97 protein-coding genes, 8 tRNA genes and 2 pseudogenes (1 of these 107 only partly in view) are annotated in these 91,517 nt (G+C 59.0%); 36 read left to right on the top strand and 71 right to left on the bottom strand.

Annotated elements, in window-relative coordinates:
• A partial coding sequence (locus AC6CIA_RS21805; protein ID WP_498315023.1) for a hypothetical protein occupies positions 1-198 on the top strand: 198 nt, incomplete at its 5' end.
• Between the two features lie 52 nt (positions 199-250).
• On the opposite strand, the gene AC6CIA_RS21800 is transcribed toward AC6CIA_RS21805, so the two are convergent.
• The 20 genes from AC6CIA_RS21800 to AC6CIA_RS21705 form a co-directional block, all read right to left on the bottom strand.
• Entirely contained in the window at positions 251-1,447 is a 1,197-nt protein-coding gene (locus tag AC6CIA_RS21800; protein ID WP_498315022.1) for a phage major capsid protein, read from the bottom strand.
• Positions 1,448-1,517: 70 nt separating this feature from the next.
• Entirely contained in the window at positions 1,518-2,381 is an 864-nt protein-coding gene (locus AC6CIA_RS21795) for a head maturation protease, ClpP-related (RefSeq protein ID WP_498315020.1), read from the bottom strand.
• Positions 2,382-2,383: 2 nt separating this feature from the next.
• Positions 2,384-3,685, bottom strand: coding sequence for a phage portal protein (locus AC6CIA_RS21790; RefSeq protein ID WP_498315018.1), 1,302 nt, complete (start codon positions 3,683-3,685; stop codon positions 2,384-2,386).
• A gap of 150 nt (positions 3,686-3,835) precedes the next feature.
• Positions 3,836-5,524, bottom strand: a complete 1,689-nt coding sequence (locus AC6CIA_RS21785; protein WP_498315016.1) for a terminase large subunit — start codon at positions 5,522-5,524, stop codon at positions 3,836-3,838.
• Positions 5,525-6,013 carry a terminase small subunit gene (locus AC6CIA_RS21780; protein ID WP_498315014.1) on the bottom strand — a complete coding sequence of 163 codons (489 nt, stop codon included), beginning with the start codon at positions 6,011-6,013 and terminating at the stop codon, positions 5,525-5,527. It lies immediately after the preceding gene.
• A 153-nt stretch (positions 6,014-6,166) separates the two neighbouring features.
• Entirely contained in the window at positions 6,167-6,463 is a 297-nt protein-coding gene (locus AC6CIA_RS21775; RefSeq protein WP_498315030.1) for an HNH endonuclease, read from the bottom strand.
• Positions 6,464-6,659: 196 nt separating this feature from the next.
• Positions 6,660-6,977: a hypothetical protein gene (locus tag AC6CIA_RS21770; RefSeq protein ID WP_498315012.1), complete on the bottom strand. Its 318-nt coding sequence runs from the start codon at positions 6,975-6,977 to the stop codon at positions 6,660-6,662.
• A complete protein-coding gene (locus AC6CIA_RS21765; RefSeq protein ID WP_167418559.1) occupies positions 6,977-7,348 on the bottom strand; it encodes a chemotaxis protein in 372 nt (123 codons plus the stop codon). The genes AC6CIA_RS21770 and AC6CIA_RS21765 overlap by 1 nt, the downstream gene beginning before the upstream one ends.
• A 67-nt stretch (positions 7,349-7,415) precedes the next feature.
• Complete coding sequence (locus AC6CIA_RS21760; RefSeq protein ID WP_498315010.1) at positions 7,416-7,754, bottom strand: hypothetical protein; 339 nt, start codon at positions 7,752-7,754, stop codon at positions 7,416-7,418.
• Positions 7,751-7,951, bottom strand: a complete 201-nt coding sequence (locus AC6CIA_RS21755) for a hypothetical protein (RefSeq protein ID WP_498315009.1) — start codon at positions 7,949-7,951, stop codon at positions 7,751-7,753. Before AC6CIA_RS21755 ends, AC6CIA_RS21760 begins: the two co-directional genes overlap by 4 nt.
• A 139-nt stretch (positions 7,952-8,090) precedes the next feature.
• Positions 8,091-8,468: an antiterminator Q family protein gene (locus tag AC6CIA_RS21750; RefSeq protein WP_498315007.1), complete on the bottom strand. Its 378-nt coding sequence runs from the start codon at positions 8,466-8,468 to the stop codon at positions 8,091-8,093.
• 3 nt (positions 8,469-8,471) lie between these two features.
• Positions 8,472-8,786 (bottom strand): hypothetical protein, encoded by a 315-nt coding sequence (locus AC6CIA_RS21745; RefSeq protein WP_498315005.1) that lies wholly within the window; start codon positions 8,784-8,786, stop codon positions 8,472-8,474.
• On the bottom strand, positions 8,783-9,091 hold the full coding sequence (locus AC6CIA_RS21740; protein WP_498315003.1) for a hypothetical protein: 309 nt from the start codon (positions 9,089-9,091) through the stop codon (positions 8,783-8,785). Before AC6CIA_RS21740 ends, AC6CIA_RS21745 begins: the two co-directional genes overlap by 4 nt.
• Before the next feature lie 2 nt (positions 9,092-9,093).
• Positions 9,094-10,374, bottom strand: coding sequence for a tyrosine-type recombinase/integrase (locus tag AC6CIA_RS21735; protein WP_498315001.1), 1,281 nt, complete (start codon positions 10,372-10,374; stop codon positions 9,094-9,096).
• Positions 10,371-10,715: a Lar family restriction alleviation protein gene (locus AC6CIA_RS21730; RefSeq protein ID WP_498314999.1), complete on the bottom strand. Its 345-nt coding sequence runs from the start codon at positions 10,713-10,715 to the stop codon at positions 10,371-10,373. The genes AC6CIA_RS21735 and AC6CIA_RS21730 overlap by 4 nt, the downstream gene beginning before the upstream one ends.
• Positions 10,712-11,140, bottom strand: a complete 429-nt coding sequence (locus tag AC6CIA_RS21725; RefSeq protein ID WP_498314997.1) for a VRR-NUC domain-containing protein — start codon at positions 11,138-11,140, stop codon at positions 10,712-10,714. The genes AC6CIA_RS21730 and AC6CIA_RS21725 overlap by 4 nt, the downstream gene beginning before the upstream one ends.
• Positions 11,140-11,436, bottom strand: a complete 297-nt coding sequence (locus tag AC6CIA_RS21720) for a DUF1364 domain-containing protein (RefSeq protein ID WP_498314995.1) — start codon at positions 11,434-11,436, stop codon at positions 11,140-11,142. The genes AC6CIA_RS21725 and AC6CIA_RS21720 overlap by 1 nt, the downstream gene beginning before the upstream one ends.
• Complete coding sequence (locus AC6CIA_RS21715; RefSeq protein WP_498314993.1) at positions 11,433-12,116, bottom strand: replication protein P; 684 nt, start codon at positions 12,114-12,116, stop codon at positions 11,433-11,435. The genes AC6CIA_RS21720 and AC6CIA_RS21715 overlap by 4 nt, the downstream gene beginning before the upstream one ends.
• A complete protein-coding gene (locus AC6CIA_RS21710; protein WP_498314991.1) occupies positions 12,116-12,868 on the bottom strand; it encodes a DnaT-like ssDNA-binding domain-containing protein in 753 nt (250 codons plus the stop codon). Before AC6CIA_RS21710 ends, AC6CIA_RS21715 begins: the two co-directional genes overlap by 1 nt.
• Entirely contained in the window at positions 12,868-13,608 is a 741-nt protein-coding gene (locus AC6CIA_RS21705; RefSeq protein WP_498314989.1) for a phage antirepressor KilAC domain-containing protein, read from the bottom strand. The genes AC6CIA_RS21710 and AC6CIA_RS21705 overlap by 1 nt, the downstream gene beginning before the upstream one ends.
• A gap of 145 nt (positions 13,609-13,753) precedes the next feature.
• On the opposite strand from AC6CIA_RS21705, the gene AC6CIA_RS21700 reads away from it, so the two are divergent.
• A complete protein-coding gene (locus AC6CIA_RS21700) occupies positions 13,754-14,161 on the top strand; it encodes a hypothetical protein (protein WP_498314987.1) in 408 nt (135 codons plus the stop codon).
• A 157-nt stretch (positions 14,162-14,318) separates the two neighbouring features.
• Here the strand turns inward: AC6CIA_RS21700 and AC6CIA_RS21695 are convergent, their stop codons facing one another.
• Positions 14,319-14,576: a helix-turn-helix domain-containing protein gene (locus tag AC6CIA_RS21695; RefSeq protein ID WP_498314985.1), complete on the bottom strand. Its 258-nt coding sequence runs from the start codon at positions 14,574-14,576 to the stop codon at positions 14,319-14,321.
• Positions 14,577-14,614: 38 nt separating this feature from the next.
• On the opposite strand from AC6CIA_RS21695, the gene AC6CIA_RS21690 reads away from it, so the two are divergent.
• The 3 genes from AC6CIA_RS21690 (at position 14,615) to AC6CIA_RS21680 (ending at position 16,569) form a co-directional block, all read left to right on the top strand.
• Positions 14,615-15,520, top strand: a complete 906-nt coding sequence (locus AC6CIA_RS21690) for an XRE family transcriptional regulator (protein WP_498314983.1) — start codon at positions 14,615-14,617, stop codon at positions 15,518-15,520.
• Between the two features lie 67 nt (positions 15,521-15,587).
• Positions 15,588-15,953: a hypothetical protein gene (locus AC6CIA_RS21685; RefSeq protein ID WP_498314981.1), complete on the top strand. Its 366-nt coding sequence runs from the start codon at positions 15,588-15,590 to the stop codon at positions 15,951-15,953.
• Between the two features lie 202 nt (positions 15,954-16,155).
• A complete protein-coding gene (locus AC6CIA_RS21680; protein WP_498314979.1) occupies positions 16,156-16,569 on the top strand; it encodes a hypothetical protein in 414 nt (137 codons plus the stop codon).
• A 54-nt stretch (positions 16,570-16,623) separates the two neighbouring features.
• Here the strand turns inward: AC6CIA_RS21680 and AC6CIA_RS21675 are convergent, their stop codons facing one another.
• Complete coding sequence (locus AC6CIA_RS21675) at positions 16,624-16,935, bottom strand: DUF1654 domain-containing protein (protein ID WP_498314977.1); 312 nt, start codon at positions 16,933-16,935, stop codon at positions 16,624-16,626.
• Positions 16,936-17,817: 882 nt separating this feature from the next.
• On the opposite strand from AC6CIA_RS21675, the gene AC6CIA_RS21670 reads away from it, so the two are divergent.
• The 13 genes from AC6CIA_RS21670 (at position 17,818) to AC6CIA_RS21610 (ending at position 25,027) form a co-directional block, all read left to right on the top strand.
• The gene (locus AC6CIA_RS21670; protein WP_498314975.1) at positions 17,818-18,201 is read left to right on the top strand and encodes a LuxR C-terminal-related transcriptional regulator; all 384 of its coding nucleotides are present in this window, start codon (positions 17,818-17,820) and stop codon (positions 18,199-18,201) included.
• A 23-nt stretch (positions 18,202-18,224) separates the two neighbouring features.
• The gene (locus AC6CIA_RS21665; protein ID WP_498314973.1) at positions 18,225-18,386 is read left to right on the top strand and encodes a hypothetical protein; all 162 of its coding nucleotides are present in this window, start codon (positions 18,225-18,227) and stop codon (positions 18,384-18,386) included.
• A 63-nt stretch (positions 18,387-18,449) separates the two neighbouring features.
• On the top strand, positions 18,450-18,884 hold the full coding sequence (locus AC6CIA_RS21660) for a tellurite resistance TerB family protein (RefSeq protein ID WP_498314972.1): 435 nt from the start codon (positions 18,450-18,452) through the stop codon (positions 18,882-18,884).
• A complete protein-coding gene (locus AC6CIA_RS21655) occupies positions 18,884-19,054 on the top strand; it encodes a DUF3927 family protein (protein ID WP_163001869.1) in 171 nt (56 codons plus the stop codon). The genes AC6CIA_RS21660 and AC6CIA_RS21655 overlap by 1 nt, the downstream gene beginning before the upstream one ends.
• A 56-nt stretch (positions 19,055-19,110) precedes the next feature.
• Positions 19,111-19,416 carry a hypothetical protein gene (locus tag AC6CIA_RS21650; RefSeq protein ID WP_498314970.1) on the top strand — a complete coding sequence of 102 codons (306 nt, stop codon included), beginning with the start codon at positions 19,111-19,113 and terminating at the stop codon, positions 19,414-19,416.
• A 546-nt stretch (positions 19,417-19,962) separates the two neighbouring features.
• Entirely contained in the window at positions 19,963-20,325 is a 363-nt protein-coding gene (locus AC6CIA_RS21645; RefSeq protein WP_498314968.1) for a hypothetical protein, read from the top strand.
• A complete protein-coding gene (locus AC6CIA_RS21640; RefSeq protein ID WP_498314966.1) occupies positions 20,322-20,636 on the top strand; it encodes a hypothetical protein in 315 nt (104 codons plus the stop codon). Before AC6CIA_RS21645 ends, AC6CIA_RS21640 begins: the two co-directional genes overlap by 4 nt.
• An 81-nt stretch (positions 20,637-20,717) precedes the next feature.
• On the top strand, positions 20,718-20,966 hold the full coding sequence (locus tag AC6CIA_RS21635) for a hypothetical protein (protein ID WP_498314964.1): 249 nt from the start codon (positions 20,718-20,720) through the stop codon (positions 20,964-20,966).
• Between the two features lie 78 nt (positions 20,967-21,044).
• Positions 21,045-21,521: a hypothetical protein gene (locus AC6CIA_RS21630; protein ID WP_498314962.1), complete on the top strand. Its 477-nt coding sequence runs from the start codon at positions 21,045-21,047 to the stop codon at positions 21,519-21,521.
• Between the two features lie 120 nt (positions 21,522-21,641).
• Positions 21,642-22,235, top strand: coding sequence for a DUF1566 domain-containing protein (locus AC6CIA_RS21625; RefSeq protein WP_498314960.1), 594 nt, complete (start codon positions 21,642-21,644; stop codon positions 22,233-22,235).
• A 57-nt stretch (positions 22,236-22,292) separates the two neighbouring features.
• Positions 22,293-22,646, top strand: a complete 354-nt coding sequence (locus tag AC6CIA_RS21620) for a four helix bundle protein (RefSeq protein ID WP_280089568.1) — start codon at positions 22,293-22,295, stop codon at positions 22,644-22,646.
• Between the two features lie 212 nt (positions 22,647-22,858).
• Positions 22,859-24,016: an RNA-directed DNA polymerase gene (locus AC6CIA_RS21615; RefSeq protein ID WP_498314958.1), complete on the top strand. Its 1,158-nt coding sequence runs from the start codon at positions 22,859-22,861 to the stop codon at positions 24,014-24,016.
• Positions 24,017-24,034: 18 nt separating this feature from the next.
• Entirely contained in the window at positions 24,035-25,027 is a 993-nt protein-coding gene (locus AC6CIA_RS21610) for a phosphoadenosine phosphosulfate reductase domain-containing protein (RefSeq protein ID WP_498314956.1), read from the top strand.
• A gap of 11 nt (positions 25,028-25,038) precedes the next feature.
• Here AC6CIA_RS21610 and AC6CIA_RS21605 read toward each other — a convergent pair whose 3' ends face one another.
• Positions 25,039-25,287, bottom strand: a complete 249-nt coding sequence (locus AC6CIA_RS21605; RefSeq protein WP_498314954.1) for a hypothetical protein — start codon at positions 25,285-25,287, stop codon at positions 25,039-25,041.
• A gap of 83 nt (positions 25,288-25,370) precedes the next feature.
• Between AC6CIA_RS21605 and AC6CIA_RS21600 the strand changes: the two genes are divergently transcribed.
• On the top strand, positions 25,371-26,924 hold the full coding sequence (locus tag AC6CIA_RS21600) for a DNA cytosine methyltransferase (RefSeq protein WP_498314952.1): 1,554 nt from the start codon (positions 25,371-25,373) through the stop codon (positions 26,922-26,924).
• Here the strand turns inward: AC6CIA_RS21600 and AC6CIA_RS21595 are convergent.
• Positions 26,921-27,151: a hypothetical protein gene (locus AC6CIA_RS21595; RefSeq protein ID WP_498314950.1), complete on the bottom strand. Its 231-nt coding sequence runs from the start codon at positions 27,149-27,151 to the stop codon at positions 26,921-26,923. The two genes, AC6CIA_RS21600 and AC6CIA_RS21595, sit on opposite strands and share 4 nt — an antisense overlap.
• Positions 27,152-27,222: 71 nt before the next feature.
• Positions 27,223-27,882, bottom strand: coding sequence for a hypothetical protein (locus tag AC6CIA_RS21590; protein ID WP_498314948.1), 660 nt, complete (start codon positions 27,880-27,882; stop codon positions 27,223-27,225).
• A gap of 74 nt (positions 27,883-27,956) precedes the next feature.
• Between AC6CIA_RS21590 and AC6CIA_RS21585 the strand changes: the two genes are divergently transcribed.
• Genes AC6CIA_RS21585 through AC6CIA_RS21565 form a run of 5 tightly spaced genes read left to right on the top strand, consistent with a single transcriptional unit; the run spans position 27,957 to position 30,348 of the window.
• Positions 27,957-28,460, top strand: coding sequence for a DUF4406 domain-containing protein (locus tag AC6CIA_RS21585; protein ID WP_498314946.1), 504 nt, complete (start codon positions 27,957-27,959; stop codon positions 28,458-28,460).
• Positions 28,457-28,699 (top strand): hypothetical protein, encoded by a 243-nt coding sequence (locus AC6CIA_RS21580; RefSeq protein ID WP_498314944.1) that lies wholly within the window; start codon positions 28,457-28,459, stop codon positions 28,697-28,699. Before AC6CIA_RS21585 ends, AC6CIA_RS21580 begins: the two co-directional genes overlap by 4 nt.
• 55 nt (positions 28,700-28,754) lie before the next feature.
• On the top strand, positions 28,755-28,976 hold the full coding sequence (locus tag AC6CIA_RS21575) for a hypothetical protein (protein WP_498314942.1): 222 nt from the start codon (positions 28,755-28,757) through the stop codon (positions 28,974-28,976).
• Positions 28,977-28,978: 2 nt separating this feature from the next.
• On the top strand, positions 28,979-29,212 hold the full coding sequence (locus tag AC6CIA_RS21570; RefSeq protein ID WP_498314940.1) for a hypothetical protein: 234 nt from the start codon (positions 28,979-28,981) through the stop codon (positions 29,210-29,212).
• Positions 29,212-30,348: a tyrosine-type recombinase/integrase gene (locus AC6CIA_RS21565; RefSeq protein WP_498314938.1), complete on the top strand. Its 1,137-nt coding sequence runs from the start codon at positions 29,212-29,214 to the stop codon at positions 30,346-30,348. Before AC6CIA_RS21570 ends, AC6CIA_RS21565 begins: the two co-directional genes overlap by 1 nt.
• A 110-nt stretch (positions 30,349-30,458) precedes the next feature.
• Here the strand turns inward: AC6CIA_RS21565 and AC6CIA_RS21560 are convergent.
• A tRNA-Val gene (locus AC6CIA_RS21560) sits at positions 30,459-30,535 on the bottom strand.
• 184 nt (positions 30,536-30,719) lie between these two features.
• Between AC6CIA_RS21560 and AC6CIA_RS21555 the strand changes: the two genes are divergently transcribed.
• On the top strand, positions 30,720-32,003 hold the full coding sequence (locus AC6CIA_RS21555) for an NAD(P)/FAD-dependent oxidoreductase (protein WP_084377395.1): 1,284 nt from the start codon (positions 30,720-30,722) through the stop codon (positions 32,001-32,003).
• Positions 32,004-32,157: 154 nt separating this feature from the next.
• Here AC6CIA_RS21555 and AC6CIA_RS21550 read toward each other — a convergent pair.
• From AC6CIA_RS21550 to leuC, 19 genes are all read right to left on the bottom strand, one after another.
• Positions 32,158-32,234, bottom strand: a tRNA-Asp gene (locus AC6CIA_RS21550).
• Between the two features lie 105 nt (positions 32,235-32,339).
• A tRNA-Asp gene (locus AC6CIA_RS21545) sits at positions 32,340-32,416 on the bottom strand.
• Between the two features lie 54 nt (positions 32,417-32,470).
• Positions 32,471-32,546: transfer RNA gene (locus tag AC6CIA_RS21540), tRNA-Val, on the bottom strand.
• Positions 32,547-32,701: 155 nt separating this feature from the next.
• Positions 32,702-33,478 (bottom strand): SDR family oxidoreductase, encoded by a 777-nt coding sequence (locus AC6CIA_RS21535; protein ID WP_339532377.1) that lies wholly within the window; start codon positions 33,476-33,478, stop codon positions 32,702-32,704.
• Positions 33,475-34,686, bottom strand: a complete 1,212-nt coding sequence (locus AC6CIA_RS21530; RefSeq protein ID WP_339532376.1) for an O-succinylhomoserine sulfhydrylase — start codon at positions 34,684-34,686, stop codon at positions 33,475-33,477. The genes AC6CIA_RS21535 and AC6CIA_RS21530 overlap by 4 nt, the downstream gene beginning before the upstream one ends.
• Before the next feature lie 67 nt (positions 34,687-34,753).
• Positions 34,754-36,259 (bottom strand): amidophosphoribosyltransferase, encoded by a 1,506-nt coding sequence (gene purF / locus AC6CIA_RS21525; protein ID WP_339532375.1) that lies wholly within the window; start codon positions 36,257-36,259, stop codon positions 34,754-34,756.
• 41 nt (positions 36,260-36,300) lie between these two features.
• Positions 36,301-36,858 carry a CvpA family protein gene (locus AC6CIA_RS21520; protein ID WP_084377387.1) on the bottom strand — a complete coding sequence of 186 codons (558 nt, stop codon included), beginning with the start codon at positions 36,856-36,858 and terminating at the stop codon, positions 36,301-36,303.
• A gap of 195 nt (positions 36,859-37,053) precedes the next feature.
• Positions 37,054-37,704 (bottom strand): SPOR domain-containing protein, encoded by a 651-nt coding sequence (locus tag AC6CIA_RS21515; protein ID WP_339532374.1) that lies wholly within the window; start codon positions 37,702-37,704, stop codon positions 37,054-37,056.
• Entirely contained in the window at positions 37,688-38,995 is a 1,308-nt protein-coding gene (gene folC / locus AC6CIA_RS21510; protein WP_498314934.1) for a bifunctional tetrahydrofolate synthase/dihydrofolate synthase, read from the bottom strand. Before folC ends, AC6CIA_RS21515 begins: the two co-directional genes overlap by 17 nt.
• Positions 38,992-39,912 carry an acetyl-CoA carboxylase, carboxyltransferase subunit beta gene (accD, locus tag AC6CIA_RS21505; RefSeq protein WP_498314932.1) on the bottom strand — a complete coding sequence of 307 codons (921 nt, stop codon included), beginning with the start codon at positions 39,910-39,912 and terminating at the stop codon, positions 38,992-38,994. The genes folC and accD overlap by 4 nt, the downstream gene beginning before the upstream one ends.
• Before the next feature lie 246 nt (positions 39,913-40,158).
• Positions 40,159-40,791 (bottom strand): phosphoribosylanthranilate isomerase, encoded by a 633-nt coding sequence (locus tag AC6CIA_RS21500; RefSeq protein WP_498314930.1) that lies wholly within the window; start codon positions 40,789-40,791, stop codon positions 40,159-40,161.
• A gap of 63 nt (positions 40,792-40,854) precedes the next feature.
• A complete protein-coding gene (truA, locus tag AC6CIA_RS21495; RefSeq protein ID WP_498315028.1) occupies positions 40,855-41,679 on the bottom strand; it encodes a tRNA pseudouridine(38-40) synthase TruA in 825 nt (274 codons plus the stop codon).
• 169 nt (positions 41,680-41,848) lie between these two features.
• Entirely contained in the window at positions 41,849-44,389 is a 2,541-nt protein-coding gene (locus AC6CIA_RS21490) for a motility hub landmark protein FimV (protein WP_498314928.1), read from the bottom strand.
• 162 nt (positions 44,390-44,551) lie between these two features.
• Positions 44,552-45,562, bottom strand: a complete 1,011-nt coding sequence (locus tag AC6CIA_RS21485) for an aspartate-semialdehyde dehydrogenase (protein ID WP_498314926.1) — start codon at positions 45,560-45,562, stop codon at positions 44,552-44,554.
• A gap of 249 nt (positions 45,563-45,811) precedes the next feature.
• Positions 45,812-46,924, bottom strand: a complete 1,113-nt coding sequence (asd, locus tag AC6CIA_RS21480; protein WP_498314924.1) for an aspartate-semialdehyde dehydrogenase — start codon at positions 46,922-46,924, stop codon at positions 45,812-45,814.
• A gap of 64 nt (positions 46,925-46,988) precedes the next feature.
• Positions 46,989-48,071, bottom strand: coding sequence for a 3-isopropylmalate dehydrogenase (gene leuB / locus AC6CIA_RS21475; protein ID WP_339532367.1), 1,083 nt, complete (start codon positions 48,069-48,071; stop codon positions 46,989-46,991).
• A gap of 49 nt (positions 48,072-48,120) precedes the next feature.
• Positions 48,121-48,888: a class I SAM-dependent methyltransferase gene (locus AC6CIA_RS21470; RefSeq protein WP_498314922.1), complete on the bottom strand. Its 768-nt coding sequence runs from the start codon at positions 48,886-48,888 to the stop codon at positions 48,121-48,123.
• 307 nt (positions 48,889-49,195) lie between these two features.
• Positions 49,196-49,840, bottom strand: a complete 645-nt coding sequence (leuD, locus tag AC6CIA_RS21465) for a 3-isopropylmalate dehydratase small subunit (protein WP_498314920.1) — start codon at positions 49,838-49,840, stop codon at positions 49,196-49,198.
• Between the two features lie 10 nt (positions 49,841-49,850).
• A complete protein-coding gene (gene leuC / locus AC6CIA_RS21460; RefSeq protein ID WP_339532364.1) occupies positions 49,851-51,269 on the bottom strand; it encodes a 3-isopropylmalate dehydratase large subunit in 1,419 nt (472 codons plus the stop codon).
• Positions 51,270-51,415: 146 nt separating this feature from the next.
• Between leuC and AC6CIA_RS21455 the strand changes: the two genes are divergently transcribed.
• The gene (locus AC6CIA_RS21455) at positions 51,416-52,306 is read left to right on the top strand and encodes a LysR family transcriptional regulator (protein ID WP_339532363.1); all 891 of its coding nucleotides are present in this window, start codon (positions 51,416-51,418) and stop codon (positions 52,304-52,306) included.
• A gap of 62 nt (positions 52,307-52,368) precedes the next feature.
• Complete coding sequence (locus AC6CIA_RS21450; RefSeq protein WP_498314918.1) at positions 52,369-55,677, top strand: EAL domain-containing protein; 3,309 nt, start codon at positions 52,369-52,371, stop codon at positions 55,675-55,677.
• Between the two features lie 13 nt (positions 55,678-55,690).
• Here AC6CIA_RS21450 and AC6CIA_RS21445 read toward each other — a convergent pair whose 3' ends face one another.
• From AC6CIA_RS21445 to uvrB, 14 genes are all read right to left on the bottom strand, one after another.
• The gene (locus AC6CIA_RS21445) at positions 55,691-56,539 is read right to left on the bottom strand and encodes a hypothetical protein (protein ID WP_498314916.1); all 849 of its coding nucleotides are present in this window, start codon (positions 56,537-56,539) and stop codon (positions 55,691-55,693) included.
• Positions 56,540-56,552: 13 nt separating this feature from the next.
• Positions 56,553-57,539: a hypothetical protein gene (locus tag AC6CIA_RS21440; RefSeq protein WP_498314914.1), complete on the bottom strand. Its 987-nt coding sequence runs from the start codon at positions 57,537-57,539 to the stop codon at positions 56,553-56,555.
• Between the two features lie 179 nt (positions 57,540-57,718).
• Positions 57,719-58,663: a hypothetical protein gene (locus tag AC6CIA_RS21435; protein ID WP_498314912.1), complete on the bottom strand. Its 945-nt coding sequence runs from the start codon at positions 58,661-58,663 to the stop codon at positions 57,719-57,721.
• 401 nt (positions 58,664-59,064) lie between these two features.
• Positions 59,065-59,514 (bottom strand): Hsp20 family protein, encoded by a 450-nt coding sequence (locus AC6CIA_RS21430; RefSeq protein ID WP_339530334.1) that lies wholly within the window; start codon positions 59,512-59,514, stop codon positions 59,065-59,067.
• Positions 59,515-59,632: 118 nt separating this feature from the next.
• Positions 59,633-60,592 (bottom strand): tRNA dihydrouridine synthase, encoded by a 960-nt coding sequence (locus AC6CIA_RS21425; protein WP_498314910.1) that lies wholly within the window; start codon positions 60,590-60,592, stop codon positions 59,633-59,635.
• Positions 60,593-60,673: 81 nt separating this feature from the next.
• Positions 60,674-61,105: an acyl-CoA thioesterase gene (locus tag AC6CIA_RS21420; RefSeq protein ID WP_498314908.1), complete on the bottom strand. Its 432-nt coding sequence runs from the start codon at positions 61,103-61,105 to the stop codon at positions 60,674-60,676.
• A 55-nt stretch (positions 61,106-61,160) separates the two neighbouring features.
• A complete protein-coding gene (locus AC6CIA_RS21415) occupies positions 61,161-61,994 on the bottom strand; it encodes an alpha/beta hydrolase (RefSeq protein ID WP_498314906.1) in 834 nt (277 codons plus the stop codon).
• A gap of 28 nt (positions 61,995-62,022) precedes the next feature.
• The gene (locus AC6CIA_RS21410; RefSeq protein WP_498314904.1) at positions 62,023-62,562 is read right to left on the bottom strand and encodes a TetR/AcrR family transcriptional regulator; all 540 of its coding nucleotides are present in this window, start codon (positions 62,560-62,562) and stop codon (positions 62,023-62,025) included.
• Between the two features lie 195 nt (positions 62,563-62,757).
• Positions 62,758-62,833: transfer RNA gene (locus AC6CIA_RS21405), tRNA-Glu, on the bottom strand.
• 91 nt (positions 62,834-62,924) lie between these two features.
• Positions 62,925-63,000: transfer RNA gene (locus AC6CIA_RS21400), tRNA-Ala, on the bottom strand.
• Positions 63,001-63,050: 50 nt separating this feature from the next.
• Positions 63,051-63,126: transfer RNA gene (locus tag AC6CIA_RS21395), tRNA-Glu, on the bottom strand.
• Between the two features lie 89 nt (positions 63,127-63,215).
• Positions 63,216-63,291: transfer RNA gene (locus tag AC6CIA_RS21390), tRNA-Ala, on the bottom strand.
• Positions 63,292-63,438: 147 nt separating this feature from the next.
• Positions 63,439-64,920 carry a glutamate--tRNA ligase gene (gltX, locus tag AC6CIA_RS21385; RefSeq protein ID WP_498314902.1) on the bottom strand — a complete coding sequence of 494 codons (1,482 nt, stop codon included), beginning with the start codon at positions 64,918-64,920 and terminating at the stop codon, positions 63,439-63,441.
• Between the two features lie 193 nt (positions 64,921-65,113).
• Positions 65,114-67,129, bottom strand: a complete 2,016-nt coding sequence (gene uvrB, locus AC6CIA_RS21380) for an excinuclease ABC subunit UvrB (protein ID WP_498314900.1) — start codon at positions 67,127-67,129, stop codon at positions 65,114-65,116.
• Between the two features lie 348 nt (positions 67,130-67,477).
• Here uvrB and AC6CIA_RS21375 point away from each other — a divergent pair, with 348 nt between their 5' ends.
• The gene (locus AC6CIA_RS21375; RefSeq protein WP_498314898.1) at positions 67,478-68,674 is read left to right on the top strand and encodes an amino acid aminotransferase; all 1,197 of its coding nucleotides are present in this window, start codon (positions 67,478-67,480) and stop codon (positions 68,672-68,674) included.
• 123 nt (positions 68,675-68,797) lie between these two features.
• Complete coding sequence (locus AC6CIA_RS21370) at positions 68,798-69,007, top strand: hypothetical protein (RefSeq protein WP_339530349.1); 210 nt, start codon at positions 68,798-68,800, stop codon at positions 69,005-69,007.
• Between the two features lie 89 nt (positions 69,008-69,096).
• Here AC6CIA_RS21370 and ptrR read toward each other — a convergent pair whose 3' ends face one another.
• The gene (gene ptrR, locus AC6CIA_RS21365) at positions 69,097-69,969 is read right to left on the bottom strand and encodes a putrescine utilization regulator PtrR (protein WP_498314896.1); all 873 of its coding nucleotides are present in this window, start codon (positions 69,967-69,969) and stop codon (positions 69,097-69,099) included.
• 103 nt (positions 69,970-70,072) lie between these two features.
• On the opposite strand from ptrR, the gene AC6CIA_RS21360 reads away from it, so the two are divergent.
• Entirely contained in the window at positions 70,073-71,464 is a 1,392-nt protein-coding gene (locus AC6CIA_RS21360; protein ID WP_498314894.1) for an aldehyde dehydrogenase family protein, read from the top strand.
• A 117-nt stretch (positions 71,465-71,581) separates the two neighbouring features.
• On the opposite strand, the gene AC6CIA_RS21355 is transcribed toward AC6CIA_RS21360, so the two are convergent.
• The gene (locus AC6CIA_RS21355) at positions 71,582-73,282 is read right to left on the bottom strand and encodes an L-lactate permease (RefSeq protein ID WP_498314892.1); all 1,701 of its coding nucleotides are present in this window, start codon (positions 73,280-73,282) and stop codon (positions 71,582-71,584) included.
• An 18-nt stretch (positions 73,283-73,300) separates the two neighbouring features.
• Positions 73,301-73,574: pseudogene (locus tag AC6CIA_RS21350) on the bottom strand (FAD-linked oxidase C-terminal domain-containing protein); the annotation flags it as partial.
• A 249-nt stretch (positions 73,575-73,823) separates the two neighbouring features.
• On the opposite strand from AC6CIA_RS21350, the gene glcC reads away from it, so the two are divergent.
• Complete coding sequence (gene glcC, locus AC6CIA_RS21345; RefSeq protein ID WP_498314890.1) at positions 73,824-74,597, top strand: transcriptional regulator GlcC; 774 nt, start codon at positions 73,824-73,826, stop codon at positions 74,595-74,597.
• A gap of 6 nt (positions 74,598-74,603) precedes the next feature.
• Here the strand turns inward: glcC and AC6CIA_RS21340 are convergent, their stop codons facing one another.
• Positions 74,604-74,897, bottom strand: coding sequence for an ArsR/SmtB family transcription factor (locus AC6CIA_RS21340; RefSeq protein WP_339530361.1), 294 nt, complete (start codon positions 74,895-74,897; stop codon positions 74,604-74,606).
• 70 nt (positions 74,898-74,967) lie between these two features.
• On the opposite strand from AC6CIA_RS21340, the gene AC6CIA_RS21335 reads away from it, so the two are divergent.
• Positions 74,968-75,783, top strand: coding sequence for an alpha/beta fold hydrolase (locus AC6CIA_RS21335; protein WP_498314887.1), 816 nt, complete (start codon positions 74,968-74,970; stop codon positions 75,781-75,783).
• A gap of 43 nt (positions 75,784-75,826) precedes the next feature.
• On the opposite strand, the gene AC6CIA_RS21330 is transcribed toward AC6CIA_RS21335, so the two are convergent.
• A complete protein-coding gene (locus tag AC6CIA_RS21330; RefSeq protein WP_498314885.1) occupies positions 75,827-76,576 on the bottom strand; it encodes a substrate-binding periplasmic protein in 750 nt (249 codons plus the stop codon).
• 383 nt (positions 76,577-76,959) lie between these two features.
• Between AC6CIA_RS21330 and AC6CIA_RS21325 the strand changes: the two are divergent.
• From AC6CIA_RS21325 to AC6CIA_RS21315, 3 genes and pseudogenes are all read left to right on the top strand, one after another.
• Positions 76,960-77,232, top strand: a pseudogene (locus AC6CIA_RS21325) (PAS domain-containing protein); the annotation flags it as partial.
• A gap of 201 nt (positions 77,233-77,433) precedes the next feature.
• Positions 77,434-78,525 (top strand): methyl-accepting chemotaxis protein, encoded by a 1,092-nt coding sequence (locus AC6CIA_RS21320; protein WP_498315027.1) that lies wholly within the window; start codon positions 77,434-77,436, stop codon positions 78,523-78,525.
• 196 nt (positions 78,526-78,721) lie between these two features.
• On the top strand, positions 78,722-84,859 hold the full coding sequence (locus tag AC6CIA_RS21315; protein ID WP_498314883.1) for a M3 family metallopeptidase: 6,138 nt from the start codon (positions 78,722-78,724) through the stop codon (positions 84,857-84,859).
• A gap of 17 nt (positions 84,860-84,876) precedes the next feature.
• On the opposite strand, the gene AC6CIA_RS21310 is transcribed toward AC6CIA_RS21315, so the two are convergent.
• The 5 genes from AC6CIA_RS21310 to AC6CIA_RS21290 all read right to left on the bottom strand — a co-directional run bounded on the left by AC6CIA_RS21310 (position 84,877) and on the right by AC6CIA_RS21290 (position 89,410).
• Entirely contained in the window at positions 84,877-85,866 is a 990-nt protein-coding gene (locus tag AC6CIA_RS21310; protein ID WP_498314881.1) for an alpha/beta hydrolase, read from the bottom strand.
• The gene (tspO, locus tag AC6CIA_RS21305) at positions 85,866-86,306 is read right to left on the bottom strand and encodes a tryptophan-rich sensory protein TspO (protein WP_498314880.1); all 441 of its coding nucleotides are present in this window, start codon (positions 86,304-86,306) and stop codon (positions 85,866-85,868) included. Before tspO ends, AC6CIA_RS21310 begins: the two co-directional genes overlap by 1 nt.
• 135 nt (positions 86,307-86,441) lie before the next feature.
• Positions 86,442-86,675 carry a hypothetical protein gene (locus AC6CIA_RS21300; protein ID WP_498314878.1) on the bottom strand — a complete coding sequence of 78 codons (234 nt, stop codon included), beginning with the start codon at positions 86,673-86,675 and terminating at the stop codon, positions 86,442-86,444.
• A 461-nt stretch (positions 86,676-87,136) separates the two neighbouring features.
• Positions 87,137-87,316 (bottom strand): DUF2986 domain-containing protein, encoded by a 180-nt coding sequence (locus tag AC6CIA_RS21295; RefSeq protein WP_498314876.1) that lies wholly within the window; start codon positions 87,314-87,316, stop codon positions 87,137-87,139.
• A 36-nt stretch (positions 87,317-87,352) separates the two neighbouring features.
• Positions 87,353-89,410, bottom strand: a complete 2,058-nt coding sequence (locus tag AC6CIA_RS21290) for a methyl-accepting chemotaxis protein (RefSeq protein WP_498314874.1) — start codon at positions 89,408-89,410, stop codon at positions 87,353-87,355.
• A gap of 276 nt (positions 89,411-89,686) precedes the next feature.
• Here AC6CIA_RS21290 and AC6CIA_RS21285 point away from each other — a divergent pair, with 276 nt between their 5' ends.
• Positions 89,687-90,313, top strand: a complete 627-nt coding sequence (locus AC6CIA_RS21285) for a DUF6630 family protein (protein WP_498314872.1) — start codon at positions 89,687-89,689, stop codon at positions 90,311-90,313.
• Positions 90,314-90,343: 30 nt separating this feature from the next.
• Here AC6CIA_RS21285 and AC6CIA_RS21280 read toward each other — a convergent pair whose 3' ends face one another.
• Positions 90,344-90,850 carry a nuclear transport factor 2 family protein gene (locus AC6CIA_RS21280; RefSeq protein WP_339530378.1) on the bottom strand — a complete coding sequence of 169 codons (507 nt, stop codon included), beginning with the start codon at positions 90,848-90,850 and terminating at the stop codon, positions 90,344-90,346.
• 31 nt (positions 90,851-90,881) lie between these two features.
• On the bottom strand, positions 90,882-91,517 hold the 3' portion of the coding sequence (locus AC6CIA_RS21275; protein ID WP_498314870.1) for an aldo/keto reductase. The gene runs 435 nt beyond the window's last position; only the last 636 of its 1,071 coding nucleotides appear in the window; the start codon falls outside the window, past its right edge — the gene reads right to left on this strand; the stop codon is at positions 90,882-90,884.

Raw genomic sequence — 91,517 nt, 5'->3', positions numbered from 1 at the left:
CGTCAGCAGCGTCAGCAGCGTCAGCAGCGTCAGCAGCGTCAGCAGCGTCAGCAGCGTCAGCAGCAAAAGGCTGGGCGGCCGCCACCTGGCTGGCAACAACTTCTTGGTCAGCAGCCAGTTTATTTCCCGGCTCAGCTTGTTGCTGAGTTGCTGGAGGCAAAGCGGCAGTTACCTCGTTTTTTTTTGCTCGACTCATAACAATTCTCCAATCGGTTCAGGCCTTCCCTGAAAGACCTGAACCGGCAGTAAGTTAAGGAGCGGCAACCAGAGGGCCGGTCACGAAAGCCTCAGGACGATAGACCGCGAAGGCCAGGCGTTCTTCGGCACGGATGGTGACCATGTTGTTCTCGAAATCCTTGTCGTTTTCGGTCGAGACCAAAACCTCGATACCCATGCGATCAAAGATCTGAGCAGCCAAGCTGAAAGCGCCGGTGAGAAACTGCCCCTGGACAATTGCCTGAGTCTCAACCACTGGCAGATTCCACAGGCGTGGCGAGGTGCCTTCCTGAGGTTTGCCGATGATGTAGCGGTTTTCGCCATCTTTGAGCAGCTCAATTGCCGCCCAGTCAATTGGGTTGAGCACAATGCCCGTAGATGGGAACTCAGCCAGGGTGGCTTGCAGTAAAGCCAGGCGAATGCGGTCAATACGCTGCTCAGCATCGACGGTGATGCCTGCCGGCGTTACATATGCCTGGGCCTGAGGGATGATTCCATGCAGGTTATTGCCAGTACCGTTGCCGTAAAGCAGTTGAGCTTCTTCAGCCAGCAACAGACCGTAACGAGCGCGCGCATCGATGTAGCTTTGCAAGGCGGCGGCGTCATCAAGAATCTGCCGACTGCCTTTGAACAGGTGAGCAATAGTGCGCACGTTCGCATTTTCGAGACCAAAGGTCAGTTCGCTGTAAGGCTTGGCCAAGCCTTCGCCAACGATGGCAGCATTGTTGGTGAAGCCCGTCTCGCGAACGTATTCAACGGCGTTTGCACCAGTAGTGCCCGGCGCAACCAGGTCACGAATGGTGAGTCGACGCTGGGGAGCCAAAATCACACCAACCCGTTCAGCAGGAACAAGAGCCCCGCCGGACGCTGGTGCCGAAGTAATTGCTGCGCGCGGCACCTCGACACGTCGAGAGCCACGGAAGGAACTGCTTACGCCCTCCTCCTGCATTTTGGCAGCAACCATCTGGCCCGCGGACTGCTGAGTCTCTGGCTCGTGCGGCTTGCCTGCATTGACCAGTTTCTGCTCGGCATCCTGCATACGAGCCTGCAACTCACCTTGCTTGGTCAGCAGCTCATCAACCTTGGCACGGGTTTCGGCCTGCATCTCGCCGGAGGCTTTGATTTCCTTCTCGGTGCGCTCCGCGTAAGTCTTGATCTGATCGCCTACGGCTTTCAGATCGGTCTGGGTTTGCTTCTGAGAAGCTTCGATTTGGGACAGATCTACTGGCATGGTTTGTTTCCTTCAGAAATGAAAAAACCGCCACTTGGGCGGTTACTAATCGGGTTGCGTATTCAGTCGTCTAGCGAATGGGAATGAGATTTCGAAGTGCAGACGCCTGGGTTGCGGTTTCTTCAAACGCGGATACATCAAGGGCAGCGCGAGGCGTACCCGGCACGACAGCGCGAAGCGTATCGCCGCCAGCAGCGCTAGGCATGCCGGTCTTGATTTCGGAAATTAGTTTTCGCCGCTCGCTACGAGGCATGCCTGACTTGGCCAAAGCCGCATCCAGCTTGCGAGCAGCCTGCGCTTGAGCCTGGGACTCATCCGTTGTTTCTTTGACTTCTGCGGGTGAAATCAACCCAGTGGCAAAGCCCTTTTCCAGAGCAGTGGAGCCATTCAGGTAGGTCTCGGCATCGAGCATTTTCTCGATGTCCTTCTCATCCTGACCGCTCGTATCGGCATACACACCGATCATCGCTTGATCGAACTCCTCCATTGTGTCGGCAAGCTCGCGGATCGCGTGGCGGTTACCGGCGAAGTAAGTCCAGCAGTTGTGGATCATCAAGAAAGCACTCTTGGCGATTTCCCGCTTGGCACCAGCCATGGCGACCACCGAAGCGGCAGAAGCTGCAAGCCCCAGCACCTTGGTGGTGACCTCCTGAGAATGCTCCATCAGGCGGTTGTAGATCGCGACACCCTCAAACATATCGCCACCTGGCGAGTTGATGTAGACGGTGACCGGGTTGTCGCCAATGGCGCGAAGCGCCGCATCGACACGCTTAACTGTGTTGCCCTCCCCCCGCCAGTCTTCACCAATAATGCCGTAAATGGTGATGGTATCGGCGTCAGCCTCAAGAGCCGCTTGAATGCCTGGGTTCCACAGTTCAAGCGCCCGCGGCGTAATCTCACAACGCATGCTGTTCGCCTTGATGTCTTTCGGCATGTTTACTCCTCGCTCTGGCCGAGCCAGCTTTTTAAGGCGGCCTGCGCGGCCTGGCCATCGGTTTTATTGCCGAGTTGATCAATCGGCGCCAAGTTGGTCTGCACCGTGAGTACGGCGGCGTTTCCGCCGTGGCGAGGCAGGTTCTCTTTGACCCTGCATTCGTCTCGGGTCATTACGCCGTTTTGGGTCATCTTGCTGTACCACTCAGCCCTCCCTGCACTGTCAGCCTTCAGGAATGCCTCCAGCGCATACTCTGAGTAATAGGTGCGGCGCTCGACTGGTGTCAGCAGGCGCTTGTTGATGCATTGCTGAATTTGGTTGGTGACCGAACTGATGCTGAACGTGAGGAAGGCGATCATCTGCTGTTCAAGGCCGGTGCCCCAATTGCTACCCGAATCAGTCTTGCCAACCATCCAGGGCGGAACCCCAAACCAGCGACAGATTTCCTCAGTGCTGTAGGCCCTCGACTCCAGGAGCTGTGCATCCACAGGATTGATGCCGATCGTTTCTGGCGTGATGCCCTGCTCAAGTACGGGCGATCTACCAGCGTTTAGGGCGCCAGACACCTGCTTGACGTAGTCGCGAAACTCTTCGCGTTGCTCAGGCTTCAATGTTCGATCAATCTTGAAAGCTACTGCAGGAAGCAAACCGTTCTTAAAGGTGCCGTTGGCAGCATCATCAGCAGACATTGCAGAGCCGAACACATCAGCACCGTATCGAATTGCCGAAAGACCAACCCGGCCGTCAAGGCTAAATGCTGGAATGTGCAGCATATCGGCACGCTCTATTTTACGGCGCGGCCCTTTGCGCGGTGTATACCAATACTCAATTCTGCCTTCGCCATCCAGATCCAAATCGACCCGCGAGGGCAACAGGAAGTCCAGAGCTACTACTCGGCCACCAATTCGCAGAATCTCTGCAAAGGCATTCCCACGCAGCAGCATTGCCGAAACCATGGCCTGCCAAAACTGGAACGCCGTCATATCCTCGTTGGGACTGTTATGAATAACGTCATATATGGCGAAGTCGCGGGCGTCCTTTCTCCCGCCATCACCATCCCGCTGATACACCCCCAGAGGGAGACCAGCAACAGAGGTAGAGATAATACGAACGCACGCCCAAACAGCAGATAGGTGCATCGCGTTATCGACAGTTACTGTCTTGCCAGAACTGGACTGCCCCCCAAGGAACTGCCCCCAGAAGCCGCCATCCGTCAATTTGATCGTCTTGCCGATCCAGTCAGTGACCGAGGCGCTCGGCTTTCGCGCTGCGCTTCCAATGACTGAAGAAAGAGACTTAGCCATCTGTTAGCCCCTTGCGCACGAAACCCGCGATGAGAAGCAAGGACACCGATCCTGCCAGCAGTGACCAGCCTAAGCCGGCAAGAACGTAGACCCCCGCAACAGCCAGGGCGAACCCGCACAGTGCGGCGAAAACAAATACGTGCAATGGATTCATACGATTATCGGATTCCGAATGGCAGCCATGAAATCGTCATTGCCCCGGCCTTCAGGGTTCAGAGATATCAGGGTCACGGCGTTAAATAGAGCCATCAAGGGGTCGATCTTGGCCGACCCGCTGGCTTGCTTGGTGATCAGGATGGAGTTGGCCCTGGGCTCAACCTTTGCGTTACTCACGCACCAGGCCATCATTGCCTGGCCCCCGTGCTTCATACCGCCCTCGGCCAGCTTGCGTTCTGCGGTCTTGATCGCCCCGCCGAGCTTCCAGCCTTGGCTGATCGCAACGATCTTTTCTGGAGGAATCTCGCGCTCAATCATTGCGTCATAAATCGCGCCAATACCGACTGGGTCACAGCCCACCTTGTCGAGGAGGCCGGATGCCTCTACCTGCTCCACCAGGTCAGCCACGTCCGCTACGTCATCGCCTATTCGTTCCGATAACGTCAGGTTCCCGTCCTTCTCGAAGTCTTTAAAACGCGGCGCTTCTGCTTTTCTTCGCTCAAGCACTGACGGGTGGGCCCAGGCATGGGTCCAGACCAGCCAGTCGCGGGTTCGCTTGTCACGCCCCACGGCAGCAAACCCAAGAAGGTCATCAAGGCCGCCGCCATCAATCCCTACCGCTATTACCTCGGACATCTCGATAAGTTTGTCCAGGGTCAAAACAGGAATAGCAGCGGCCGCCCAAAAGTCAGCGCCTGCCCAGCGGTCTGAACGCAGCGCAAGACCAATCTCGACGTTCAAGTGCTTAGACATAAACCCAAGCACCTCAGCCTCTCCTGCTTCCTCCGCTTTGCCCATCTCCCGAATCAGAAATTTTTCGCTGACCGAATACCCCATGTTTGGGTTGGTAACGTAAAAGTTTTCCGGTAACCGATGGGTTTCGGCATCGAGCATCCGTTTCGGAAACTCGTAAATGATCGGAAGAAAGTTCGGATCAACAATAGTGCCGTCGCGAACTCCCCGGGCATACATCAGCTTTTCACGAAACACACCCGCCGGCGGCTGGTCCGACTGAGTCGTGAGATAAATCACGAACCCTTCTGGCCGAGAAGCCAATCCACCAGTCGCTTCTCGAAGCATGTTCGCTGCGTGCGGGTTCTTGCCGAACAGGTGCAATTCGTCGACCAGAACAACAGCGGCCTTCTTTCCGCCAACTGTGTTCTGGTCAGCAGCGACTACCTTCAAGGTCGCTCCCGATTCGCGGTGCGTGATCGTTCTAACATGGTCCTGAACATGCAGCAGCGCGCTCAACTCCTCGTCGTGCTTGACCATATCCCGGGCTGGGGCATACGCATTATTTGCCACCTCAATGGTGGGTGCCAAAATGATGAACTCTGCGGACTGCCGCCAATTACGGATCAATACGGTCAGCATGATTGCAGCGGCAATCGTGCTTTTAGCGTTCTTCTTGCTGATGAGCAGGAAGAACTCCTTTATTAGACGCTCCCCGGTATCCGCGTTGTATGCACCGAAAATGGCGCTTCCTAAATCATCAATCCATGGGGCACATGACTCACTGATCAGCGGGCTACCTGGAGCATCCACAATGCGAAGGTCGCCCATGACCTGCATGCACGCCCGGGCTTCGTCAGGAAACAGTGGCGCAAAAGGCACGAGCGACTGGCGATTTACAATCTTCGTTTCCCAATCTGGGCAACTGGTACTCCAGACGGGCTCGCTCATTTATTTCACCGATCTCAGTTGAGGTGGTGCGGCAGCACCAAACTTACCCTTGCTCGCCGATTTCGCGGCCTGGTCCTTTTCTTCCTTCTTGCCGCCCTCGCCTTTGCGCTGATGTACGAAAGGCATCAAGGCTTTAGCGGCATCAACTCTCAACTTCGGCTCAGTGCTGAAGTCGTTCATGGTGGCCAACAAGAAATCTTTCGGGTCGGAAAATGACAGCACCCTGGCGGCATCAAATGAGAACGCTTCGGCGCTCTCATCCAGATCAAGGGGTGCCTGCCTGGGCACCTGAGCGGGTGCCCCACCATTAACATTCTTGTTAACGGGGGCGTCTGCCAATGCAGCCATTACCATTGGATGCTTTGCCAGTCTCGATCCTGCGACCGAAGCGCTGGAAGCTGCGTATCCTGCGGCTATTGCCGCGTCACGATTGGACGCACCTCTCCTAACAGCCTCGACAAATGCGCGCTGTTTGGTTGTTAACGCCATTAACAAAAAACCTGTGAGGGGGAAAAAATCTCTACATGAGGTTGGGGGCGGTGTCCTGTGTGAAAGGCTCTACGGTTTTGACCCGCCCCATGGGGTACTGGCGTGCCACAACAGGTCAAACGACATTGATTCTCATTGGTGAGACTCAAGCAGTCAACCCGTGCGACCTGAGCCCTCTGCCGACTCAGAAGCAGTCTTCAACTTGTGGCAGGGGATGCAGAGGGCCTGGAGGTTCGCGTCATCATCTGAACCACCCTTTGCCCGGTTGACGATGTGATCAACCTCAAGTTCCTGCGTGATAAGGCCGCAGGCCTGGCATGTGTAGTTGTCACGCAGAAGAATCGCCGCACGGATACGCCGCCACGGGCGACCACCGCGACCAGATCCCCAGCCGGCAGCCGCTTCAGGTGCAACAGGCAAAGCGAAGGGCCTGCTTTCTGCCGCGCACATGCGCGGCTTAATGGTAGACAGCCTGCCCATCACTCCACCTCAATCGTGAACCCGTAGCGCACCAGCCAATCAATGAAGCCAGAATCGATCTCGTTCCTACCAGTGAACCAGTACCACACCACCGCACAGCTGATTAGTGGCATAACCCACCAACTGAGCCTGGTCTTCAGCGTTAAATTGATCTGAGCCATAGCCATTATTGAATCGCTCGGTTGAGAGCTTCATCCGCCTTGTCTGCAGCCTTGGCCGCGGTGGTTGCCGCCTTCGTTGCCTTGTCGGCAGCGGTGCCAGTCTTGCGAGTTAGCTCGTCCAACAGTCGGTCACGCTCAGTCATTGCCGTGTCGTAAGCTTTGCGAATGTCCTGCACCTGATTGCTCTGTTTCTCAGCAAGAGACCAGTAGGCAGCCTGGTAGCCGAGGACCGCACCACCGCCGACCAGCACGACCGCAATAGCCCAGACCTCGGCCCGCCTCCACCACCGACGGGCGATGAATTCCAGTGCACATCTTTCCATCAGGCGATACCTCCAAGCTTGGTGCGCAGGCGATGGATCTCTTCGCTCTGCAGCGTGACGCGCTCGGTAAGCTGGCCTACCTGGCTGGTGAGTGCTTCAATCTTGCCTTCCATTCGCCCTACCGCGGCGGCAAGGTCGTTTCGTTCTTTTGCGAACTGATCGGCGCGGGCCTCAGCTTCTTTGCGAGCGGCGCGCTCCTGATTCAGTAGCTCGTTGAGCCGGCGCAGAGTGCCGATATCGGCGTTGTCCATGGCCCGATCTGTTGCATCCTTCGAGAGGAACTTGCGGAGCCAGAGCAGACCGCCAAGCACGACGGTGGCGCTACCGCCCAGCCAGGTAGCTGTGCCCGGGCCGAGATCAGTAGGATCCATCCGATACTCCAGAAACGAAAAAGCCCCGCACGGTGGCGGGGCTTGATAAGAAATTTAATCTAGCGTGTTAAATAACCTCTTTTCCCTTAACAGGACCTGAAGGTTTACCAGGCTTAGCCGGAGACAACTGACCCGTTGCAGCCGACCGAGTCACAATCTTCCCAGAAGCAGATCGCTCGCGCATCGCGTCGATGTTAATCCAAACGCCTTTGTGCGTACGCGCCGCAGCTGCATTACTCTTCAGCCCTGAGGCCTGAACAGACGTAGCAAGGATCGCTGAAGCGGCGGCAGTGTCAACAGGAGAAAACCGCTGCGACTTCTTGGTAGTGGTACGTCCGCGCTTAATAGCAAACCCTATGAGGAGCGCGATACCTACAACCCATAGAGCCATGATGGTCAGAGTCATACTTCCTCCTCAAGCATTGCCACTACGTACGATACGATGATTACAAAAAGGCTAACAACCACCATTGCGGCGCCGGATCTGATCGTATCAACATCAATAGCTTCGCCGATAATCAGTGTCGTGAAGCCCGTAACCATAAAACCGGTGCCAATACACAACAATAGATTGGTAATCCACCGGATCGTTTTACCGTTCATCAACTTCCTTGATATCAATCGATCCAGTACTGGCGCCAATGTGCAAATCCAGTATAGCAAAAAGCCCAACTCCAGGGTCGGGCTTTGCTCGCGGAAAAACCGCAAAGTAACTGAAATCTATATATCATCCCCGGTCCTGTCAAGCAGCTTGGCGGCGAATATCCAAAGCCCCATCAATCCAGGCAATACCGGCCTTCCAGAGCCCTCGCGTCTTCTCTTCCCCGAACCCCATCTTCTTGCCCATTTTTTTACCAACCTCCTTGCCGACCTCCATCAGCGATGCATTCCGAGACGTGTAGTACTTCATCAGCACCTGGCCACATTCAGGGTAACGCTTGAGCAGACGCCCCATAAGTCCATCGATCAAGAGGGCGTCGTCATCGGTGATCATCGGCGACAGGATAGTGTTCTCGCGAGACGCGCAGCACGACACACCAGAGCCCAGGACGACCCAGCGGCCCCAATGTTCCAGCAGATCCTCGGCGGTACGTTCTTTAAAGCTCGGTGTGAAGGCCATAGCTCAATCCCCTGTGTAGTTGGTGCCGCCGGCGCCGCGGCGGTTGTTCTGTTCGTATTGTTCGTGAGCACCGCCGATAACGTGGCGAGCCCTGGCGATCTCAGTGAGCGCGTCTTTCAAGCGCGCATTCAGCACGGGCACCACATCGCTTAACGGTAGCGTCTGGAGCGTGTGACCGCAGACCCAGCCAGAGCCCAGGCAGTGATCGCACTCGAGGTAGTGGAAAAGCCCGAGTCGTTCGCCCTTCCCGAGACAGGCGTTGCATTCGACGATGAACTTAAGGTCGCGCCTCTGGAGCGATCCGCGTGACTTCTTCATTTGGCCTCCTGCAACTGAGCACGAAGCCCCGAGAGTTCGGCCTCAAGCCGGGCGCACCGCTCAACCATGCCCCCAAGTGCGCCTCGGCTGCGGTGAGCCTCTTCCATATGCCCGCGACTCATCGCCACCAGGGCCAGGAACGCATTGGGTGTTGCAGACTCATAGAATTCGATCAGCGCGCCTTGAGCCGAATACATCGAACACCTGTCGCCAATGATGTCCTCGATCTCGCAACCGCCCGCTTTCGCGACTTTGGCCAGCCGGACCAACTCGGGAAGCGGGGTAAAACGTACTTGATTCGACATTTTTAAACCTCGCCTATGGTTGATTCTTGAACGACCTTGCGGCCCTTGTGTTCCGTGGCTTCCAGCGGGTTACCGGAATCTCCGAATCTAACGCCCGTCAACCCGTGGATCAGGTCAAAACCCCGCTGATCTAGATGCGCGTGCCACTTCTCCAGAGCATCACGCTTGCGGCCCATCACGTCAGACTGGATGTACACCTTCACGTTGTGGCCCATGGCGTGGTTGATCAGCAGCTCACCGATCAGGTGGTCGATACCGATATCAGCCCAGCCAGTCCTGGCCACCTTGCGCAGGTCGTGGCTTGTCCACTCACCCTTGCCCAGGCGCGTGAACACGGCACTGGCTTGGCCTTCGCTCAGTGGCTTGCCGTTGCGAGCCGGGAACACATACTGGCCGTCGTAACCATTGACGTACTGCCAGTCACGGTAACGCTTCAGGATTTCGCACATCTGCTCGGTCAGCGGCAGGTGATGCTCGACGCCGGTCTTTGTGTGGTCGCCAGGGATAAACCACTCGCGCTCAGCCAGGCTGATGTGCGGCCACTGGGTCAACCGGCTCTCACCGATGCGAGTGCCATGGCACAGCATCAACAGGGCCAGCATGGCGTCACGCGGAGCCGAGACGAATACGTCGGCCAGCTGCTCGAGCAAGTCAGGAAGCTGGACCCCTCGCAGTCGAGACGGCTTGATCCCGACCTTGGCCTTGGAGAAGTCGCTGAATTTGATGCCGGCCATGGGGTTGGAGGCGATCAGGCCAAGCTTGAACGCCTGACGGAAGGCCAGGGCCAACAGCTGGAACACCAGGCGCACGTAATCGATGGACAAAGTCTCCTGCAGTGGCCACATCAACTGGCTGTCCAGTGTGGCCCTGTCGACTCCACTCAATGGCATGTCGCCCAGTCGCGGGATCAGGTGGCACTTGATAGCCGAGGCGCCGGTTTTCTTGCGCTTGCTCGACAGATTGCGATCGCGAGCCATGCGCTCGGCGTACCAGGACAGCAGCTCACCGACGGTGGCCCACTTCGACAGACTGGAACCCTCGCCCGCTTCCAGGCGCAGGCGAATGGCCGGGAGTGCCGCGACCACCTGCTTGGTGTTCAGGTCGGGGTAGCTGCCGATCAGGTTCCACTCGCGCTTTTGGACCAGGTACCAGGAAGCACGGTCGCGGGCCTTGGTAAAGCGCAGGTAAAGGCCGCGGTTGTCGGTGTCGCGTAGATCTCGCACAGAGCCGGCGGCCTGGCGCTTGATTTCGGCGTCGGTGATTTTTACGGCGGCGCTGCTCACTTCGATGCCCTCGGCCAAATGGTCAAACCACGCTCATCGCCGCTGTCATAGCAGGCACGCGCCTTTTTATGTCGGCTGTTCCAGCGCTCGATTGCGATCCGCATGACGTCAGCCACCTCGAGGTCGTAGATATCCTCGAACGTGCCGAGCGAGCATGTGTTGATGTTCGGCCCCTGAGCGCCGCAGTCATGGCACCAAACGTGCGCCTCGTATGCCTCGTCGAAGTCTTCGTTCTGCTTGCGCTCCTCGAACACCTCTTCCTGAGTAATCCAGTTGCGCGCAATGATGCATGGGGGCCCTTCACAGAACGGGCATGGGCTCATCTTGATTGGCTCGATCATGCTGCAGCCCTCGTTTGTGGTTGAAGCAGGTAGGCCCTGATCGCCTCAATGGCGTCGAAGTGCCCACGGCAGACAATGGCCAGGTAGCCCTGATCGGTCAGCGCCTGCAGGTATGCGTCTTGGGCCGGGGATACGGCAGCGTCAAAAGGCGGCTTGGCCTTGAATTCGATGTACAGGCCGAAGTACCCGCCGCGGGCCATCGGCAGCACCAAGTCGGGAACACCAGGCTTCACACCCTGCTCTTTCAGCTTGATCGCCACCAGCTTATGGCGGTGCCCACCGTTCGGAACGTGGTAGATCAGCTTCGCGGCGGCCGGATAGCGCAGACTCACCTCCCTTAACAGGGCAGACTGCTCCAGACCTTCCCGATCAATTGCCTTGGCGCGTTTCGACCCCTGACTGATCGGTTTCGTGGGAAATAGCATCAAAGCTTCACCCTCCCCTCACGAATCAAAATATCTTGAGTGCGCATGACACCCTCGGCGAGATACAGCCGGATCTCTTCTCGCGTGAGCTGCGCCGGCGCGCGAAGCCTCCCATCGGCGATGTCGTGGCAGTACCCGCACGCCCAGGCTGCTTGGAAATCATTAGGTTTCATTCCCATGCCGCAGGTACCGGCCAGTCGGTAATGTGCCAGGACGGTGGCGGAAGGCTCGCAGGAGCATCCGGGGAAGCGCACTTGGCAATCTCGGTCACGTGCGAAGTTGGTAAGCTTGCTCATCGGGCTCCCCCTGCAAGCTGGGCGCGCAGTTCAGCAATCGCGCCTCGCCCAATCTCGGGAGTGATTCGACCATCAGCCTTGGAGGGCAGCGCCTTGGGCATTGCCTGAAGCGGCAACCCATCAAGCAAGCGCCGAATAGTGATGGTGTAGTTCCGGTCAAACAGCTTGAGACTGAGCGCGGCATCAAGTTTGTTCAGGCTTTCGAAACCGCACTCTTTGGCTGTGTGCCACACTGCGTCATGGGACCATCTGCCCTGCCCCGCCATACCTGGATGCGCATTGCGCACCGCCTCCCGATGAGCGTCTTCCAGAGGCGGCAGACCAAGCATTTCCGGAGTAGGCTTGCACCACTCGATGAACTGGCCCGGGCTTGGGATGAAGTCGGAAACCTGCTTGCGAGCCCGGACCATGCCGAACTCAATTTGTCCCTGGGTGCGAATACCCTCGTCGAGGAAGGCCTGCATCCACTGAACCTTGGCAGCTCGGTAGGTCTCTTTGTCGGGCCAGGCTTGACGCCAAGCCGACCGGATTAATCGAAGCTCGGTGAAAAGGTCGTTGATGGCCACGGCCATCTGTTTGCGGCCTTCATCCTGAGGCGCTTGAATTTCGTCTGCAGGGATGAACTCCCCCGCCCTGGGATCGGCCCAGAGGCCCTGTGTCACTGTGGAGACTTGTTTCATTACGATTGCACCCCGTTCTGCCAGTCGATGTCGTCATCATCGAAATCCGATGCGGGGGCGGCCTTCTGGCGGATCGGCGTGACGTTGGAGGCGGCGCTGCGGGCCTTGTCGTTGTTCACCCACTTGACCAGCATACTCACCCACTCGGCCTGCGTGTTGACCTGGTGCTGGGGTTCGTAGTGACCAGTGAAGGCTACGCGAACTTCCTCGGTGAAGAGGTCCAGAGCCAGGCCGCGGTGAAACGCGTAAGTCGTCAGCAGCTTTTGGTCGGGTATCCAGTCGAGGGTCATCTCGCTGGGCATGCGAGGGTCGACCGGCTCAGGCGCAGAGAGAGGGTTTTTATCTTCTCTTCTCTTCTCTTCTCTAGCTAACGCATTAGTAACGCTGGCAGCGTTACTTTTACCGTTACTCGCCTTGTGGTTAGCGGCACGCTTTGCCCCTAGAGACCTGTTTTTAGCGGTCTTGCCATTGTGTCGATCAAAGTGCGGGAGGCTGATCACACCGTTGACCTCGATCATCCAGCCAACTGATTTCATGTGCTCGCAGAAATCAGTAACGCCGACGAGACGGTCGAGTAACTTTTTACTAACGCTCGGAGCGTTACCTTTTTCGGTTTGCTGATCGAACCAACCCCACACGCGCATCAGTTTTCCGATGACAGCATCCAGATCGATATCGGCCAGATCGGCAATCTGGCAGACCTCGGGCTTGTCCAGGGTGGTGAGTTCGAATTTGATCCAATCGCCAGCCATTACTTGACCTCCTGAAGAAGCTCGGCCAATCGAGCAAGGCCTTTTGGGGTTACGAGGGGTTGAAAAGCGGCACGGTCAGCGCCGGTTTCCTCATCTGGAGTAAGCGCTGTGACCTTGTGCACCAAATAGCCTCGGGTGATCTGGGGCTGGTATGCAGTCCAGCGCTTGGAACCGCCTCGTTGGAATATCCAGCGGCGTGCGCTCATCAACTGGAAGAGCTTCCCGGGCGGAACCTGGAGCTGTTTGGCTGCATCACTTATGCAAATGGCACCCCCGGCGGAGGCAAGACGCTTGATCGCGGCAACCTTCGGCGCCTGATCGAGGATCACCAGCCGGAGAGATTGGTTTTCCTTTGCCTGATCGGCTGCGGCTTGCAAGGCATCGGCATAGGTCGCGGGAATTAGGAACTGTTCAGCCCTCGCCTCCAGCTCCTGCCAGCGGTCAATGATCCTGGCGCGCAACTCGACGCTGTAGCCCGAGACCACCACCAGGGTGTCACGATGGGAAAGCAGAAACTCACGATAGACCTGGCCGTTCTGCGGGTGGACGTAGGGGGTGTCGTTTGAGGAAACGACACCCTTGGCGACCAGGCTACGCACTGTTTTAAGGACGTTGTCATGCGTGCTGCCGGTGAGTTCGGCGATCTCGCGGGAAGACATGGTGTGACATGACACCTTTGGAGAATCAGCAAAAGGTGTCACGACATGGCGGGTATTGCCTGGAACTGTGTTCATGTTCATAATGGCCCCACTGTGTTTTACAAGTTGTTGAAAGGACCGCCCTGCCAGGCGGTTTTTTTATGCCTGCGATTCAGGCGTTATGGGTGTCCGGCGCAGCCGTGGTAGCTTTTTGATTCCACACGAAAAGGCCTCGGAGGCCGGACAAATGAAAAAGAAGGAAATCAACTATCAATTGATGTTTGGAAAGGCGATAGACGACCAGGATGAGGTTGTGCGTGGCCTTCCAAGAACATGGGAAAGCTACGACTCTCGGGTGGTACGCCTGGCATTTGGCACATACAAACTTCAATGCTTTTGCGAGCGGTTGATCGTTCGCTACGAAAGTCCATGGATGGAGTTCAGCCCCCTTGAAGCAGGACGTCTGTACTTGCTCAACAAGCATCATTGGTCACCGCAGCATGTTCAGGAGTTGGGGCTTCCCGACCTTCTTCTGTTGCTTCATGAGGAACTGACAGAGATGAAGCTGAATCAGGAAGAGTGGAAACCTGTGCAAGAATGGGCTTCTCACATGAGCTGTTATCCCGCGCTCGCAAAATCAGCCCCCAATCCTTAACGACTGGCAGCACTCTTTCGACCGAAGGGTCCAGGAAAGAAACCCTGGGTCCTTTCGGTTTGAAGAAACGGGCTATCGCGTCAATCATCTCTATTCCCTTCCTATGTACTGTATGAATTAACAGCTACTCCAGAATCTCTAGCTGCCTTCCCCCGCTTCAGCAGAAAATGTTCCCATCGACTTCGGTCTTGTTCGGATTTGCTTCCGCCAACAGCCAGGACGCATCGAACGGCTTGCCTTTGGCGGCCGCCAGCGCAGAGATCCTTTCTGCGTATCGCGTCTCCCCGGTGTACTCGGTACGCGGCAGGCAGTCCGCAGTCAGCCACTTATAAACAGCGCGCGGAGACTTCCCGCACGCAAGGGCAACCACCGGAACGCCGCCGGCATCATCAATTGATTTCTTGAGCGGGCTCATGTGGCCTCCAAGTAAAATATGAACTTGCGGTACATGTTATGTCGGAACTGAAAGTACATGCAAGGGCATGCGATATTGAACCTATGGTTCAAATAGAAGAGTTACGTGCCGCTTTCGCCTCCCGCCTCAAAAAATCTGTTGCCGCAAAAGGCATCGATCAGTGGGGAGTAGGCGCACGGCTGTCGGAAATCGCTAAAGTCACTCCAAAAGCGGCGAGTAAATGGCTGAACGGCGAGGCGATGCCAGGCCCTGCCAAAATGAAAGCTATCGCTGAGGCGCTCGATGTGAGAATTGAGTGGTTGCAGCATGGGGCTGGCGATGAGCCGGGCCATTCCAGCTTACGTATAGCCAAAGACTCAGCTGGCGCAGATGCGCCATCCGCCGCCGATCTGGTGCGCGACATGCTTGAAAAACACGGAAAGGGTTTATCAAAAGAGGTGCGCCAACGCATTGCGTCCGCAGCAAATGAACCCGCGAGCAACGTGATCACCGTCGACTTCTCTCGCCCCGGCCAGGTCGGTGATGAGGTGTGGATCGCACACTACGACGTGCGCGCCGCGATGGGCGGCGGGCAGATCCCGCACGAATACCCGGAAATGCTTCAGGACATACGGGTCAGCCCGAAGCATCTGCGCGACCTCGGCCTCACGTTCAAAGAACACTTCCACCTGAAGATGATCACCGGGTGGGGCCAGTCTATGGCGCCGACGATCAAGGATCGTGACCCGCTGCTCGTGGACATCACGATCCGAGAGTTCACAGGCGACGGCATCTACCTCTTCTCCCACGACGACATGCTGTACGTGAAGCGCCTACAGAAGAAAGGTAAAGACCGCTTCAAGATGATCTCGGACAACAAGCACCATGATCCGGAAGACATACGAGTGGATGACACGCACATCCTGGCCCGAGTGCTTTACGTCTGGAACGGACAACCGGTATAGGTCTCGATTTCACCAAGTGATGACGAAGCAGGTAGGTTGAAAAACGGATTATGGAGGGAGCCTATAAATGAGTGGAAAGCCCGAGTCAAAGCCTAAACGCCTAACGATGTTTGCGGTAGATTCTGCGGACTTTGCAAGATTCCTTATAGCAAAAGGCGCGGACTTGGATGAACATTGCTCGGTTTGTCATGGGGAAGATTGGACTATCCTTTGTCCGGACGACGACGGACCAACGCTCCGCCTCGGCATGCCTGTGCGAAACAGGCCTGAAATGTTTTATCTCTCCACCTTTGGATATTTTTGTACCAACTGCGGTTATATGCGCACGCATCTGGCTTCAACCGTTCATGAATGGGTGGAAAAAAATCCAAGGCCTGACTCAGATTTGATCGACGACGATAACGATTCAGCTGGGGAATCCAGCGATGAGTAAGACGACGAACAAATTTGTAACAGCGAATGATATAAAATATCATTTCGAAACCTGCACCAATTTTTCGGGGATAAATCCAAAGTCGAGGCCCCTGACGGCAGACCATGTTGATGACAATAGACCTCGGACGAGTGATACTCGGCAAATGAATGACATAACGCGGGACGAGCTAAGGTCAACCCTATCCAGCATTGAAGACCGGATGGATAAGCGTATTGAGCGCATGGAAAGGGACGGCGAAAGGCGTTCAGAAGAGTATCGCAAAGAGCTTGCGTTGCGTGATGAGCAGCTGAAACGTGAATTCGATCTGAGACAAGAATCGTTTCGAAATGAACAGCTCGCTAGAGATGCAGCGTTGGCCGAAAAATTTTCAGGTTTTCTAGCAGCACAATCGGAACGCGATAAAGCGCTAGAAAAAGTGTCAGAATCGCGTTTTGACCGGATCGAAAAAGACGTAAGCTCCATCAAAGCAGACACGAAAAAAGTGGGTGAGGATGTCAATGGCATTAAGGTTACGATGGGTAAATATCTGGGCGGAGCGATTGTAATTGGAGCCATCGCTTCAGCATTGCTCGGAGTCGCTCTGAGGTACGTATTTACACTATCTGGCTCCTAGAGCCTTAATCACGTTGAATTGAAGCCCGCAAATATGCGGGCTTTTTCATACTTGTCAGAAAGGCGCCGCCTCTTCTTCTGGCTCAAACTCAACCTCTCCCCTTCCAGCCGCATCCACTTCTTGCTGTTCCCACCTCACCGTCACACTGCCATCGTCATTGAGCGTCAACTCAAGCTCGTCAGTTTCGGCGATCACACTCAATACCTCCTCCCACTCCCGATCCCCATCGGTATCCAGGCGATGAATCGTCACCCAGCGCTGCGCCTGCGCCACCGGGTGATTAATCATCGATGAGACGCGCAACCCTAGACGCATCATTCCGCTCATTTCTTCTCGTGCTACCTGTGTCGCCTGCTTATTAGCCATAAAATTACCTCCCACCTACATGCTGTATATCCGTACAGTTATGACCCGAGCATAGCGAACCGTAGGTTCAGCGTAAATGCCATTTCATCCTCCAGCCTCATCCCTCCAAAGCTGAACCACATAAAATTATGTACTTTTGGTACTTGACCAAATATGAACCTGTAGTTCATATTTACCCCATCGCAGCGACGCATAGCCACTGCGAACCGCTCTTTAACAGTTAAGGACCTTCGCAGATCGATCCCCGGCAACGGGCACAGCGCGAACAATAAATTCGATCTCCATGCCAGCTCTGGAACTGGATATCGCGGGAGAACCCGCCGACTCGACGCCGAGCGAATGTCAGCTGATCAGAAGCACAGGGTCAGCCACAGGAGCAGAGCCAAGAGGCGCACCAAGGTCGCCACCTACCAGATCCAAGATGAGGGTTTTCACTGGCAAGGCGTGGACGGGTGACACAACGGGTGCGAACTGGATTCAGTCCAGGTGGTAATCAAGGCGCACGATCAAAAGTAATCGCCCGGCCGGCAGTGGCGAGTAACACCGGCAGCAAGACCAGAGTCAAGAATTAGCGATCCCGATATCCTCGGCTGGGAACGCCGGACCTCATGCACCCTGCCCCACTCAACCAGGGCATTCAGAGCTGTAGCGTGCATGTTGTAAGGACCTGTGATCCACGGCGAAAAAATGCTGTTTGACGCTGTGAGTAGGAAGCTCGAAGCCCACTCCGAAGACGACCGGCCAGCCCTGCAATCAGCGGCGGGTAACTGGCCAACACCGATGACGCAACAACCTCGGTCTGACGCCAGTAGCGTGACCGGGGGTTTCACCGATAGGTCTTGGCAGCAGGGCCTAACGGGAAACCAACCGGGAGTCACAACGATGGACGCAACAATCATCAGCGGCGCATGGAAGGGTCATCTCGGCCGCGGCCTTGCGCCGCGAGAACTTCAGTATCTGATGTCCGCTGCCCAGGGCAAGACAGCAAAAGAGATTGCCAGACAGTACGACGTAGCGGCCTGCACCGTGGCCAAGCGACTTTCCTGCGCCATGTTCAAGCTGGGCGTGAGCCGCCAGACGGCAATGGTTGCCGAGGCAATGCGTCGGCAAATTATTTCCCCGATGTGCTTTGTCCTGGCCAGCCTGATCGCCATGCACGCAATGATCGGTGACGACGCGATGCGCCGTGATCGCCGTGTACTGGAGCGCCGTACCGCCCAAGTGCGGATGGTTCGCCGTGCCGAGCAGCCCGTGCTGCTTGCCTGATTCAACCACCAGAGGATCCATCCATGAAGCACTCAGCAGCAATAGCTCAACTCGAAATCCACGCTTCCAACTGCGAGAACAACGCAGTTATCCAGGAGCGCGAAGGCCAACACAAAAACGCCGCAGCAAATCGCATCAACGCCGCCGACTACCGGCAGGCAATCGCAGCACTCCAGGCGGAATAAGCATCACTGCTGCACCTTGGCGACAGGGTGCAGCGGGATGTAACCCAACCCAGAGGAATCACCATGTTAGGCAAATTGTTCGGCAAGAAATCCGGCCAGGCCCGCGCAGCAGTCGCCAAGCTGGCCAACCGCGACCTGATGGAAGCGGTGGTGTACGGCTCGATTTACGTTGCGGCCGCCGACGGCGACCTTGAAGACAGCGAGCTGTCGAAGATCGAAACCATCCTCAGCAACAACCCGGCGCTCCAGGGGTTCGGCGCTGAGCTGTCCAACACGATCGACCGCGCCAAGACCGACTTCAAGTCGGGCGCTCGCATCCTCCGCCAGAATGCCGAAAAAGAGCTGGGCGACCTGGCCCACTCGCCGGCCGAGGCGCTGACCGTCCTCAACGTCATGCTGACGGTGGCAGAGGCCGACGGCGAGATCGAGCCCGCCGAGATGACCGCACTGGAGCGTAGCGCCAAGCTGCTCGGCCTGAACCTCAAAGACCACCTGTAATGCCGGGGTTCACAGAGCTGGTGAAGCGTCTGCGTGCGCTTCTCATCGTCGCTCTGCTCATCGGCGTGGTGCTGATCGATTCAGTGTCTCGAATCATCAGCATGTGCGCCGACGGGTTCCTTGCGGTGCTGATCCTGCTTCTGATCTGGCCGCTGATCAAACAACGCTGAGCATCACTTCTGCCCATTCAATGAGTGGGCATCGGGATGACAATCGAGGATCAACCATGAACAAAGAAGAGATTTACGACAGCCAGATCAGCCCGCTCATTCAGCAGATCATCGCGATTTCTAGAGAGCATGGCATCGCGATGTTCGCGAGCTTCAACATCGCCCACGATGGGGAAGGCCCTGACGGCGAGGACTGCAGCAGTCTTACCTGTACATCTCACATCCCAGACGGCGACGAGGTGTTCGACCAGCGCTTCAGCAAGTGCGCCGTGATCGTCCAGCGTGGTGGACATCATGCGGTCGGAATGAGCATCACCACCGAACACTCCGACGGATCGAAGACCCTGACTGCGGTGATCTGAACAACCAGCGCCACGACAGCCTGTCGTTAACTGCCCGATCCTCTCTATGAGAGCGCATCGGAAGTCACACGGTACCGCGAAAGCGCCAGCCGGCATCCGGGAGAAAGGGGCAGATTCAGCTTGTAGAGTGATCCGCCGCGCGAGTAAGGCATTGACCCCGGCTATGTGTGACTTCCGATGCGGACGACCAATACCGCCATGCGGCCACCTGCATCCAAACCCAACCGGAGACTCAAATGCTCCTACTGTTCCTGATCGGCGCAGCGCTCAGCCATACGCGGCCAGAACCGCAATCTGAAAGCGGCCTGCCACCCGATCCCGTGCGCTTCCACCGCGAGCGGTGGCGAATATCCGTCGGGGTCTCAGCGTTCTGGCGCTGACGGTCCCGCCAAAAACTCAAACTACTGCATCCGTGAAAGGCCCGAACGTCCAACGGGCCTTTCTTTTGCGCGCCTTTATCCGTCAGCACCCTCCCCTTGGCCCACCGGCAACCACCAGGCGTTCCGGGTGCTGACGAATAAACGCAACCACAACCAAGGAGTCGGCATGAACTCAGCCATCCAACAAAGCCAAGCCGTTCTGCAGGCCCTGCGGGATCGTGTTTCGCTATCAACTTCGGAGATGTACCAGATGATCGGTCGCGAAGAACCAGTGAAGGCACCACGCTTCAACGTGGTGCCACTCGGCAAGAACTTGTTCGACGTGGTCGAGCGCTCAACTGGCGCTTCCCGCGGAGCCCGTACCGGGCACGACGGAGCTTGTCAGTACGCCGATCAGCTCGAGCGCAATGCCGACTTCTTCGGCGCCGCCAGAGCAACTTCGCGGCGCTTCGGATGGATGCTTGTTCGCTGGACCGCTGTTACGTCCGCCGCGCTGGTGTTGTTCGCCTACTTCGGTGCTCAGCCATGATCGGCGTACCAATGCCAAACCCGCGTGACGCGATCATCAGGGACTTGAACCAGCAGCTGGAGCAGTTCTTTGGCTCTGGCAAGACCGTCCAACAGATCGCGTCAGGCGTCAGTGCTGAGGCTCCTCACTTGGGCACCACGGCTCATCACGAAAAGCTGCGTGCCGAACGTGACCGACTGGCACCTGCCGTGCGCGAACAAGCCTTGGCGGGGAAGACTGCCGCCGAGGCAGCAAAGGCCACGGGCATGCATGTCAAGCGCGCCAAGTTGATCGCCCAGGAAAACAAATTCAAGTTCGCCGACGACCTATGAGGCGAGTCAGCAAGATCACTGCCTCACGGCGCAGACCAGCATGGCTGGCACTCCCGGCAAGCGGAATCGAAGGGGTGGGCTATGGCCAAGTCTCCAACCGAACGGAAGCGCGACCAGCGCGAGCGGGACAAGCTGAGCAAGTCGGAAAAGGAAGCAGCCCTCCTGTCACGCCAGATTGTCACGAAGCTCTATCACAACGATGACGCAGCACTAAAGCGGGTCATGTCCAGGACCAAGATCACCGAAGAGCAGGACCTGATTTCCCGATTCATTCGCGGCGCTGACCGCATGACCGACGAGCAACTGGCGGATCATATTCGAATTACGTGACATGACGCCGTGACACACAACCACCCTACTCGCTGCATCCGGCACCCCGGAGGGCGGCGCTTACCCCGGAGCAAGCCCATGACCAAGCAAGCAAAGCAAACCATCGCCGCTTCTGAACTCCCCGAGCGTGGCCAACCTCTGGCCGGCGGCGTATTCGTAACCCGCTACTGGCTCAACGGCGTAGAGCGCGCATTGATCCAGCTTCCTGACGAACTCAGCGGCCCCTGGGGCGAGTATGGCGTGAAGATCGAAGGCGCCGACAGCTACAGCGATGGCGAAGCGAACACCCGCGCCATGGCCGAGGCCGGCAGCCTGATCGCCATTAAGGCTCTGGAGCTGGGAGGCCACATCCCGTCTTGCCTTGAAGGGCAACTGGTGATGTCGGCCAAGGCTGATGGCCTGGTGGAGCTGCGCGAAGATCGCTATCACTGGTTGAGTACGCAGCGCTCCGCCTACCACGCCTACAGCATGGCCTTTGAAGGTGGCTGGCTCCTCTACTACGACGAGAGCTACGAGCGGCTCGCGCGCCCTGTCCGCAGCCTCCCTATTCAGTAATTCATTCCTTCAATCGTTTTTCGCAGGTGATTCCCGGGAGCGCCAGGACGGCGCTCAGACCAGAAGCTCGTCGGGAAGCGCCGGCTACCTGCACCCTTATCTCGCTCACAGGAGCATCCCATGCAAGCAAATCAACTGACCACCTACACCCGAGGCGATCTGGTTATCAGCAGCCCGGATGAAGCGGTGGTGCTGAAACTGGCGACACTGGCGATCGCCTCCGCACCGGCTTTTGCTCCAAGCGGCATCCCGGCCATCGGCGAATACTGGCCCGGCGAAGGCGGCGTGAACGGCGGCCTGTTCCCTGGCGGCGACAAGCCCTACTACCTCATCGTGCCGACGGGCGCAGATGCCGAGGCCAATCTTGAGTGGGGCGGCTACGGCCAGGAACTCGACGGTGCCAAATCCCCATGGGATGGCCAGGCAAACACCGCTTACCTGGCAAGCAGCAACCGGGAGCACGACCACCCTGCCGCCCAGTTCTGCGCCGCATTCGAGCGCGAAGGACACAAAGACTTCTATCTGATGGCCCGCCGTGAGGCGTCCTTCCTCGAAATCACCGTGCCCCAGGTGTTCACCCAGGCTTACCACTGGACCAGCTCGCAGCGCTCCGCCTACGGCGCCTACAGCATGGACTTTGAAGATGGCTGGCTCTTCTACTACGACGAGTACGACGAGCGGCTCGCGCGCCCTGTCCGCAGAAAGTTTATTTGATCATTCAATTCTTCATTCATGGGTGCGATAGCACCCTCGCTTTTCAGGAGGCCAGGGATGGCACTGCATACGGATTTGGAAATCCACAAGGTGGCCGAGGAGTTGCTCGGCCTTTCGCTTGACCTGGTGCGCAATATCCCGCGCGACCTGAAACAGGTTGTCGGGGCAAAGATCCGGGATGAATGCTTGCAGGTCCTGGTGCTGATCGGCCGGGCGAACATGACCCGGGAGAAGCTGCCTCACATCAACCTCCTGCTCGAAAGCATTTGGATGCTGAACTACCTGCTGCGCGCCCTCACCAATCGAGGGTTGATCAGCAAGGGGCAGCACGCCAAGGCAATGAAGATGACGGCCTCTGTAGGCCGACAGGCAAATGCCTGGAAGAAGTCCGCAACCGCGCCCGCTGCTTGAGGGTCAAGGCCCTCTTGACTGTGCGCCAAATCTGGTCGAGCCGCTGACCTATGGGTCACCGCCATGCGCACAACAGATACCGCCGGTCTAAAGCGTCCGCGTAGGTCTCGCGCAGTTTCCAAGCTGATCGGCTATGCCTTCGGTTTGGCGATGTAGATAGCTCGACAGGTCGCAGCGCTCCGCCAACAACGCCTACAACATGGACTTTGAAGATGGCTGGCTCAACAACAACGACAAGAACAACGAGCGGCTCGCGCGCCCTGTCCGCAGATTTAAGTGTTGCTCCCTTCCAGTTCGAGGATCTAGTCCTGGCTTACTACGACTGTCGACGCAACAAGCGGAATTCCGCGAGCGCCCGACTGTTCGAGAAGGACATGGAGATCAACTTGCTGGAGCTGTACGACGACCTGACTGCCGGCACTTACCGGCCAGGCCGATCTATCTGTTTCGTGGTCACCCGACCGAAAGCCCGGGAAGTATGGGCAGCAGCCTTTCGGGACCGCGTCGTCCACCACCTGCTTTACAACCATGTGGCACCGCGCTTCTACGCCAGCTTCATAGCGGACAGTTGTGCATGCATTCCAGGGCGCGGCACGCTGTACGCCGCTAAGCGCCTTGAGTCGAAGATCCGCAGCGCCTCGCAAAACTGGTCGAAGCCGATCTTTTACCTCAAGTGCGACCTGGCCAACTTCTTCGTCGCCATCGACAAGGCGGTATTGCGCAAGCAGCTGGAAGCCAGGATCACCGAACCCTGGTGGCTGGCTCTGGCAACGCAGATCCTCATGCATGACCCGCGCGAGAATTACGAAACCCGCAGCCCGGCGCACCTGTTCAACCGGGTGCCGCAGCACAAGCGCCTGGTCGCTCAACCCGCCCACCTCGGCCTGCCGATCGGCAACCTGTCGTCGCAGTTCTTCGCCAACGTCTACCTCGATGCCCTGGACCAGTTCGCCAAGCATACGCTGCGCGCCAAGCACTACATCCGGTACGTCGACGACTTCGTGTTCCTGCATGAGTCACCGCAGCAGTTGAACCAGTGGCTGGCCGAGGTCGAAGCGTTCCTGCCAAGACTCGGCGCCAAGCTGAACCCCACGAAGACCATCCTTCAGCCCGTGGATCGCGGCGTCGACTTCGTTGGCCACGTCATCAAGCCCTGGCGACGTACCACCCGCAAGCGATCCCTGGTCCAGGTGCTAAAGCGAACAGCTGCGGCGCCGGCCGAGGATCTACGCGAGACCGCCAACAGTTACTTCGGCCTGCTCAGCCAGGCCAGCCACAGCCATACGGACCGGGCAGCACTCGCCCGCGTCGTGCTGAAGCGCGGCCATGTAGTGAACGGCTCGCTGACCAAGACCTACCCGAAGAAATAGCCAAACTGGAAACCACTTATGACCACACACAACATCGTCAGTCTGAGCGGTGGAAAGGACAGCGTCGCCACCGGTTTGGTGGCTCAGGCATTGGAAGTGCCAAACTTGCAAGGCGTCTTCGCCGATACAGGCCACGAGCATGAACAGACCTACGAATATGTTCGCTACCTCGAAACGGTGTTCGAATTCCCGATTCGCCGAGTCAGGGCGGATTTCACGGAACAGATTGCGAGAAAACGCCGTTACGTCGAAGTAACCTGGCGCAAACAGGACGTTCCGGAAAGTATCGTACAAGCGGCGCTTGACGTGCTTTATCCGACCGGCATCCCGTTTCTTGACCTTTGCATCTGGAAAGGCCGGTTCCCAAGCACAAAAGTTCGTTTCTGTACCGAAGAGCTCAAGCGAAACCCGATCATCGAGCAAGTATTTTTCCCGCTGATGAGTCCAGAAAACATGGTTATTTCATGGCAGGGCGTGCGAGCGGACGAATCGATTGATCGTCGATTCCTACCGGAGTGTGACGAGGTCGGCGGCGGGCTATTCAACTATCGGCCCATCCTGAAATGGGATGTAGCGGCAGTTTTTGAAGCTCATCGCTATGCCGGGATCAAGCCGAACCCGCTATACCTGCAAGGCGCAGGTCGAGTGGGATGCATGCCGTGCGTCAACTGCGGCAAGGACGAACTCCGGGAGATAGGGGCGCGCTGGCCCAAAGAGGTGGCGCGGGTTCGAGAGTGGGAGCGCCTGGTTAGCTTGGCCAGCAAGCGCGGATCATCCACTTTCTTCACTGCCACCAACGACCCGACAGTCCACAAGCGCGACGACATCGACTTCAAGACTCACGGCATAGACCGAATGATCGAATGGGCCAACACAATGCGCGGAGGCCGGGAGTTCGACATGCTGAAGATGATCGATCGGGCAGACGCTCCGACAAAGTGCGCCAGCGCCTACGGACTGTGCGAAACCTACAAGAAAATCCCCATCTCGCTTCTCGATGACGCCACCTGACCCGCCCTCTCCTATTGCGCTGACGCCTTTTCAATAAGTCGAGTTGCGAGATTGATCCCGTGTCGTCTGGCATCGTCGAAGCTGTTGAATTTCGACACCTCTTGGAAAAACTGAACATCGTCCTCGGCGAACTTTATGTGGATTCGCACACCCCTCGGAACATCGTCGCTCGCATCTCCCCAAATGAAGTCCACCTTCGCCTCAGTACCGTTCGGGTGGATGTAATCGACTGGATATGGCCGGTCAACGGGCAAAGTCATGTCGCTCTCCTTGAGCCGGCCCAATGCCGGACCGACAGAAATACCCCACTTAAACAAATCACGCCAGCCGGCGAGGATCCCCTATGCCCGATATCACCTACGGCTCTGTGTGCTCCGGCATCGAGGCTGCAACACAAGCGTGGCACCCGCTAGGCATGCGCGCCGCCTGGTTCGCTGAGATTGAGCCGTTCCCCTCGGCGGTCCTTGCCCACCACTACTCCGATGTGCCGAACCACGGTGACATGACCAAGCTGGCCGCCCTAGTGCTGGCCGGTAAGATCCTGGCGCCGGATGTGCTGGTCGGTGGCACCCCCTGCCAAGACTTCAGCGTTGCCGGTATGCGAGCGGGTCTCGGTGGTGAGCGAGGGCAACTGACAATCAAATTCGTGGAGTTAGCAGATGCAATTGACCATGTTCGAACCGCAAGAGGAGAAGCTGAGTGCGTCCTTACCTGGGAGAACGTCCCCGGCGTCCTCAGCGACAAAGGGAACGCCTTCGGATGCTTTCTTGGCGCGCTTGCTGGGGAAGACTGCGAGCTGCAGCCTTCAGGGAAAAAATGGCAGGACGCTGGTTGTGTGTATGGACCCAAAAGAACAATCGCGTGGCGGGCCCTGGACGCCCAATATTTCGGCTTGGCCCAACGACGCCGTCGTGTGTTCGTTGTCGCAAGTGCTCGAGACGGGTTCGATCCCACCGAGGTACTTTTTGAGCGCGAAGGCGTGCGCCGGGATACTGCGCCGCGCCGAAGCGAGGGGCAAGACGTTGCCGGGACCATTGCGGGTGGCGCTCGAAAGAACGGCGGATATAGCGCCGACGACATCCCTCACGTAACAGCCGCTTTAACGACTAGCCCGTATGGTGACCATGAGTCGAGAGAATCCCTTCTGGTGTTCGGAGGGAACAATACCAGTGGCCCAATTGAGGTGGCTCCAGCACGTAATGCATGTGCCAGTGCCAGCGGAAGGATGGACTTCGAAAGCGAGGCATTCGTTGTCACCGGCACGCTCCAGGCCGGTGGCAAGGCGGCTGGCAGCGCAACCCAACAGGATGCCGAATCAGGCTTGCTTGTGGTTCACGGCACACAAGACCCTGGTGTCAGCGAAAGGCTTGCCTTTGCCCTGGGCCGGAACAACGGCCAGGAAAACGCGGTACTGGCCTTCTCCTGCAAGGACCACGGCCACGATGCTGGAACTATTTCTCCCACTCTGCGCGCCATGAATCACTCAGGCAGCCACGCCAACGCCGGCGGCCAGGTAGCTGTGTGCATCACTGGCGATATCACCCACACGCTGAAAGCCGAAGGATTCGACGGTAGTGAAGACGGCACAGGGCGCGGACAGCCGATAGTTGCATGTCGCGAAGTGGCACAAACGCTGACCTGCAATTACGGGAAGCAGGTCGACAACACTGATTCAGCCCTGGGGCCCAACGTAGTGTCCTCTGCCAGTTCAGTTCGCCGCCTCACACCGCGAGAGTGCGAACGCCTTCAGGGCTTCCCCGACGACTACACGCGCATCCCTTGGCGCGGAAGGGTTTGGGGTTTGTGCCCGGACGGCCCGCGCTACAAAGCAATCGGCAACAGCAAGGCCGTCACCGTGGTTCGCTGGATTGGCCGGCGCCTTCTGCTTCAGCTTTAGGCTCGATCAGCAATCAGCTTCGCCCCGACCTCGCGCCCAGCCAGCTGCGCCAGACCACGATCCACATAGGTCCGATCACCCGCAACAACTGGCACCACCACTTCGCCACCACGCTTTACCTCGACGTTGATACGCCAAGTCTCCCGGCCTTCCTCGTCCTTGTCGCACTCCATGTAGTTCCAGACCTGAAAACCTTCGATCTCATCGTAAATATCGTGCTTGGTCATGGTCCTGCCCGCTTGAAGGAAGGGGCCATCGTAGCACTCCAAATTCAATCACGATCTGGCAGGGGTAAATTCTATTTACCCTGCTTAGCTTTATTCCACTCCTGTTTAAGGATGTGCTGACACCATTCAACAACAGTCTGACATGACCTTTTAGCAGAGCCTCCAGCCTTGTCGCACTCGATTGCTGCCTCATCTACAGCTTTCAATAGCTCCTGGGAGTCAATCTCCTCAGGATTTAACAGCAGTTCAATTTTTGATTTTAGCCTAGCAACTTCCTTCATGGCCTGGATGTGCGAGTTCACCCAATCAAGATGCATCTGGTGGGCTAGTTCTGGTTCAGCGTTGAGTTTATACGTGTAGCTTGGCTTCGCAGATTCCCAATAAGTATTGAGCCGCTGCACATTGAGAGCCTCAGACACGAAACTAGAACAAGTATCACGGAGATCATTTATCCAGGCTTGCCGGCTCGACTTTAGCGAGTTTTTTTCAGCAACGGACTCCTGACTGATGATGGTTTTGTTTATCGAGCGGTCCTGATGCTCAAGTGTCTTGTTTAAATTCTCTGTTTGCTGTCGAGAATTTTCGTTAGAGGTGCGAACCGATAACCATGTCCCTAAGCCGAAAATAAAGATAGTTACAGCAAAGCCAATCAAGGTTGGGTAATCCACTCCTGACTCGATCACTAACTTCGGAAGGTGCGCCAAGTACACCACTGAGTTCTCGTAATTCATACCAACTCCTTCGGAAATAGACAAACGCTACCCCACTCGCAGGCAGAATGCCATTACTGACAAGGCCCTCCTATATGCCCACAGAAAACCGAAACCACCCAGACGACCACGAAGCCATCGAGCGCCTGAATCAGAACTATGTAGGCAAGATTGAACGCTTCTCGGATGAGCTGATGACTTTCCAAGACGCGGCCTATGCCATGGGCCTGGATCGCGGCAAGCAACTCGCCAGCAGGCAAGGCGTCACCCTGCAGGCCAGCCGCTCAAATCGCGTTTACGTGGCTGGACCGATGACGGGTATTGAGGACTTCAACTACCCAGCCTTCAATTCCGTAGCTGATCGACTGCGGGGCTTGGGCTACGAAGTCGAGAACCCTGCAGATCACGGCATCGTCGAGGGAGCCCAGTGGGCCGATTACATGGCCTACGACCTTACCCGCCTGGGCCTTTGCGGAATGATCGCCCTGCTTCCGGACTGGGAGCATTCAAAGGGCGCCCGCCTGGAAGTCCTGATCGCCGAACGCCTCGGCATGACGGTTGTGAATGCCCATGATCTGGTAACGAGGAACGTATCGTGAGAAACGTAAAAACGCGTGAAGGCTTTGAGTTCTGGGACAAGCTAAATGCTTTGCCGCGATACGCCTTCCTGCTTTCGCCATCCGGCAAGTCGATTCAGAAGTTCGAAGACCAAGCCATGGGAAACTGGATCGATGTGCACGAGGCGCAAAAGGTCGTTGACCAGGCGCAGGATGAGATCAACCAGTTCCGCGCCGAGCGTGACGCCCTGCAACAGCGCCTGCCCACGCTGAAACGGTAATCGCCAAAGCCACCCGCTAACCAACTTCAGCCGCCCGGCGCGGCAAGGAAAAACCATGTTCGCAACAAAACTCACCCTGCTAATGCTGGTGGTCGTGCTGTACGCGTCTGGCAGCCTCTGCTGGTTCTTCTGGATCGGCCCCGAGCTTCTCATGGATGGCGGCAGCAGCGATCTGCTCAAGGCGTTCGCCGGCACCTGCGCCTGGATGCTGGTCAGCTTTGGCTTGGCCATTCACATAATCAAGAAAGCGCGCCCCACGGCGGGCGGCGGGAGGTAGGTATGGCCAAAGTCCTGGCGCAAATTACGGTCAAGCTGCCGCGCCTCATGGAGGCCGGAGAGTATAGGAAACTGCGGTACGTCGGCGGAAAGCCGAGCCTACAGCAGTTGAAGAAATGGATCGAGGAAGGCGAAGTGATTGGAGAGGTAAAAGGCGGGATGCATTTCGTCGATGTGCAGGCCGCCGTCATGGGGTCAAACGACCCGCTGCTGGCCAAGATGCTGGAGATAGGCTGATGGCCGCACGTCCCCGCACGCTGCAAAACAGAAAGCTGCCGCCAAACCTTTACCCGAACGGGAAGTATTGGCGATATCGCAATCCGGTCACCGGCGTCATGACCAGCATCAACCGCCCACTGGAGGAAGCAATCAAGCTGGCGCGTGCTGCCAACCTCAAGTTCGCTGAACTGGTCGTTGATGACGGGTCGCTGCTGGCCGTTCTGACCGGAGACCGACTGCCCATGGTGAGTAACCTCCTGAAGCGCTTTGAAGAGGAATGGTTGCCGGACCGGTCATACGCCGCACGCACCCTTGAGGAAATCAAGTTCAAGCTCGAGCGGTACAGGCAGGATCTGGGCGACCGACTGATAGGCCAGCTGGACGTGCTGGCCATGGCCGAATACCTCGACAACTTCAGCAACAACGCCTACACGAAGCACCGCGGGCTGTGGGTGCAGATATTCGCCTTTGCAGTGGCCAAGGGCCTGGCCGAGCGCAACAACGCCGAACTCACCCTGGTGAAGAAGGAAGCGGAGAAGAGGCGGCAACGCCACACACTGGAGGGGTTGAATCTGATCATCAATGCCGCGACCACGCCGCCTTGGCTTAAGCGGGCGATCCGCCTGGCCCTGGCCAGCCTTCAGCGCCGGGAAGACATTGTCACATGGCTGAAGTCTGCTGCTGACATGGAGAAGAATACGCTCACCGTCTCGCCTGGAAAAACCCAGGGGTACGAAAACCCGGTGCACCTGAAGATAACCATGGGGGAAGCGCTGCGAGAGGTCGTCGGGGAGTGCCTGCGCTCGCCACTCGCATCGCCATACCTGATTCACTACAAACCGAAGGCCCGCCGGCGAGAGCAGATCGACGCCAAGGACCACTGGACATCGGTCACGCCGGATTACTTGACCAAAGAGTTCAGCAAAGCGAGGGACGCGGCGCACGCCTACGACCATGTGCCAGCCGGTGAGCGCCCCACTTTTCACGAGATCCGCGCATTAGGGTCATGGTTGTACGAGCAGCAAAATTTCCCACAGGAATACATCCAGGCACTCATGGGGCATGCGGACGAGAAAATGACGAAGCACTATCAGGAGGGGCACGACGAAAAGAAGATCGAGTACCTGGAGGTGGGCGCCGAATTGGCGTTCTGAGGTGGGAGTTTTGCAAAAGTTTTGCAAAAGTTTTGAAAATCGCAGAAAGCAAAAAGGGGTCACCGTTTCCGATGACCCCTTCTAGACCGCCCAGCAGAGCGGATTTTGTTTGGTAGGCGCGATTGGACTCGAACCAACGACCCCCACCATGTCAAGGTGGTGCTCTAACCAACTGAGCTACGTGCCTGCTGTGAGGCGGCATTCTACGGAATTCCAGAAGGCTGTCAACACCTTTTTTGCAGCTAAGCCTATGAATATGCGTATTTTTTATTTTCAACCCATGCACTCACGTATTGCCGGTGGCTGGCAGGGGATTTTCAAGTGCGGTAGGATCGACGCACTCGTAAAAAATATAAAACAGAGGTTCCAAGATGGCGAACACGCCCTACCCCCAATCGTATTACGCCGCGTCCGCCAATGCGGTTCCTCCGCGACCCGTTCTGCAAGGTGAAGTCGAAACCGATGTGTGTGTGATCGGTGCGGGCTATACCGGACTTTCCAGCGCATTGTTTTTGCTGGAGAACGGTTTTCGCGTGACGGTACTGGAGGCCGCCAAGGTGGGTTTTGGCGCCTCGGGCCGCAACGGCGGGCAGATCGTTAACAGCTACAGCCGTGATATCGATGTGATTGAACGCAGCGTCGGTCCCCAGCAGGCGCAGTTGCTGGGACAGATGGCATTTGAAGGCGGCAAGATCATTCGTGAGCGGGTGGCCAAATATCAAATTCAGTGCGACTTGAAGGACGGTGGCGTGTTCGCTGCGCTCAACAGCAAGCACATGGGTCACCTGGAGTCACAGAAGCGTTTGTGGGAGCGCTACGGTCACACCCAGCTTGAGTTGCTGGACGAACGCCGTATTCGCGAAGTAGTGGCGTGTGACAACTATGTCGGCGGTCTGCTGGACATGAGCGGCGGGCATATCCATCCACTCAACCTGGCACTGGGTGAAGCGGCGGCCGTGGAATCCCTCGGCGGCACGATCTATGAACAGTCGGCCGCCGTGCGCATCGAACGCGGCGCCAATCCGCTGGTGCATACGGCCGAGGGCAAGGTCAGGGCCAAGTTCATCATTGTCGCGGGCAATGCTTACCTGGGCAATCTGGTGCCCGAACTCGCAGCCAAGTCGATGCCTTGCGGTACACAGGTCATCACCACGGCGCCGCTGGGGGATGAGTTGGCCAAGACCTTGTTGCCGCAGGACTACTGTGTCGAGGACTGCAATTACCTGCTCGACTACTACCGCCTCACCAGCGACAAGCGCCTGATCTTCGGGGGTGGCGTGGTCTATGGCGCACGGGATCCGGCCAATATTGAAGCGATCATCCGACCGAAGATGCTCAAGGCCTTCCCGCAGTTGAAGGACGTGAAGATTGACTACGCCTGGACCGGTAATTTCCTGCTGACTTTGTCGCGCCTGCCGCAGGTCGGTCGCCTGGGGGACAACATTTATTACTCCCAGGGCTGCAGCGGTCATGGCGTGACGTACACCCACCTGGCGGGCAAAGTACTGGCGGAGGCGCTGAGAGGCCAAGCAGAGCGTTTTGATGCGTTTGCCGGCCTGCCGCACTATCCGTTCCCGGGCGGGCAACTGTTGCGTACGCCATTTGCAGCAATGGGAGCTTGGTATTACGGGCTGCGGGACAAGCTGGGATTCTGATCCATCTGCTGGAGCCGGGTGACCGGCTCCAATGGATAGGCAAATCGCACAAACAAAAAACCCCGGTCTTTCGACCAGGGTCTTTGCTATCGGATCAAAGAAGCCAGTGGCTTTCTTTGCGCTTCAAGGCGTTCAGTGGGCCTTGGAGCAGATATGGCGCAGCGGACGGGACTCGAACCCGCGACCCCCGGCGTGACAGGCCGGTATTCTAACCGACTGAACTACCGCTGCGTATCGCTTGACCGGCTGAGCATTCGCTCTCAACCGTCTTTAAACATCTGACTGATCAACCTTGGCTGTTCAATCTCAACCCCGACAAGTCAGGCCTGGAAAATATGGCGCAGCGGACGGGACTCGAACCCGCGACCCCCGGCGTGACAGGCCGGTATTCTAACCGACTGAACTACCGCTGCGCGTCGGTGCAACCTTAACGTTGCGTCTTGCCCTGAAGCAAAACTCTCAAGAAGTGGTGGGTGATGACGGGATCGAACCGCCGACCCTCTGCTTGTAAGGCAGATGCTCTCCCAGCTGAGCTAATCACCCTTTGCTTCGTTGAGGCCGCGAAATTTACGCAGGTAGCGGACCTAAGTCAATAGCAGGATTGGTTTTTTTTCAAAAACAGCGGTAAGTTGCAAGCTTCACGCTACAAGTCAAAAACCAACACAAATCAGCCTTCTCTTGAAGCTTGAAGCTTGCACTTACACATAAACCATTTTCTTGCTCATACCGCCATCGACGACAAATTCCTGTCCGGTGACAAACCCTGCGTGACGCGACAGCAACCACGCCACCATCGATGCCACGTCCTCGACGGTTCCCACCCTCCCCGCCGGATGCTGGGCGTGATCAGCCTCGGTCAGCGGCTCCGCGCGCCGGGCAGCGGGGTCACGGGCATCGATCCAGCCGGGGCTGACCGCATTGACCCGCACTTCTGGCCCCAGACTGATTGCCAGGGCATGCGTCAGTGCCAGCAGGCCTCCCTTGCTCGCGGCGTACGCTTCGGTATCCGGTTCCGACTGTCGCGCCCGGGTCGAGCCCAGGTTGACGATAGCGCCGCCATGGGCGCGCAAATAAGGCGCACAGTGCTTGGCCAACAACATCGGACCACTGAGATTTACCGCCAGCACGCGATTCCAGTAAGCCAGGTCCAGGCTTTCCAGGGTGATATTGCGCGGGTCAGCCACGGCCGCGTTGCACACCAGGGCATCCAGGCGACCGAACTGTCCAAGCACTTCGGCAACCCCAAGGGCGACCTGCTGCTCATCAGCCACGTCCATGGTGATAAACCAGGCATTCTCCCCCAGCACCTTGGAGACTTTAGCGCCGCGCTCGCGATCCAGATCCGTCAATACCACTTGCCAGCCGTCACTGATCAACCAGGCAGCGATGCCCAAGCCGATGCCGCGCGCCGCGCCGGTAACCAGCGCGACCCGGCCATTACTGGACCCGCCAGCCCCTTGAGACCACTCAATCACAAGGCGGCCAGCCCGCGGGCCAGGTCGGCCTGCAAGTCAGCCACATCCTCCAGCCCCACCGCGACGCGAATCAGGCTGTCACGGATACCGGCCGCTTCACGCTCTTGCGGCGCGAGACGACCGTGGGAAGTGGTACTCGGATGGGTAATGGTGGTTTTGCTGTCACCCAGGTTAGCGGTGATGGAGATCAAGCGCGTGGCATCGATGAAGCGCCAGGCGCCCTCTTTGCCGCCCTTGACCTCAAAACTCACCACCGCCCCAAAACCGCGCTGCTGGCGCTGGGCCAAAGCGTGTTGCGGATGACTTTTCAGGCCAGCGTAATGGACTTTCTCGATCCCGTCCTGCTGCTCCAGCCACTCGGCCAGCGCCTGGGCGTTGGCGCAATGTGCCTTCATCCGCAGGTTCAGGGTTTCCAGGCCCTTGAGAAAGATCCAGGCGTTGAACGGGCTCAGCGTCGGCCCGGCCGTGCGCAAGAAACCCACGATTTCCTTCATTTGCTCGCCCCGACCGGCAACCACGCCGCCCATGCAGCGCCCTTGGCCGTCGATGAACTTGGTCGCCGAATGCACCACGATATCGGCCCCCAGCTTCAGCGGCTGCTGCAATGCCGGTGTGCAGAAGCAATTATCGACCACCAGCATTGCGCCTTTGGCGTGCGCCACTTCCGCGAGGGCGGCAATGTCCACCAATTCCGCCAACGGGTTGGACGGCGACTCGACAAACAGCAACTTGGTATTGGCCTTGATAGCCGCGCCCCAGCCAGACAGGTCCGCCAGCGGCACGTAATCGACCTCGATACCAAAGCGCTTGAAGTACTTCTCGAACAGACTGATGGTCGAGCCAAACACGCTGCGCGACACCAACACATGGTCGCCAGCACTGCACAGGCTCATGACCACCGCCAGGATGGCTGCCATGCCGGTTGCCGTTGCGACGGCTTGCTCAGCCCCTTCCAGCGCGGCGATACGCTCTTCGAACGCGCGCACGGTCGGGTTGGTGTAGCGGGAGTAAACATTGCCCGGCACTTCGCCGGCAAAACGCGCCGCGGCATCCGCCGCCGTGCGGAACACATAGCTGGAAGTGAAAAACATCGGCTCACCGTGCTCGCCTTCCGGCGTACGGTGCTGGCCGGCGCGCACAGCCAGGGTGTCGAAAGCCACGCCATCGAGGTCGCTGTCCAAGCGACCGGCATCCCATTCCTGACTCATGCTGCCACTCCTTTAACTCGATTCTTTATTGAAGATGCAAAACCGGCCCCTCAGGGCCGGCGTCTACTCAGTTGTTATACAGATCGATGATCGCGCTGACCGCCTGGGTCTTGATCTTGGAAGAGTCGTTTCGCGCCTGCTCGATCTTGTCCAGGTAAGCTTCGTCGACGTCACCGGTCACGTATTTACCATCGAAGACGGCGCAATCGAACTGGTCAATCTTGATCTTGCCGCCACCGACCGCTTCGATCAAGTCGGGAAGGTCCTGGTAAATCAACCAGTCGGCACCGATCAGGTCAGCAACATCCTGGGTCGAACGATTATGGGCGATCAGTTCATGGGCGCTCGGCATGTCGATGCCGTAGACGTTCGGGTAGCGAACGGCAGGCGCCGCGGAACAGAAGTACACGTTCTTCGCGCCGGCTTCGCGGGCCATCTGGATGATCTGTTTGCAGGTGGTGCCGCGCACGATGGAATCGTCCACCAGCATCACGTTCTTGCCACGGAACTCCAGCTCAATGGCATTGAGCTTCTGGCGCACCGACTTCTTGCGAGCCGCCTGGCCCGGCATGATGAACGTCCGGCCAATGTAACGGTTCTTGACGAAACCCTCACGGAACTTGACGCCCAAGTGGTTAGCCAATTCCAGGGCGGCCGTACGGCTGGTATCCGGAATCGGGATCACCACGTCGATGTCGTGCTCGGGGCGTTCGCGCAGGATCTTCTCGGCCAGCTTCTCGCCCATGCGCAGACGCGCCTTGTACACCGAGACACCGTCGATGATCGAGTCCGGGCGCGCCAGGTAAACGTGTTCGAAGATGCACGGCGTGAGTTTCGGGCTGACCGCGCACTGACGCGTGTGAAGCTTGCCGTCCTCGGTGATATAAACCGCTTCGCCCGGCGCCAGATCACGGATCAGGGTGAAGCCCAGCACGTCCAGGGACACGCTTTCGGAGGCAATCATGTATTCGACGCCTTCGTCAGTGTGACGCTGGCCGAATACGATAGGACGAATGCCGTGGGGATCACGGAAACCGACAATGCCGTAACCGGTGATCATTGCCACGACCGCATAACCACCGACGCACCGATTGTGTACGTCGGTCACCGCGGCGAACACGTCTTCTTCGGTTGGCTGCAACTTGCCGCGCTGGGCCAGTTCGTGAGCAAACACGTTGAGCAGGACTTCCGAATCGGAACTGGTGTTGACGTGACGCAAGTCAGATTCGTAAATCTCCTTGGCCAATTGCTCAACGTTGGTCAGGTTGCCGTTGTGCGCCAACGTGATGCCATAAGGCGAGTTGACGTAAAACGGCTGGGCTTCGGCCGAGGTTGAGCTACCGGCAGTCGGGTAACGCACATGGCCAATGCCCATGTGCCCGACGAGGCGCTGCATGTGACGCTGATGAAACACGTCACGCACCAGACCATTGTCCTTGCGCAGGAATAACCGGCCGTCGTGGCTGGTCACAATACCGGCAGCGTCCTGGCCGCGGTGCTGGAGGACGGTTAGCGCGTCATACAGCGCCTGATTGACGTTCGACTTACCGACGATACCGACGATGCCACACATGCGACGCAACCCCTACTTAATGAATCTTGACTGAACACAGCTTACTGAGGCGTGTTGCCCGGCAAGAGGTGTTCCTTGAACGGAATATCAGCGGGTACGCTGACTCCGCTGGCCAGCCACTGACTGCTCCACCCCAATATGAGGTTTTTGGACCAGTCTGCAACCAATAGAAATTTTGGCACGAGACTCGACTCCTGCCACCATGCATCCTGCTGTACCGGGCCCAGGCTCAAAAGCCCGACCGCCACGACCACCAGCAGTGCGCCACGCGCCGCGCCGAAGACCATGCCGAGAAATCGATCGGTCCCGGAGAGGCCGGTGACACGTATCAATTCGCCGATAAGATAGTTGACCATTGCTCCCACCAGCAGCGTGGCGATGAACATAATGGCGCAGCCCGCAATGACGCGGGCCGAAGGTGTTTCGATATAGCCGGCAAGGTACACGGCCAGGGAGCCGCCAAACATCCAGGCTACGACTCCTGCAACGATCCAGGTCAGCAACGACAACGCTTCTTTTACGAAGCCGCGACTTAGACTGATCAAAGCGGAGATGGCGACGATTGCAACGATCGCCCAGTCAACCCAGGTAAATGGCACAGTGCAGCCTACGGACGGATAAGGCGGCGCATTTTAGCAGAGCGTCGGGCTATCGGTAAGCGGTGATTGTCGGCGCCCTGTAAATCAGTAGTTTGTGGCGAGCCAGGCGCATTTCAAGAGCCCAAAAACCAATGTGGGAGCAGGTTTCCCCACTCCCACATTCAAATCGTGTTGCCAACCGGAGCCAGCAATCGCTCAACCGCGCTCGGGCTGGAACCGGGTGACGAAACCCTTCAGGTTCTGCTGACGACTCAGCAAGTCACGCAGACGGTCTGCCTCGGCACGCTCGATCAGCGGGCCGACAAACACCCGGTTCTTGCCATCCACGGTGCGGATATAAGCGTTGTATCCCTGGCTGCGCAGGGTTTTCTGCAAGGCTTCGGCGCTGTCGCGATTGGCCAGGCTGGCGAGCTGCACGGACCAACTGATCGGCAGGCCATTGGGATCGATACGGCTCTGCCCGACATCCGGCTTGCCTGGCGCGGCAGGCTGCGGGGCTACAGGCTTGGGTGCCGGGACGGGCGCTGCCGGCTTGGCCGCCACCGCCGGGGCCGGCTCCACGACCGGAACACTCGGCTGCACCGGCATCGACGGTGCCTGTTGCTCGGCGATTTCTTCGTCGCTGGGCACGGGCTCCTGCGGTAACGCCTGAGGCTCAGGCACTATCACCGGCTCAACCTGAACCTGAGGCATCGTCGGCACCTGAGGCGCGGACGGTGCATCGACGACGACCTGGCGCTGCTCGTCCTGGCGGGAAAACAACATGGGCAGGAAGATCACTGCCAACGCCACCAGAACCAGGGCTCCAACCATTCGCTGCTTATATGCGCTATCCAGTAATGCCATGTGCAGCTTCCTCCGTGGAGCGCCGGGCCAACCATTCAAGCGCCTCGGCAACACAATAAAATGATCCGAACAACAGAATTTCGTCTTCGGCCGTTGCCACCGCACACTGCGCCTCCAGTGCCGCGATCACGCTTGCATGGGACGCTATCGTCGCGCCAAGGTTCTGCAACGCGACCTGCAACTCAGCCGCCGGACGCGTGCGCGGGGTATCCAGCGGTGCAACAGCCCACGCCTGGACACAGCCTAGCAACGGCGCAACCACGCCTTCCAGATCTTTGTCGGACAACAACCCGAACACCGCCAGACGCCGCCCTGCCGGCGATCGAGCCGACAAGCGGTGAGCCAGGTATCCAGCGGCATGAGGGTTGTGCCCGACATCCAGTAACAGATTCAGACGCTTACCCTGCCACTCGAACGAACGGTGATCAAGACGCCCGACGACCCGCGTACGCTGCAAGGTATCGGCAATCTGCTGCGAATTCCACGGCAAATCCAGCAGCAGATAGGCTTGCAGGGCAAGCGCGGCATTTTCCATCGGCAGGTCCAGCAGCGGCAGTTCGCGCAATTCGACCAACTGCCCCCGCGCATCGTGACCGCGCCATGACCAATGTGCTTTCTGCAGTTCCAGGGAAAAGTCACGCCCGCGCAGGAAAAACGCACAATCCAGCTCACGGACTTTATCCAGCAGCGTCTGGGGCGGGTCCAGATCACCGCACAGCGCGGGCTTGCCCTGACGGAAGATCCCGGCCTTCTCGTAGGCCACGGACTCTCGGGTATCACCCAGGTAGTCAGTGTGATCGACGCCGATACTGGTCACCAGCGCCAGGTCGGCGTCCACCACATTGACGGTGTCCAGGCGCCCACCGAGGCCGACTTCCAGCACCACGGCATCCAGTTGCGCGCGCTCAAACAGCCAGAACGCCGCCAAAGTGCCCATTTCGAAATAGGTCAGGGAAATTTCGCCACGCCCGGCGTCAAGTGCCGCGAAGGCTTCACACAACTGCTCATCAGTGGCTTCGACACCATTGAGTTGCACACGCTCGTTGTAGCGCAGCAAGTGCGGCGAGCTATAAACGCCAACCTTCAACCCCTGAGCCTGCAACAACGCCGCGACAAAGGCACAGGTAGAACCTTTGCCATTGGTGCCGGTGACCGTGATCACCCGCGGCGCGGGCTTGCCCAACCCAAGGCGGGCCGCTACCTGTTGCGAGCGCTCCAGGCCCATGTCGATGGCTGACGGATGCAACTGCTCAAGGTAGGCGAGCCATTCGCCCAGGGTGCGTTGGGTCATAGGTTTGCAGGGGCCGGAGGCACCACGATAGGCTCGACCGTCGGCGCGACGTATTCAGGCGTCGGCAGCCCCATCATTTGCGCCAGCAGGTTACCCAGGCGCGGACGCAGCTCGGAACGGGCGATAATCATGTCGATCGCACCGTGCTCCAGCAGGAATTCGCTGCGCTGGAAGCCTTCCGGCAGTTTTTCGCGCACGGTTTGCTCGATCACGCGCGGGCCGGCAAAGCCGATCAGCGCCTTGGGTTCACCGACGATCACGTCACCCAGCATTGCCAGGCTGGCGGAAACACCACCGTAGACCGGGTCGGTCAGCACGGAGATGAAGGGGATGCCTTCTTCACGCAGGCGCGCCAACACCGCGGAGGTCTTGGCCATTTGCATCAGCGAGATCAGCGCTTCCTGCATCCGCGCGCCACCGGAAGCGGCGAAGCAGATCATTGGGCAGCGGTTTTCCAGGGCATGGTTGGCGGCACGCACGAAGCGCTCACCGACGATGGCACCCATGGAACCGCCCATGAAAGAAAACTCAAACGCCGACACCACCACGGGCATGCCCAGCAGCTTGCCACTGACGGAAATCAACGCGTCCTTCTCGCCGGTCTGCTTTTGCGCAGCGGTCAGTCGGTCCTTGTACTTCTTGCCGTCACGGAACTTGAGGCGATCCACCGGTTCCAGGTCAGCACCCAGCTCGGCACGGCCATCGGCATCGAGGAAGATGTCGATACGGGCACGGGCGCCGATACGCATGTGGTGGTTGCACTTGGGGCAAACGTCCAGGGTCTTTTCCAGTTCGGGACGGTACAACACCGCGTCGCAGGATGGACACTTGTGCCAAAGACCTTCAGGGACCGAGCTTTTCTTCACCTCGGAACGCATGATCGAGGGGATCAGTTTGTCTACTAACCAGTTGCTCATGCTTTCTTTCTCCAGTACCGGTGGCTTGAACACAGCCCCGCGTATGCCCTTGAGCTAAATTCATTGATGTGGCGATAACCGATCCGGGACGGGGTCAGACGTTCGACCAGCCATTTCCCGTATCAGCCCTCAGCCTTCCAGACAACCCGCCAGTGCGCGGCTGCCACTTCTATTGAGCGCCGCCCAAAGGCAACGCCGAGCTGTTTTACACAGTGGTAGTTACTGACGGCGGCAACCCGCCAGCCGTCACATCAAGCCACCGCTGCTGCGCACTGCCTGCATAAATGCTTGAATCCTGACGTGATCCTTGATGCCCTTGGACTGTTCCACCCCGCCGCTGACATCGACGGCGTAAGGACGAACCTGGGCAATCGCCTGCGCCACATTGTCGGCGGACAAGCCACCGGCGAGGATGATCGGTTTGTTCAACCCTTTGGGGATCAACGACCAATCGAACGCTTGGCCGGTGCCGCCCGGCACCCCTTCGACATAAGCGTCGAGCAGGATCCCGCTGGCCCCGGCGTATACCGCGCAACTGGCCGCGATATCGTCACCCGCCTTGACCCGCAGCGCCTTGATGTAAGGGCGGTGATAGCCTTCGCACTGCTCCGGGGTTTCGTCGCCATGGAACTGCAACAAATCCAGTGGCACGGCGTCGAGGGTTTCATTCAGCTCACAGGCGCTGGCGTTGACGAAAAGCCCAACGGTCGTCACGAACGGCGGCAAGCCGGCAATGATCGCCCGAGCTTGCTGCGCCGTTACCGCACGCGGGCTTTTGGCGTAGAACACAAAACCGATGGCATCGGCCCCCGCCTCGACCGCAGCCAATGCATCTTCCATGCGGGTAATCCCGCAAATCTTGCTGCGAACGGCTGACATGTCGTGGGAACCTCACGGGTTATCCGGGAAAGCCCCGGATGGTAACAAATGCTTTTCCGGGCGTCAGCCGTCAAGTTCGGTGAAACCGGTCAAGAAGTGTGGCCCGATAAAACGCTCCGGCAGCTCGAACTCATCGCGGTACTCCACCTCCACCAGGTACAGCCCGAACGGGTGGGCCGTGACGCCGCCGGTGCGACGGATGCGACTGTCCAGCACCTCCTTCGCCCAGTCAACCGGACGCTCGCCGGTGCCGATTGTCATCAGCACCCCGGCAATGTTGCGCACCATGTGATGCAGGAAGGCGCCCGCACGGATATCCAGGACAATCATCTTGCCGTGACGGGTCACTCGCAGGTGATGGACTTCCTTGATCGGCGACTTGGCCTGGCATTGACCGGCCCGAAACGCGCTAAAATCATGCACGCCCACCAGGTGCCGGGCCGCCGCCGCCATGCGCTCGACATCCAGCGGACGGTGGTTCCAGGTAATTTCTTGGTTCAAGTGCGCCGGACGGATCTGATCGTTGTAGATCACATAGCGGTAGCGCCGGGCAATCGCCTTGAAGCGCGCATGGAAGTGCGCCGGCATCACTTTGGCCCAACTGACGCTTATATCGTGGGGCAGATTGATATTGGCACCCATGACCCATGCCTTCATCGAACGCTCGGCTTGGGTATCAAAATGCACCACCTGCCCGCAGGCATGCACGCCAGCGTCGGTACGTCCGGCACACATCAGCGACACCGGCGAGTCTGCGACTTTCGACAGGGCCTTTTCCAGCGTTTCCTGGACGGTCGCCACGCCTGAGGCCTGACGCTGCCAGCCACGGTAGCGCGAGCCTTTGTATTCCACGCCCAAGGCGATTCTGAAAAAGCCGGCGGCCGCCATTTCGGCGGCCGCGTTATCTATATTTGCCAAGAACTGAGAGCCTGATGAGTTGCGCAAAGGCGGCCATTATAAGGCTGTCCGGCCTCAACGCCATGTCTCAGGCGGTTTTAGTTGGCGGCATCGACAAAAACGGCAGCCCGAAGGCTGCCGCAGTGTTCAACCCAGTCAATCAAGCCAGGCGGCTGAGCATTTCCTTGGCTTCGCTTTTCTGACCATCATCGCCTTCAGCCAGCACTTCGGAGAGGATGTCCCGCGCGCCGTCGGCATCCCCCATGTCGATATAGGCTTGGGCCAGGTCCAGCTTGGTGGCCACCTCATCGGTGCCGGAGAGGAAGTCGAATTCCGGCTCGTCATCGCCCGACGCCGCATCTTCAGCCGTGAAACTCGGCTCGAGCGAGGGCTGCTCAAGGCTTTGCGAGAGGCGCTCCAGCTCGGCGTTGACGTCATCCAGCTCCGACGTGAAAGCGTTCGGCTGGGCCGCGCCCGGCGCATCCATCTCATCGGCCAGAGACAAGTCGAAATCTTCCGGCAGATCGAGGTCATCCAGCGCAGCCGGCGTCAGCGTGGGCGGCTCCACCGGCGGCTGGTCCTTCATTTGATCTTCCAGGCCCGAAAGGAAGTCATCGTCTGACTGGGAGGACGGCGCATCCAGTGGCAGATCCAGGTCAAAGTCAGCCAACTCATCCCGCTCGGCCTTTGCCTCGGTCTGCTGCTGCAACACCGAATCGAAACTCAGGTCATCCACCGGCGAAGCCAGCGCTGCCGGGGAAGCGGCTTCAAGCTCGTCCAGGCTCAGGTCAACGTCCACGTCCGACGGAGCGGCCGTATGCGGTTGCGCTTCATCCTTGAGCAGGTCCTTGACGTACTGTGCATCCAGTGCGGCAGCGGCGACCGCGGCACTGACACCGGCAGCCAAGACCGCCATGGCCGGGAAACGACTTTTCAGCAGTTCGACCTGGACATGATTCTCGCCATTGGCGACCAATTGGCGCTCCTGGGTCACGAAGCCGTCTTTGTCGCCTTGCAGGCCGTAGACTTCCATCAGCTTGAGACGCAGGTCACTGCGCTTGGGCTCCAGGGTGATGGCTTCTTCCAGGATGGCGGCCGCCTGGTTCAGATGACCACGGTCCAGATGAGATTGCGCTTGGGCCAAGGCGTCGGTGGAACCGGCCTCGATGATCGGCTTGAACGCAGGTGCCATCACCGGTGCCACGACTGCAGCGGGCGGGACGGGAGCTGGAGCTGGAGCTGGAGCTGGAGCTGGAGCTGGAGCTGGAGCTGGAGCTGGAGCCAGCTTGACGCTGGCCGGCGGGACGTCAAGGCCTTCGAAACTGTCAGAGGACAGGTCTTGCTCGAGGTTCGAGGAAAACTCAGGCTCTTCGGCCAGCGCGCGCGCCATGCGCAGGTGCTTTTCTTCTTCCAGGCGCGCATTGCGATGACGGGCCCACAGCAACAGGAGCAGCAGCACCAGCAAGCCCGCAGCACCACCCACCACACCCAAGACAACCGGATTGGTCAGCAGGTCATTGAATTTGCCTTCGGTGGTAGCAGGCGCATCAGGCTCGAGCGGCGTCTCGGCGGGCGCCACGACCGGTGCAGGCGTCTCGGCGCCAGGTGCAGCGGCCACCTCGGCGGGCATCGCGGCCGGTTGTGTCGGAGCACCACCTTCAGCCTGCAACGTGGCCAACTGGTTGTTCTTGAGTTCGATCAGGCGTTGCAGCTTGTCCAACTGACTTTGCAGGTCAGCCATGCGACTTTTGAGTTCTTCGTTCTCACGCCGGGCCAAATCCAGGCTTTCCTGGGTCACCGCCAGCTGGCTGTTCAACGCCTTGGTGTCGCCCGCCGCGCCTTTGGCACCAGCCTTCGCGGCCTCGGCCGACACCAGGCTCAGGTTATCTTTTGCGGCGGTTTGCGAAGGTGCCGCGCCCGCCTGATCACGCTTGGTCGCGTCCAGCTGCTGACGCCCCGCAACCTGTTGCGCACCACCACGGCGCCCTTCGCGCCAGGCCGCGTTCTGCGCTCTCACCTCGGCAATCGCCTGAGGTTGCGCCAGGCTGGTGCTTTGCACCGGATCGGGCAGGCGCAAGACCTGGCCCGCCTTCATGCGGTTGATATTGCCGTCGAGAAAAGCGTTCGGGTTCAGCGCCTGGATGGCCAGCATCGTCTGCTGAATCGATCCGCCATTGCGGTGCTCGGCGGCGATTTCCCACAGCGTGTCGCGAGAATTCGTGGTGTATTCATCAGCCTTGCTCACCGCGGGCGCAGCGAGGCGCGCGGTCGGTGTGCTGGTGGCCTGCGGCTCCTGGTCAAACTTGGCGGGATCCAGCAAGACGCTGTAATCACGCATCAAGCGGCCGTTAGGCCATTGCACCTGCAACAGGAAACGCACATAGGAATCCGGCAGCGGCTTGCTGGAGGTGACACGCACCACGCTACGGCCGTTGGGATTGAGCACCGGCGTAAACGTCAGTTCATCGAGGAACGCCTGGCGATCGACACCGGCATCCACAAAAGCCTGGGTGGACGCCAGGCTGGGGACGATATCGGAGGCGGTCAGGCCACCTACATCCAGCAGTTCGATCTCCACCGACAGCGGCTGGTTCAGCTTCGACTTGAGGGTCATTTCCCCCAGCTGCAGCGCATGCGCCATACCGGAGGACAGCGCCGAGGCGGCCGCTATTGCTAACACCAGTTTGCGAACTTGAACCATAGCCTCATCCTTTGTCTGAACACTCCCCGGCTCGCGAGAAGGTTGATTACCGCTGCCATTCGGCATGGCGAGCCGATAAGTCACCGACGCGCAATTTTTCCTGCATGCTGCCAAGCATAGCGCTTGGCTAGAATCAATCTACAAATTGCTGCCAAGTATCTTTTACACAAGACCTTTTATCAACAACTGCGCCAGTTGTACGGCATTCAGTGCGGCACCTTTGCGTACGTTATCTGACGTCAGCCACAGATTTAGTTCCGCCAAGTCGTCAATCCCGGCGCGGACCCGGCCGACGTAGACCACATCCTGACCGACCGCATCGCCAACAGCCGTAGGGTAATCGCCCTCCTCCACCAGCTCGACGCCGGGTGCCGACTCCAGCACGCGGTTGACGGCGGCGAGGTCGAGATTCGCCCCCAACTGCAGTGACACACTCAAGCTATCGCCAAAAAACACCGGGGCTTGAACGCAAGTGGCCGAAATCTTCAGCAAAGGTAATCCAAGCACAGCGCGCAGCTCGTGAACCAGGCGCTTTTCCAGAGAGGTATGACCCTGAGTGTCCGGGGTGCCTACTTGGGCCAATAGGTTGAAGGCCATCTGCCGATCAAAGAACTTCGGCTCCAGCGGGCGGACATTTAGCAATTCGGCGGTTTGCCGAGCCAGTTCACTGACGGCTTCGCGCCCCTGGGCCGAGACCGCGAGACTTGCAGTGACGCTGAGCCGCTGAATCTCGAGCAGGTCGCGCAGCGGCGCCAACACCACCGCCAGGTAGGTGGCGGACGGGCTTGGACTGCTGAGCTGGAAAGGTTTTTTCAGGCCCTCGAGCACCTCGGGATTGGCTTCCGGGACTACATGGGGCGCCTGATCGGCCGGCAAAGCGCCCGACAAGTCGATCAACGAACAACCGGCGGCGGTGGCGCGCGGGGCAAAGCTCAGGGTCACCGCTGGACCGGCGGCGAAGAACGCCAACTGCACGTGGCTGAAATCAAACTCATCGACTTCCCGCACCCGCACATTCTTGCCGCGAAACGGCACCGACGCGCCCGCTGACTCACTGCTGGCCAGCAAATGCAGGTTACCCACCGGAAAATCCAGCTCTTCAAGAATCTGCACCAGGGTTTCGCCAACCGTGCCGGTGGCGCCGATCACGGCGATATCAAAAGTCTGGGTCATGGAGACGGCCTCGGGCATTGCGGGGGGAGCGGCACTTTACCGGGTGGCTGGGAGTGAGGCAATTGGCCTGGGTTTTGTAGCGCCGCTGATGGCCTCATCGGGAGCAAGCCCCCTCCCACATTCAACCGAGTTCCGACTTTGGAATGGAGGCAAATGTGGGAGGGGGCTTGCTCCCGATGAGGCCTTGACCAGCAACAAAAACCCCGCGCCTGTCACCAGAGCGCGGGGTTCTCTTATTGCCTCAAGCAATCAACGCTCGAGCAGAATCCGCAGCATGCGACGCAGCGGTTCAGCGGCGCCCCACAACAGTTGGTCGCCAACGGTGAAGGCGCCCAGGTACTGGGTGCCCATATTCAATTTGCGCAGACGGCCCACCGGCACATTCAGGGTGCCGGTAACCTTGGTCGGGCTCAGCTCCTGCATGCTGGTTTCGCGGTTGTTCGGCACCAACTTGACCCACGGGTTGTGCTGGCTGATCAGCCCTTCGATATCGGCGATCGGCACGTCTTTGTTGAGTTTGATGGTCAGCGCCTGGCTGTGGCAACGCATGGCGCCAATCCGCACGCAGATGCCATCCACCGGGATCGGGCTCTTGAAGCGACCGAGGATCTTGTTGGTTTCAGCCTGCGCCTTCCACTCTTCGCGGCTCTGGCCGTTCGGCAGTTCCTTGTCGATCCAGGGGATCAGGCTACCGGCCAAGGGCACGCCGAAGTTTTCGGTCGGGTAGGCTTCGCTGCGCATGGCTTCAGCCACACGGCGGTCGATATCGAGGATGGCGCTGGCGGGATCCGCCAGTTGATCGGCGACAGCCGCGTGGGTCGCGCCCATCTGCTTGATCAGTTCGCGCATGTTCTGCGCGCCCGCGCCCGAGGCCGCCTGATACGTCATCGCACTCATCCACTCCACCAGGCCGGCTTCGAACAGGCCGCCCAGGCCCATCAGCATCAGGCTGACGGTGCAGTTGCCGCCGACGTAGTTCTTGGTGCCGGCGTCGAGCTGCTGGTCGATGACCTTACGGTTCACCGGGTCGAGGATAATCACCGCATCGTCTTGCATGCGCAGGCTGGAAGCCGCGTCGATCCAGTAGCCCTGCCAACCGGCTTCGCGCAGTTTGGGGAAGACTTCGCTGGTGTAGTCGCCACCCTGGCAGGTCAGAATGACGTCGAGGGTCTTCAGCTCTTCAATGTTGTAGGCGTCCTTGAGCGGGGCAATATCCTTGCCCACGGACGGCCCTTGGCCACCCACATTGGACGTGGTGAAAAACACCGGCTCGATAAGATCGAAATCCTGCTCTTCCAGCATCCGCTGCATGAGCACGGAACCGACCATACCGCGCCAACCGATCAGACCTACACGTTTCATCGCAACTACACCTTGTTAAAAAGTGGGCCGTCTGGCAGCAACAACTGCCAGCGGGCCGGAGAGATTACAGATTCCGCAGCGCGGCGACTACTGCGTCGCCCATTTCCTGCGTACCTACCTTGGTGCAACCCGGCGACCAAATGTCCCCGGTGCGCAACCCTTGATCAAGCACCAGGCTCACGGCTTTCTCGATGGCATCCGCGGCGTCCGCCAGATTGAAGCTGTAACGCAGCATCATCGAGACCGACAAAATGGTCGCCAGCGGGTTGGCAATGCCCTGCCCCGCGATGTCCGGCGCCGAACCGTGACACGGCTCGTACATACCTTTGTTGTGGGTGTCCAGGGATGCCGACGGCAGCATGCCGATGGAACCCGTGAGCATCGACGCCTGGTCGGACAGGATGTCGCCGAACAGGTTATCGGTGACGATCACATCAAACTGCTTCGGCGCGCGCACCAGTTGCATGGCGGCGTTGTCGACGTACATGTGGCTCAATTCGACATCCGGGTAGTCCTGGGCCACTTGCTCGACGATTTCACGCCACAACTGGCTGGAGGCCAATACGTTGGCCTTGTCCACCGAGCAGACTTTCTTGCCACGCACACGCGCCATGTCGAAACCGACACGGGCGATGCGCCGGATTTCGCTTTCGCTGTACGGCAGCGTGTCGTAGGCCTGGCGCTCGCCATTTTCCAGTTCGCGCACACCACGTGGCGAGCCGAAGTAGATACCGCCGGTCAGCTCACGGACGATCAGGATATCCAGGCCCGCCACCACTTCCGGCTTGAGGCTCGAGGCGTCGGCCAACTGCGGGTAGAGGATCGCCGGGCGCAAGTTGCCGAACAGACCCAGTTGCGCACGGATTTTCAGCAGGCCGCGCTCAGGACGGATGTCACGCTCGATCTTGTCCCATTTCGGGCCGCCCACGGCGCCCAGCAGCACCGCGTCGGCCGCGCGGGCGCGTTCCAGGGTCTCGTCAGCCAAGGGCACGCCGTGCTTGTCGATGGCCGCGCCGCCGATCACATCGTGGCTCAACTCGAAACCCAGGCTGTATTTGTCATTGGCCAGTTCCAGGACCTTGACCGCTTCGGCCATGATTTCCGGACCAATGCCATCGCCTGGAAGAATCAGAATCTGCTTGCTCATGCTTTCCTCATTTCATCGGGCGACCCGCCCACAGGCAGGTCGGGAAAAATCACTGGCGTTCGGCCCACACCACCAGCACATCGCTGCTGAAGGAACCGTCGGCTTCAATCTCGAAATAATCGCGGACTTCCTGGCCCATCGCCTGCTGCAACGCAAGAATCGCGCTGCGCAGGACCTGCGGGGTACGCATGCGTTCGACCCAGGACGTGTATTCCAGGCGCAGGCGCTGGCGACTGCTGCTGCGCACGTGCAAGCCGGCTTCGTTGAGCTGGCGCATCCACTCGCCGGCGCAATAATCGCGCACATGGCTGGTGTCGCGCAGCACTTCGACCGCTTGCAGGTAAGTGTCCAACAGCGGGCTGCCCGGCGACAAGATGTCCACGAATGCCGCCACGCCGCCGGGCTTGAGCACCCGACGTACTTCACGCAGCGCCAGGCCCAGGTCACTCCAATGGTGCGCGGAGTAGCGGCTGAACACAAAGTCGAACTCGCCATCGGCGAACGGCAGGCGCTCGGCGGCGCCACGCACCGTGGTGATGTTACCCAGCCCACGCTCCACGGCGGCGGCAGTGACCACGTCGAGCATCTGCTGCGACAGATCGTAAGCCACCACCTCCTTGACCAGCGGCGCGACATTGAAGCTCACATGACCGGCGCCGCACCCCAGATCCAGCAGTCGCGCACTGCCCTGCCCGGCCAGTTCGGCCTGTAGCAGCGCGAATTCGCTACCTTGAGCGTGGACAGCGCTGCTCAGGTAGGCCGCAGCCTGTTCGCCGAATTGTTTTTGCACGACTTGGGTGTGGGCGGTGCTGGTCATGGAAAGCTCCTTATGGTGGTAATGCTGTTCAGTTAAGCAAGTGAAGCGCCTGATACCACTTGTGTGGCGAGGGGGCTTGTCCCCCGTTGGGCTGCGTAGCAACCCCAAAGGCCTTCCCGGTCGTCCAGTCAAACTGGGGGGGGCAGGTTTGAGGGCCGCTACGCAGCCCAACGGGGGACAAGCCCCCTCGCCACAGGAGGGTGTTCGGCACGCGACTTTCTTAACTGAACAGCATTCCCTTAGGGTGGTCCTTTTTTGTAGGAGCGAGGGGACGCCTCGCTCCTACAATGGATGGTGCATTCAGTCATCAAGCATCGCGAAACAACCACGGCTGGCTCGCCCGGTGCCTGGCTTCAAAAGCGGCAATCGCTTCGCCGTCCTGCAAGGTCAGGCCGATATCGTCGAGGCCATTGATCAGGCAATGCTTGCGGAAGGCGTCCACTTCAAAGTGATAGACCTTGCCATCCGGACGGGTCACGGTCTGCGCGGCGAGGTCGACGGTCAGCTGGTAGCCCACATTGGCTTCCACTTGCTGGAACAGTTCGTCCACTTGCGCATCGGTCAAAATGATCGGCAGCAGGCCGTTCTTGAAGCTGTTGTTGAAGAAAATGTCGGCATAGCTCGGCGCAATGATGCTGCGAAAGCCATATTCTTCCAGCGCCCAGGGGGCGTGTTCACGGCTTGAGCCGCAGCCGAAGTTTTCCCGCGCCAGCAGCACGCTGGCGCCCTGGTAACGCTCGGCGTTGAGCACGAATTCCTTGTTCAGCGGGCGCTTGGAGTTGTCCTGATAGGCGTAGCCCACGTCCAGGTACCGCCACTCGTCGAACAGGTTAGGGCCGAAACCGGTGCGCTTGATCGACTTGAGGAACTGCTTGGGAATGATCTGATCGGTGTCGACGTTGGCACGGTCCAACGGCGCTACAAGACCTGTGTGTTGGGTAAAAGCTCTCATCGGGTATTCCTCAGATCAATTCACGAACGTCGATGAAACGACCGTTGACGGCGGCGGCGGCGGCCATGGCCGGACTCACCAGGTGGGTACGCCCACCGGCGCCCTGGCGCCCTTCGAAGTTACGGTTGGAGGTGGACGCGCAGTGCTCGCCCGATTCCAAGCGGTCCGGGTTCATCGCAAGGCACATGGAGCAACCCGGCTCACGCCATTCGAAACCGGCCTCGAGGAAAATCTTGTCCAGCCCTTCGGCTTCGGCTTGCGCCTTCACCAACCCCGAACCCGGCACCACGATCGCCTGTTTGATGGTCGAAGCGACTTTGCGGCCCTTGGCGATCACCGCCGCGGCGCGCAGATCCTCGATCCGCGAATTGGTGCAGGAGCCGATGAACACGCGGTCCAACTGAATGTCGGTGATCGCCTGATTGGCCTTCAAGCCCATGTATTTCAAGGCGCGCTCGATGGAACCGCGCTTGACCAGATCAGCTTCCCGAGCCGGATCCGGGACGTTTTGATCAACCGCCAAGACCATTTCCGGCGAAGTGCCCCAGCTGACTTGTGGCTTGATCTGGGCGGCGTCGAGCTTGACCACGGTGTCAAACACCGCATCAGCGTCGGAGACCAGGTCTTTCCAGGCTTCGACCGCGGCATCCCAATCGGCGCCTTGCGGTGCGAAAGGGCGACCCTTGACGTACTCGACGGTCTTTTCGTCCGCGGCCACCATGCCCACACGGGCACCGGCTTCAATCGACATATTGCAGATGGTCATGCGGCCTTCGATGGACAGGTCGCGAATCGCACTGCCGGCGAACTCGATGGCGTGGCCGTTACCGCCGGCCGTGCCGATCTTGCCAATCACGGCGAGCACGATGTCTTTGGCCGTGACGCCAAACGGCAACTGGCCTTCGACGGACACCAGCATGTTTTTCATTTTCTTTGCCACCAGACACTGGGTGGCGAACACATGTTCGACCTCGGAGGTGCCGATGCCGTGGGCCAGAGCGCCAAAGGCGCCGTGGGTCGAGGTGTGCGAGTCACCACACACCACGGTCATGCCCGGCAACGTCGCGCCCTGCTCCGGACCGATGACGTGGACGATGCCCTGACGCACGTCGTTCATCTTGAATTCGGTGATGCCGTATTCGTCGCAATAGTCATCGAGCGTCTGCACTTGCAAACGTGACACCTGGTCGGCAATCGCTTCGATACCACCCTTGCGCTCCGGCGTGGTCGGCACGTTATGGTCAGGCGTGGCGATGATCGAGTCGACGCGCCAAGGCTTGCGCCCGGCCAGGCGCAGGCCTTCGAACGCTTGTGGCGAGGTCACTTCATGGATGATGTGACGGTCGATATAGATCAGCGACGACCCGTCATCGCGCCGTTTCACTTCATGGGAATCCCAAAGCTTGTCGTAAAGCGTCTTGCCGGCCATCAGTCGGTCCTCATCAGCGTCTTTCTATGCCCTGGGCATTGAGCAGTTCAATAACCCTTTGGCTTGTGAGGCTGATGCTATGGCGTTACATTAAATAACTCAAATTCATATTTTTTATGCTTTGGATAACCTACTGGAATACGACCATGGACCTGGCCAACCTCAACGCTTTTATTGCCATCGCCGAAACCGGCAGCTTCTCGGGCGCGGGTGAGCGATTGCACTTGACTCAACCTGCCATCAGCAAGCGCATTGCGGGTCTGGAACAGCAATTGAAAGTGCGCCTGTTCGACCGACTGGGTCGTGAGGTGGGCCTGACGGAAGCCGGGCGCGCCCTTCTGCCCCGCGCCTATCAGATTCTCAATGTGCTGGATGACACCCGCCGCGCCTTGACCAATCTGACCGGGGAAGTCAGCGGTCGCTTGACCCTGGCCACCAGCCACCACATCGGCCTGCATCGCCTGCCGCCAGTCCTGCGGACGTTCACCCGTGAATATCCGAACGTGGCCCTGGATATTCAGTTTCTGGATTCAGAAGTTGCCTATGAAGAAATCCTCCATGGCCGTGCAGAGGTAGCGGTCATTACCCTTGCCCCCGAGCCTCATACGCTGGTCCGGGCCACCGCGGTCTGGGATGACCCGCTGGATTTTGTCGTGGCGCCCGAACACAGCCTGGTCAGCAACGGGAAGGTCAGCCTGACAGATATTGCCCGACACCCGGCGGTATTCCCCGGGGGCAACACCTTTACCCACCATATCGTGCATCGGTTGTTCGAGGCCCAAGGCCTGACGCCCAACATCGCCATGAGCACCAATTACCTGGAAACCATCAAGATGATGGTTTCCATCGGCCTGGCCTGGAGCGTGCTGCCGCGCACCATGCTGGATGAACAGGTGACCAGTATCGCGTTACCGGGCATACAGCTCAGTCGCCAGCTAGGCTATATCGTGCACACCGAAAGGACGCTGTCGAACGCTGCGCGGGCCTTCATGAGCCTACTGGATGCACAGGTCGATCCGACAGGGCTGTCGGTATAAAGCCTCGCGTCCCTAGATCCTGAGCCCGCGCCGAACGCCCATTGAGCCAAGGCCCTTTGATAATGCGAAACCCCGTCGACCCCACGCCACCGCTGCCGCATATCCACGCTCTGGACCCGCAGGAGGCAGAGCAACGCTGGAAAAACGCTCCGCAACTGTTGGCAGCGCTCAATGCCGCACGGCTGGGCGCCTGGAGCTGGAACATCAATAGCGGGCAGATCAGTTGGTCACGGGGCACCCAGGCGTTGTTCGGCTTCGATCCCCGGCAGCCGCTGCCCAGGAACCTGGACTATCTCGACCTGTTGCCCGATGAGGACCGGAGCCGGGTCATCCGGGCGTTTCATGCGGTATTGGCGGGGGAACCCGTTGAACATGCCATGCATCACCGCATTCAATGGCCCGACGGCAGCCAGCACTGGCTGGAAATCAATGGCAGCCTGGTATCAGACAACAGTGGGCAACGCCACATGATCGGCGTGATCCGCGAGATCACCCATCAGCGCGAACGTGAACAGGCGCTCAGTTATTCGGAAAAGCGCTTCGCTACGCTGTTTCACCTGTGCCCGAACATGGTCCTGCTGACTCGCCAGGAAGATGGCCTGATCACTGAAGCCAACCAGTATTTTGAAAGTCTGTTCGGCTGGCCGGTGGCCGACGTGATTGGGCGTACCACGCTGGAACTGGGCCTTTGGGTGCATGCCGAACAACGCTTGCAGCTGGTCAAGGCCACGCAGCGCAAAGGCGAGCCGATCACCATGGAGGTGCAATTTCGCGCCAGTAACGGGCAAGTTCATGACGGCACACTCAGCGCACAAAAAGTCGAGCTGGACGGCCGTGACTATCTGATCAGTACCTTTCTCGACACCACTCAACGCAAAAACGCCGAACAAGCCCTCAAGGACAGCCAGGAACGCCTGGACCTGGCCCTCGATTCGGCGCAAATGGGCACCTGGGACTGGCACATCCCCAGCGGGATGCTGTACGGCTCGGCACGCGCGGCACAATTGCACGGCCTGCCGCCCCACCCCTTTCATGAGTCCTTCGATGCGTTTTTTGACGGCATGCCCAATGAGGAACGCGACAACATGCGCCATGCCTATCGCACCCTGCGCGAAGGCCCGGCCGGCAATTACCAATTGACCTATCGGGTGCAACTGGAGGATGGCAGCTCGCGCTACCTGGAAAGCCGGGCCCGTCTCTATCGGGATGAGAACGGCGCACCGCTGCGCATGGCCGGTACCTTGCTGGACATCACCGACCAAGTGGAACGCGAACAGCGCTTGAGTGCCTCCGAGGAAAAGTTTGCCAGCCTGTTCCTCGCCAGTCCCGACCCGATTTGTGTCACCAGCCTGGCGACCGGGCAGTTCATCGAAATCAATCCCAGCTTCACCCAGACCTTCGGCTGGACCGCCGCGGAACTTATCGACCACAGTGCCGAGGAAATCGGTCTGTGGGATGAGTCCACCCAGCGCCTGCAACGCGTTGAACAGGTGATCCGGGAGCAGGCGCTGAACAACGTTGCGCTTATCGTCCACCACAAGAACGGCCAAAGCCTGACCTGCGTGATTGCCAGTCGCCTGATCAAGGTCGGCAACCAGCCATGCATCGTTACTACCCTGCGGGACATCACCCAACAACAGCGCTCGGAAGCCGCGCTCAAAGCCAGCGAAGAGAAATTCGCCAAGGCATTTCATTCGAGTCCCGACGCCGTCTCTATCACCGAACGCGATACCGGGCGTTACCTGGAAGTCAATGATGGTTTCTGTCGATTGACCGGTTACCGCGCCGAAGAAGCCCTTGGCCTGACGCTCTACCAGATCGGCATCTGGGCGGACGAAAACCAGCGCACGGCGTTAATGACAGAGTTGCAAGCCAACGGACGCGTGCATCACCTGGATATGTTGTGGCACAACAAACACGGGGCATTGCTGGCGGTAGAGGTGTCGGTGGAGCCGATTACCCTCAATGAAACCCCTTGCCTGCTGCTGACCGCGCGAGACGTGAGCCTGCTGAAAAACGCCCAGGCGCAGATCCGCCACCTGGCCTACCACGACCCGCTGACCAACCTGCCCAATCGCGCATTACTGATGGACCGCCTGAGCCAGCAGATCGCCTTGCTCAAGCGCCATGACTTACGCGGCGCATTGTTGTTTCTCGACCTTGACCACTTCAAGCACATCAACGACTCACTCGGCCATCCAGTGGGCGACACCGTACTGAAAATTGTCACCGCACGCCTGGAAGCCAGCGTGCGCATGGAGGACACGGTTGCACGCCTGGGAGGTGATGAGTTCGTGATATTGCTAAGCGGCCTGGAAGGTACGCGGGCGGCCGTCAGCACCCAGGTCCAGGCGCTGGCCGAGACCCTGCGCGAATTGCTCTCCGAACCGATGTTTCTCGATGGCGAGCGTTTGCAGGTCACCCCCAGCATTGGCGTAGCGCTGATTCCCGATCACGGCTCCACCCCGGCGGACCTGCTCAAACGTGCAGATATTGCCTTGTATCGGGCCAAGGACTCGGGTCGTAACGCCATCCAGATGTTCCATAACAGCATGCAACGTACAGCCAGCGAACGGCAGCGCATGGAGACCGACTTGCGCCTGGCACTCGCACGTGGCGAGTTCAGCATGCACTACCAGCCGCAAGTGGATGCTCGCGGTAATCACATCATCGGCGCCGAGGCGCTGGTGCGCTGGCAACATCCACAGCTTGGGGCACAATCACCGAGCGAATTTATCAAGGTGCTCGAGGACAGCGGCTTGATCCTCGAGGTAGGCACCTGGATCCTCGACGAAGCGTGCGCAGCTTTTGCACAATTGATTGCCGAAGGCCTTGTCGACCCGTCGAGCTTCAGCCTGTGCGTCAATATCAGTCCCCGACAGTTTCACCAGAACGATTTTGTCGAACGCGTGGAACGCTGCCTGAACCATCATCGGTTGCCGTTCACCTTGCTGAAGCTGGAAATCACCGAAGGCATTGTGATCCAGAACCTGGACGACACCATCAGCAAAATGCGCCGCCTGAAAAAACTCGGCGTCAGTTTTGCCATGGATGACTTCGGCACAGGTTATTCGTCATTGACCTACCTTAAGCGCCTGCCGGTGGATGCACTGAAGATCGATCAGTCGTTTGTACGCGACGCGACGCATGACCCCAATGATGCCGAAATCATTCGCGCCATCCTGGCCATGGCCCGCAGCCTGAACCTTGAGGTGATTGCCGAAGGCGTCGAAACCCTCGAACAACTGGAGTTCCTGCAAAAGCTGGGTTGCTACCTGTATCAAGGCTATTTGCACAGCCGGCCGCTGCCACTGGAAACCTTCAGGTTAACGCTGCTGGAAACCGCCGCTCACCTGCGCCTGACCGAGTGAGCGCGGCGGCTGATCAAACCAGCTTGATTGCCTGATAGTGATGCAAGTCCGCAGGCGGCGCGTTCCATTTTATGCCGTAGCGCTCCTCGTGGCCGCCGATCACCGCTACCGAGTGTCCGTTGTACGCCAGGGTGCCCAGTGCGCCGTCCGCCAACTCTTGCCGGGTCGCGTGACGCATATACGCAAAAAGGCCCAGGCGCCTGAACCCCTCTCCCGGCAGCTCACCATCGTTCAGGCTATCGAGCGCCGCCTTGAAACTCTTCCCTGCGCCTTCATGATTTTCCAGTTGCGCGCGTTTGGCGCTCACCGCATAGAGGAAGTTGGCATCCTTGAGCATGCCCACGTCATGCCCCTTGAACCCCGAATGTCGGGCCGCAAGCCGCAACTCGGCATGGGACACCGCCAGCGCCTTGCCGTCGCGGGTGGTCACTGCATAACCTTGGTCGGTGGCGTGTATTTCACGGTAGATGCCGAGCGGGTTCTGGCCAAACCGCATCATCGCCGCCTTGATCGCCGAGACCGTCACGCAGTTGCCTTCTACCGATTGATAAAAACCGCTCCAGATATCGGCAGGCGCTTCGCCTATGGCTTTGCTTGAAGGATAAGCAGGACTTTTGTCCACCAGGGTCGGCAGCCTTTCCCGTAAGCGCGATAAACGCTCCAGCAGCGACGAAAGCTGGATCAGCAACGCGCTTATAGTGCGTGGCAATTCCGCCGGGGCAGGCAACGGTTTTGCCAGCAGCGACCGATTCAGGCGTGCACGGTCATCGACAAGGCGCGCACGCGCGTCGGCCGCCCTCTCCGCTTCCGGCACAGCGACGATGCCAGCGTGGGGCGCCTGATCGTATAAACGGATATTCATCAGCCTGGTCTCCTCAGTTCAATACATAGCCACGGAACCCGCCTGGTGCGACCGCTTCGCTCTTGCGCCCATGCCGATCGACGGCGCCTTCGGCAAGCACGGCCCCGCGCTGAATGCCTTGCTCAAAAACGCCAATCGCATCCTTTTCCAGCACTTGATCTGGCAGCGTCATCTGCATATGGCCGACCAAGCCCAAACCTTGCAGCATACGTTTCGGGAATTCCCCCCTCAGACTGGCTTGCAGGGCGGCGTCGAAACTTGCGAAAGGCGGGTTACCCAGGCTTCCGTCTTTTTTGCGCGCAATAAACGCGGCCGTGATGAAGTGGGCATCCTTGAGCATGCCTGCGTCATCGCCGGAAAAATTCGCTGAACTCGCCACTTGCTTGAGCTGATCGCGGCTGATGTGCACCTTGTAATCATCGCGCATCACCACGTCATAGCCGTCACCGCTGGGCGTGACCTCCCTGAATACGTCCATCGGGCTTTGGCCGAATCTAAGCATCGCGGCCTTGACGGAGGCAACATGCACGCTGACGTTGTAGGTCTGGCCGAACTCCCGCGGGGACTCATATAACCCGGACCATGGTTTAAGCGGTCGTTCGCCATTTCGCCTGACGGAAAAGTCCTCAAGGACTGAGGGCGGATCGAGTTCCCGCGGTGTCACCGGGTCTATTGGCACCTGGACCGAAGGGTTTATCTGCGGCATCACGGTGTAGGGCACGGTTTCATCACCGAGCAGTTTGGTAAGCCTGCCAATGACGTCTGTCAGCAGCGTGAACAAGGACATAAGCTTCATCATGAAATCCCCCCCATCCTGCCCGTCCACCGGGCGCGTCGGTGAAGATTTAACCCCTGCAGCGGGTGGCGCGGATGGCGCGCTGTTAACGACATTATTAACTACCTTGTTTAATACTACCGGCGGCTTGTCACACGTCTGCCGCACTTGCTCTTGGAGACAAAAATGTTCACGCGAGCCCGCGGGCCTTGAAGAAATAAGCATGCTAAAAACCTTTTAGTGAAACAACGAGATCGTTAGGTTGCGCGGCGAGGTCGCAAGGTGATTAAGGGCGTAGCGATTGTTTGACTAGAGCAGACACACGCCGTGCAATAAGTTGCAGGTGTTAAAACCTCGTCTGAGCCCATGGATAACTTTATATAAGCGGTGAGCGCTACGTGAGCTCACACAAGCCCGGTGATGGTTTCTGGCCAATAGGGTGTTCTGCCTCGGCGCCCCCATAACTCTTCGACGCCATCAATCACTGCCACAGAATGTCCGCGTCGCTCAATGGTGCCAACCATGCCATTAAGTAACGCCGATAACGGAACATTGCGAACATGTTCTCTCAGGCCGAGGCGCATTAATCCCTCTCGCGAATGTTCGCCATCGTTCAATGTGCGTATCGCCTGCTGGAAACTATGTGCCGCCGTGCGGTCGTTGTTCTCCAACTGCGCGCGCTTGGCACTTGCGGCAAACAGAAAGTGTGCATCCTCGAGCATTTCTCGATCATTGCCCAGGAAGGCAGATTTCCTGGCAGCGATGTTCAGCTCATCGTGACTCAACTGAAGTTTAAATCCATCACGCATCACTACATCGAATCCGGCCTGCGTTTCCTTCACCTCTTTGAATATATCGCGAGGTTTCTGGCCAAACCGCATCATCGCCGCCTTAATCGCAGAGACCGTCACGCAGTTACCATCGGTTCCCTGACGGAAACCACCCCATATATCGTCGGGCTTTTTGCCGGGGACGTACTCTGGCATGACTGGGGACGGCCGCACCGGCGTCACCACAGCCGGTGCAACCCTCGGTTCAGGCACTGACGGTACAAAACCAGGTTTGCCCGGCGAGTAGCGAGTCGGATTCGGAGAAAGTGTTTCCCTGAGTTTATTTATCATGCCATCGAACAAGCCGAGCATTTTTTTAATCGCATCCACCATACTTCGCAAACCTTCCATGTCCATAATCTGACGTTGAGGCGTGGCGGGAGGTTGTGGATGTAGAGGGTGAATAGCGCTGGGGTATTGCCAATGACGTGCACGTTCTGCATGTACCTGACTTGCTGCCTGCTTATCCTGTGCGAATGAGTGAATATCGACACCGTTACATTGACCCGATATGCGCATGGGCTTCTCCAGAGTGGTCAGCTTAAGAAAGCACTAAGCAACAAAAGCCTTATCACGATCAGATAAGTCCGAATCACTATCAGATCGTGCTTAGTACATGTCGTAAGTGGCCAACAGGGCTTACGCGTTCCAGCAGCACAAGTAACCATACACTGCAAAAGGTTAAAACGGCTTCAGTGCCCAGAGGCTTAATCTGTCCATCTGCAGGATTTATCCGACGCCCGTGACCTGCGCCACACCCCGCTCCACGCGGTGTGCCGGGGTGTTCGGCGCACCGCCGCCAGATGAGCAGGCGAGTTGCGCCGTGTAGTGTCCTGCCACACTTGAGCGGCTGAACGACGCGCACAAAAAAGGGCGCCCGTGGCGCCCTTCTTGACTGCGTGTCATTGAAAAATGGCTACTTAATGCTGCAAGGCAGGCTTCTGCGCCCCATTGATCGGGATACGCTTGGCTTTCGCCTCTTCCGGTACAACCCGCAGCAGGTCGATACTCAGCAGCCCGTTGCTCAGGTCCGCGGCCTTGATTTCAATGTGATCCGCCAAGCGGAACGACAATTTGAAAGCGCGCTGGGCAATGCCCTGATGCAGGTAGGTGACGCTCTCGGCCTTGGGATCGCGCTTGCCGCCACTGACGGTCAAGACACCCTTCTCCACTTGCAACTCCAGATCGTCTTCCTGCAAGCCAGCCGCCGCGATCACGATGCGGTATTGATCATCACCGTGCTTCTCGACGTTGTAGGGCGGGTAGCTGCTGCCTGGTTCGTTGCGCAGGGCCGTTTCAAACAGGTCGTTGAAACGGTCGAAACCCACGGAAGAGCGAAACAGCGGCGCCAGGGAAAATGCAGTACTCATGGTTCAAATCTCCTGAAATATCAGCAAGGTTTTTATCTCCACGACCCGAATTCGGCATCGTGTACTCCCTAGATAAGGATCGCCGATTGCATTTCAAGAGATCTTTTTGAAAAAAATTCTACGCCGCTGCAGGATGCGCCATGCCCAACAAACCACTGACTTGCTGCAGATCGGTTTCCCGGCGCAAGGCCGTAAACAGCTCCACCGCCTGCGGGTAATTGCGCGTCAGCATGGCCAGCCATTGCTTTAAACGTCCCGGCGCCTGCCGTTCAGTCAGTTGCGCCACCGATTGCGACCAGAACTCCCGCAGCATGGGCTGCATCTGCTCCCAGGTCATCTCGACGATCTCTTCGCCGGCACGCGCTGCAGCGATTTGCCGCGCGAGGTCCGGACGCGCGACCAGGCCGCGGCCGAGCATGATGTCCTCGGCGCCACTGATCTCCCGACAACGCCGCCAGTCCTCGACACTCCAGATATCCCCGTTGGCGAATACCGGCACCTTGACCACGTCTTGCACCCTCGGGATCCACTCCCAATGGGCGGGCGGCTTGTAGCCATCGGTCTTGGTCCGCGCATGCACGACGATGTGAGACGCACCGCCTTCGGCCAGGGCCGTGGCACATACCAGCGCGCCATCCGGGCTGTCGAAGCCCAGGCGCATCTTGGCCGTCACCGGGATGTGCGCAGGCACCGCCCGGCGCACATGTTCAACGATCCGGTTGAGCAGCTCCGGCTCCTTGAGCAGCACGGCGCCACCGCGGGACTTGTTGACCGTCTTGGCCGGGCAGCCGAAGTTCAGGTCGATCACCTCGGAGCCGAGTTCACAGGCCAATGCGGCGTTTTCCGCCAGGCATACAGGGTCGGAGCCGAGCAATTGCACGCGCAATGGCACACCGGCGGCGGTTTGCGCACCGTGCAGCAATTCAGGCGCGAGTTTGTGGAAATAGGCCGGCGTCAGCAGGCGGTCGTTGACCCGGATAAACTCGGTCACGCACCAATCGATACCGCCGACACGGGTCAGCACGTCCCGCAGGATGTTGTCGACCAACCCCTCCATGGGCGCCAAAGCAATTTGCATGGAAAACACTCAACGAAAAACAAAGCTACGAAAAACGCAGCGCAGTTTACTGGTTTCCCAGCGCAACGGTTAATCCATGTGTCAGGTGTGCAACGCCACGCCATAGCCATCGATGAACTCCGCCGGCATGCGCTTGGGTTTGCCGCTGGACAGTTCGATACAGACAAAGGTGGTTTGCGCGCGCAACAGGGTGCTGCCGTCGCGGGGACGCAACAGTTGGAAACGCCGGGTCATTTTCAAGCGTTGATCCCAGTCGACGATCCAGGTTGCCAGCTGCAACTCATCACCTTCATAACCCGCTGCCAGGTAATCGATCTCATGGCGCACTACGGCCATCGCTCGATCGAGGCGTCGGTACGCGGTGAGATCCAGCCCCAGACGCTGGGAGTGGCGCCAGGCACAACGCTCCAGCCAGGCAACGTACACCGCGTTATTGGCGTGGCCGAGGCCGTCGATATCTTCAGGCCCGACCAACAGATCAATGATAAACGGTGTTGCCAGATCCCAGCCCATGCCTTGCTCCCGGTCGATTAATGTCGGCAGCGGGCAGTGTAACCCAATGATCCTCTCAAGCGGTTTGGCGCTCGGACTGACGACAACCGGCCACTAACGCCAGCACACTTTCAATCACCTGCGGGTCAGCCAGCACTTTCTGGTGCCCGCCTTGCTCCAGGCGCAACAGGCGGCTGTCGAACCAGGCCTCGTGAATCGCCTGGGACGCCTTGACCGGCACAAAGCCATCGTCTGCGGCATGCACGATCAGTCCCGGCAGGTTCAGTTGATAATGCGCGACATCCAAGTGCTTGAGCGGCATGCCGAACGCGTGCTCGACCTGCTGGATAAACGCCGCCCGCGCCCGCGCCGGTAGCCCGACCATGCCGGCAAAACCACGGAGCACATCGAGAAACCTCGAAGGCGCGGCAATACTCACCAACGCATGGGTGCGCAAGCCCAATTGCACGGCCAGCAGCGCACTCGCGCCGCCCATCGAGTGACCGACTACCGCGTGCAACGGCGGTAACTCGGCCGCCGCCTCGAGCATCGCCCGGGCAAACAACAGCACGTGAGCTTCATGCCCTGGCGAGCGCCCATGGGCCGGCCCCTCAAGGGCAATCACTGAGTAACCGGCATCAACCAATGCCGTGATCAGGCTGGCGAACTGAGTGGGGCGCCCTTCCCAGCCGTGCATCATTAACACCGTCGGCCCTTGCCCCCAACGCAGAGCGGACAAACCGAAGCGCAACGTAATGCGCTCCGATTGCGCGAGCAGCGGCAGCTCCCAGTCACGCGGCGGCAAATCCCGAGGCGTCATGAAAACACGGCGCATCTTGCTGGCGATGGTCTGCGGCGCCAGCCTGCCGACGGTGCCGTTGACGCCACGAATCCACTTTAACGTGCCCATCATTCACTCCCCAGGCTCCAGAGCCTTCTCAGCGCACCGCCGACTTGGATGCACGCAATATGCGATCCGACAACTCTCCCGGTCCCAGGCCGCGAGCCAGGATCAGACCACCAATCATCAGCGCCATATCAGCCAGCGCCTTATCGGTTTCTTCTGGACGGGTCGCCAGCTGTGCGGCCATCAGCTCGATGTGCTCGCTCAATACTTCGCGAAAACCGTCCGGCAAACGCCCCATCTCGCCGACCGTTGCCGGCATCGGACAGGCTTGTTCAGTAGAGTCGCGGTGTTTGCGTGACAGATAGAACGCCGCCACCAAGGCTCGACGCTCTTCACCAGTGAGACTTGCATCCATCTCCTCAATAGCCGCTCGACGCCGTGCCAGCAGTTGCTGAAACGCCTCCAGCATCAAGGCATCCTTGCTTTCAAAATGCGCGTAGAAGCCGCCCACGGTCAGCCCCGCCGCCCCCATGACCTCGCCCACACTGGGCTCGGCGGGACCGCGCTGGATCAACGCGGCGCTGGCGGCCTGCAGAATGCGTTCTCGGGTTTGTGCCTTTTTATCGCTCATCACTGCCTCCGAATATTACGAATAAAATATTATACTCATAATAATGCTTGGCAAGTGCTGAACATGACCGTTGGTCAGGAGAAGCCATATGGGGAGGAGGAAGGAAAGGGCCAGGGAGAAACCCAAACGCCAGACAAACAAAAGGGCCATTCAATAATCGAATGACCCTTATAAATCCCGCAGAGCGGGTAATCGTGGCGTCCCCTAGGGGACTCGAACCCCTGTTACCGCCGTGAAAGGGCGGTGTCCTAGGCCACTAGACGAAGGGGACACAAACCTTCTGTACAACTTGATCAGGCTGGGCTTGAAACCTGGTCTGATCTATTCAAGGACGGTGTGGCCGCAACCTTGAACCTGTAAATTGGTGGAGCTAAACGGGATCGAACCGTTGACCTCTTGCATGCCATGCAAGCGCTCTCCCAGCTGAGCTATAGCCCCGGATTTTTCGCCTCGCGGCGCAGCAGACCTTGCGAGCTGCTTGTTGAAACTGGCGTCCCCTAGGGGACTCGAACCCCTGTTACCGCCGTGAAAGGGCGGTGTCCTAGGCCACTAGACGAAGGGGACAAAACCTTCTGTACAACCTGATCAGGCCGATCTGGGAAACTGGCCTGATCGATTCAAGGACGGTGTGGCCAGACCTTGAATCTGTAAATTGGTGGAGCTAAACGGGATCGAACCGTTGACCTCTTGCATGCCATGCAAGCGCTCTCCCAGCTGAGCTATAGCCCCTCGTCGGTGAGGACGGGGCGAATCTTAAGGGCGTATTGGAAGGCTGTCAAATTTTTTTTCAACAATTTTCAAAGTTTTTTGTCGGCATAACAATCACTTACCGATCAAACCCCGGAAAACCGGGGTTTGACCCTTACAGCAGCGGGCTCAGGCGATAGCGCCCAGCAGCTTTTCCCATTCCTTGTTTTCTTTCTTCGACACACCACCAAGCAAATCAAGGGCTTGGCGCAGACGGAAACGGGTCAGGTCCGGACCGAGAATTTCCATCGCATCGAGTACCGAGACCGAACTGGCTTGCCCGGTGATCGCGGCAAACATCAACGGCATGGCATCCCGCAGTTTCAACTCCAGAGACTCGACCACGGCCTGGATCGTCGCGGTAATGGCCTCCTTTTCCCACTGGCGCAGGCTTTCCAGCTTCCACAGAATCAACTGCATCAACTGGCGAACCTGATCACCCGAGAGCTTCTTGGATTCAAACAGCTTGGCATCGGGCGCCACGCCACCGGCAAAAAAGAAACCGGCCAACGGCGCGATCTGGCTAAAGGTTTCCACCCTGCCCTGCACATGCGGTGCAATCTTCATCATGTACTCGGGATTCAATGCCCACTGCTGTACCCGGCTGGCGAATGCTTCCACCGGCAGGTCACGCAACCATTGACCATTGAGCCACGAGAGTTTCTCGATGTCGAAAATCGGCCCACCAAGGGAGACGCGGGACAGGTCAAAATTGTCGACCATTTCCTGCAGCGAGAACTTCTCGCGTTCATCCGGCATCGACCAACCCATGCGGCCCAGGTAGTTGAGCATCGCTTCGGGCATAAAACCCATGCGCTCGTAGAACGTCACCGAAGTCGGGTTCTTGCGCTTCGACAACTTGCTCTTGTCCGGGTTACGCAGCAGTGGCATGTAGCACAACTGCGGTTGCTCCCAGCCGAAGTACTCGTAAAGCAGAATCAGTTTGGGCGCCGACGGCAGCCACTCTTCGCCACGCAGCACGTGGGTGATGCCCATCAGGTGGTCATCGACGACGTTAGCCAGGAAGTAGGTCGGCAGGCCGTCGGTCTTCATCAGCACCTGCATGTCCATGCGATCCCACGGGATCTCGACATCGCCACGCAGCATGTCCGGCACCACGCACACGCCCTCGCTCGGCACTTTCATGCGGATCACGTGGGGTTCGCCAGCCGCCAGGCGCCGGGCCACTTCTTCCTTGGACAGCAACAGTGCGCGGCCGTCGTAGCGCGGGGTTTCACCGCGGGCCTGTTGTTCGGCGCGCATCTGGTCGAGTTCTTCGGCGGTGCAGAAGCACGGGAAAGCGTGGCCCATATCGACCAGTTGCTGAGTGTACTTTTTGTAGATCTCGCTGCGCTCACTCTGGCGATACGGACCGTGTGGACCGCCGACATCCGGACCTTCGGCCCAGGTGATACCCAACCAGCGCAGGGCATCAAAAATCTGCTGCTCCGACTCGCGGGTCGAGCGCAGTTGGTCGGTGTCTTCGATCCGCAGGATGAATTCACCGCCGTGCTGCTTGGCAAAGCAGTAGTTGAACAAGGCGATGTAGGCAGTGCCGACGTGGGGATCCCCAGTGGGCGATGGCGCGATGCGCGTGCGGACGGTGGTCATGACGGGTCTCGAATGGGCAATAAAGCTGAAAATTGAAGCAAGGGCCGAATGGTAACAGCCCCGAGTTCCATATTGTAGGAGCGAGCTTGCTCGCGAAGAGCGCGAGGGCATCGCGTTTAACCAGAATGCCCACGTTATCGTTGAGGTTTTTCGCGAGTGGGCTCGCTCCTACAATGGGTAAGGAACAAAAGGGTCAAACAGTCAGCAAGCGCTCGCGCAACTTGCCAATCTCATCACGCATCTGCGCCGCCGCTTCAAACTCCAGGTCACGCGCCAACTGGTACATTTTTTCTTCCAGCTGACGGATACGCTTGGTGATTTCGCTCGGCGACCGCAGTTCGTTTTCGTACTTGGCGTTTTCCTCGGCGGCCTTGGCCATGCCCTTGCGCTTCTTGCTGCGCGAACCCGGCACGGTAGCGCCTTCCATAATGTCGGCGACGTCCTTGAACACGCCTTTGGGGGTGATACCGTTCTCCAGGTTGAAGGCGATCTGTTTGTCGCGGCGCCGCTGGGTCTCGCCGATTGCCCGCTCCATAGAACCGGTGATCCGGTCCGCATACAGAATCGCCCGCCCGTTGAGGTTACGCGCGGCCCGCCCGATGGTCTGGATCAGCGAGCGCTCGGACCGCAGGAAGCCTTCTTTATCCGCGTCGAGAATCGCCACCAGGGACACTTCCGGCATGTCCAGGCCTTCGCGCAGCAGGTTGATCCCCACCAGCACATCGAAAGTGCCAAGGCGCAGGTCACGGATGATTTCCACGCGCTCCACGGTATCGATGTCCGAGTGCAGATAGCGCACCCGCACGCCGTGATCCGCCAGGTAGTCGGTCAAGTCCTCGGACATGCGCTTGGTCAGCGTGGTCACCAGCACCCGCTCTTCCAGCGCCACGCGCTTGTTGATTTCCGACAGCAGGTCATCGACCTGGGTCAATGCCGGACGAATCTCGATTTCCGGGTCGACCAGTCCGGTCGGACGCACCAGTTGCTCAATCACCCGGCCGGCATGCTCGGCCTCGTAGTTGCCCGGCGTGGCCGAAACAAAGATGGTCTGCGGGCTGATGCTTTCCCATTCATCAAAACGCATCGGCCGGTTGTCCAGCGCCGACGGCAGGCGGAAGCCATACTCCACCAGGGTTTCCTTGCGCGAACGGTCGCCCTTATACATCGCGCCGACCTGCGGAACACTGACGTGGGATTCGTCGATCACCAGCAAAGCGTCCGCCGGCAGGTAGTCGTAGAGGGTCGGCGGCGGCGCGCCGGATTCACGGCCTGACAGGTAACGCGAGTAGTTTTCGATGCCGTTGCAGTAACCCAGCTCCAGAATCATCTCCAGGTCGAAGCGCGTACGCTGCTCCAGCCGCTGGGCCTCCACCAGCTTGTTGTTCGAGCGCAGGTACTCCAGGCGCTCGGCCAGTTCGGCCTTGATCCCTTCGATGGCGCCCAACAGGGTTTCACGCGGGGTCACGTAGTGGCTTTTCGGATAGAAGGTAAACCGCGGCAGTTTGCGAATCACTTCGCCAGTCAGCGGATCGAAGGCGGACAAGCTCTCGACCTCATCATCGAACAGCTCGATGCGGATCGCTTCCAGGTCCGACTCCGCCGGGTAGATATCGATCACATCGCCGCGCACGCGAAAGGTGGCGCGGGCGAAGTCCATGTCGTTGCGGGTGTATTGCAGGTCCGCCAGGCGGCGCAGCAAGGCACGCTGGTCGAGTTTGTCGCCGCGATCCACGTGCAGCACCATCTTCAAATAGGTTTCCGGGCTGCCCAGGCCGTAGATGCATGACACCGTGGTGACGATGATCGCATCCTTGCGCTCCAGCAACGCCTTGGTCGCCGACAAGCGCATCTGTTCAATATGGTCGTTGATCGAGGCGTCCTTCTCGATAAAGGTATCGGAAGACGGCACGTAGGCTTCCGGCTGGTAGTAGTCGTAGTAGGAAACGAAATACTCCACTGCGTTGTTCGGAAAGAACGCCTTGAACTCACCGTACAACTGCGCGGCCAGGGTCTTGTTCGGCGCCAGTACCAGCGTCGGGCGCTGGACCTGGGCGATCACGTTGGCGATGCTGAAGGTCTTGCCAGAACCGGTCACCCCGAGCAAGGTCTGGTGGGCCAGGCCGGCTTCGATGCCTTCGACCATCTGGCGGATGGCTTCCGGTTGATCGCCGGCGGGTTCGAAGCGGGTGACAAGCTGGAATTCCGACATAACGTACCTCTGAAGCCATCCCGGCGCGCTGAAACCGGCAGGGACGGAAAAGACAACATGCAACGAAGGCTGCGACAACGCCCGTTGCAGGAAAAAACCATGATAGCTGTAGAAGTGGAGGCGAACATCAGCGGTTTCAAGGCAATCGTCCTACATGCCAGTTACCATCAATGTTGCAATAAGACTAACGGTCGAAAAATAAACCGAAAAACTTGGCCGAAAAGCCATTTCGGCTGTCGCCGCGAGCGGTGATGGCCTCTATACTAGCTCCCCGTTTGTGCATCGCTCTAGTGCATTCGGCTGGAGCGTGACACGTCCCTCCTTTTCCCACTCAGAGCCGCCGCAAAAATGAGCCTGTTCTCCGCTGTCGAAATGGCACCACGCGATCCTATCCTGGGCCTCAACGAAGCATTCAACGCTGATACCCGAACCACCAAGGTCAACCTGGGCGTGGGCGTTTACTGCAATGAGGAGGGGAAGATTCCACTCTTGCGTGCCGTTGCCGAAGCGGAAGCCATTCGTGTAGCGCAACACGCCGCCCGTGGTTACTTGCCGATCGACGGTATCGCCGCCTACGACCTGGCCGTACAGAAACTGTTATTCGGCAACGACTCGCCACTGCTCAGCGCCGGTCGCGTTATCACCGCGCAAGCCGTCGGCGGCACGGGCGCGCTGAAAATCGGCGCCGACTTCCTCAAGCAACTGCTGCCCGACGCCGTCGTCGCCATCAGTGACCCAAGCTGGGAAAACCACCGCGCGCTGTTTGAAAACGCCGGTTTTCCGGTACACAACTACCGCTACTACGACGCCGCCACCCACGATGTGAACCGTGCCGGCCTGCTGGAAGACCTCAACGCCCTGCCACCCCAGTCGATCGTGGTCTTGCACGCCTGCTGCCACAACCCGACCGGCGTCGACCTTAGCCCGGCGGACTGGCAACAGGTGTTGGACGTGGTCAAGGCGAAAAACCACGTGCCGTTCCTCGACATGGCCTACCAGGGCTTTGGCGACGGCATCGACGAAGACGCCGCCGCGGTGCGGCTGTTCGCCGAATCGGGCCTGACGTTCTTCGTCTCCAGCTCGTTCTCCAAATCGTTCTCGCTGTATGGCGAGCGCGTCGGCGCACTGTCCATCGTCAGCGAATCGAAAGAAGAGAGCGCGCGCATCCTGTCCCAGGTCAAGCGCGTGATCCGCACCAACTACTCCAACCCGCCGACCCACGGCGCGGCGATTGTCGCCGCGGTGCTCAACAGCCCGGAACTGCGTGCCCAATGGGAAGCGGAACTGGGCGAAATGCGTTTGCGCATCCGTGGCATGCGCGAGCAGATGGTCGCCGAGTTGGCCCAGGCTGCGCCCGGCCACGACTTCAGTTTCGTCGGTCGCCAGCGCGGGATGTTCTCCTACTCGGGCCTGAGCGTTGAACAAGTCACCCGCCTGCGCAGCGAATTCGGTATCTATGCCCTGGACACCGGCCGCATCTGCGTGGCGGCATTGAACCAGGCAAATATCGGCGCCGTGACCAAGGCCATCGTTCAAGTGCTGTAAGCCTGCGGTTGATGTCAAAAAGGGGAAGCCATCGGCTTCCCCTTTTTAGTGCGCAGAAAACTCCTTTTTCCAGCACGCAGCCCCTAGACTGATGAGACGACCGCCCTTTGCGATGAGATCCCTATGAGAAACGACGACCTGAACCTGCGTGCCGACCGCGACGAACTGGAGCACTTCACTCCCCGTGCCCCACACGCCAAGCGCCAGAAAAGCCTGGTGCTGCAGGTGGCCCTCGGGGTATTTCTCGGCGGCCTGGCGCTGTGGCTGGTGCAACTGGGCGCCACCGCACTGATCGCCAGGCTGGCCATGGGCACCCTGCAGTTTGGCGGCTAGCCATTAAAATCCCTCATCTACCGCGCATCGCCGAGCAAGCGTAAGTCTCGTAGCCGCGTAGCAGCTATCGAGCCTTGGCGAGGCAGCTGCTACGACTGGGTCAAGGCACGTTCTTCCAGCAGACGCACAAAACTGTTCAGGCTCTGCGACACCGTCCCGCGCCGCCAGATCAGCCAGGTATGCAATACCCGGAAGCTGTCCGTCAGCGGCCATACACTCACCGCGGCAAATCCCGGCATGCTCTCCAACATGCTGCGTGGCATCAGCGCCAGTCCAGCCCCGGCGCTGACGCACGCGAGCATGCCGTGGTACGACTCAATCTCGAAGATCTTGCCCGGCACCGCGCCATCCTGTGAAAACCAGCGCTCGAAATGATGCCGGTACGAACAGTTTGACCGAAAGGTATAGATGCTCTCGCCATTCACATCCTGTCCCCGTGTGATTGGCGCGTGGTGCAGTGGCGCTATCACCACCATCTCCTCTTCAAACACCGCCACACCTTCCAGGGTCGCATGCAACACCGGTCCATCGACAAACGCCGCGGCAAGCCGTCCGGACAACACGCCCTCGATCATCGTCCCGGACGGCCCGGTGCTCAGGTCCAGCTCCACCTTGGCGTACTTCTGGTTATACGCAGCAAGCAGGGCCGGAATCCGCACCGCCGCGGTGCTTTCCAGCGAACCCAGGGCAAACGCGCCCTGGGGCTCCTCCCCCGCCACCGTCGCGCGGGCCTCTTGCACCAGATCGAGAATGCGCCGCGCATACCCAAGGAAATTCCACCCCGCCGGTGACAGCCGCAAACGGCTCTTCTCGCGAATGAACAACTGCACGCCCAGATCCTGCTCCAGCTGCTTGATGCGTGTCGTCAGGTTCGACGGTACCCGATGAATCAGCTGCGAGGCGGCGCTGATGCTGCCTTGCTCGGCAACAGCCTTGAAAATTTCCAGCTGCACAAGATCCAAGTCATTCTCCAATCGTGAACATATTGCTTAATATTATTCAGTTTCAGAAAAAGATACAGCCCCGTACCCTGCCCTCAACCCACTCATTCAGCAGGACGGTGTCATGCACGCTATTTCTCCCCAGACCCACGCCCTGTCGATCAATCCCGCCACAGGCGAAACCGTCGGCAGCTATCCCTACGAAACCGCATCGCAACTGGACGCAGCCCTCAGCCGTGCCACCGATGCCTTCCGCGCTTGGCGCCATACGCCGGTCGGACAACGCGCCGAGTTGATGCTGGCGCTGGCCGCGACCCTGCGCGATCAGGCGGAAACGATGGCGCAGATGATTACCCTGGAAATGGGCAAACCCATTGCCCAGGCCCGCGCCGAAATCGAAAAATGCGCGGGGCTCTGTGAATGGTATGCGGCCCACGGCCCGGCAATGCTCGCCCCGGAGCCGACCCTGGTGGACAACGGTGAGGCACATATCGAATATCGCCCGCTGGGCCCGATCCTCGCGGTGATGCCGTGGAATTTCCCGGTCTGGCAAGTGCTGCGCGGCGCCGTGCCAAGCCTGCTCAGCGGCAACACTTACGTGCTTAAACACGCGCCGAATGTGATGGGCAGCGCGTACCTGATGCAACAAGCCTTTCAGCGCGCGGGCTTCGCCGACGGCCTGTTCGAAGTGATCAACGTCACCCAGGACGGCGTGTCCAGCGCCATCGCCGACCCACGCATCGCTGCCGTCACCCTTACCGGCAGCGTGCGCGCCGGCATCGCCATCGGCTCCCAGGCCGGCGCGGCGCTGAAGAAGTGCGTGCTGGAACTGGGTGGCTCCGACCCGTTTATCGTGCTCAACGACGCCAACCTCGACGAAGCGGTCCAGGCCGCTGTGATCGGCCGCTTCCAGAACTCCGGACAGGTCTGCGCCGCCGCCAAGCGCCTGATTATCGAAGAAGGCGTGGTGCACGCCTTCACCGCCAGATTCGTCGAAGCCAGCCGCCAACTGGTGATGGGGGACCCGACCTCGATCGACACCTACATTGGCCCCATGGCCCGCTTCGACCTGCGCGACGAACTGCACGGCCAAGTCCAGGCCACCCTCGAAGAAGGCGCCAGCCTGCTGCTGGGCGGGCATAAAATCGAAGGTGCTGGCAACTACTACGCACCAACGGTACTGGCCAACGTCACCGACCAGATGACCTCGTTCAGACAGGAACTGTTCGGCCCCGTGGCCTCCATCATCACCGCCCGCGATGCCGAGCACGCCGTCGCCCTGGCCAACGACAGCGAGTTCGGACTGACCGCCAGTGTGTTCACCACCAACGCGGAGCAGGCACGCCACATCGCCAACCAACTGGAAACCGGCGGGATCTTTATCAATGCCTACAGCGTCTCCGACCCACGGGTGGCATTTGGGGGTGTGAAAAAGAGTGGTTTTGGCCGCGAGTTGTCGCACTTTGGCGTGCGGGAATTCTGTAATGCCCAGACGGTCTGGCTGAATCGCCGCTGAGTGCAAAACAGCCCGCTCCATATGCCGTTCAGTTAAGCCAGTGAAGCGCCTGATACCGCTGTTGTGGCGAGGGGCTGGCTGGCAACCCGCCGGTTGGCGGGCTGCCGGAAAGCTCATTCAGGGCTTCACTTGCAGGGGGTCGCTGATACCCAGGAGATAGAAGCTGATCATGCCGATGATACCGGCCAGGATGATGTAGTACAGCGTTGGCAGCAGGGTCTTGCGCAGGGTGATCCCTTCGCGCCCCAACAGGCCGACCGTCGCCGACGCCGCCACCACGTTGTGGATAGCGATCATGTTACCCGCCGCCGCGCCCACCGATTGCAACGCTACCATCAGTGCGCCAGAGAGGCCCAACAGTTGCGCGGTGTTGAACTGGAACTGTGCCAGCATCAGGTTGGACACGGTGTTGGAACCGGCAATGAACGCACCCAGCGCGCCCACCGCCGGGGCGAAGATCGGGTACACACTGCCGACACTGTCTGCGACCAGTCGCGCCATCGCTACCGGCATCGACACCAGGTCCGACGCGTTCACCCCTGAGTTGATCAGGATACGCACCATGGGAATAGTGAAAATCAACACGAACCCTGCGCCGAGCAACGTTTTGCTCGATTCGCTGAAGGCCGCTACCCACTCCCCGGCACGCATGCGGTGCAGGAAAAAGGTCATCAGCGAAACCACGCAGAGCAGGCCGCCTGGCAGATAAAGCAGCTCCAGGCTGGCGGATACACCCGTCTCACCCAGAATATCCTTCCAGCCGAAGCTCAGTGACAGCAGCCAGGCTTTCAGTGGCGCAATCGTGCGCGACAGCACCAACAGCAAGGCCAGCAGTACATAAGGCGCCCAAGCCATAGGCACGGAAATCGCCTGCTTGCCGGCCACTTCGTCGATTTTCATCTCGATCTTGCCCATCCACTCGGCTGGCCACTCGCTCGCCGGGGCAAAATCCCAGGTGGTCTTAGGTAGCAGGAAGCCGGCTTTGACCGCCGGAATTACAATGCTCAAGCCCACCAGGGCACCGATCATCGAGGGGAATTCCGGACCGAGGAACACCCCGGCGGCGGCGTAAGGAATGACAAAAGCGAGGCCGGTGAAGATCGCAAACGGCGCCATTTCCAGGCCTTCGCGCCAGGATTGGTTCTTGCCGAAAAAGCGCGTCATGATGCTGACCATGATCAGTGGCATGAGGATCCCACAGAGGGCATGGACGATCGCCACCCGCGAGACAACCAGCTGGAAGAATACCTCCCAGTTGCTTCCCACGGCCGCCAGTTGCGCGCCGAGCCCGCTCTGGTCAAGGCCGCCCGTGACCCCGACCACCATCGGCGTACCGACCGCACCAAAGGAAACCGGCGTCGACTGCACCAGCATGCCGAGGACGACGGCGGCCATGGCCGGGAAGCCCAGCGCGACCATCAGCGGAGCAACCACCGCGGCAGGTGTGCCAAAGCCGGAAGCGCCCTCGATGAAGCAGCCGAACAACCAGGCCACGATCAACGCCTGGACCCGGCGGTCAGGACTGATATTGGCGAAGCCGCGGCGAATAGAGCTGATGCCGCCGGAATGTTTAAGGGTGTTGAGCAGCAGAATGGCGCCAAAGACAATCCACAGGATCGCCGCCGTGAGGACGAGACCCTGCAGCGTGGAAGCCAGGACTCGATTGAACGTCATGTCCCAGGCCCCAAGGCCGATCAGTGCGGTAAGCACGAAGACGACCGGCATGGCGTATTTGGCTGGCCAGCGAAAGCCGATCAGCAACACACCCGCCAGTACCAGCGGCACAAATGCCAGGATGGACAGCAGTGTTTGACTCATGGTTTGGTTCCTTTTTTATTGTTGTCGCCCAGGGACTCGATTGGCATCAAACAGAATCAGTGGGTGCATGTTGCCGTCGCCGGCATGGAACACGTTGCCCACCCGCAGGCCGAACGCCTCGGACAGCTCACAACTCCCCCCTGAGTCCACCGGGCAGTTCGCGACGCGGGAGGGTGCCATCCCTCTACCGCGGAAAAGGCGTTCTTGCGCCCCGCCCAGAACTTGACCCGTTCAACCCATCGCGGGCCATGCGCACTTCAGTGGCACCGGCCTTGTCCAGCACCGCGCGGACGGCAGGCGTTCTCGCTGGAGATTATTTTTTGCGGCACCGGTAGCGAGCCGGTCCGCTTGTTGTGGGTTATGTGTAGAGCCTTGCGGGCCCGCCGTCTATTGCCTAACACACTGGTATGACCAGTTTGTGCGAATTGACATCCAGTCAATCGATGTCAGGTCCCTGCAAACACCGCACGGGTAGCTATATTGGAAGGTACGTGTTCGCCCAATTAAAACTGGTACTACCAGTTGTCCCGAGGCACTCAGCATGCTTGAAGAGAGAGCCGGCACCCGCCGCCAGGTCAGTGATGTCGTTGCCGAACGGATTGAGCGACTGATCGTCGATGGCGTGCTCAAGGTCGGCCAAGCGCTGCCTTCGGAGCGTCGCCTGTGCGAAAAACTGGGGATCTCCCGCTCGGCGCTGCGAGAAGGATTGAAGGTGCTGCGCGGGCGCGGCATCATCGACACCGCCCATGGCCGTGACTCGCGGGTTGCCACGCTGAACGGAGCCCGCGATGCCAGCCCGCTGATGCACCTGTTCAACTCGCAGCCGCGCACCCTGTTTGATCTGCTGGAAGTGCGCGCCCTGCTGGAAGCCGAGTCGGCGCGCCTGGCCGCCTTGCGCGGCACTGATGCGGACTTCGTCCTGCTGACGCGACGCTACGAAGAAATGCTCGCCGCCCACAGCCAGTCAGTGTCTATCGAGCCACGCGAGCATGCCCGCCTGGACCACGCCTTCCATCTGGCGGTTTGCGAGGCCTCGCACAATCCGGTGTTGCTGCACACTTTGCAGTCATTGACCGATTTGATGCTCAGCACCGTGTTCGCTTCGGTCAACAACCTCTACCACCGCCCCCTGCAGAAACGCCAGATCGACCGTCAGCACGCACGGCTCTATCACGCGGTCATCGAGCGCATGCCGGAGCAGGCCCAACGCGCTGCGCGAGAACACATTCACAGCATCCGCGACAACCTCAAGGAGATCGAACAGGAGGAGCAACGCCTGGTGCGTGCGACCATGCGCCTGGAGGGCTGGGCGTGAGCCACCCTAGGCGCCTGATGCAAGCTCGCGGGCCAGCCAGTTCAGGTACTCACTGATCGCGCCTTCATCACGTTTGCAATAGGACCATTTCAGGTGTTTTCGCACCTTGATGAAGCCTGCCTCGCGGATAATCGCCAAATGCCTGCTGGCTGAGGGCTGAGCAATTGCCAACGCTTCGGCGATCAGGCTCATGCAGACCCCGAACTCGAGGGGATCAGCCGACTGTTGGTGGCCGAAGTGTTTTTGCGGAGCGGCCAGCAGCTTCAGGATCGTCAATCGCTGCTCGCTGGCCATCGCCATTATTTGTATTGATCTATTCATGCCGCCTATCATATCGTCATATAGCTATTTGACAATATGAGGTGAGGAGATGCTTGAGCTGCCAAACACCACCATCATCGAGGGCAACGCGGTACGTTGGGGCAGTTGCGGAAACGGACCGGCGCTAGTCGCGATTCACGGGACACCGTTTTCGTCACAAGTCTGGCGCAGGATAGTGCCGCACCTCACTGACCGCAGAACGGTGTACTACTTCGACCTGATCGGTTACGGCCTGTCCGAGATGCGCCCCGGTCAAGACGTATCCCTGGCTGTGCAGAATACGCTTCTTGCCGCGCTGTTTGCCGAGTGGGGCCTCCAGCGTCCGGATGTCCTCGCGCACGACTTCGGTGGGGCCACGGCCTTGCGGGCCTATTATCTGAACGGCTTGCGTTATGCGTCGTTGACGATTTTTGATGCGGTCGCGCTGGCGCCCTGGGGTTCACCGTTCGTGCAGCATGTGCGCCAGCACGAAGTGGCCTTTGCCGGCATGCCGGACTACATGCACCGCGCGCTGCTGCAGGCCTACCTGCAATCGGCAGCGCACCATCCCTTGTCGGAGCAAGCCCTCGGCATCTATAGCGCTCCATGGCTTGGGCCTGTGGGCCAACCTGCGTTCTACCGCCAGATTGCCCAGATGGATCAGAAATGGACGGACGAGGTCGAGGGACTCTACAGCCGCCTTGACTGTCCTGTCAGCGTCCTGTGGGGGAAGGACGACGATTGGATACCCCATGAGAAAGGCCTGGCCTTGGCTCGGTTGATCGCTGATCGTGACTGCCATCTGATCCCGGACGCCGGTCATCTGGTTCAGGAAGATTGCCCTGAAGCGATCGTGGCGGCAGTGCTCAAAAACATCGGGCACTAGCCCCTACGTGAGCGCCCTCGTGGAGGCATGCGAGGTTCGGGCGTCATTGCCCAACGGCGTGGTTGTAGCGATCCCGGATGCGCTTCAGCTCGCCCGAGCGACGCATCTGCTCCAGCGCGTGGGCCCATCGGGCGACCACTTCGTCGTCACTGTCGAGGCTGAACGCGATGTACAGCGATGAGCGATAAAGTTCGATGGGAATTTGCCGCAGCGTGCCGGGGGCGATGCCCAGTTGGCGACTGTAGTAAGTCACTCCCGCAGCGGTGTCACCGATAATAATGTCGGTGCGTCCGGCGAGCAGCATACGGTAGAGCTGCAGGCTCTCGGTCGCACTTTTTTCGAGGTTCTTGAACCCCAGCCCTTGCAGCGTCTCGGGTATCAGGCCTGCATGTCGCGTGGTGATCCGCGGAGCACGCATCAGTTGTTCCAGGGAGTTCACCGGCAGAGGCGCACTGGCTAGCTGATAGGGGTAAATGGACTCCTCCACAATCGGTCCGACCCACTTGTATAACGGTTCGCGCTCTGCCGTGCGGAACAGCGAATACATGATGCTTTTCGGCCGGGTTTTCAGTACGCGGGAGCTGCGCATGCTGGGCTGCAGCACCACGTCAAAGTCATCCCCGGTCAGCGCCATAATGCGCCGAACGATCTCGGTGGCCATGCCGGTGAGCTGGTTGTCCTCCCGGTAGTTATAAGGTGCCCACTCTTCAGTCACCACCTGATACTGTCCGGCCCCAACGACGGGACCGGACAATAGGCAGAGCAGCGCCGTGATGAGTGTCGAGAGTTTCATATGTTCTGCCTGGTGGGCTGCGCGGTGATCAAGAGCGGGCTGATTTAACAGGTAAAACCAGTATAGCTTCTCCCGGTCGCCCACTTTACCTGGAGCCTTTTCATTCAAGCGCTATGCTTTGCGCGGCACACCCGGCGGATGGCCCCCGGATTGGGTCCCCCAGGATCAATTACTTTTATGGAGCACGTGCGATATTCGGAATATTTGTTGTTCCACCCTGGCCCAATTGCACAGGTCTAACCCAACGCCAGATACCCCACGCCGGCATCGCACAATCGACGAAAGCAACTTCAATTACTTGTTATTAAAGTCATTTCATAAAAACAGAATCAACTTTTCGGCAGGGCAGTCGATGGCCTCATAGGAACCAGGGAGCAGTCACCATGAGAAATAACCAGCCAGTAACGCAGCGCGAGATTTCCCTCGCGCCTCCGCAGAAGCTCATCTCCACGACGGATGCAAGAGGCGTCATTACCTACTGCAATGACGCCTTCGTCGAGATCAGCGGCTTCGACAAAGGGGATCTGATCGGCGCGCCACAAAATATCGTGCGTCACCCCGATGTTCCCCCCGCCGTATTCGCCCACATGTGGGCCGCGCTCAAGCAAGGCAAGCCCTGGATGGGCATCGTCAAGAATCGCTCGAAAAATGGTGATCACTACTGGGTGAATGCCTACGTCACACCCATTTTCGAGGGGAGCCAAGTGGTGGGTTACGAATCGGTCAGAGTAAAGCCGAGCACCGAGCAAATCCGCCGCGCCGAAGCACTCTATATACGCATCAATCTTGGAAAGGCCGCCGTCCCGCGCCGTGATCGGTGGCAACCCGCCCTACTCGCCTGGCTACCTGTTTTGGCCATGGGTCTGGCGGGCGCGCTGGGCGGCGCCTTTCTCGGCACTGCAACGGCCATCATCCTGGCTGTTGGCGTATCGGTTCCGCTCGGACTGATTGTCTCGCGTCAGCAAAATCGCGGAACCCTGCGTTTGCTGGAAATGGCTGAAGCCTCTACTTCAGACGCGTTGCTGGGCAAAATGTACAGCGACGAGCGCGGTCTTCAGGCACGCCTGGAAACAGCCTTTGAGAGCCAGGCTGCCCGGCTCAAGACGTGCCTGACCCGGCTCCAGGATACCGCCGAGCAACTCAAAGGCCTGGCCGGAAGATCCGACGGTCTTGCCGGCGATAGTTCGCGCGGACTCGAACGCCAACGCGTCGAAACCGAGCAGGTATCCGCCGCGGTCAATCAGATGGCGGCGACCACCCAGGAGGTCGCCAACCATGTTCAGCGCACGGCTGATGCCACACAGCAAGCCAATGTATTGACCGGACGTGGCCGCGACGTGGCTCGAGACACCCGCGAAGCCATTCAGCGCCTCTCCGCAGTGGTCGGTGAGACCGGGCAAACCGTCGCGCAATTGGCTAAGGACAGCAATGAGATCGGAACGGTGGTCGACGTCATCAAAGGCATTGCCGACCAGACGAACCTGCTGGCCCTGAACGCCGCCATCGAAGGCGCGCGCGCGGGCGATATGGGCCGGGGATTCGCGGTGGTCGCCGATGAAGTGCGCCAGTTGGCACAGCGCACGACGCAGTCCACCACGCAAATCCATAGTCTGATATCGCAGTTGCAGGTCTCCTCCAACAATGCCGTAAAAACCATGGAAAGCGGGCATCGACAGGCCGAAGAAGGTGTCGCCCGCGTGCTTGAAGCAGACCAGGCGTTGCTCGGCATCAGCGAGGCCGTCGCGCACATTACGGACATGACCACCCAGATTGCCGCGGCGACCGAAGAGCAAACCTCCGTTGCAGAGGAAATCAGCCGCAACATCACGACCATCGCCGGTCTTGCGGATCAAACATCTGAACAGGCCAGGCATTCCGCAGAGCTGAGTCGGGAATTAACGCAGACAGCCATGACCCAGTATTCATTGGTCGAACGTTTTAATCGCTAGTCAATCAACTGGCGCGACAACAGCCCGCTGCGCGCGGGCAATTTCGCGCCAGGTCGACTTCGGCTCGTTGTGACAGGCCGAATCCGGCCGGCAGCGCTGTCCCGCGCACGGTTCCTCGCCGAGATGGATATGTAACGCCTCCCCGATCCGCTTCTTGAATAAGTTGTCGCTTCCGACACTTTCTCAGGAAGAGAACATGCTGAATGACAACCCCTTGCTTGATCCCGATGACTTGCCGTCGTTCACAAGGATTCGCGCGGAGCATCTGGTACCTGCCATCGAAAAAATCATTGCTGACAGTCGCCGCAAAGTCGCCGGAATCATCGTCAGCCAGACACCTTTTCCTACGTGGGACGACCTGGTACTGGCAATGGATGCCATAAAATCCCGGCTCGAAAGCACGCTTGAAGTGATCAATATTCTTGGCACCGTCAGAACCGCGCAGACCTGGACCGCCGCCGTGGCACGCTGCGCTGACTTGGCCGCGGCGTACAAAATGCAACTGGCGCAAAACACCGAATTATTTGCGTTGTATCAAGCACTCGCCGACAGCCCGGCCGCCGCCTTGTTTGAAAAGCCCCGCCAGAGAGTGCTGCAGAAAATACTCCGGGAATATCGATTATCCGGAATGGACCTTACGCCGCACTCACAACGCCTTTTGAGCGAGTTGAACAGCGAAATCAAGCGACTGGAAGACACCTTCAAATCGCACTCGCGCCTGGCAGCCGATGCCTGGAGCCAGCACGTTACAGATGAAGCGCTGTTGGCAGGTCTGCCAGCCCCGATAAAACGGTACATGGCGAAAAAAGCCCAGGAAAAACATCTACCGGGCTGGCGGCTCGACTTGAGCAACGAACCGTTTCAAATGGTGATGCGGTATGCCGAACATCGTCCGCTGCGCAAAGCTGTGTGGGTCGCGTTTTACTCAAAGGCGTCGGCTCAGGGTTATGACCCCGCCCACAATAACGATGAGGTATTGGCATCGTTGCTGAATGCCCGACACAAGAAAGCCAGGCTGCTGGGCTACGAAAACTTCGCTGAATTTGCCCTTGAAGGGCAGATGGCTGACTCCACTGAGCACGTAACGGCATTTTTACGCAACGCGGTGGATGAACAGCAGGATGCGTTTGCCCGGGAAGCCGAGCAACTTGAAGCGCGCGCGATACAGCACGGTATTACTGAGGTACAGCCTTGGGATTATGAATTCCTCGGCGAAAAAATACGTCAGGACGAAGCAAGCGCTTATGAGCCGTTACATGAATATTTTCCGTTGGAAAGAGTCTTGAGCGGCTTATCCCAATTCACCCAGTTGCTCTTTGGCGTCGAAGTACTTGAGCGTTCGGATGTTGAGGGCTGGCACTCGGATGTACGACTCTTCGAAGTCAGAGAGTATCAGCAAGCGATTGGTTATTTGTTTGTGGATCTTTACCAGAGTGCCGTGAACGACACAGAGGGCGAGACGATCGGGCTGCGGAACCGCCGCATCACTGCCGAAGGTCGACCCAAATTACCAATGGCCATTCTGCGCAGCGGGCTGTTTCCGCGCAGCGATGATAAACCCCACCTGCTCGACCACCAGAAGTTGCACGTGATACTGCATGAATGGGGGCATTGTCTGCAGCAACTTTTGACACAGGCGGCATATCGGGACATTTCCGGAATAAACGGATTGGCGCACGACACGGTTGAGTTCGCCGGCCAGTTCATGGCGCAGTGGTGTTTTTCCAAAGCGTTTCTGACCTGGCTATCGAGCCATTACGAGACTGGCGAAACGATTCCGGAGACGCTGCTGGAACAACTGATGACGGCTCTGCGCACACAAACCAGTTGGGCAACAGCCGATTCGCTGCTGATGATGCTTTTCGATTTTGAAGTGCATTTCACCCAGGGTGATGGTCGCAGCGCCCACGAGATATTCGAGGCAGTAAACGCGGTTGTCGGCCACTTGCAGTGGCCAGAGAATGTACGTCCTTTCAACGCTGCGCAGATGATGACTACAGGCTTTGCGGCGAGGGTCTATTCCTATAAATGGTCGTACGTGCTTGCCAGCGCCGCGTTCGAAAAATTCCAGAACGAGGGGGTTTTCGACCCCGCGACGGGACGCGCCTTCCGTGAAGCTTTTTTTGCCCAGGGCGACGCGCGCTCATTGATGCAATCGCTCGAGGTCTTTCTGGGTGCACCCTATACAGCCAGGCTGATGCGCGCCGTTGGTCTGCGCGATCTCAAGGCATTGCATCGCACGGAGGAATCGGCGGGAGCAAGACATGGGCTCGGACGCCCGCAAGCCGATACAGCCCCGGACCCCAGCGCCCATCTGACAAAGCGGATAGAAGCTTCACAGCGACAAATGATGCGTCTTGACGCGGCCGTACCGCTGGCTTCAGCCGTGGCCACGGAGTGTCTTACCGAGGCATTTAAAACCGCGTTCCCCTCACTGGCGGACCAGGTCTCGGTCGCGGAGCTGTCAGTGCGCTGCGTGCGGCAAGAGCCTATCCCGCCCGCGGAACGGTTGCCCGGCGGGGCGCTTTTCAGACACACAGTGATAGACACCCTGCCCCTGCAAACGCTGTTCTGGCGCTCACTTGCCGGAAAGACCGACGTGCATGAACGTTTCCTCGACATGAGCCTGATCGAGGTGGTCCGTCATACGAACGGCACCACGCAAGTGCCCGCTTCCCTGAACAGCAACCACGCAAAAGACAGGCTCGAGCGACTGCTGAACACTACGCCGCTCGCGTACCCAAGACAGCTTGAACGGGCACTGGACACCTTCTGGGAGACGCCTGCCACCTTCAGCCAGGGCCACAGCGTCAGCGACTGGCTGGCTCAGGAATTCAGCACCCAACTCAGCACCCAGGCCGATCTATGCAGGGCTGACGGGACGCTCGGTCCGCAGTTGCACAAGGCCGTGATCGATTATGCCCTCGCGGTACCGCACGACACATCCCGTGAAGCTCGCCTAGGGGTATACGCCTTTCACTACACCCCCGCAGACTGGGGGGCCAGCGTGCCCATGCCTGGCGCGTTTGCGTTGACCCTGCACAACCCCGACGCGCAAACAGAAGCAATGCTCTACAGCCTGGGTCAACCGCTTGAGGTGTACAGCAACCTGTCGCAGCTCAAGACGGGCCTGATGCAGGACAGTGCGACAAAGGAAGAGGTGCACGCTGCGCCGATGACGCAAAAGCTGTTTCCACGACGGGTCCAGGACCTGCGGGCCAGGCAGCAAGACGCCGTGAGGAATATTATTTCAGGCGGCCCGGCAGAAGAAGAAGATGTTACCGCCTGGGTCGACAGAATCGATGCAGCATTGAACCTCTCAGGGCAGTTGGACTTGGCGCAAGTCCTGGACGAACACCAGTTTCGGCTCAAACAGCAAGCGCTGGACACTTGGCTGCATGCCAATCGCGCAGTCAGCGGCAGTGATCGCCTCGCCTGGTGGGCGGCGGCGCGGGATTGGCGAGAGGCGGTGGTCGACCTGACGTCCCTGCCACCTGACCCGGCGACACTGGGAACGCCAGAAGCCCTGCGCAAATGGACCCGCACGGAGCTTGCCCGTCTGATCGAGGACAAATACCCGCCCGCCGACCCTGATGCGGTGTTTCTGAGTATCCACAAACAGAAAATCGACCCGCGTGCGCCCGTGGGCGCATCTCCCTACGGCTCCGGTCTGGCGGTGACCGACCTGTCGTATGTGGATGACCGTCGTTCGCTGAGCGAATGGGCGATCTCCAACCTGACACCCCGAGAACGCAACGCACGGTACCATGGCGCGGAAGGTCCGCTGAGCTACGAAGCCATGTGCGAGCTGATCGAAACCGCTGACGTGGGCAGGCGTTTTCTCGAATGGCTCGGTCCTGAAGCCCGACAACGGCAGACCGAATGGATGGCCTTGAAAGCCAGGCAGATCCGGGCGCACCTATGGACAGCTCATATTTCCGGTGACCTGACGCCTGACAGGCACAATACAGGGCTGCAGCTGGTGCTGGCCGCGCTGGACAGCCCCGAGCCTGAAGGGCGTGGGACGGTCAACGGGTACGAAGTGGTGGTCCATCAACTGCAATGGAACCACGACGTACTGAATGACGTCCTGGCGTTTGCGGTGAAGACCCCGGCGAGCCGGCCTTCGCTGACGCTGTACACCCCCGGGGCGCCTGACGGCAAGCAATTCAGGGAGGTCCACGCCGCGTCCATCCGGACACTGGGCGCAGCGGTTACCCAGGCGCTCACAAGCTCCCGGCAGATGCTGCTCTGGCTTATTTCAAAGTTGCCACTGGCCGCGCAGGCTGATCAGTTGGACAGCATCACACCGACCTCGCCGAACCTGACGACACAGGCGAAAATAAAACAGGTGACGCAATCGATTTTCTCCCCCACCCGGTATCGGGCACGGGAGAGTTTTACTTCGGGGATTTCCTTTCCTGTCGCGACAGAGAATCTGCTGAAGGTGCTGCACGAAACGCAGATAGCCAACGCGCTGAAGACTGCCGATGTACTCACCGTGTCCAACGCCGAGCGCGACAGCACGGCGGCGCAGGAGGGACGTAAAAAAGGCCTGGCCCTGCTGACCGGCGCCATGTCGATGTTCCCGGCAGGCCGGATGGGTGCAGTGTTGGCGCGCTCGGTCCTGCCTGAAATGGTGGGCGGCGCCGCAGTGGCGGCGATAAAGGACGAAGGTGGCAGTGCCAGCCAATGGGTCAGTGATTTCATCGGTGGATTGGGCGAAGTGCTGGCAGAGGGCGGTGAAGACCTGATCATGAGCCACGCTGGCAGAAGAAGGAGCAAGACAGGCGTTTCGTCGTCGTCCGTTCCTCGCCTGTACGACCCGCAGTTGAAGCCTTTCCAACTTAAAGGGTTCGATGATAAAGGGCTGGTGCCCGAGGGCCGTTACGTATTCAGGGACGCGGGGGGACAAGGCTATCTGAAACAAGGCAAGAACTATTATAAGACCGCCGTGCAAGGGGGCCAGCGCATTGTGTACGCGCCGAATAACCGCGCGCAACAGCGGACAGTGCGTTGGGAGGACGGCAAATGGCGGGTTGAAGAGCGATCAAGAGCACTGGGTGGCGGTCAAGGTTCAATCTCACCCGGGGTTCCGAAGGCATCCCAACAACAGCGCAAACATGCCTTGGTGCAAGGCGTTCTGATGCCCATGCGCAATCCCCCTCCCGCAGAAGCCGTGGTTGTGAGAGCGTCTATCAACGCCATGCCCACGGAGCTTGCCCACCGTATACTGGATCAGACGTTGCACGACTTCGACACGCCAACCATCGATCGTTTTCACACACTCATCAGCGATGTGCAAAATAACCGTCTCAACCCCACGCTTTATAAATTCGCCTACCAGACCCTGAAGTTCAAATTTTTCCTGTGGCGGGCTGTGGATGCGCACATCCAGCACTTCGAAGAACATTTAACTGGCATCACCTTTACGGACGCCCAAAAAATAAAACTATTTGATATAGCACTTCTTCTCAGAAATGAACTGGTTGACAGCGATAATAAATTTACAAAAATTGAAATGACGGTGATGCCGGATAATTTTACCGGCGCAGTATTCATTGCTTTAACTCCCCCACAGGGCAAAAACAAGGTAGCACTCGAAAAACTCAAGCACGAAATGACCCAATTGCTTTCTGAGGCAGAGGCTATATCCGTGGCTAATCTGAAAATGCGATTCCCTGGGGAAGCCCACCAGGTAGCAGCCGCGATAAAAGAATATATAGAGGCCCCCGGCAACCGTGACGCGTATAAAAAAATGATGCTGGAGACGCTCAGGGCGCAAATGAAAGCCAAAAACAGACTTGGCTTACTCACGGAAATCCGCAACCGCGGCATTCCTTACATCGTGGTTAAAAAAGGAACCTCACAGCAGAAATCCAAAATGACCACCAGTGAAGATATTCAGCGCTTCACCAAGGATCTCTCGAAGTACCAGGAACCCTTTGAGATTGAGCCGCTGACCAAGGTTACGTCGAAGAAGGTAGAAGGCACACCGGCATCCGTGAGCGGAGCGCCCCGTGTGCCGGAGGCCCCAGCCACGGCAGACACGTTTACGGTCACCCTTGGCCCGCTGGCGGAAACGCAGATGTCCTACGACAACTTCCCCGCCCCGGCCAAAGCCAAAATCATGGAAATTCTGGAAGATATCCGCTCCGGCAGAGCCACGACCAAAAGGATCAACGGGTATTACTGGTACGACATGGCCCAGCTGGAACCGGGCGCTGGCCGGGGAGCCTGGCGCGCCGCGTTTGAACGCACGGGCACGACCTGGATACTTCAGGGTTTCTATGATTACCACAGCAACAAACCCGCGACGGTCTGGGGAGAGTAAGCAAAACGGCGCGACGCTCAGCCACTCAAACCCGCAAGCCGAGCCGTTATCCAAGCGTGACTGTGCGCAAGTACCTTGCCCGCCAACGCATACGGAAAATGGATAAACCCATGGGCAGAAGCCGGTAAGAGGTGCAGCTCAACCGGCGCGGACGCCCTCCAGCGTTCCGCCAGCTCCAGTGTGTCGTCGCGCAACGGGTCCAACTCGCCGGCAAACATCAGCGCGGGGGGCAGCCCGGTAAAGTCGCCATACAGCGGTGACAAGTGCGGCCGTCGACGCTCTTCGTCGCTCATGCCTGGCGTCAGCAGGCGCAACGCCTCGACCATGCCGGGGCCGTCCAGTACCAGCGTGTCAGGTCCCGCCGCGCGCACGCTTGGCGTTCCCGTCAAGTCGTAGACGCCGTAATACAGCAGCGCCCCGCTAATCCGCCCAAGCAGGTCGGGCCACTGCTTCAATGCCAGTAAGGTGGCAACGGCCAGATGCGCCCCTGCCGACTCGCCCACGACGATAACCGGCAGGCCCGCGAACGCCTCGCGCTCGTCACTCAACAACCAACGAGCGGCCGCCAGACAATCGTCCATCAGGCCTTCGACCGGCGTGGTGACGGCGAGACGATAGTCGACCGAGACCACGACCACGTCGCACGCGTTGACGATGGCCAGGTTCAGGTCGTCATTCATCTGCGCGTTACCGATCACCCAGCCGCCACCGTGGAAATCCAGCACCACGCCTTTGGCTCTGCCCTTGGGCCTGATGATCCGTACGGGCACTTGAACGTCGCCCGCGCCAATCACTTTGCTGTCGGCCTCAAGCCCCTGTTTGCGCAACTTACCCGCGCCACCCAGTTGACTGGCGCGCAACAGCGCCTGAATCACGCGGGGCGTGAAGCGATTGCGGATCCGGAAGCGCGGCAACCAGGCGAGCGTTTTATTGAAACGCCGCACCTGGGCCAGTTCCTGTTCGGTGACGGGCCAAAGCATCGTGGCTGGGCGTTCGGAATCGCTCATCAGCGGTTATGCCGCAGGATGGAAAAATTCAACGCGGCGGCGACAGACAGCCACACCAGATACGGGAACAGGATCAACCCGGTGATCAGGTCCAGCCGCAACGCCATAACCACCATTGCCGCAACCACCAGCCACAGCAGCGTGATGATGACCAGTCCGGCGAACATGCGCTGTGCGCCGAAAAACACCGGCGTCCACAAGGTATTCAAGGCAATCTGCACGGCCCATAACGCCAGTACCATCTGGCTCCCTGGTAGCTGGCTCAAGCGATAACCGGCCCAGGCCAGCAGCAGATAGATAAGCGTCCAGGCCACCGGAAACAGCCAATTGGGTGGAGTGAAGCCGGGCTTGACCAGCGATTCATACCATTGGCCGGGCTTGAATATGATGCCGGTGCTGGCCGCAGCGCCGCAGGCGAGAAGGAAGATAAAGAAGGTCATCGTCTGTCCTTGGTTGTCAGCTGTCTGGAGGTTGTTTCAGGGTTGGACGCCCCGGGAACCCTGAAAAGTTCACTGTACCTGCAACAGCCGACTCGCCCCGCGAAGGACGTCAACGATAACCCGCGGCGCTGAGGTCTAGTCTTTCAACTCGCTCAACCGATGGCTCGCCGCGTCGTCATAGGCCACATACAACGATTCTGCGACCTGGCTTTTGATGGCTTTGGTGCTCTCCAGCCCCAGTACAAACCCCTCGGCCTTGCCGCCGGCGCGGTTCAGGTCTGCTTTTGTATCGGCACCGGTGATGGCGTCCATCAGCTTGGCAGCGCGTGGGCCGACGCCTTTGGGCAGGCTGATCTGGTCGATGCTCATTGCGCCACCTCGGATGCAAGAGAGACGGGGGTGTTGCGGGTCAGCGAGGTCATTGGCGACTCCTGAAAAGTGAAGGTCGGGAGCGCAAGAAACCACTGCCGGGGCGCACATGGTAGACCGCTATGGCAATTAAAGGGGGACAGAGTGCTCAAGGCCGGCCCGCGCACCCTTCGGCTGATGTGCCGCGAGTCGACGTCGAACAAACAGCATGACGTCTACACATTCACGGCCTTGGCGTTTGTACGCGGATTCGCAGCTGACCGAGCAGAGTTGCCGGTGCAACTGTCTGCGACCACTGTAGGAGCGAGGGGGGCGCCTAGCCCTTGCTCGCGAAGAACTCATAGGCGCCGCGTTTATCCAGGAAACACGCGTTATCGTTGACGTTCTTCGCGAGCAAGCTCGCTCCTACAATGGTCGCTATTGGCTTAACTGAACAGCATTGCGTTCCTGTCTCGGCCCATTCAAACCTTGTCGCTGCCTGCGGCTTCCGCGCAAATGACTGGCTCCTCACTGGATTCGGCAGCCAGCTTCAAGCGATCAGCCTTGCTGATATACGTATTCTTGCTGGCCGGGGCCAATTTGGCACTGGCTTTTTTGGCGTGGGCTTTCAACAACTGCTTGATTTTTTTACGGCGATTCATGATTTCTACTCAGCGTGTAAACGCTTGAATGATATCTCACCGCAACCGAAACCTCGCCGTATTCCCGCTCAACGCCCGGCTTCCCTCACTCAGCATGTCCGCCGCTTCGTTCACTGCCCGCGCGCCCTCCAGCAAGCGCCCCGCAGCCTGATCCACCTGTTGGATATTCCCACTCACCTCATCCGCTGTCGCCGCCTGTTCCTCTACCGCCGCCGCAATCTGCGCCAAGGTATCGGTCACGTTTTGCACAGCGCTGGCAATCTCCCCCAACCGATTGCCCAACCCTGTCACCGCTTGCGCATCGGTCAGCGCCTGGTCGCACGCGGCCGCCATCAAACTGACCGCCTGGCTTACGGTGGCGCGCAGGCTGTCGACGGTGCTGGCGATTTGTGCGGTGGAGGCTTGGGTGCGTTGCGACAGGCTGCGCACTTCATCGGCGACGACCGCGAAGCCGCGACCTTGTTCGCCGGCCCTTGCGGCTTCGATGGCTGCGTTGAGTGCCAGCAGGTTGGTCTGTTCGGCAATGCCACGAATGGTGTCGACCACCGATTGGATTTGCTGGCCTTGCTGGCTCACCTGATTCAGTGCGTCGGCGGTATCGGTCAGGCGCTGGTTGAGTTGCTGGATGCTGGCCGTGGTGCGTTGGCTGTCGTGGCTACTGTCTTCGGCAATGCGCCGGGTCTGCTGGGCGCTGCCGGAGGCCTGCTCGCAGCTTTTGGCGACACCCAGAGAGGTCGCCGCCAATTGTGTGGCCGCCGCCGCGATCTGGCTGATTTGGTGTTGCTGATCTTCCACTTCGGTGAGGGTGCTGCCCGACTGCACGGTGAGAGTCTGCACCGCAGCACCCAATTGCTGCGTTTCGTGATTGCCCCCCAACAGGCTGGTGCGCAGTTGCACCACCGCAACGTTGAGCGCGGCGCTGATGGCGGCCAGTTCGTCGCGCCCTTCAACGGCGACCTCGACACACAGATTGCCGTCACGCAGGGATTCGGCCAGGGTGGTGATGCCACTGGCGCTACGGCGAATCGAAGCTTGCAGGCATATGAACAGGTACAGCGCCGCCAACACCAGCAGACTGAACGTCGCCGCCACCGGAATGAATTGTTTGAGGGAACGGTCGCGGTAGTAATCCAAGCGCGCATCCAGAGCATTCAATGATTGATTGCGCAGCGCGCCCAAGGTCCCGAGCATGCCGTCGACGCTGCCGTCGAACGCGTCCGTGTCGAGCTTGATCGTGCCGTCGAATACGCCGTCGTCCAGCACTTTGAGTTGGCTATCCAGCAGTTGCGAGCTGCTGTCGTATTGAGTGATCCAGGGTTCCATGCCTGGGTATTGCTTGGCCCTGAGCGAAACCGCGGCCTTGGCCAACTGCTCCCGGGCATCGCCAATCCGACCGCGCAGGTCGCGCATCTGCAAACGGCTTTGCAAGCTGAACTGCCCCGAGGCGATGGACGACTGGCCGACGCTGGCCATGCGCCCGATACGCTCGATCAGATCAGGCGCGTGCTGCGTGGCAATTTGCATCATCAGGTAGGTTTCAAGCCAGGGGTCGAGGATCAAACCGGCATCCAGGGTGATCTGTTCGCGCAGGGCCTGCATCGCACTCAGCGCCGAGGTGAAGCGATCATAGCCATCCGGCCACCAGCCGACGGTGCGCAAGGACTGGGTGTCCATGCCATCGACCGCGGCCTGGAGCGTCGCCAACCGCGCCAGGACTTGCGCGCTGGCATTCTGAGCCTTGAGTGAGTCGCCCAGGTTTTGCAGGCTCTGCACGATCAGCGGATGGTTGGCATCGACCGCAGCCATTGCCGTCTTGGCCGCAGGCGTGGGTTCACGCAGAATATCGAGCGCTTTCCAGCGCGCCGCCAGGTTGCGCTGAGCGGTCAATTGGTCATCCAACGTATCGAGCATCAACAGTTGCCGCACGCCGGATTGCTCATTGGCAATCACCGCAAGCTTGGCGCGATAGTCCTGCCCCATCATCCACAGGCTGCCGGCCAACGGCAGCATGAACAGGAAAAACAGAATCTGAAACTTGCGCGCAAAACCAAAACGCCCGAGCAGACGGATACCTGGCGATAAAACACGTTGCATGTCCGACGACTCCCCTGAACAACCTGCACACTTCAATGGTGGCTGAAGCATTGAAATGATTAGCGGCCAAATGCCATGTCATTGATTGGGAAGGCCCAAGCAAGAAACGGACCGTGGGTCGACGACCTTGGAAACACCGGCTGTGGCGCTGCATCAGCAGCGCCTTGGTGCGCAAAAATGGGGCAAAAGCACTCAGTGGTGAAGGTGGGACTGTAACCGTCAGCGGCTCGGTGGCACACTTCGTCGACCCTGCGAACGGGGTGATCGTCCACCACCGTGATTGCAGGGATTCGCCAGACATTACCCGCAGGGAACCTTATGGGCTTTTTAGAACGATTGTTTGGTGGCCGTTTCACCCTGCCGCCGCCCGATGAAACCAATCTCAGCAGTTCGGCGATCCTGAAAGAGCTGCGACCCGGGGCACAAAACCCGGCTCAACGGCAAGCCTTGAAGACGCTCGCCGAGACCCTGCTGGCAAGGGCCCCAGAACAGGAAGGGGCGAGACTTGTGCGGCGTATCCTGCGCAAATATGCGATGGGGGACAGTACCTGCACAGCGCTTACAGAGGGGTTGCTGGATGACGCCAGGGGACAAAAGCTCGAATACCTCGCGCTGTTGAGCGTCGATTGGAGAGGTTACGACGAGTTTGAATATTCGGCGCCCTATCTGGTTGAGGCCGCCGGCCTGCCGCAGACTTATGTCTACCGGCACACCGGCACCTCTTCGATGCCGGAAGTGCTTGAACACTTTGATCAATGGCTGGCCGGCTTTGGTAAGCGGTTTGTGCACCTGGACTCTGAAGATGACCGTTACACCGGCTTTATCGTCGCGGTTGATCAGGTGGAGGCCATGATTGAGCTGGCCCGAGCTTCGGATATTCGCGTCAGCCTGGATAGTTTTTGAATCACCAGAGCCGAGCACGAAACTGACCGCTCATTGCGTCGCTGCCGCTGGAATCCGCCGCAACACATCGTCATAGGGCGCAAGGTCGAGAAACGCGGTGACTTCGAACGCCTTGCCGTCGCGCATGTGGAAGATCCAGGCATAGCTGTTGTGGTAAGGCTGCCCATCCTGCGCAACGCCGAGGCCGTCCCATTGAATGATCACATGATCGCCATCTGCCCAAACCTGCTTGTTCAGCGGTTTTACCGGACTCGACAAGCGTGACACGAACGGCCGAACGGCGTGTTCGATGAACCTGTCGACGCCCCGATAGGTCCCCGCACTCGGGCTCGAGCCCTTGATCGTCCAGATCACGTCCGGCGCCAGCATGTCGCTGAAGAACGTGCTGCCACCCGCGGCCCAGCGATCGAAGGCCTCGGTGACGAGGTGTTTGTTGCGCGCTTCGACCTCCGCGCTGGCCACAGCGGGTAGCAGCCCGCTGCCGACCACGAATGCCAAGGTCGCTGCGCGCAGGTTTTGAAAAAGTGACAGGAACATGTCGAGACCTCCTTTCAGTGTCGGGTGGGCCTTACGCCCGGCGTTGCAAATGAGTGCCGCCAAAGATCAATTGCTTAACCATCGGCCGCGCGACAAAACGCTCTGGAAAGATCAACTCGGGTGCACTCGCCTGATCCAGGCGGGCAATGTGTTCATCCTGCAGCTCAAGGTCGAGCGCGCCCAGATTATCCTGCGCCTGCGCCAGTGTCCTGGCACCGAGCACGGGGGCGACCACCGCCGGATTGAGCAACGTCCACGCCAGGGCCACCTGCGAGGATGTCGCACCAATCTCGCTGGCGATGTCGCCGACGACACTGGCGATGCGCAACGAGCGCTCATTCATATGCCCCGATGAGCTGATCACGCCTTTGCGGGTCGCCGAAACACCGGCTTCGCTGGCTTGCTGCAAATCGTCGTGCGTGTATTTGCCGGTCAGGATGCCACCGCCCAACGGCGACCACGGCAACACACCCAACCCCAGCGCTTCGGCCATCGGAATCAACTCGTGTTCGACACTGCGCTCGACCAGGCTGTACTCGATCTGCAACGCCACCAACGGCGACCAGCCGCGCAAGTCCGCGAGTGTCTGCAACTGCGCGACCTTCCAGGCCGGGGTGTTGCAGATGCCCAGGTACAGTACTTTGCCGGCGCGGACAAGGTCGTCCAA

This window comes from Pseudomonas sp. GQ91, from assembly GCF_059758795.1.
The sequence above is the reverse complement of the archived record's forward strand: the minus strand, read 5'-3'. Positions and strand labels throughout refer to the sequence as shown.

Bases quoted from the DNA above. Each gene is read 5' to 3' on its own strand.
- AC6CIA_RS21630 (WP_498314962.1), top strand. From the start codon at position 21,045: ATGACCAAGCAAGCAAAGCAAACCATCGCCGCTTCTGAACTCCCCGAG.
- AC6CIA_RS21425 (WP_498314910.1), bottom strand. From the start codon at position 60,592: ATGCAAATTGCTTTGGCGCCCATGGAGGGGTTGGTCGACAACATCCTG.
- AC6CIA_RS21665 (WP_498314973.1), top strand. From the start codon at position 18,225: ATGAAGCACTCAGCAGCAATAGCTCAACTCGAAATCCACGCTTCCAAC.
- AC6CIA_RS21585 (WP_498314946.1), top strand. From the start codon at position 27,957: ATGCCCACAGAAAACCGAAACCACCCAGACGACCACGAAGCCATCGAG.
- AC6CIA_RS21605 (WP_498314954.1), bottom strand. From the start codon at position 25,287: ATGACTTTGCCCGTTGACCGGCCATATCCAGTCGATTACATCCACCCG.
- AC6CIA_RS21515 (WP_339532374.1), bottom strand. From the start codon at position 37,704: ATGGCATTACTGGATAGCGCATATAAGCAGCGAATGGTTGGAGCCCTG.
- AC6CIA_RS21745 (WP_498315005.1), bottom strand. From the start codon at position 8,786: ATGAAGAAGTCACGCGGATCGCTCCAGAGGCGCGACCTTAAGTTCATC.
- AC6CIA_RS21765 (WP_167418559.1), bottom strand. From the start codon at position 7,348: ATGGATCCTACTGATCTCGGCCCGGGCACAGCTACCTGGCTGGGCGGT.
- AC6CIA_RS21600 (WP_498314952.1), top strand. From the start codon at position 25,371: ATGCCCGATATCACCTACGGCTCTGTGTGCTCCGGCATCGAGGCTGCA.
- tspO (WP_498314880.1), bottom strand. From the start codon at position 86,306: ATGACCTTCTTTATCTTCCTTCTCGCCTGCGGCGCTGCGGCCAGCACC.
- AC6CIA_RS21790 (WP_498315018.1), bottom strand. From the start codon at position 3,685: ATGGCTAAGTCTCTTTCTTCAGTCATTGGAAGCGCAGCGCGAAAGCCG.
- AC6CIA_RS21705 (WP_498314989.1), bottom strand. From the start codon at position 13,608: ATGAACATGAACACAGTTCCAGGCAATACCCGCCATGTCGTGACACCT.
- purF (WP_339532375.1), bottom strand. From the start codon at position 36,259: ATGTGTGGCATCGTCGGTATCGTCGGTAAGTCGAACGTCAATCAGGCG.
- AC6CIA_RS21435 (WP_498314912.1), bottom strand. From the start codon at position 58,663: ATGCGCATATCGGGTCAATGTAACGGTGTCGATATTCACTCATTCGCA.
- AC6CIA_RS21445 (WP_498314916.1), bottom strand. From the start codon at position 56,539: ATGAATATCCGTTTATACGATCAGGCGCCCCACGCTGGCATCGTCGCT.
- AC6CIA_RS21370 (WP_339530349.1), top strand. From the start codon at position 68,798: ATGAGAAACGACGACCTGAACCTGCGTGCCGACCGCGACGAACTGGAG.
- AC6CIA_RS21695 (WP_498314985.1), bottom strand. From the start codon at position 14,576: ATGAGCCCGCTCAAGAAATCAATTGATGATGCCGGCGGCGTTCCGGTG.
- AC6CIA_RS21660 (WP_498314972.1), top strand. From the start codon at position 18,450: ATGTTAGGCAAATTGTTCGGCAAGAAATCCGGCCAGGCCCGCGCAGCA.
- glcC (WP_498314890.1), top strand. From the start codon at position 73,824: ATGCTTGAAGAGAGAGCCGGCACCCGCCGCCAGGTCAGTGATGTCGTT.
- leuD (WP_498314920.1), bottom strand. From the start codon at position 49,840: ATGAGAGCTTTTACCCAACACACAGGTCTTGTAGCGCCGTTGGACCGT.
- AC6CIA_RS21565 (WP_498314938.1), top strand. From the start codon at position 29,212: ATGGCCGCACGTCCCCGCACGCTGCAAAACAGAAAGCTGCCGCCAAAC.
- AC6CIA_RS21310 (WP_498314881.1), bottom strand. From the start codon at position 85,866: ATGAGCGATTCCGAACGCCCAGCCACGATGCTTTGGCCCGTCACCGAA.
- leuC (WP_339532364.1), bottom strand. From the start codon at position 51,269: ATGGCCGGCAAGACGCTTTACGACAAGCTTTGGGATTCCCATGAAGTG.
- AC6CIA_RS21730 (WP_498314999.1), bottom strand. From the start codon at position 10,715: ATGATCGAGCCAATCAAGATGAGCCCATGCCCGTTCTGTGAAGGGCCC.
- AC6CIA_RS21715 (WP_498314993.1), bottom strand. From the start codon at position 12,116: ATGAAACAAGTCTCCACAGTGACACAGGGCCTCTGGGCCGATCCCAGG.
- AC6CIA_RS21575 (WP_498314942.1), top strand. From the start codon at position 28,755: ATGTTCGCAACAAAACTCACCCTGCTAATGCTGGTGGTCGTGCTGTAC.
- AC6CIA_RS21620 (WP_280089568.1), top strand. From the start codon at position 22,293: ATGGCACTGCATACGGATTTGGAAATCCACAAGGTGGCCGAGGAGTTG.
- AC6CIA_RS21355 (WP_498314892.1), bottom strand. From the start codon at position 73,282: ATGAGTCAAACACTGCTGTCCATCCTGGCATTTGTGCCGCTGGTACTG.
- AC6CIA_RS21700 (WP_498314987.1), top strand. From the start codon at position 13,754: ATGAAAAAGAAGGAAATCAACTATCAATTGATGTTTGGAAAGGCGATA.
- AC6CIA_RS21740 (WP_498315003.1), bottom strand. From the start codon at position 9,091: ATGTCGAATCAAGTACGTTTTACCCCGCTTCCCGAGTTGGTCCGGCTG.
- AC6CIA_RS21760 (WP_498315010.1), bottom strand. From the start codon at position 7,754: ATGACTCTGACCATCATGGCTCTATGGGTTGTAGGTATCGCGCTCCTC.
- AC6CIA_RS21335 (WP_498314887.1), top strand. From the start codon at position 74,968: ATGCTTGAGCTGCCAAACACCACCATCATCGAGGGCAACGCGGTACGT.
- AC6CIA_RS21590 (WP_498314948.1), bottom strand. From the start codon at position 27,882: ATGAATTACGAGAACTCAGTGGTGTACTTGGCGCACCTTCCGAAGTTA.
- AC6CIA_RS21300 (WP_498314878.1), bottom strand. From the start codon at position 86,675: ATGAGCATCGACCAGATCAGCCTGCCCAAAGGCGTCGGCCCACGCGCT.
- AC6CIA_RS21430 (WP_339530334.1), bottom strand. From the start codon at position 59,514: ATGAGTACTGCATTTTCCCTGGCGCCGCTGTTTCGCTCTTCCGTGGGT.
- AC6CIA_RS21725 (WP_498314997.1), bottom strand. From the start codon at position 11,140: ATGCTATTTCCCACGAAACCGATCAGTCAGGGGTCGAAACGCGCCAAG.
- accD (WP_498314932.1), bottom strand. From the start codon at position 39,912: ATGAGCAACTGGTTAGTAGACAAACTGATCCCCTCGATCATGCGTTCC.
- AC6CIA_RS21410 (WP_498314904.1), bottom strand. From the start codon at position 62,562: ATGAGCGATAAAAAGGCACAAACCCGAGAACGCATTCTGCAGGCCGCC.
- AC6CIA_RS21610 (WP_498314956.1), top strand. From the start codon at position 24,035: ATGACCACACACAACATCGTCAGTCTGAGCGGTGGAAAGGACAGCGTC.
- AC6CIA_RS21360 (WP_498314894.1), top strand. From the start codon at position 70,073: ATGCACGCTATTTCTCCCCAGACCCACGCCCTGTCGATCAATCCCGCC.
- AC6CIA_RS21655 (WP_163001869.1), top strand. From the start codon at position 18,884: ATGCCGGGGTTCACAGAGCTGGTGAAGCGTCTGCGTGCGCTTCTCATC.
- AC6CIA_RS21650 (WP_498314970.1), top strand. From the start codon at position 19,111: ATGAACAAAGAAGAGATTTACGACAGCCAGATCAGCCCGCTCATTCAG.
- AC6CIA_RS21470 (WP_498314922.1), bottom strand. From the start codon at position 48,888: ATGACCAGCACCGCCCACACCCAAGTCGTGCAAAAACAATTCGGCGAA.
- AC6CIA_RS21785 (WP_498315016.1), bottom strand. From the start codon at position 5,524: ATGAGCGAGCCCGTCTGGAGTACCAGTTGCCCAGATTGGGAAACGAAG.
- AC6CIA_RS21690 (WP_498314983.1), top strand. From the start codon at position 14,615: ATGTCGGAACTGAAAGTACATGCAAGGGCATGCGATATTGAACCTATG.
- AC6CIA_RS21450 (WP_498314918.1), top strand. From the start codon at position 52,369: ATGCGAAACCCCGTCGACCCCACGCCACCGCTGCCGCATATCCACGCT.
- uvrB (WP_498314900.1), bottom strand. From the start codon at position 67,129: ATGTCGGAATTCCAGCTTGTCACCCGCTTCGAACCCGCCGGCGATCAA.
- AC6CIA_RS21675 (WP_498314977.1), bottom strand. From the start codon at position 16,935: ATGGCTAATAAGCAGGCGACACAGGTAGCACGAGAAGAAATGAGCGGA.
- AC6CIA_RS21420 (WP_498314908.1), bottom strand. From the start codon at position 61,105: ATGGGCTGGGATCTGGCAACACCGTTTATCATTGATCTGTTGGTCGGG.
- AC6CIA_RS21570 (WP_498314940.1), top strand. From the start codon at position 28,979: ATGGCCAAAGTCCTGGCGCAAATTACGGTCAAGCTGCCGCGCCTCATG.
- AC6CIA_RS21685 (WP_498314981.1), top strand. From the start codon at position 15,588: ATGAGTGGAAAGCCCGAGTCAAAGCCTAAACGCCTAACGATGTTTGCG.
- AC6CIA_RS21330 (WP_498314885.1), bottom strand. From the start codon at position 76,576: ATGAAACTCTCGACACTCATCACGGCGCTGCTCTGCCTATTGTCCGGT.
- AC6CIA_RS21555 (WP_084377395.1), top strand. From the start codon at position 30,720: ATGGCGAACACGCCCTACCCCCAATCGTATTACGCCGCGTCCGCCAAT.
- AC6CIA_RS21500 (WP_498314930.1), bottom strand. From the start codon at position 40,791: ATGTCAGCCGTTCGCAGCAAGATTTGCGGGATTACCCGCATGGAAGAT.
- leuB (WP_339532367.1), bottom strand. From the start codon at position 48,071: ATGAGCAAGCAGATTCTGATTCTTCCAGGCGATGGCATTGGTCCGGAA.
- AC6CIA_RS21635 (WP_498314964.1), top strand. From the start codon at position 20,718: ATGGCCAAGTCTCCAACCGAACGGAAGCGCGACCAGCGCGAGCGGGAC.
- AC6CIA_RS21490 (WP_498314928.1), bottom strand. From the start codon at position 44,389: ATGGTTCAAGTTCGCAAACTGGTGTTAGCAATAGCGGCCGCCTCGGCG.
- AC6CIA_RS21340 (WP_339530361.1), bottom strand. From the start codon at position 74,897: ATGGCGATGGCCAGCGAGCAGCGATTGACGATCCTGAAGCTGCTGGCC.
- AC6CIA_RS21770 (WP_498315012.1), bottom strand. From the start codon at position 6,977: ATGGAAAGATGTGCACTGGAATTCATCGCCCGTCGGTGGTGGAGGCGG.
- gltX (WP_498314902.1), bottom strand. From the start codon at position 64,920: ATGACCACCGTCCGCACGCGCATCGCGCCATCGCCCACTGGGGATCCC.
- AC6CIA_RS21415 (WP_498314906.1), bottom strand. From the start codon at position 61,994: ATGGGCACGTTAAAGTGGATTCGTGGCGTCAACGGCACCGTCGGCAGG.
- AC6CIA_RS21530 (WP_339532376.1), bottom strand. From the start codon at position 34,686: ATGAGTCAGGAATGGGATGCCGGTCGCTTGGACAGCGACCTCGATGGC.
- truA (WP_498315028.1), bottom strand. From the start codon at position 41,679: ATGGCGGCCGCCGGCTTTTTCAGAATCGCCTTGGGCGTGGAATACAAA.
- AC6CIA_RS21440 (WP_498314914.1), bottom strand. From the start codon at position 57,539: ATGCTTATTTCTTCAAGGCCCGCGGGCTCGCGTGAACATTTTTGTCTC.
- AC6CIA_RS21455 (WP_339532363.1), top strand. From the start codon at position 51,416: ATGGACCTGGCCAACCTCAACGCTTTTATTGCCATCGCCGAAACCGGC.
- AC6CIA_RS21290 (WP_498314874.1), bottom strand. From the start codon at position 89,410: ATGCAACGTGTTTTATCGCCAGGTATCCGTCTGCTCGGGCGTTTTGGT.
- AC6CIA_RS21640 (WP_498314966.1), top strand. From the start codon at position 20,322: ATGATCGGCGTACCAATGCCAAACCCGCGTGACGCGATCATCAGGGAC.
- AC6CIA_RS21375 (WP_498314898.1), top strand. From the start codon at position 67,478: ATGAGCCTGTTCTCCGCTGTCGAAATGGCACCACGCGATCCTATCCTG.
- AC6CIA_RS21625 (WP_498314960.1), top strand. From the start codon at position 21,642: ATGCAAGCAAATCAACTGACCACCTACACCCGAGGCGATCTGGTTATC.
- AC6CIA_RS21680 (WP_498314979.1), top strand. From the start codon at position 16,156: ATGGATAAGCGTATTGAGCGCATGGAAAGGGACGGCGAAAGGCGTTCA.
- AC6CIA_RS21775 (WP_498315030.1), bottom strand. From the start codon at position 6,463: ATGTGCGCGGCAGAAAGCAGGCCCTTCGCTTTGCCTGTTGCACCTGAA.
- AC6CIA_RS21615 (WP_498314958.1), top strand. From the start codon at position 22,859: ATGGCTGGCTCAACAACAACGACAAGAACAACGAGCGGCTCGCGCGCC.
- AC6CIA_RS21595 (WP_498314950.1), bottom strand. From the start codon at position 27,151: ATGACCAAGCACGATATTTACGATGAGATCGAAGGTTTTCAGGTCTGG.
- AC6CIA_RS21485 (WP_498314926.1), bottom strand. From the start codon at position 45,562: ATGACCCAGACTTTTGATATCGCCGTGATCGGCGCCACCGGCACGGTT.
- AC6CIA_RS21295 (WP_498314876.1), bottom strand. From the start codon at position 87,316: ATGAATCGCCGTAAAAAAATCAAGCAGTTGTTGAAAGCCCACGCCAAA.
- AC6CIA_RS21795 (WP_498315020.1), bottom strand. From the start codon at position 2,381: ATGCCGAAAGACATCAAGGCGAACAGCATGCGTTGTGAGATTACGCCG.
- folC (WP_498314934.1), bottom strand. From the start codon at position 38,995: ATGACCCAACGCACCCTGGGCGAATGGCTCGCCTACCTTGAGCAGTTG.
- AC6CIA_RS21755 (WP_498315009.1), bottom strand. From the start codon at position 7,951: ATGAACGGTAAAACGATCCGGTGGATTACCAATCTATTGTTGTGTATT.
- AC6CIA_RS21750 (WP_498315007.1), bottom strand. From the start codon at position 8,468: ATGGCCTTCACACCGAGCTTTAAAGAACGTACCGCCGAGGATCTGCTG.
- AC6CIA_RS21320 (WP_498315027.1), top strand. From the start codon at position 77,434: ATGGGTCTGGCGGGCGCGCTGGGCGGCGCCTTTCTCGGCACTGCAACG.
- AC6CIA_RS21720 (WP_498314995.1), bottom strand. From the start codon at position 11,436: ATGAGCAAGCTTACCAACTTCGCACGTGACCGAGATTGCCAAGTGCGC.
- AC6CIA_RS21280 (WP_339530378.1), bottom strand. From the start codon at position 90,850: ATGTTCCTGTCACTTTTTCAAAACCTGCGCGCAGCGACCTTGGCATTC.
- AC6CIA_RS21710 (WP_498314991.1), bottom strand. From the start codon at position 12,868: ATGGCTGGCGATTGGATCAAATTCGAACTCACCACCCTGGACAAGCCC.
- AC6CIA_RS21645 (WP_498314968.1), top strand. From the start codon at position 19,963: ATGAACTCAGCCATCCAACAAAGCCAAGCCGTTCTGCAGGCCCTGCGG.
- asd (WP_498314924.1), bottom strand. From the start codon at position 46,924: ATGAAACGTGTAGGTCTGATCGGTTGGCGCGGTATGGTCGGTTCCGTG.
- AC6CIA_RS21670 (WP_498314975.1), top strand. From the start codon at position 17,818: ATGGACGCAACAATCATCAGCGGCGCATGGAAGGGTCATCTCGGCCGC.
- AC6CIA_RS21800 (WP_498315022.1), bottom strand. From the start codon at position 1,447: ATGCCAGTAGATCTGTCCCAAATCGAAGCTTCTCAGAAGCAAACCCAG.
- AC6CIA_RS21315 (WP_498314883.1), top strand. From the start codon at position 78,722: ATGCTGAATGACAACCCCTTGCTTGATCCCGATGACTTGCCGTCGTTC.
- AC6CIA_RS21780 (WP_498315014.1), bottom strand. From the start codon at position 6,013: ATGGCGTTAACAACCAAACAGCGCGCATTTGTCGAGGCTGTTAGGAGA.